General features: G+C 60.2%; 117 protein-coding genes and 5 tRNA genes (2 of these 122 cut by a window edge). 78 read left to right on the top strand and 44 right to left on the bottom strand.

The genetic code is table 11. The annotated features are described in order from the left end of the window. The 4 genes in view from dprA to PZN02_RS19075 are tightly spaced (at most 29 nt apart) and all read right to left on the bottom strand, a layout consistent with a single transcriptional unit that may run on beyond the window. Positions 1-980: the 5' portion of a DNA-processing protein DprA gene (gene dprA, locus PZN02_RS19090; RefSeq protein ID WP_280659469.1), read on the bottom strand. The gene continues 172 nt to the left of window position 1, outside the view; 980 of the gene's 1,152 nt are visible here — the first part of the coding sequence; it begins with the start codon at positions 978-980; the stop codon falls past the left edge of the window. Then, entirely contained in the window at positions 980-1,591 is a 612-nt protein-coding gene (plsY, locus tag PZN02_RS19085) for a glycerol-3-phosphate 1-O-acyltransferase PlsY (RefSeq protein WP_280659468.1), read from the bottom strand. The genes dprA and plsY overlap by 1 nt, the downstream gene beginning before the upstream one ends. A gap of 29 nt (positions 1,592-1,620) precedes the next feature. After that, positions 1,621-2,913, bottom strand: coding sequence for a dihydroorotase (locus tag PZN02_RS19080; protein ID WP_280659467.1), 1,293 nt, complete (start codon positions 2,911-2,913; stop codon positions 1,621-1,623). Then, positions 2,910-3,851, bottom strand: coding sequence for an aspartate carbamoyltransferase catalytic subunit (locus PZN02_RS19075; protein WP_280659466.1), 942 nt, complete (start codon positions 3,849-3,851; stop codon positions 2,910-2,912). Before PZN02_RS19075 ends, PZN02_RS19080 begins: the two co-directional genes overlap by 4 nt. Positions 3,852-4,000: 149 nt before the next feature. Between PZN02_RS19075 and PZN02_RS19070 the strand changes: the two genes are divergently transcribed. Continuing rightward, positions 4,001-5,653, top strand: a complete 1,653-nt coding sequence (locus tag PZN02_RS19070; RefSeq protein ID WP_280659465.1) for an acyl-CoA dehydrogenase family protein — start codon at positions 4,001-4,003, stop codon at positions 5,651-5,653. On the opposite strand, the gene PZN02_RS19065 is transcribed toward PZN02_RS19070, so the two are convergent. Then, the gene (locus PZN02_RS19065) at positions 5,635-6,570 is read right to left on the bottom strand and encodes an AEC family transporter (protein ID WP_280659464.1); all 936 of its coding nucleotides are present in this window, start codon (positions 6,568-6,570) and stop codon (positions 5,635-5,637) included. The genes PZN02_RS19070 and PZN02_RS19065 overlap by 19 nt on opposite strands. A 170-nt stretch (positions 6,571-6,740) precedes the next feature. On the opposite strand from PZN02_RS19065, the gene PZN02_RS19060 reads away from it, so the two are divergent. Both PZN02_RS19060 and PZN02_RS19055 read left to right on the top strand, forming a co-directional pair. Further along, positions 6,741-6,896, top strand: a complete 156-nt coding sequence (locus tag PZN02_RS19060; RefSeq protein ID WP_280659463.1) for a hypothetical protein — start codon at positions 6,741-6,743, stop codon at positions 6,894-6,896. Then, a complete protein-coding gene (locus PZN02_RS19055; protein WP_280659462.1) occupies positions 6,893-7,231 on the top strand; it encodes a DUF6105 family protein in 339 nt (112 codons plus the stop codon). The genes PZN02_RS19060 and PZN02_RS19055 overlap by 4 nt, the downstream gene beginning before the upstream one ends. Here the strand turns inward: PZN02_RS19055 and ruvX are convergent. After that, entirely contained in the window at positions 7,180-7,662 is a 483-nt protein-coding gene (ruvX, locus tag PZN02_RS19050; RefSeq protein WP_280659461.1) for a Holliday junction resolvase RuvX, read from the bottom strand. The two genes, PZN02_RS19055 and ruvX, sit on opposite strands and share 52 nt — an antisense overlap. 155 nt (positions 7,663-7,817) lie before the next feature. Here ruvX and PZN02_RS19045 point away from each other — a divergent pair, with 155 nt between their 5' ends. The 3 genes from PZN02_RS19045 to gatA all read left to right on the top strand — a co-directional run bounded on the left by PZN02_RS19045 (position 7,818) and on the right by gatA (position 10,448). Beyond that, on the top strand, positions 7,818-8,522 hold the full coding sequence (locus PZN02_RS19045) for a metal-dependent hydrolase (RefSeq protein ID WP_280659460.1): 705 nt from the start codon (positions 7,818-7,820) through the stop codon (positions 8,520-8,522). Positions 8,523-8,627: 105 nt separating this feature from the next. After that, positions 8,628-8,915, top strand: a complete 288-nt coding sequence (gene gatC, locus PZN02_RS19040) for an Asp-tRNA(Asn)/Glu-tRNA(Gln) amidotransferase subunit GatC (protein ID WP_280659459.1) — start codon at positions 8,628-8,630, stop codon at positions 8,913-8,915. A 51-nt stretch (positions 8,916-8,966) separates the two neighbouring features. Continuing rightward, positions 8,967-10,448 carry an Asp-tRNA(Asn)/Glu-tRNA(Gln) amidotransferase subunit GatA gene (gene gatA, locus PZN02_RS19035; RefSeq protein ID WP_280659458.1) on the top strand — a complete coding sequence of 494 codons (1,482 nt, stop codon included), beginning with the start codon at positions 8,967-8,969 and terminating at the stop codon, positions 10,446-10,448. 279 nt (positions 10,449-10,727) lie between these two features. Here the strand turns inward: gatA and PZN02_RS19030 are convergent, their stop codons facing one another. Both PZN02_RS19030 and PZN02_RS19025 read right to left on the bottom strand, forming a co-directional pair. After that, a complete protein-coding gene (locus PZN02_RS19030) occupies positions 10,728-10,982 on the bottom strand; it encodes a YjhX family toxin (RefSeq protein WP_280659457.1) in 255 nt (84 codons plus the stop codon). A 368-nt stretch (positions 10,983-11,350) separates the two neighbouring features. Then, positions 11,351-13,393 carry a DUF3857 domain-containing transglutaminase family protein gene (locus PZN02_RS19025; protein ID WP_280659456.1) on the bottom strand — a complete coding sequence of 681 codons (2,043 nt, stop codon included), beginning with the start codon at positions 13,391-13,393 and terminating at the stop codon, positions 11,351-11,353. A gap of 268 nt (positions 13,394-13,661) precedes the next feature. Between PZN02_RS19025 and gatB the strand changes: the two genes are divergently transcribed. From gatB to PZN02_RS19000, 5 genes are all read left to right on the top strand, one after another. Beyond that, the gene (gene gatB, locus PZN02_RS19020; RefSeq protein ID WP_280659455.1) at positions 13,662-15,164 is read left to right on the top strand and encodes an Asp-tRNA(Asn)/Glu-tRNA(Gln) amidotransferase subunit GatB; all 1,503 of its coding nucleotides are present in this window, start codon (positions 13,662-13,664) and stop codon (positions 15,162-15,164) included. A 2-nt stretch (positions 15,165-15,166) separates the two neighbouring features. Next, complete coding sequence (locus PZN02_RS19015) at positions 15,167-15,664, top strand: GNAT family N-acetyltransferase (RefSeq protein ID WP_280659454.1); 498 nt, start codon at positions 15,167-15,169, stop codon at positions 15,662-15,664. An 89-nt stretch (positions 15,665-15,753) separates the two neighbouring features. Then, entirely contained in the window at positions 15,754-16,218 is a 465-nt protein-coding gene (locus PZN02_RS19010) for a GNAT family N-acetyltransferase (protein WP_280659453.1), read from the top strand. Between the two features lie 108 nt (positions 16,219-16,326). Beyond that, positions 16,327-16,722 carry an NADH:ubiquinone oxidoreductase subunit NDUFA12 gene (locus PZN02_RS19005; protein ID WP_280659452.1) on the top strand — a complete coding sequence of 132 codons (396 nt, stop codon included), beginning with the start codon at positions 16,327-16,329 and terminating at the stop codon, positions 16,720-16,722. Positions 16,723-16,933: 211 nt separating this feature from the next. Continuing rightward, positions 16,934-17,386, top strand: a complete 453-nt coding sequence (locus PZN02_RS19000; RefSeq protein WP_280659451.1) for a DUF2155 domain-containing protein — start codon at positions 16,934-16,936, stop codon at positions 17,384-17,386. A gap of 75 nt (positions 17,387-17,461) precedes the next feature. Here PZN02_RS19000 and aat read toward each other — a convergent pair whose 3' ends face one another. The 5 genes from aat to PZN02_RS18975 form a co-directional block, all read right to left on the bottom strand. After that, a complete protein-coding gene (gene aat / locus PZN02_RS18995) occupies positions 17,462-18,076 on the bottom strand; it encodes a leucyl/phenylalanyl-tRNA--protein transferase (protein ID WP_280659449.1) in 615 nt (204 codons plus the stop codon). 9 nt (positions 18,077-18,085) lie between these two features. After that, entirely contained in the window at positions 18,086-19,429 is a 1,344-nt protein-coding gene (gene accC / locus PZN02_RS18990; RefSeq protein ID WP_280659448.1) for an acetyl-CoA carboxylase biotin carboxylase subunit, read from the bottom strand. A 10-nt stretch (positions 19,430-19,439) separates the two neighbouring features. After that, the gene (accB, locus tag PZN02_RS18985) at positions 19,440-19,916 is read right to left on the bottom strand and encodes an acetyl-CoA carboxylase biotin carboxyl carrier protein (RefSeq protein ID WP_280659447.1); all 477 of its coding nucleotides are present in this window, start codon (positions 19,914-19,916) and stop codon (positions 19,440-19,442) included. A 24-nt stretch (positions 19,917-19,940) separates the two neighbouring features. Next, positions 19,941-20,387 (bottom strand): type II 3-dehydroquinate dehydratase, encoded by a 447-nt coding sequence (gene aroQ / locus PZN02_RS18980; protein WP_280659446.1) that lies wholly within the window; start codon positions 20,385-20,387, stop codon positions 19,941-19,943. 156 nt (positions 20,388-20,543) lie between these two features. Further along, a complete protein-coding gene (locus PZN02_RS18975; RefSeq protein ID WP_280659445.1) occupies positions 20,544-21,308 on the bottom strand; it encodes a DsbA family protein in 765 nt (254 codons plus the stop codon). Positions 21,309-21,650: 342 nt separating this feature from the next. Between PZN02_RS18975 and PZN02_RS18970 the strand changes: the two genes are divergently transcribed. Further along, positions 21,651-22,808: a pyridoxal phosphate-dependent aminotransferase gene (locus PZN02_RS18970; protein WP_280659444.1), complete on the top strand. Its 1,158-nt coding sequence runs from the start codon at positions 21,651-21,653 to the stop codon at positions 22,806-22,808. Positions 22,809-22,981: 173 nt separating this feature from the next. On the opposite strand, the gene PZN02_RS18965 is transcribed toward PZN02_RS18970, so the two are convergent. Next, the gene (locus PZN02_RS18965; RefSeq protein WP_280659443.1) at positions 22,982-25,732 is read right to left on the bottom strand and encodes an Rne/Rng family ribonuclease; all 2,751 of its coding nucleotides are present in this window, start codon (positions 25,730-25,732) and stop codon (positions 22,982-22,984) included. A gap of 741 nt (positions 25,733-26,473) precedes the next feature. Here PZN02_RS18965 and PZN02_RS18960 point away from each other — a divergent pair. The 3 genes from PZN02_RS18960 (at position 26,474) to prfB (ending at position 31,855) form a co-directional block, all read left to right on the top strand. After that, complete coding sequence (locus tag PZN02_RS18960; protein WP_280659442.1) at positions 26,474-27,721, top strand: N-acetylmuramoyl-L-alanine amidase; 1,248 nt, start codon at positions 26,474-26,476, stop codon at positions 27,719-27,721. Positions 27,722-28,118: 397 nt separating this feature from the next. Continuing rightward, positions 28,119-30,572, top strand: coding sequence for a penicillin-binding protein 1A (locus tag PZN02_RS18955; protein ID WP_280659441.1), 2,454 nt, complete (start codon positions 28,119-28,121; stop codon positions 30,570-30,572). 151 nt (positions 30,573-30,723) lie between these two features. Further along, positions 30,724-31,855, top strand: a protein-coding gene (gene prfB, locus PZN02_RS18950; protein WP_280659440.1) for a peptide chain release factor 2 whose coding sequence is annotated in 2 segments (ribosomal slippage) — positions 30,724-30,792 and positions 30,794-31,855 — 1,131 coding nt in all. Because the reading frame shifts where the segments join, the coding sequence is not laid out codon by codon here. 68 nt (positions 31,856-31,923) lie between these two features. Here the strand turns inward: prfB and PZN02_RS18945 are convergent. Both PZN02_RS18945 and PZN02_RS18940 read right to left on the bottom strand, forming a co-directional pair. Next, entirely contained in the window at positions 31,924-32,436 is a 513-nt protein-coding gene (locus tag PZN02_RS18945) for a hypothetical protein (RefSeq protein ID WP_280659439.1), read from the bottom strand. Positions 32,437-32,525: 89 nt separating this feature from the next. Further along, a complete protein-coding gene (locus PZN02_RS18940) occupies positions 32,526-33,299 on the bottom strand; it encodes an NAD kinase (protein ID WP_280659438.1) in 774 nt (257 codons plus the stop codon). A 151-nt stretch (positions 33,300-33,450) separates the two neighbouring features. Here PZN02_RS18940 and PZN02_RS18935 point away from each other — a divergent pair. Further along, a tRNA-Thr gene (locus PZN02_RS18935) sits at positions 33,451-33,526 on the top strand. A gap of 44 nt (positions 33,527-33,570) precedes the next feature. Here the strand turns inward: PZN02_RS18935 and PZN02_RS18930 are convergent. Continuing rightward, positions 33,571-34,512 (bottom strand): LysR family transcriptional regulator, encoded by a 942-nt coding sequence (locus tag PZN02_RS18930; RefSeq protein ID WP_280659437.1) that lies wholly within the window; start codon positions 34,510-34,512, stop codon positions 33,571-33,573. 135 nt (positions 34,513-34,647) lie between these two features. Here PZN02_RS18930 and PZN02_RS18925 point away from each other — a divergent pair, with 135 nt between their 5' ends. Then, positions 34,648-35,268: an FMN-dependent NADH-azoreductase gene (locus tag PZN02_RS18925; protein ID WP_280659436.1), complete on the top strand. Its 621-nt coding sequence runs from the start codon at positions 34,648-34,650 to the stop codon at positions 35,266-35,268. A 109-nt stretch (positions 35,269-35,377) separates the two neighbouring features. Beyond that, positions 35,378-35,650 (top strand): hypothetical protein, encoded by a 273-nt coding sequence (locus PZN02_RS18920; protein WP_280659435.1) that lies wholly within the window; start codon positions 35,378-35,380, stop codon positions 35,648-35,650. Positions 35,651-35,662: 12 nt separating this feature from the next. On the opposite strand, the gene PZN02_RS18915 is transcribed toward PZN02_RS18920, so the two are convergent. After that, positions 35,663-36,538, bottom strand: coding sequence for a TrmH family RNA methyltransferase (locus tag PZN02_RS18915; RefSeq protein ID WP_280659434.1), 876 nt, complete (start codon positions 36,536-36,538; stop codon positions 35,663-35,665). Positions 36,539-36,752: 214 nt separating this feature from the next. Between PZN02_RS18915 and PZN02_RS18910 the strand changes: the two genes are divergently transcribed. The 14 genes from PZN02_RS18910 (at position 36,753) to rpoC (ending at position 52,990) form a co-directional block, all read left to right on the top strand. After that, positions 36,753-36,837 (top strand) — tRNA-Tyr (locus tag PZN02_RS18910). A gap of 23 nt (positions 36,838-36,860) precedes the next feature. Continuing rightward, positions 36,861-36,934, top strand: a tRNA-Gly gene (locus PZN02_RS18905). 263 nt (positions 36,935-37,197) lie between these two features. After that, positions 37,198-38,373, top strand: coding sequence for an elongation factor Tu (gene tuf / locus PZN02_RS18900; RefSeq protein WP_280659423.1), 1,176 nt, complete (start codon positions 37,198-37,200; stop codon positions 38,371-38,373). A 340-nt stretch (positions 38,374-38,713) separates the two neighbouring features. Next, entirely contained in the window at positions 38,714-39,376 is a 663-nt protein-coding gene (locus PZN02_RS18895; protein WP_280659433.1) for a hypothetical protein, read from the top strand. A gap of 102 nt (positions 39,377-39,478) precedes the next feature. After that, entirely contained in the window at positions 39,479-40,372 is an 894-nt protein-coding gene (locus PZN02_RS18890; protein WP_280659432.1) for an NAD-dependent epimerase/dehydratase family protein, read from the top strand. Positions 40,373-40,541: 169 nt separating this feature from the next. Next, a tRNA-Trp gene (locus PZN02_RS18885) sits at positions 40,542-40,617 on the top strand. A gap of 198 nt (positions 40,618-40,815) precedes the next feature. Continuing rightward, a complete protein-coding gene (secE, locus tag PZN02_RS18880) occupies positions 40,816-41,016 on the top strand; it encodes a preprotein translocase subunit SecE (protein ID WP_136504339.1) in 201 nt (66 codons plus the stop codon). Between the two features lie 16 nt (positions 41,017-41,032). Next, positions 41,033-41,563 carry a transcription termination/antitermination protein NusG gene (gene nusG, locus PZN02_RS18875; protein WP_280659431.1) on the top strand — a complete coding sequence of 177 codons (531 nt, stop codon included), beginning with the start codon at positions 41,033-41,035 and terminating at the stop codon, positions 41,561-41,563. Positions 41,564-41,776: 213 nt separating this feature from the next. After that, entirely contained in the window at positions 41,777-42,205 is a 429-nt protein-coding gene (gene rplK, locus PZN02_RS18870; protein WP_136504341.1) for a 50S ribosomal protein L11, read from the top strand. A 4-nt stretch (positions 42,206-42,209) separates the two neighbouring features. Beyond that, positions 42,210-42,908 (top strand): 50S ribosomal protein L1, encoded by a 699-nt coding sequence (gene rplA / locus PZN02_RS18865; protein ID WP_280659430.1) that lies wholly within the window; start codon positions 42,210-42,212, stop codon positions 42,906-42,908. A gap of 328 nt (positions 42,909-43,236) precedes the next feature. Further along, on the top strand, positions 43,237-43,755 hold the full coding sequence (gene rplJ, locus PZN02_RS18860) for a 50S ribosomal protein L10 (RefSeq protein ID WP_280659429.1): 519 nt from the start codon (positions 43,237-43,239) through the stop codon (positions 43,753-43,755). Positions 43,756-43,813: 58 nt separating this feature from the next. Next, positions 43,814-44,194, top strand: a complete 381-nt coding sequence (gene rplL, locus PZN02_RS18855) for a 50S ribosomal protein L7/L12 (RefSeq protein ID WP_014328058.1) — start codon at positions 43,814-43,816, stop codon at positions 44,192-44,194. 264 nt (positions 44,195-44,458) lie between these two features. Continuing rightward, complete coding sequence (rpoB, locus tag PZN02_RS18850) at positions 44,459-48,601, top strand: DNA-directed RNA polymerase subunit beta (RefSeq protein WP_280659428.1); 4,143 nt, start codon at positions 44,459-44,461, stop codon at positions 48,599-48,601. Positions 48,602-48,784: 183 nt separating this feature from the next. Further along, positions 48,785-52,990, top strand: a complete 4,206-nt coding sequence (rpoC, locus tag PZN02_RS18845; protein ID WP_280659427.1) for a DNA-directed RNA polymerase subunit beta' — start codon at positions 48,785-48,787, stop codon at positions 52,988-52,990. 102 nt (positions 52,991-53,092) lie between these two features. Here the strand turns inward: rpoC and PZN02_RS18840 are convergent, their stop codons facing one another. Then, positions 53,093-53,389, bottom strand: coding sequence for a transcriptional regulator (locus PZN02_RS18840; protein ID WP_280659426.1), 297 nt, complete (start codon positions 53,387-53,389; stop codon positions 53,093-53,095). A gap of 585 nt (positions 53,390-53,974) precedes the next feature. Here PZN02_RS18840 and rpsL point away from each other — a divergent pair. The 31 genes from rpsL to rplQ all read left to right on the top strand — a co-directional run bounded on the left by rpsL (position 53,975) and on the right by rplQ (position 73,114). Continuing rightward, a complete protein-coding gene (gene rpsL / locus PZN02_RS18835; protein WP_153439691.1) occupies positions 53,975-54,346 on the top strand; it encodes a 30S ribosomal protein S12 in 372 nt (123 codons plus the stop codon). A 57-nt stretch (positions 54,347-54,403) separates the two neighbouring features. Further along, a complete protein-coding gene (rpsG, locus tag PZN02_RS18830) occupies positions 54,404-54,874 on the top strand; it encodes a 30S ribosomal protein S7 (protein WP_280659425.1) in 471 nt (156 codons plus the stop codon). Positions 54,875-54,904: 30 nt separating this feature from the next. Continuing rightward, a complete protein-coding gene (gene fusA, locus PZN02_RS18825) occupies positions 54,905-57,004 on the top strand; it encodes an elongation factor G (RefSeq protein WP_280659424.1) in 2,100 nt (699 codons plus the stop codon). A gap of 71 nt (positions 57,005-57,075) precedes the next feature. Then, complete coding sequence (tuf, locus tag PZN02_RS18820) at positions 57,076-58,251, top strand: elongation factor Tu (protein ID WP_280659423.1); 1,176 nt, start codon at positions 57,076-57,078, stop codon at positions 58,249-58,251. A 146-nt stretch (positions 58,252-58,397) separates the two neighbouring features. Further along, positions 58,398-58,706, top strand: coding sequence for a 30S ribosomal protein S10 (rpsJ, locus tag PZN02_RS18815; protein WP_003507767.1), 309 nt, complete (start codon positions 58,398-58,400; stop codon positions 58,704-58,706). Positions 58,707-58,827: 121 nt separating this feature from the next. Then, on the top strand, positions 58,828-59,514 hold the full coding sequence (gene rplC / locus PZN02_RS18810; RefSeq protein ID WP_280659422.1) for a 50S ribosomal protein L3: 687 nt from the start codon (positions 58,828-58,830) through the stop codon (positions 59,512-59,514). Positions 59,515-59,526: 12 nt separating this feature from the next. Beyond that, on the top strand, positions 59,527-60,147 hold the full coding sequence (rplD, locus tag PZN02_RS18805) for a 50S ribosomal protein L4 (protein ID WP_136504351.1): 621 nt from the start codon (positions 59,527-59,529) through the stop codon (positions 60,145-60,147). Continuing rightward, positions 60,144-60,437: a 50S ribosomal protein L23 gene (locus tag PZN02_RS18800; protein WP_066875657.1), complete on the top strand. Its 294-nt coding sequence runs from the start codon at positions 60,144-60,146 to the stop codon at positions 60,435-60,437. The genes rplD and PZN02_RS18800 overlap by 4 nt, the downstream gene beginning before the upstream one ends. Positions 60,438-60,480: 43 nt before the next feature. Next, the gene (gene rplB, locus PZN02_RS18795) at positions 60,481-61,317 is read left to right on the top strand and encodes a 50S ribosomal protein L2 (RefSeq protein WP_280659421.1); all 837 of its coding nucleotides are present in this window, start codon (positions 60,481-60,483) and stop codon (positions 61,315-61,317) included. 15 nt (positions 61,318-61,332) lie between these two features. Next, on the top strand, positions 61,333-61,611 hold the full coding sequence (rpsS, locus tag PZN02_RS18790; RefSeq protein ID WP_184108805.1) for a 30S ribosomal protein S19: 279 nt from the start codon (positions 61,333-61,335) through the stop codon (positions 61,609-61,611). Positions 61,612-61,613: 2 nt separating this feature from the next. Beyond that, positions 61,614-62,003 (top strand): 50S ribosomal protein L22, encoded by a 390-nt coding sequence (rplV, locus tag PZN02_RS18785; protein ID WP_280659420.1) that lies wholly within the window; start codon positions 61,614-61,616, stop codon positions 62,001-62,003. Beyond that, a complete protein-coding gene (gene rpsC / locus PZN02_RS18780) occupies positions 62,003-62,716 on the top strand; it encodes a 30S ribosomal protein S3 (RefSeq protein WP_153442058.1) in 714 nt (237 codons plus the stop codon). The genes rplV and rpsC overlap by 1 nt, the downstream gene beginning before the upstream one ends. 38 nt (positions 62,717-62,754) lie before the next feature. After that, a complete protein-coding gene (gene rplP / locus PZN02_RS18775; protein ID WP_011975175.1) occupies positions 62,755-63,168 on the top strand; it encodes a 50S ribosomal protein L16 in 414 nt (137 codons plus the stop codon). Between the two features lie 12 nt (positions 63,169-63,180). Then, positions 63,181-63,381, top strand: coding sequence for a 50S ribosomal protein L29 (gene rpmC, locus PZN02_RS18770; protein ID WP_153442057.1), 201 nt, complete (start codon positions 63,181-63,183; stop codon positions 63,379-63,381). A gap of 13 nt (positions 63,382-63,394) precedes the next feature. Continuing rightward, positions 63,395-63,631: a 30S ribosomal protein S17 gene (gene rpsQ, locus PZN02_RS18765; RefSeq protein WP_018239490.1), complete on the top strand. Its 237-nt coding sequence runs from the start codon at positions 63,395-63,397 to the stop codon at positions 63,629-63,631. Between the two features lie 178 nt (positions 63,632-63,809). Further along, complete coding sequence (gene rplN / locus PZN02_RS18760) at positions 63,810-64,178, top strand: 50S ribosomal protein L14 (protein ID WP_012707761.1); 369 nt, start codon at positions 63,810-63,812, stop codon at positions 64,176-64,178. Between the two features lie 14 nt (positions 64,179-64,192). Then, on the top strand, positions 64,193-64,504 hold the full coding sequence (rplX, locus tag PZN02_RS18755) for a 50S ribosomal protein L24 (RefSeq protein WP_136504356.1): 312 nt from the start codon (positions 64,193-64,195) through the stop codon (positions 64,502-64,504). Further along, a complete protein-coding gene (gene rplE, locus PZN02_RS18750) occupies positions 64,497-65,054 on the top strand; it encodes a 50S ribosomal protein L5 (RefSeq protein WP_280659419.1) in 558 nt (185 codons plus the stop codon). Before rplX ends, rplE begins: the two co-directional genes overlap by 8 nt. A gap of 34 nt (positions 65,055-65,088) precedes the next feature. Then, complete coding sequence (gene rpsN / locus PZN02_RS18745) at positions 65,089-65,394, top strand: 30S ribosomal protein S14 (protein ID WP_280659418.1); 306 nt, start codon at positions 65,089-65,091, stop codon at positions 65,392-65,394. 12 nt (positions 65,395-65,406) lie between these two features. Further along, positions 65,407-65,805, top strand: coding sequence for a 30S ribosomal protein S8 (gene rpsH, locus PZN02_RS18740; RefSeq protein ID WP_280659417.1), 399 nt, complete (start codon positions 65,407-65,409; stop codon positions 65,803-65,805). A 40-nt stretch (positions 65,806-65,845) separates the two neighbouring features. Next, entirely contained in the window at positions 65,846-66,379 is a 534-nt protein-coding gene (gene rplF, locus PZN02_RS18735; protein WP_280659416.1) for a 50S ribosomal protein L6, read from the top strand. Positions 66,380-66,391: 12 nt separating this feature from the next. Further along, entirely contained in the window at positions 66,392-66,754 is a 363-nt protein-coding gene (gene rplR / locus PZN02_RS18730; RefSeq protein ID WP_225104836.1) for a 50S ribosomal protein L18, read from the top strand. Positions 66,755-66,888: 134 nt separating this feature from the next. Then, positions 66,889-67,458 (top strand): 30S ribosomal protein S5, encoded by a 570-nt coding sequence (gene rpsE, locus PZN02_RS18725; protein ID WP_280659414.1) that lies wholly within the window; start codon positions 66,889-66,891, stop codon positions 67,456-67,458. A 12-nt stretch (positions 67,459-67,470) separates the two neighbouring features. Then, positions 67,471-67,674, top strand: a complete 204-nt coding sequence (rpmD, locus tag PZN02_RS18720) for a 50S ribosomal protein L30 (RefSeq protein ID WP_003536508.1) — start codon at positions 67,471-67,473, stop codon at positions 67,672-67,674. Positions 67,675-67,687: 13 nt separating this feature from the next. Beyond that, entirely contained in the window at positions 67,688-68,158 is a 471-nt protein-coding gene (rplO, locus tag PZN02_RS18715) for a 50S ribosomal protein L15 (RefSeq protein WP_280659413.1), read from the top strand. Between the two features lie 234 nt (positions 68,159-68,392). Further along, on the top strand, positions 68,393-69,733 hold the full coding sequence (gene secY, locus PZN02_RS18710) for a preprotein translocase subunit SecY (RefSeq protein WP_280659412.1): 1,341 nt from the start codon (positions 68,393-68,395) through the stop codon (positions 69,731-69,733). Next, the gene (locus PZN02_RS18705) at positions 69,730-70,308 is read left to right on the top strand and encodes an adenylate kinase (protein ID WP_280659411.1); all 579 of its coding nucleotides are present in this window, start codon (positions 69,730-69,732) and stop codon (positions 70,306-70,308) included. Before secY ends, PZN02_RS18705 begins: the two co-directional genes overlap by 4 nt. Positions 70,309-70,541: 233 nt before the next feature. Beyond that, positions 70,542-70,910 (top strand): 30S ribosomal protein S13, encoded by a 369-nt coding sequence (gene rpsM / locus PZN02_RS18700; RefSeq protein ID WP_014328076.1) that lies wholly within the window; start codon positions 70,542-70,544, stop codon positions 70,908-70,910. Between the two features lie 230 nt (positions 70,911-71,140). Then, the gene (gene rpsK, locus PZN02_RS18695) at positions 71,141-71,530 is read left to right on the top strand and encodes a 30S ribosomal protein S11 (RefSeq protein WP_003536496.1); all 390 of its coding nucleotides are present in this window, start codon (positions 71,141-71,143) and stop codon (positions 71,528-71,530) included. A 103-nt stretch (positions 71,531-71,633) separates the two neighbouring features. Next, complete coding sequence (locus PZN02_RS18690) at positions 71,634-72,644, top strand: DNA-directed RNA polymerase subunit alpha (protein WP_225104833.1); 1,011 nt, start codon at positions 71,634-71,636, stop codon at positions 72,642-72,644. 44 nt (positions 72,645-72,688) lie between these two features. Then, positions 72,689-73,114 (top strand): 50S ribosomal protein L17, encoded by a 426-nt coding sequence (rplQ, locus tag PZN02_RS18685; protein WP_280659410.1) that lies wholly within the window; start codon positions 72,689-72,691, stop codon positions 73,112-73,114. A 146-nt stretch (positions 73,115-73,260) separates the two neighbouring features. Here rplQ and msrQ read toward each other — a convergent pair whose 3' ends face one another. Both msrQ and msrP read right to left on the bottom strand, forming a co-directional pair. Beyond that, positions 73,261-73,917 (bottom strand): protein-methionine-sulfoxide reductase heme-binding subunit MsrQ, encoded by a 657-nt coding sequence (gene msrQ / locus PZN02_RS18680; protein ID WP_280659409.1) that lies wholly within the window; start codon positions 73,915-73,917, stop codon positions 73,261-73,263. Between the two features lie 2 nt (positions 73,918-73,919). Next, entirely contained in the window at positions 73,920-74,861 is a 942-nt protein-coding gene (msrP, locus tag PZN02_RS18675; protein ID WP_280659408.1) for a protein-methionine-sulfoxide reductase catalytic subunit MsrP, read from the bottom strand. A 184-nt stretch (positions 74,862-75,045) separates the two neighbouring features. Between msrP and PZN02_RS18670 the strand changes: the two genes are divergently transcribed. From PZN02_RS18670 to sugE, 3 genes are all read left to right on the top strand, one after another. Then, entirely contained in the window at positions 75,046-76,443 is a 1,398-nt protein-coding gene (locus tag PZN02_RS18670; RefSeq protein ID WP_280659407.1) for a DegQ family serine endoprotease, read from the top strand. Continuing rightward, positions 76,440-77,750, top strand: coding sequence for a replication-associated recombination protein A (locus PZN02_RS18665; protein ID WP_280659406.1), 1,311 nt, complete (start codon positions 76,440-76,442; stop codon positions 77,748-77,750). The genes PZN02_RS18670 and PZN02_RS18665 overlap by 4 nt, the downstream gene beginning before the upstream one ends. A 156-nt stretch (positions 77,751-77,906) precedes the next feature. Further along, the gene (gene sugE / locus PZN02_RS18660) at positions 77,907-78,221 is read left to right on the top strand and encodes a quaternary ammonium compound efflux SMR transporter SugE (RefSeq protein WP_280659405.1); all 315 of its coding nucleotides are present in this window, start codon (positions 77,907-77,909) and stop codon (positions 78,219-78,221) included. 47 nt (positions 78,222-78,268) lie between these two features. Here sugE and PZN02_RS18655 read toward each other — a convergent pair whose 3' ends face one another. The 4 genes from PZN02_RS18655 to crcB all read right to left on the bottom strand — a co-directional run bounded on the left by PZN02_RS18655 (position 78,269) and on the right by crcB (position 81,163). Next, positions 78,269-79,054, bottom strand: a complete 786-nt coding sequence (locus tag PZN02_RS18655; protein WP_280659404.1) for an ATP12 family chaperone protein — start codon at positions 79,052-79,054, stop codon at positions 78,269-78,271. Beyond that, on the bottom strand, positions 79,047-79,712 hold the full coding sequence (locus tag PZN02_RS18650; protein ID WP_280659403.1) for an HAD-IA family hydrolase: 666 nt from the start codon (positions 79,710-79,712) through the stop codon (positions 79,047-79,049). Before PZN02_RS18650 ends, PZN02_RS18655 begins: the two co-directional genes overlap by 8 nt. Further along, the gene (locus PZN02_RS18645) at positions 79,712-80,704 is read right to left on the bottom strand and encodes an RluA family pseudouridine synthase (protein ID WP_280659402.1); all 993 of its coding nucleotides are present in this window, start codon (positions 80,702-80,704) and stop codon (positions 79,712-79,714) included. Before PZN02_RS18645 ends, PZN02_RS18650 begins: the two co-directional genes overlap by 1 nt. Positions 80,705-80,785: 81 nt before the next feature. Next, positions 80,786-81,163, bottom strand: coding sequence for a fluoride efflux transporter CrcB (gene crcB, locus PZN02_RS18640; RefSeq protein WP_280659401.1), 378 nt, complete (start codon positions 81,161-81,163; stop codon positions 80,786-80,788). Positions 81,164-81,296: 133 nt separating this feature from the next. Here crcB and PZN02_RS18635 point away from each other — a divergent pair, with 133 nt between their 5' ends. Further along, positions 81,297-81,608 (top strand): DUF1883 domain-containing protein, encoded by a 312-nt coding sequence (locus PZN02_RS18635; protein ID WP_280659400.1) that lies wholly within the window; start codon positions 81,297-81,299, stop codon positions 81,606-81,608. Positions 81,609-81,638: 30 nt separating this feature from the next. On the opposite strand, the gene fghA is transcribed toward PZN02_RS18635, so the two are convergent. From fghA to PZN02_RS18610, 5 genes are all read right to left on the bottom strand, one after another. Beyond that, entirely contained in the window at positions 81,639-82,472 is an 834-nt protein-coding gene (gene fghA / locus PZN02_RS18630; protein WP_280659399.1) for an S-formylglutathione hydrolase, read from the bottom strand. 27 nt (positions 82,473-82,499) lie between these two features. Beyond that, positions 82,500-83,147, bottom strand: coding sequence for a DUF1345 domain-containing protein (locus PZN02_RS18625; RefSeq protein ID WP_280659398.1), 648 nt, complete (start codon positions 83,145-83,147; stop codon positions 82,500-82,502). 26 nt (positions 83,148-83,173) lie between these two features. Next, positions 83,174-83,614 (bottom strand): YaiI/YqxD family protein, encoded by a 441-nt coding sequence (locus tag PZN02_RS18620; protein WP_280659397.1) that lies wholly within the window; start codon positions 83,612-83,614, stop codon positions 83,174-83,176. Between the two features lie 77 nt (positions 83,615-83,691). Then, positions 83,692-84,819: an S-(hydroxymethyl)glutathione dehydrogenase/class III alcohol dehydrogenase gene (locus PZN02_RS18615; protein ID WP_280659396.1), complete on the bottom strand. Its 1,128-nt coding sequence runs from the start codon at positions 84,817-84,819 to the stop codon at positions 83,692-83,694. A gap of 146 nt (positions 84,820-84,965) precedes the next feature. Continuing rightward, entirely contained in the window at positions 84,966-85,373 is a 408-nt protein-coding gene (locus PZN02_RS18610; RefSeq protein ID WP_280659395.1) for a helix-turn-helix domain-containing protein, read from the bottom strand. A 270-nt stretch (positions 85,374-85,643) separates the two neighbouring features. Between PZN02_RS18610 and PZN02_RS18605 the strand changes: the two genes are divergently transcribed. After that, complete coding sequence (locus tag PZN02_RS18605; RefSeq protein ID WP_280661549.1) at positions 85,644-86,537, top strand: DMT family transporter; 894 nt, start codon at positions 85,644-85,646, stop codon at positions 86,535-86,537. Positions 86,538-86,552: 15 nt separating this feature from the next. Here PZN02_RS18605 and lipB read toward each other — a convergent pair whose 3' ends face one another. Next, positions 86,553-87,329, bottom strand: a complete 777-nt coding sequence (lipB, locus tag PZN02_RS18600; RefSeq protein WP_280659394.1) for a lipoyl(octanoyl) transferase LipB — start codon at positions 87,327-87,329, stop codon at positions 86,553-86,555. A 193-nt stretch (positions 87,330-87,522) separates the two neighbouring features. Between lipB and PZN02_RS18595 the strand changes: the two genes are divergently transcribed. From PZN02_RS18595 to PZN02_RS18580, 4 genes are all read left to right on the top strand, one after another. Beyond that, positions 87,523-87,607, top strand: a tRNA-Leu gene (locus PZN02_RS18595). Between the two features lie 756 nt (positions 87,608-88,363). Then, the gene (locus PZN02_RS18590; protein ID WP_280661548.1) at positions 88,364-90,313 is read left to right on the top strand and encodes a PrkA family serine protein kinase; all 1,950 of its coding nucleotides are present in this window, start codon (positions 88,364-88,366) and stop codon (positions 90,311-90,313) included. A 25-nt stretch (positions 90,314-90,338) separates the two neighbouring features. Then, the gene (locus PZN02_RS18585; RefSeq protein WP_280659393.1) at positions 90,339-91,664 is read left to right on the top strand and encodes a YeaH/YhbH family protein; all 1,326 of its coding nucleotides are present in this window, start codon (positions 90,339-90,341) and stop codon (positions 91,662-91,664) included. A gap of 2 nt (positions 91,665-91,666) precedes the next feature. Further along, positions 91,667-93,214: a SpoVR family protein gene (locus PZN02_RS18580; RefSeq protein WP_280659392.1), complete on the top strand. Its 1,548-nt coding sequence runs from the start codon at positions 91,667-91,669 to the stop codon at positions 93,212-93,214. Positions 93,215-93,282: 68 nt separating this feature from the next. Here the strand turns inward: PZN02_RS18580 and PZN02_RS18575 are convergent, their stop codons facing one another. The 3 genes from PZN02_RS18575 to PZN02_RS18565 form a co-directional block, all read right to left on the bottom strand. Next, entirely contained in the window at positions 93,283-93,660 is a 378-nt protein-coding gene (locus tag PZN02_RS18575; protein WP_280659391.1) for a hypothetical protein, read from the bottom strand. A 186-nt stretch (positions 93,661-93,846) separates the two neighbouring features. Continuing rightward, entirely contained in the window at positions 93,847-94,107 is a 261-nt protein-coding gene (locus PZN02_RS18570; protein ID WP_280659390.1) for a hypothetical protein, read from the bottom strand. Positions 94,108-94,193: 86 nt separating this feature from the next. Then, positions 94,194-94,697, bottom strand: coding sequence for a peptide deformylase (locus PZN02_RS18565; protein ID WP_280661547.1), 504 nt, complete (start codon positions 94,695-94,697; stop codon positions 94,194-94,196). A 363-nt stretch (positions 94,698-95,060) separates the two neighbouring features. On the opposite strand from PZN02_RS18565, the gene mgtE reads away from it, so the two are divergent. Together mgtE and PZN02_RS18555 are read left to right on the top strand one after the other, a co-directional pair. Next, complete coding sequence (mgtE, locus tag PZN02_RS18560) at positions 95,061-96,479, top strand: magnesium transporter (protein WP_280659389.1); 1,419 nt, start codon at positions 95,061-95,063, stop codon at positions 96,477-96,479. A gap of 74 nt (positions 96,480-96,553) precedes the next feature. Further along, on the top strand, positions 96,554-96,940 hold the full coding sequence (locus PZN02_RS18555; RefSeq protein ID WP_280659388.1) for a MerR family transcriptional regulator: 387 nt from the start codon (positions 96,554-96,556) through the stop codon (positions 96,938-96,940). A 152-nt stretch (positions 96,941-97,092) separates the two neighbouring features. On the opposite strand, the gene PZN02_RS18550 is transcribed toward PZN02_RS18555, so the two are convergent. From PZN02_RS18550 to PZN02_RS18540, 3 genes are all read right to left on the bottom strand, one after another. Continuing rightward, positions 97,093-97,566: a methyltransferase family protein gene (locus PZN02_RS18550; protein WP_280659387.1), complete on the bottom strand. Its 474-nt coding sequence runs from the start codon at positions 97,564-97,566 to the stop codon at positions 97,093-97,095. Positions 97,567-97,569: 3 nt separating this feature from the next. Next, complete coding sequence (locus tag PZN02_RS18545) at positions 97,570-98,577, bottom strand: heparan-alpha-glucosaminide N-acetyltransferase (protein ID WP_280659386.1); 1,008 nt, start codon at positions 98,575-98,577, stop codon at positions 97,570-97,572. 212 nt (positions 98,578-98,789) lie between these two features. Continuing rightward, positions 98,790-99,485 (bottom strand): DUF599 domain-containing protein, encoded by a 696-nt coding sequence (locus tag PZN02_RS18540; RefSeq protein ID WP_280659385.1) that lies wholly within the window; start codon positions 99,483-99,485, stop codon positions 98,790-98,792. Positions 99,486-100,019: 534 nt separating this feature from the next. Here PZN02_RS18540 and PZN02_RS18535 point away from each other — a divergent pair. After that, complete coding sequence (locus PZN02_RS18535; protein WP_280659384.1) at positions 100,020-101,420, top strand: L-serine ammonia-lyase; 1,401 nt, start codon at positions 100,020-100,022, stop codon at positions 101,418-101,420. Positions 101,421-101,567: 147 nt separating this feature from the next. Beyond that, positions 101,568-102,005 (top strand): DUF1489 family protein, encoded by a 438-nt coding sequence (locus PZN02_RS18530; protein WP_280659383.1) that lies wholly within the window; start codon positions 101,568-101,570, stop codon positions 102,003-102,005. A 75-nt stretch (positions 102,006-102,080) separates the two neighbouring features. Here the strand turns inward: PZN02_RS18530 and PZN02_RS18525 are convergent, their stop codons facing one another. The 6 genes from PZN02_RS18525 to PZN02_RS18500 form a co-directional block, all read right to left on the bottom strand. After that, positions 102,081-102,350 carry a hypothetical protein gene (locus PZN02_RS18525; protein ID WP_280659382.1) on the bottom strand — a complete coding sequence of 90 codons (270 nt, stop codon included), beginning with the start codon at positions 102,348-102,350 and terminating at the stop codon, positions 102,081-102,083. Between the two features lie 78 nt (positions 102,351-102,428). Further along, positions 102,429-103,919 (bottom strand): D-alanyl-D-alanine carboxypeptidase, encoded by a 1,491-nt coding sequence (locus tag PZN02_RS18520; RefSeq protein WP_280659381.1) that lies wholly within the window; start codon positions 103,917-103,919, stop codon positions 102,429-102,431. 180 nt (positions 103,920-104,099) lie between these two features. Continuing rightward, complete coding sequence (locus PZN02_RS18515) at positions 104,100-104,831, bottom strand: hypothetical protein (protein ID WP_280659380.1); 732 nt, start codon at positions 104,829-104,831, stop codon at positions 104,100-104,102. Between the two features lie 381 nt (positions 104,832-105,212). Next, on the bottom strand, positions 105,213-105,821 hold the full coding sequence (locus PZN02_RS18510; protein WP_280659379.1) for a transglutaminase-like cysteine peptidase: 609 nt from the start codon (positions 105,819-105,821) through the stop codon (positions 105,213-105,215). 630 nt (positions 105,822-106,451) lie between these two features. Further along, entirely contained in the window at positions 106,452-107,060 is a 609-nt protein-coding gene (locus PZN02_RS18505) for a PilZ domain-containing protein (RefSeq protein WP_280659378.1), read from the bottom strand. A gap of 93 nt (positions 107,061-107,153) precedes the next feature. After that, entirely contained in the window at positions 107,154-107,765 is a 612-nt protein-coding gene (locus PZN02_RS18500; protein WP_280659377.1) for a PAS domain-containing protein, read from the bottom strand. A 343-nt stretch (positions 107,766-108,108) separates the two neighbouring features. On the opposite strand from PZN02_RS18500, the gene PZN02_RS18495 reads away from it, so the two are divergent. Both PZN02_RS18495 and PZN02_RS18490 read left to right on the top strand, forming a co-directional pair. Next, positions 108,109-108,846, top strand: coding sequence for a rhomboid family intramembrane serine protease (locus tag PZN02_RS18495; protein ID WP_280659376.1), 738 nt, complete (start codon positions 108,109-108,111; stop codon positions 108,844-108,846). Positions 108,847-109,358: 512 nt separating this feature from the next. Beyond that, positions 109,359-109,787: a CBS domain-containing protein gene (locus PZN02_RS18490; RefSeq protein WP_280659375.1), complete on the top strand. Its 429-nt coding sequence runs from the start codon at positions 109,359-109,361 to the stop codon at positions 109,785-109,787. Between the two features lie 149 nt (positions 109,788-109,936). Here PZN02_RS18490 and PZN02_RS18485 read toward each other — a convergent pair whose 3' ends face one another. Further along, positions 109,937-110,839, bottom strand: the 3' portion of a protein-coding gene (locus tag PZN02_RS18485) for a patatin-like phospholipase family protein (RefSeq protein WP_280659374.1). 54 nt of this gene lie beyond the right edge of the window; the window shows 903 of its 957 coding nt (coding positions 55-957); the start codon falls outside the window, past its right edge — the gene reads right to left on this strand; the stop codon is at positions 109,937-109,939.

The following is a 110,839-nucleotide window of genomic DNA, read 5'->3' as shown; positions in this document are numbered from 1 at the left end:
TCGCTGTCATCCGGTGCCGCAGGTGCTGCCCGCGTGTTTTCGATTGTCGGCTCCTTGACGTCAAGACGCGTGAGGAGGTCGTCTCGCGTGAGCGGCGCCAGCGCCTCCAGAACATCGGCTGAGGAGGTCGTGACGGTAGCGCCCTGTTTCAGGAGATCGTTCGTGCCGTGGCAGCGCGGGTCGAGTGGCGATCCCGGAACGGCGAAGACCAGCCTGCCGAAGTCGGCGGCATAACGGGCGGTGATCAGCGAACCGGACCGATGGGCCGCCTCGACGATGGTAACGCCAAGGCTGACGCCGGCGATGAGCCGGTTTCGCCGCGGAAAGTCGCGCGCCCGGGGTTCCCAGCCGAAGGGCATTTCACTGATCGCCAATCCTTCGCCGGATGTCATCTCCTGCAACAGCCCGATATTCTCCGGTGGATAGGGCTGGTCGAGGCCGCCGGCAAGTGCCGCGATCGTGCCGGTCCGGACGCTTGCGCGATGGGCGGCGGTATCGATTCCACGCGCGAGCCCCGAGGTGATGACATAGCCCGCTGCCCCGGCATCGCGCGCGATCATGGCGGCGAACTTCGCTCCGCTCACGGACGCATTGCGCGAACCGACAATGCCGAGGGAAGGGCGCGTCGCAGCCCGGATGTTACCCTTCATGGCAAGAAGCGGCGGAGCGCCATCGATCTCCCTCAATGCCGGCGGATAGTCCGGTTCGCCAATTCCGACGAAGACGGCGCCGAACCGGCGCGCCGCCTCGAGTTCTCGTTCCGCATCCGCGACCGTCGCAATGCGAAGTGTTCGATCGGAGCCGCCGCGCCGGGAAAGGTCGGGCAGCGCGTCAAGCGCCGCCTCTGCCGTGCCGAATTGATTGATCAGGTCCCGGAAGGTGGCGGGACCGACATTGTCGCTGCGAATCAGCCGCAGCCAGGCGATTCTCTGCCGTTCCGTCAGCGCGATTCCTGTTCGTTGGGCGCTGACGTTCAACATTATCCCTTTTCCCCGATCCGGCTTTCCGTGCCGCTGAGCAGCCGCTGGATGTTGGCGCGATGCTTGATCCAGGTGATGACGGTCATGATTGCGAACAGCAGCGCCACTTTTCCGTATCCGGTCGCATAGAGCGCAACTGGCGTGATGACGGTCGCAGTGAGGGCGCTCAGCGACGAGTAACGCGTGATCTTGGCCACGGTGAGCCAGATTGCACCGAAGACGAGCACCATCACCGGTGCAAGGCCCAGCAGCACGCCGATATAGGTCGCGACGCCCTTGCCGCCCTTGAACGAGAGCCAGGCCGGATAGAGATGTCCTAGGAAAGCGGCAAGGCCGGCGGCAAGGCCAGCTTCGACGCCCCAAAGAGAGGCGATAACGGCAGCTGCCGTGCCCTTGAGCGCATCGAGGAGGAGAGTTGCCGCGGCAAGCTTCTTGTTGCCGGTTCGAAGTACGTTCGTTGCGCCGATGTTGCCCGAGCCTATGTTGCGGACATCACCGAGGCCTGCCATGCGGGTGAGAACGAGGCCAAAGGGGATCGACCCCAGAAGATACCCGAAGACGAGACATGCGAGCGTCGCGGGCAGCCCGAGCTGCCAGGAAAATATCTCCACCGGTTCCTCCCCCGCCTAACAGCTCCGGTTTACGCTGAATGCACCAGCTTGCCCGCAACATAAGTTTGGACGACCCGTCCGGTAAAGCGGGCATTTTCAAAAGGCGTGTTCTTCGAGCGCGAAACCAGCGCTTTCTCGTAGAGAACCCACGGTTCCTCGAGGTCGAGAACGGTGATGTCGGCTTTCGCGCCCGGCTTCAGCGTGCCTGCGTCGAGGCCGAAGATCGCGGCCGGGCGGGTGGACATCGCATCGATCAGCCGCATCAGCGGAACCTCGCCGCCGTGGTAGAGGCGAAGCGCCGCTGCTGCCAGTGTTTCGAGACCGATCGCGCCATCGGCGGCGTCGGAGAAGGGCAGGCGCTTGGTGTCGACATCCTGCGGATCATGCGACGATACGATGATGTCGATCGTGCCGTTTGCAAGTGCCTCGGCCATCGCGACGCGATCGTCTTCGCCGCGGAGCGGAGGCGACAATTTGAAGAAGGTCCGATATTCGCCGATATCGTTTTCGTTCAGCGTCAGATGATTGATCGAGATGCCGCAGGTGACGTTGGTGCCGCGGTCGCGCGCGACGCGCACGGCGTCTGCCGACTCCGGCACGGAAATCTCGGCGGCGTGGTAGGCGGCTTTGGTCAGTCCGGCGATGCGAAGGTCGCGTTCGAGCGGAATGATTTCCGCTTCGCGCGGCACGCCCGGGAGGCCGAGCCAGCTGGCGAGCAGCCCCTCGTTCATGACGCCGTTGGCGCCAAGATATTTGTCGCGGGCCTCAAGCGCGACGACCGCGCCGAATTCCCGCGCGTAGGTCATCGCGCGGCGCAGAACCAGCGTGTCGTGAACCGGTTGCCGGCCGTTGGTGAAGCAGACGGCGCCCGCGTCGCGAAGCAGCCCGATTTCGGTCATCTCTTCCCCCAGCAGCCCCTTGGTGAGCGCTGCAGCCGGGTGGATGTTGACAAGCGCCTTGTCGCGTGCGGTCTTCTGCACGAACTCGACGAGGGCGATCTCGTCGATGACCGGATCTGTGTCCGGCATGGCGATGAACGAGGTGACGCCACCTGCTGCTGCGGCCCGGGAGGCCGACTCGATCGTCTCGCGATGCTCGCTTCCAGGTTCGCCGACGAAGACACGCGCATCGATGAGGCCGGGGACTGCGGTAAGGCCGGCACAGTCCTTGACGAAGGCGCCGTGCGGCGCGCCCTGGTTCTGGGCATCGCTACCGGCTGCAAGGATGCGGCCGTCGCTGCCGACGATGATAGTGCCCGTTTCGTCGAGGGCCCGTGAAGGATCGACAATGCGCAGGTTTTTCAGAACGAGTGGTCTGGTCATAGGCGCGGCCCCTGGTTCTGCGAAAGGAGAAGCGTTTCCATCACGGCCATGCGCACGGCAACGCCCATCTCGACCTGCTGTTCGATGACGCTCTGCGGACCGTCGGCGATTTCGGAGGCGATCTCGACGCCGCGGTTCATCGGGCCCGGGTGCATCACCAGCGCATCGTCCTTGGCCGCTTTCAGCTTGTCGGCGTCGAGGCCGTAGTAGTGGAAATATTCGCGCACGGAGGGCACGAAGGAGCCGGCCATGCGCTCGCGCTGCAGCCGCAGCATCATGACGACATCCGCGTCCTTCAGCCCTTCCGCCATGGAGTGATAGACCTCGACGCCCATCTGCGCGATGCCGGCGGGAAGCAGTGTCGCCGGTGCGACGACGCGCACGCGCGCTCCCATCTGGTTGAGCAGCAGAATGTTGGATCGGGCGACCCGCGAATGCAGGACGTCGCCGCAGATCGCGACGATGATCCGCGAGAGCTTGCCCTTGGCACGGCGGATCGTCAGCGCGTCGAGGAGCGCCTGGGTCGGGTGCTCATGCTGACCGTCGCCGGCATTGACGACCGAGCAGGAGACTTTCTGGGCAAGCAACGCCGCCGCGCCCGCCGAGGAGTGGCGCACGACCAGCACGTCGGGATGCATCGCGTTCAGCGTCATCGCCGTGTCGATCAGGGTTTCGCCCTTCTTCACAGAGGAATTGACGACCGACATGTTCATGACGTCGGCGCCGAGACGCTTGCCCGCCAGTTCGAACGAGGACTGCGTCCGGGTCGACGCTTCGAAGAAGAGATTGATCTGCGTCAGCCCACGCAGCGAAGAGGTTTTCTTCTCCCTCTGCCGGGAGATCTTGACGGCTTCGTCGGCGCGATCGAGCAGGAGCGTGATATCCTGTTCCGTGAGGCCCTTGATGCCGAGCAGGTGGCGATGCGGGAAAGTGATCATGAGCCGCCCTTGCACTCTCTAATTTGGCTCGCTCTATAAAGCGTGGTCAGGGGTCGGGCAAGCGGCGCACCACCCCTTCCGCAGAAAACTTGCGTGGGCCTCAAGGCGCGCCTGTTTCGCGCCTGCGAAACTTGCGCTAGAACCGGCCCATGAATCAGATGAACCGGACTGAACAGAAACTCGCCGAGCTGAACCAGCCAAAACCCTGGTCCGGTGTCAACGCCTATCGCTCCGATCCTCTCGTCGTCGATATAACGTCGAGCATGCCGAAGACGTTGCGTGACGAATTCGACGTGCTCGGCCGTTACGTCACCTCGCCGGAAGCGCAGGAACTGGCGCGCATGGCCAATGAGGGCGTGCCGAAGCTGAAGACCCACGGCCCTCGCGGTGAGCGCCTCGACGTCGTCGAGTTCCATCCGGCTTGGCACGCGCTGATGCGCCGGTCGATGACGACGGGTCTGCATTCTTCCGCCTGGGAGAACCTGGCGGATGAAAGAGACCGCTCGCACAAGGCGAGGGCGATCCGCTTCTACCTGACGGCACAGCTCGAATGCGGTCATCTCTGCCCACTGACGATGACCAGTGCGTCGGTTGCCGCCATCACCGCGTCTCCGGCGGTCCAGAAGGAATGGGCGCCAAAGATCCTCTCACGCAAATATGATTCCTCCAACCGCCCATGGATGCAGAAAAGCGCCGTCACCATCGGCATGGGCATGACGGAGAAGCAGGGCGGCACCGATGTCCGCGCCAACACCTCGACTGCAGAGCGCGTCGGGGAGGGCATCTACCGTCTCAACGGCCACAAGTGGTTCATGTCGGCGCCGATGAGCGATGCTTTCGTGATGCTCGCGCAGACGCGCGATGGGCTCGGCTGCTTCCTGGTGCCGCGGCTGCTCGAGGACGGTTCCGCCAACGGACTGCGCTTCCAGCGCCTGAAGGACAAGCTCGGCAATCGCTCCAATGCTTCGTCGGAGGTGGAGTTTTCCGACACGTTCGGTTTCGTGCTCGGAACGCCCGACGCCGGTATCCGCACCATTCTCGATATGGTGACATTGACGCGGCTTGACTGCGCGCTCGCTTCCGCCGGCATGATGCGCGCCTCGCTCGCCGAAGCTGTTCACCACACCCGCGGCCGCAAGGTCTTTGGCAAGGCGCTGATCAGCCAGCCGATGATGACACGGGTTCTGGCAGACATGGCGCTCGACGTCGCGGCGGCGAGCGCGCTGTCGTTCCGTCTTGCCGATGCCTTCGACAAGGCCCATGGCAGCGCCGACGATGCCGCCTATGCCCGCATCATGACGCCGGTCGCCAAATACTGGTGCTGCAAGATCGCCCCCGGCCTGATCTATGAGGCGATGGAATGCCTCGGCGGCAACGGCTATGTCGAGGAGCGCGCGCTCGCCCGGCATTATCGCGAGGCGCCGGTCAACGCCATCTGGGAGGGATCCGGCAACGTTATGGCGCTCGACGTGCTGCGCGTGCTCGGGCGTCGCAAGGAGCTGTTCGAACAGCTCTTCGGCATCTTCAGCCGCGATCTCGGCCCCGCTGGCCGAAAGACGATCGACGTTCTGCGCGCGGCCATGTCGCTCTGCGAACGCGACGAAGGTGCCGCCCGGATGCTGGTCGAGCAGCTTGCGCTCGCCGCCGCGGCTGCCGAACTCTACCGGCTCGGCGCGGGGCGTATCGCCGACGCGTTCCTCGAGTCGCGCCTCGCGGCAGGCTGGCGCTCGACCTACGGCATGCTCGATTCGCGCTTCGATTCCGCCTACGTGCTCGATCTGCTCTATCCGGCAGCGACATAGCCGGTGGCGGAAAGGACAAGCGGTATCGTAAAGAAGGATACCGCCGTCTGAATCGTCGCGACCGCGGCATAGAGTTCTGCATCTCCCCCCATCTGCTTGGCGAGAAGATAGCCGTTCATGGCTGTCGGCACGGCAGCTCCCAGGGCTATCACCAGCAGCGCATCACCGCGGATGCCGAGCAGCGCACCGGCTCCGACCATGAAAGCCGGCATGACGATCAGCTTGAGCGCGACTGCCAGCATCGCGGCGCCGCTCGGTCTCAATGCGTCGGCGATCCTGAGACCGGCGCCAACCATGATCAGGCCGAGGCTGAGCGAGGCCGTCGCCAGCATGTCGATGGCCGTCATCACCGGTGCATAGAGTTCGATACCGGTGATGTTGAGCAATATCCCAAGCGCCGACGAAATGATCAAAGGATTGGTGATGATCTTCAGAAAGAAGAACCCGAGACCGCGACCGCCGCCGCCGAACCAAACAAGCACAGCGACATTGTAGAAATTGATCGGGATGATGATCAGCGTCATCACCAGCGCAGTCAGGCTGAGACCGATCGCACCGTAGAGCTTTTGCGCAACGGCGAGCGCGATGAAGGCGTTCCAGCGCGTCGCGGTCTGAAAGATCGAGGTGAAGGCAGCGCCGGAGATCTGGCGACCGCGCAGGAGCGGCCAGATCAGAAGGAGTACGGCCGACATCGCCGTAACGCTGCCAATGGTCGCAATCGCCGTTGCGTCGGCCTTTATTCCGGTGAAGTCCGCCTCGGCTAAGGTCGAGAAGAGCAGCGCGGGGAAAAGAAGATAGTACCCGAACTGCTCGAGCCCGATCCAAAGCCCTTGGTCGATGAGCTTCGACCGTCGGAGCCACACTCCAAGAAGCACAAGCAGGAAGATAGGCAGGATGCTCTCGAAGATGGCGGTCATGACGGGTCCATGCGCAAGGGGAAGACCCACGCATAATTCGCAGCATGGCCGCTCGCAAGCTACCCTCATCTGTGAATATTAACCTTAACAAATAGTTTACGTTGCGGGCGCGCCCCCAAGGGTGGAGATTGGCTGGGCAATTTGAAGAAAATCAGGAACGGAGCGGTTCGGTGAGAACTGGCTTGCTGATCATCATGATGATGTTTTTCGCGGGACTGCCGCTCGACATCGGGAGGCTCGCGGTCACCCTTGTGGTGTTCGTGCTGGCCGAGCGAGCGCTCTATCCGCTGTTCCGCCGGCAGATCGTGGAAAGGGGGAGCGCATGAAGTGGCTCCTGATCTTTTGGGCCGCCCCGGTCACGCTGCTGACCAGCTGGTACGGTCTTTCCTATTACGATATGAGCTTCGGCGTCTTCATGTTGACGCGTCAGGCGCATGACCTCGTGTTTGATATCTACGGTCACGTGCTGGGAATTCCGCCCGAAACCATCCCGCCGCTCGTCGCGCGGGCGATGGTCGTCGATAGCGCCATCGTATTTGCACTTGTGGCTTTGAGAAAACGCCGCCAGATCGTCGCCTGGTACCGCCGCCGTTTCGGCGTGCCGTCCGCTCAATCGCGGGAGGCATTTGCGAGCGACGCCAGTCTGTCGAGCGCTCCCTGAAGAATGAAGGAAGCCGCGGCGGAGTCGATCCGCTCTGCCCGCTTCTTCCGGGATACATCCATCTCGATCAGTACCCGCTCCGCCGCGACAGTCGAGAGCCGTTCGTCCCAGAGCACGAAGGGAATATCTGTTTTCTCTCCCATGTTCCTCACAAAGGCGCGCGTGGCTTGGCAGCGCGGTCCCTCGGTCCCGTCCATGTTGACGGGCAGGCCGATGATAAAGGCCGCGATCTTTTCCTTTGCTGCCATGGCCAGGAGCGCTTCCGCATCGATGCCGAACTTGACGCGGCGGATCACGTCGCGCGGCGTCGCGAAGCGCCGCCCGAGGTCGGAGACCGACAGCCCGATCGTCTTGGTGCCGAGATCCAGGCCGGCAATCGCCCGGTTGGGCGGCAAGGACGCTGCCAGTTCTTCGATTGTAAGAATTGCCATGGGATTTCCCGATTCGATCTTTCCACTTGTGTCGTCTGATCCATATGCTTGTCCGACACATAAATCATCAGAGCGATCCACCTAACCTTTAAAAACGACCACGTCGTCATGTTCGGTTGTTTCGCTCAAACTTACCGTGATCCAAGGAGAACGTCATGAAGATCAAATGGCTCGGCCATTCCGCCTTCCACATCGAGACGGCGAAGGCCAAAATCCTGATCGATCCCTTCTTCACCGGGAATCCGGCGTTTCGTGAAAGCGAACGCAAGGCGGCAACCGCGGGACTGACGCATATCCTGCTTACGCATGGCCACGGCGACCATGTCGGCGACACCGTCGCGATCGCCAAGGAAACCGGAGCCACGGTGGTTGGCAATTTCGATCTTTGCATATGGCTCGAAAGGCAGGGCGTGTCGAAGATGGATGCCGGCAACACCGGCGGGACGATCCAGCTTGGCGCTTTCTCGGTGACCTTAGTCACGGCGCTTCATTCGTCGGCGCAGATCACCGAAGACGGCGTTTCCCATTCGCTCGGAAGTGCCGGCGGCCTGGTGCTTCACTTCGACGACGAGCCGACGCTCTATCATATGGGCGACACGGACATCTTCTCGGACATGGCACTGGTCCACGAACTGCATGCGCCCGACATCGGAATCGTGCCGATCGGCGACCGGTTCACCATGGGCGGCGCCGTGGCCGCTCTTGCCTGCCAGCGCTATTTCAAATTCAACACTGCGATCCCCTGCCATTATGGCTCGTTCCCGATCATCGACCAGACGCCGCAGACCTTCGTCGCCGGCATGGACGGTGCCTCGACGCTGGTCGCGACGCCTGAAGTCGGCGGCGTCGTCACTCTCTGATAAGTAGCGGCCGCCTGGAGTGGACGCTGTTGGCGACATTCGCCCGTTGCACGTTGTGCAACTCGTCTTTATAGCGGGGGAAACTTTGAGATACCGGAGACGATCATGTCCGTAGACCTTGCCACCGTAAAGCGCGTCGCGCGCCTTGCCCGCATCGCTGTCAGCGAAGAGGAGGCCGAACGGATGATGGGCGAGCTCAATGGCATTCTCGGCTTCGTCGAGCAGCTTTCCGAGGTCAATGTCGACGGCGTCGAGCCGATGACTTCGGTAATGCCGATGAACATGAAGAAGCGCACCGACACCGTCGCCGACGGCGACAAGGCTGCCGACATTGTCGCCAATGCGCCGAATTCGGACCGCAACTTCTTCCTCGTTCCGAAGGTGGTCGAGTAAAGAAACCGCCTCACGCCCTGACGTTTCCGATTGCGAAAGCCCGATTGCACCATGACCGAACTTACCAGTCTCACGATCGCCGAAGCCCGCGCGAAGCTTTCCGCCAAGGAAATCACTGCGGTCGAATTGACGGATGCCTACATCGCCGCGATCGAGGCGGCCAATGACACGATCAACGCCTATGTTGCCGTGACCCCGGAAAAGGCGCGCGAGATGGCCAAGGCTTCCGATGCCCGTATTGCCGCCGGCAAGGCCGGTGCTTTGGAAGGCATTCCGCTCGGCATCAAGGATCTCTTCGGCACCGAGGGCGTCCACACGCAGGCCTGCAGCCACATTCTCGACGGCTTCGAGCCGCGCTACGAATCGACGGTCACCCAGAACCTCTGGAACGACGGCGCGGTCATGCTCGGCAAGCTCAACATGGACGAGTTCGCGATGGGCTCTTCCAACGAGACGTCCTACTACGGACCGGTCAAGAACCCGTGGCGCGCCAAGAATTCCAACCTCGACCTCGTGCCCGGCGGCTCCTCCGGCGGTTCAGCGGCTGCCGTCGCGGCCCATCTCTGCGCCGGTGCGACGGCGACCGATACGGGCGGCTCCATTCGCCAGCCGGCCGCCTTCACCGGCACGGTCGGCATCAAGCCGACCTATGGCCGCTGCTCGCGCTGGGGCGTCGTCGCCTTTGCCTCCTCGCTCGACCAGGCCGGCCCGATCGCGCGCGACGTGCGCGATGCGGCGATCCTCTTGAGGTCGATGGCCAGCATCGATCCGAAGGATACGACCTCCGTCGACTTGCCCGTGCCGGATTATGAGGCGTCGATCGGCAAATCGATCAGGGGCATGAAGATCGGTATCCCGAAGGAGTACCGCGTCGACGGCATGCCGGAGGAAATCGAGACGCTTTGGCAGCAAGGCATTGCCTGGTTGAAGGACGCCGGTGCCGAGATCATCGACATCTCGCTGCCGCACACGAAATACGCACTGCCGGCCTATTATATCGTCGCGCCCGCCGAGGCGTCGTCGAATCTGGCGCGCTATGACGGTGTCCGCTACGGCCTGCGCGTCGACGGCAAGGATATCATCGACATGTACGAGAAGACGCGGGCTGCCGGCTTCGGCCAGGAAGTCAAGCGCCGCATCATGATCGGCACCTATGTGCTCTCCGCCGGCTACTACGACGCCTATTATCTGCGCGCGCAAAAAGTCCGGACGCTGATCAAGCGCGACTTCGAACTCGTTTTCGATGCAGGTGTCGACGCGATCCTGACGCCGGCGACGCCGTCCTCGGCCTTCGGCATTGCGGACGAGGATCTCGCAGCCGATCCGGTCAAGATGTATCTGAACGACATCTTCACCGTAACGGTGAACATGGCAGGGCTGCCGGGCATTGCGGTGCCGGGCGGGCTCGACCGCAAGGGCCTTCCGCTCGGTCTGCAGCTCATCGGCAAGCCGTTCGAGGAGGAAACGCTGTTCAAGACGGCGCATGTCATCGAACAGGCCGCGGGCCGCTTCACTCCGTCCAAGTGGTGGTAGTGCCAGCTAAAAACATGCAATTCAAAGTGCTACAGCGTCCTTTGCGCGCCCGAAAAGACGCGCGGCGCTGTGGTCGCACACTGCGGAGGAAATGATGTAGTGGAGCGGGAAGGGCCGCTCCACTCGACGCCGCCGGGCTTGGGCGCGGCGCACATGCTGCTGCAAGCCGAAGTCGTCCGCTACGGCGCGCCAAGGCGGTGGGCCGGGACCGCACGTCGTAGGGGCGAATTCCGAAGCCCCGGAGGTCGCAACCTCCGGGTAAGCGTGGACCTCGACCGCTCAGCGGTTGTTGAGTTCCGATCTGACGAGATAAAGCCCTTGCTCCGTGATGCGGTATGGCTTGCCGCCGGAGGACTTGATCGCTCTCTTGCGTTTCAGCTTTCGAAAAAGCTCGATGTCGACACCGGGATAGACCCAGCCGTCGCGTGTGAAGCAGCGAATTTCGGCGATCGCCTTGCCTTCGCGGGTGATTTCAATGCGGCCGCCCTGGGCCAAATGGTGAAGAATGCGCTGTTCCGCGCGCGAAATGTCCATGGTTTGAGTGTTCCGGAATGGCGTTCGTGAGAACGCAGGAAAACGTTCCGCAAATCCTGGGATGAGCGGGGTTCACGTTTCCGGCCCGTGCGCGCAGGTCTTAGTGACTGCGGGCAGGGCCCTTACCGGGACTCAGACTGAAAGAACATCAAGGCTCCATTCGGATGCCCGATTTCTAGAAGACGAAAGTGCGAACGTCAAGGTTGCAAGGATGGCGGCGCAGCGTCGCCGGCATCGCCTCTCGCTGTCCTGCGCGCCAAAGCGCCCGCCACCAACGGCACTTATGAATGATTCCGGAATGGTGTCGCCGATTTTCAGACGGACTGCAGGCGCGACCGCCGCAGCAGGACAGGACACGAGCTCCGCAACTACGGCAAAAGAAGAAGCGCGGTTCTGATGGCCCGAAGGAAGTCGATACTGAGGGCCGAGACATCGTCGCCGCTTGCGGCGGTGTCGACATGGGTGAAGTCATAGTACCATTCCGACTTGCGGTTGCTGTCAGCGACGGCTTGGAGATAGGTGTTGATCGCTTCGGCGGGCACGCGTTCTGCCAGGGTTCGAAAGCTCCATTCCAGTTCGAGCTCGGTCGGAAGGGTCGACCAGCTCAATTTGAGTGAGAAGTGCGGGTTATAGACGTCCGGCTTTTCCGGCGGGGAGAAGCGGGCCTTGAGGTTGGTCACGGTGACCTTGTGGCTCTTGTAGACCGGAGGTCCAAGCGCGATCGGTCCGGTACGCCCAACTGCGGTTGGCGCTGGCATGCCGCCGATACCGATATCTGCCCGCAACGGGAAATTCTTGGCAAGGTCGTTGGCAAATAGTGCCTCGGAGGGAAGTTCGTAAGCCTCCTTTGTCGTCAGAATATTGAGATCACGGTCATCTGCTGCTTCGAGCATCGCCGCGCTTTTGATACCGGGATACTGCCGGCTGTAATATTGGATGTAGTCGTCCGCGAGCTTGGCTTTCGATGCGTGTGCAAGCCTGCGGCGCATCCTATCGGCATCGGCGTTGCGGTAGATCGTGTTTACGGTGAGCACCATGGGTTCGCCATCGCGCCTCGGGAACGCAAACCGTTCCGCAACCGACTGGGTCGGCTCCAACAGTTCCTTCACCGGAAGTCTCTCGAGCGCTGCTCCGAAAGCAACCAGCGGCAATGCAAAGCCGTAATCGGGCGGAACAATGTTTGCCGCGCGTCCGCCCTGGAGGTAATCGGTCGCGTCGAGCCACCAGACACGCTCGCCTATCTTCGCTCTGACGATCACATGGTCGAAAGCCTGAAGCGCAGGAACGGCATGTTCAAGCGCCCTGCCTTCATCGATGTCGGTGAGAGCCACCTCGGCTTCGATGCCCAGCCGCCGCAAGGCTGAAACGAGGAGCAGCGCTTTGTCCTTGCAGTCGCCGAAGCCGCTGGCCAGCACCGTTTCCGGACGGCGTGGTACATAGGAGCCCGCTCCGATCGACAGGCTGACATAGCGGATCTCGTCCTGGACTAGTCGCAATGCGGCGATGAGGCGATCCTCTAGCGCACCATGGCGGACTTCGATTTCAGCGAGCTTGGCCTCGAAATCGGCTGGAAAGCTCTCCGTCGGTCGATAGAAAGGAAGGACGGCATCGACGACGGGCTGCCAGTCGAACTCCGAAGATATCTCCACGAAGCCGAAATTGGGATAGTCGACCGGCAGATTGTCCTGGAATTTCACTGGCGCAGGATTGCCCGTTTCCCATAGATAGGTCGTTTCGCCCCCGGCCGTTGTCACGGTTGGCTTCAGGCCTGTCCTGACCACGCGTATATTGAGCGGCTTTTCTGTCGGCCAGATGATCCGTTGCCTTGTAAGGGCGACGGGCTCACCCCATTCGGCCTGGAAGCGAGCGTACAGCAGATCCTTCGCCACTGTCGGGGTGACTTCATAGGTCGTGGAATAGTCCACGATATCGCCGACGCGCACATCGCTGAGATCCACATGCGCCGTGAGGCGGCCGTCAAAAATGCCTCTCTCGGAGTCCGTCTCCCGGCGGAATATCTCGAACTTCGCATCACCGAGCTTGTCGATGACAACTCCGTCTCTGATGATCATCAGTCGGTTGAAGGAGAGCCTCTCGCGCGAAGGATCGAATACGATGTCGAGCCGCGCGCCGCTTTCCAGGCCGGCCCGGTCAGTCACTTTATAAACCAAGCGCCCGAATATCGAGTACCCGCCGTTTCTATGCCGGATCTGGGCGTCTGTCAGGAGGAAGGCGATGCCGTTTCTGATCTCGGCGCTGCGCGACGGGTCAAGCTCAGGAATGCCGACAAACTCCACCCAGCTCTCGGCTGGGGCCTTGTGGACTTGCTCATCCGCCCTGACCGTCAAACCCGGGCCGAGCAGTGTCAAGAAAAGAGCAATAAGAAAAACGAATGATCTGCGACGCTCCATGAACCGGCCCCTTACGTTGAGCCGCTGCGCTCGTTCGGTCATGGAACGGCTACCAATCAATTGGTTCAGGCTGATATATCATTTCAGTATAGGCAGCGGCAGAATTTTCTAAGAGACAGCCATACGAACGTCAAGGTTGCGTGGCTTGGACGTGCTGTATCGTTGCGAGCGTGCCGCCGAGGTGCGAGGCACCTCACAAGCCTTGCACCGGAGGTCCAATTGCTCTACCGAGAAACCTCGATTTTCAGGCTTCAAAGAAGAGCATGACATGAGCATTGTCGACGTCCGCACTCCCGATCCGAAACGCTTCATCCCTGGCGCCACCGGCGACTGGGAACTCATCATCGGCATGGAGGTCCATGCCCAGGTGCTCAGCAATTCGAAGCTGTTCTCGGGGGCGTCGACGGAATTCGGCAATGCGCCCAATGCCAATGTCTCGCTGGTCGATGCGGCGATGCCGGGCATGCTGCCGGTGATCAACGAGGAGTGCGTCAAGCAGGCGGTTCGCACCGGTCTCGGCCTCAAAGCGAAGATCAACAATCGCTCGATCTTCGACCGGAAGAACTACTTCTATCCGGACCTGCCGCAGGGCTATCAGATCTCGCAGTACAAGGATCCGATCGTCGGCGAAGGCAAGATCATTATTTCCATCGGGCCGGACCGCCAGGGGCAGTTCGAGGACGTCGAGATCGGCATCGAACGCCTGCATCTGGAGCAGGATGCCGGAAAGTCGATGCACGACCAGCATCCGTCGATGTCCTATGTCGACCTTAACCGCTCGGGGGTTGCGTTGATGGAAATCGTTTCGAAGCCGGATCTGCGCTCGTCGGACGAGGCGAAGGCGTATCTCACCAAGCTGCGTTCGATCGTGCGTTATCTCGGCACCTGCGACGGCAACATGGACGAAGGCTCGATGCGGGCCGACGTCAACGTTTCCGTTCGCCGCCCCGGCGAGCCGTTCGGAACGCGCTGCGAGATCAAGAACGTCAACTCGATCCGCTTCGTCGGCCAGGCGATCGAATACGAGGCGCGCCGCCAGATCGCGATCCTCGAGGATGGCGGCGTCATCGATCAGGAAACGCGGCTCTTCGACGCGAACAAGGGCGAGACGCGCTCCATGCGCTCGAAGGAAGAGGCGCATGACTATCGCTACTTCCCAGATCCGGACCTGCTGCCGCTCGAATTTGACGACGCCTTCGTCGAGGCTCTGAAAGCCGATCTTCCGGAGCTCCCAGACGACAAGAAGGAACGCTTCGTCCGCGACATGGGCCTTTCGATCTACGATGCCTCGGTTCTCGTTTCGGAAAAGGCGATCGCTGACTATTTCGAGGCCGTCGCCGAAGGTCGCGATGGCAAGACGGCCGCGAACTGGGTCATCAACGACCTGTTGGGTGCCTTGAACAAAGCCGGCAAAACCATTGAAGAGACTCCGATTTCTCCCGCTCAGCTCGGCAGCATCATCGACCTCATCAAGGCCGGGACCATCTCCGGCAAGATCGCCAAGGACCTCTTCGAAATTATCTGGAACGAGGGCGGCGATCCGGCCAAAATCGTCGAAACGCGCGGCATGAAGCAGGTCACCGACACCGGTGCGATCGAAAAGGCAGTCGATGAAATCATCGCCGCCAATCCCGATCAGGTGGAAAAGGCCAAGGCAAAGCCTTCGCTCGCCGGCTGGTTCGTTGGTCAGGTGATGAAGGCGACCGGCGGCAAGGCCAATCCGCAGGCGGTCCAGGCACTCGTCAAGGCCAAGCTCGGCATCGAGGAATGACCATGTTCTTCGTCCGCACAGCCGGCGAGCGCGACCTGGAAAAGGTACGCGTCTTGCTGACCGAGACGTGGCACGCGACCTACGACACGCTTTACGGCGTCGACAAGGTCAACGAACTCACCGCCAGATGGCATTCGGTTGACGCCCTGACAAAGCGCCTGCAGCGAAAGAACGCCGAATTCGTCGTTGCCGACAATGGCAGCGAGCTTGCCGGCATGGGTTATGCGGCGATGTCGGACACGCTGGCGAAGACCGCCGTTCTCCACCAGCTCTACGTCCTCCCGAAATATCAAAGGCAGGGCATCGGCCGCGACATGTTTGCCGAACTCGAAACCTGTTTTCCCGATGCGGAGCGCATGCGGCTGGAAGTCGAGCCGCAGAACCTTCATGCATTGGCGTTCTATCGGGCGCATGGTTTTGCCGAAGTCGGAAAGACGGCGAACTGCGGAGACGAGCTATCGGGCGTGCCGGCGCTGATCCTGGAGAAGAGGCTTTCCTAGTCGTCGCAATCAATGCACGCCGATTGTCATGAAACTGTTGCCTCCTGCTGATTGTTGCGCGGCAGATAAGAGCACGGGGAAAACCGGAAGTGACAATCGACCTTGAAATCCGACAAGCCGAGCGCGGCGAGTTGCCTGCGATCATTGCCCTTTTTGCCAACGACCGGCTGGGCGGGCACGGCGACACGACCGACCCGGAAGCCTTCGGTGACTATCTTGCGGCTTTCGAAGAGATCAGTCGATCGCCTCATCAGACGCTGTATGTGGCCCACCTTGGTGGCGAGGTCGTGGGCACGTTTCAGACTGCGCTTCTGACATCGCTTCCCGGGCGTGGCAGCTCGAGCCTGGTTATCGAGGCTGTACAAACGCGCGAAGACATGCGTGGCCGGGGCATCGGCGAACGCATGGTTCGTCACGCGATTGCGGTGGCGCGAGAGCAGGGAGCGGCGAAGGTCCAACTGACCTCCAATGTCGTGCGCATCGATGCCCACCGCTTCTACGAGCGCCTTGGTTTCGAGCGTAGCCATTTCGGCTTCAAGATGCGGCTGAAATGACTGGCGGCAAAGCGGAATCACTGGACAAGGCAGGAGTGGCGGGGCATAAGCGGGAGCATGAAATTGATGTCCGGCTACCTTCCCAAAAGCCGGTGAAGGAAGACACCCATGAAGCTTCTGCTGCAGATTTTCACCTGGTGGAACGAACAGACGATCGGCACGCGTTTTCATACCTGGCGCTTTGGCAAGCGCGTGGGTGAGGACGAGTTCGGCAACGTCTACTATCAGGGTGGCACGGATTCCGAAGGTCGTACGCGGCGCTGGGTGATCTATAACGGCCCTGCCGAGGCCTCCGCCATCCCGCCGGGCTGGCACGGCTGGATGCATCACCGCACGGACATTTCCCCCGCCGACGAGAAATACGTCCCGAGGGAGTGGCAGAAGCCGCACCGTGCGAACGCGACCGGCACGGCGCAGGCCTATCGCCCTAAGGGATCGATCGCGGGCGCGGGCGAACGCCCACGCGTGACCGGCGACTACGACGCCTGGACGCCGCGCTCCTGAGCTGCGGTTTCATCCGCGCGGGATGCGAACGAACCCCGTCGATCACGGCGCAGCCACAATTCGGGTTTAGCGCCTGAACCTGGAGCAGTTCCGGGCGCGTGGGAATCGGTTCGCCATCCGGAAGCGGAAAACAAAGAATTTGAGTTGGTGCATGTTTCAATCGGAAACGAACCGCTCCGAGGACGAATAGGAAGCGCGGGGGACTGGCGGAATGGCAGGTTTCTGTCTGCAGAATTGGATCGGCCTGGCGGCCCGTCGAGCGGGCCTTGCGCTCCTGATGGCGCTGCCTTTGATGTCCTCCACCGATATCGCGCGTGCAACACGTCTTTCCAATTCCGTCGCGGTTTTTTCCGGCATCGACAAGATCACCGGCCGCATCACCACGTTCGACGTCTATATCGGCGAGACCGTGCAGTTCGGCGCGCTGCAGGTAACGCCGCGCGTCTGCTACAGCCGCGATGACACCGAGGCGCCGAAGACGACGACCTTCGTGGAGGTCGACGAGATCACGCTTGATCGCAAGATACGGCGCATCTTCACTGGCTGGATGTTCGCCGACAGCCCGGGCCTGAATGCGGTTGAACACCCCGTCTATGACGTCTGGCTGCAATCCTGCAAGGCGACCTCCGACCTGCCGCCGCCAGACACGGCGGCCAAGCAGTAATCCTCGGCGGCAATCGCTAAGCGCCGCATCTCATCAGACGCGCAACGATCGTTGCCGGCCGTGGGTTGGGCGCGGCTAAAAAGTCAGGTCCGGCGAGGCCATCGCTTTAGCCAGCAAAATCTCGTATTCGGCTTTGGGCACATCGATCGCACCGAAGGATTTCAGATGCTCGGTCGTGAACTGGGTGTCGAGGAGCTGAAATCCCTTTGCCCGCAGCCGTTCGACAAGATGGACGAGGCAGATCTTCGAGGCATCGCTGCGCAGCGAGAACATGCTCTCGCCGAAGAAGGCGGCACCAAGCGAGACACCATAGAGACCGCCGACGAGGGCGTTATTCTGCCAGGCTTCCACGCTGTGGGCGTAACCCATTCGATGAAGGGCCGCATAGAGCGAACGGATCTTCTCGTTGATCCAGGTTGTCGGCCGGTCCGGCGCCGGCCTCGCGCATCCATCGATCACCGCTTCGAAAGCCGTGTTGTAGCGGATCTCGAACGGGCGGCGACGGATCGCCTTCGCCAGGCTGCGCGAAATGTGGAAGGCGTCGAGCGGTATGATCCCGCGTATTTCCGGCTCGACCCAAAAGAGTTCCGGATCGTCGGCCGAGTCGGCCATTGGGAAGAGGCCGATCGAATAGGCGCGCAGCAACATGTCCGGCGTTATGTCCGGTTGTTTGCTGCGCGTCCCCTTCAATTCTTTGTCCTATGCGGATGTTGCGGCCAGATGATGCTCCAGCCAGTGGATATCATAGTCGCCGTTGGCGATGTCCTGATTGTTGATCAAGTCCTGGAACAGCGGCAGGGTCGTCTTGATGCCGTCGATGACGAACTCATCGAGCACGCGGCGAAGCCGCATCATGCACTCGACGCGCGTGCGGCCGTGGACGATCAGCTTGCCGATCAGGCTGTCGTAATAGGGCGGAATGCGGTAGCCCTGATAGACGCCGCTGTCGACACGCACGCCGAGGCCCCCCGGCGCGTGGAAATGCGTGATCGTGCCCGGGGAGGGAACGAAGGTGCGCGGATCCTCCGCATTGATACGGCATTCGATAGCGTGGCCCGAGAAGACGACATCTTCCTGTTTGACCGAGAGACCGGCGCCGGACGCGACGCGAATCTGCTCGTGCACGAGATCGATGCCGGTGATTGCTTCGGTAATCGGATGCTCCACCTGAAGGCGCGTGTTCATTTCGATGAAATAGAACTCGCCGTCCTCGTAGAGGAACTCGATCGTACCGGCGCCGCGATATTTTAGCTTCTTCATCGCGTCGGCACAGATCTGGCCGATCTTCATGCGCTGGTCGACGTTGAGAGCAGGGGAGTTCGCCTCTTCCCAGACCTTCTGGTGACGGCGCTGCAGCGAGCAATCGCGTTCACCGAGATGGATGGCGTTGCCTTCGCCGTCTCCAACGATCTGGACTTCGATATGGCGCGGCCTGCCGAGAAACTTCTCCATATACACGGCGTCGTTGCCGAACGCTGCTGCCGCTTCGGAGCGCGCCGTCGCGACGGCATGCTCGAGATCGGCTTCGGTTCTTGCGACCTTCATGCCGCGCCCGCCGCCGCCGGCCGTCGCCTTGATCAGCACCGGGAAGCCGATCTCACGGGCGACTTCAAGCGCATTCTCGGGCTTCACCTCGCCATCGGACCCGGGAACGACCGGAATGCCAAGAGCTTCCGCCGTCTTCTTGGCGGTGATCTTGTCGCCCATGAGGCGGATATGTTCAGCCGTCGGACCAATGAAGGTGATGTCGTGCGCGTCGAGGATGTCCGCGAATTTGGCGTTTTCCGAAAGGAAGCCGTAGCCAGGATGCACCGCATCCGCACCAGTGATTTCACAGGCAGCGACAATCTGATGGATATTCAGATAGCTCTCGCGTGAAGGCGGCGGTCCGATGCAGACGCTTTCGTCCGCGAGACGAACATGCATCGCATCGCTATCGGCCGTCGAATGTACGGCAACGGTTGCGATACCGAGCTCCTTGCATGCGCGCAGCACCCGCAGGGCGATTTCGCCGCGATTGGCAATGAGGATTTTCGAGATCATCGCCACGCCCTTATTCGATCACGATCAAGGGTTCGCCATATTCGACCGGGGCCGCGTCCTGAACGAGAATTTCGGTGACCTTGCCGGCGCGTGGTGCCGGAATCTGGTTCATCGTTTTCATCGCCTCGATAATCAGGATCGTCTGGCCCTCCTTGACCATCGCGCCGACCTCGATGAAGGGACGGGCGCCAGGCGCAGGAGACAGATAGGCGGTACCGACCATGGGCGCGGTTACGGCATTCTTGGAACTCCGGCCGCTCTCGGCAGCCGGCTGAGGTGCCCCAGCGGGCTGTGCGACGGCAACCGGGGGCGGTGCCTGGTAAGTGGGCATTGCCGGCATCGACATCGCGACAGGCGTGCCGTTACGCGAAACGCGGATGCGCAAGTCTTCCTGCTCTACCTCGATCTCGGTCAGGTCGGTATCGTTGAGGATATTGGCGAGATCGCGGATCAGCGCCTGGTCGATACCCGGTTTCTTTTCAGCCATGGGAATATGAGCCTCGTGTTCTTCTTATTTCGACTTGTCCGTCAGGTTCTTTAGCGCATGCAGCGCCAGAATGTAACTCTGTGCGCCGAAGCCGCAGATCACGCCTTTGACGGCTGGTGCGATCATCGACTTGTGGCGGAATTCCTCACGCGCGTGGATGTTGGAAAGATGCAGTTCCACCACGGGAACCGCAATCGCACGAATAGCGTCATGCATGGCAATCGACGTGTGGCCATAGGCGCCGGGGTTGATCGCGATGCCCGCGGCCTTGTCGCCGGCTTCGTGCAGCCAATCGACGAGGGTACCTTCGTGGTTCGACTGTCGGAAATCGACGTCGAAGTCCAGCAACTTTCCCTCCGACTTGCACATGGCCTCGATATCGGAGAGCGTTTGGCCGCCATAGATGCCCGGTTCGCGCTTGCCGAGAGCGTTCAGGTTGGGGCCATTCAGCACAAAAATCGTCGAGGGCATAAGGGATTCCGGTCCGATGATGGAGGGTTACCTATAGACTGATGGTTCCGCGAGGGAAAGCCCCTTGGGTCCCCGGGGAATTTGTCCACAAGTGATGGCGTTTGAGGGGAGCGCGACCTGAGGGAGGTCGCTTCACATTTTGCGGCGTCTCTCGGTTCAGCAGACGGTTTTGCCGCAGCTGCGCATGTTTTCCACCTTCGTGGAGATCTCGTCAGCGCCGACGGCGCCGAAGACGGCTTCGTTGCCGATCACATAGGACGGTGTGCCAGTGATGCCGAGTTCGTTTGCGAGCGAATAGGCCTCGCGCATGGCAGCGTCCTGCGGCTCCTTTTCCATTTTTGCACGCAGTTGCTCTTCGGTGACGCCGAGTTTCGCCGCGACGGCGATCGCCGTTTCCTCCGTCGCCCGCTCCTCGCCGCCGAGCAGAGCGCGGTGGAAGTCGCCGTATTTGTCCGGAGCGATAAGGCGGAAAGCGGCGCTGATCTTGTGGGCGGCAAGGGAATCAGGCCCGAGGATCGGCAATTCCTTCAGCACGAAACGGACGTTCTTGTCCGCCGCGAGGATTTGATCCATGTCGGAAAGCGCCCGTTTGCAATAGCCGCAGTTGTAGTCGTAGAACTCGACGATCGTGACATCGCCGTCGGGATTGCCAAGGGTGATATCATATTCGGATTGGAAGATCGCTTTCTTGTTCGTGGCGATCGCCGCTTCGGCTGCTTCCTGCTGCTTGGCGCGCTGTTTGGCTGAAAGCGCCTCCTGCACTTCGAGCATGACCTCCGGATTGGCGAGCAGGTACTCCTTGATGAAGGCGCCGAACTCTTCTTTCTGCTTTGCATCGAGCGCGGCAGCCGTCTGCGGCAATGCGACGCTGGCAGCAAGGGCAAGCAGCGTTCCGGCGGCAATCATCTTCTTGAAGGTCATTCTTTCCTCGTTGTCTTTCCGTACTCTGTCTGTCGTTCATTTCGCACGGCTGCGTCAATGTGCGTGTTTGAAAGACAACAATTTTCCAAGATTCTCGCACTCTCTTGATGCGAGCATAGGGTGCGCCGCGGCGAAACGAAACGGCAAAATCGGCGGAAATGCGGCACTCTCGCACTTGTGAAGGGCGAAATGATCAGGCAAAGGAGCGCGGACACGGTCCCGCTTCTACAGCGCCGCGCGTCTTATCGGACGCGCAGAGGACGCTGTAGCACTTTGAATGGCTGCATGTTCTTATCCTTGAATAGACGACGATTTAAGGAAACACGCAGCAGAGGATTTCCATTGACACAGATGTCGAAACGCAGTGCCGTCGAGCCCTTTCATGCCATGGATGTGCTGGCGGAAGCCACACGGCGGCGCGATGCCGGCCATCCGGTTATCTCGATGGCGGTGGGGCAACCGGTTCATCCGGCCCCGAAGGCGGCCCTTGAAGCGGCAAGGCGTGCCCTCGAGCACGGCCGTCTTGGCTATACGGACGCACTCGGCACGCTGTCCTTGAAGACAGCGATTGCCCGCCACTACCACAGCCGCCATGGCATCACCCTTGATCCGCAGCGGATTGCAGTCACGACAGGCTCGTCGGCAGGTTTCAATCTGGCGTTCCTCGCGCTCTTCGATCCGGGTGATTGCGTCGCCATCGCCCGCCCGGGATATCCAGCCTACCGTAACATCTTGCAGGCGTTGGGTCTGACCGTCGTCGAGGTCGAGGCGGGCAGGGAGACCGGCTTCACGTTGACCCCGGAAAGCCTCGCTCGCGCGGCCGAGCGCATCGGCAAGCCGCTCAAGGGCGTGCTGCTTGCAAGCCCGGCCAACCCCACGGGGACGGTGACCGGGCGAGCCGGCCTCAAGGCGCTCGCGGACTATTGCCGCGCCGAGCGGATCATCTTCATTTCCGACGAGATCTACCACGGGCTGACATTCGTTGGCGAAGAGGCCACCGCGCTCGAGGTGACCGACGACGTGGTCGTGATCAACTCCTTCTCGAAATACTATTGCATGACCGGTTGGCGGATCGGCTGGATGGTGTTGCCCGAGGCACAGGTGCGCGGTTTCGAGCGCCTAGCGCAGAGCCTCTATATTTCGCCGCCGGAGCTTTCCCAGATCGCCGCAGAGGCGGCGCTCGATGCGCATGAGGAGCTGGACCGCTACAAGGCGGCCTATGCCGCCAACCGCGAACTACTGATGAAACGCCTGCCGCAAATCGGCCTTGCGATCGCTTCGCCGATGGATGGCGCATTCTATGCCTATGTCGACGTCAGCCGATTCACCAATGACAGCATGGCCTTCGCACGGCGGATGCTGGCCGAGATCAACGTTGCGGCGACACCCGGTTTCGACTTCGATCCTGTGGAAGGCCACCGAACAATGCGCTTCTCCTATGCCGGATCCGCGGCGGAGATGTCGGAGGCGATGGACCGCATCGCCCGCTGGTTGGTCTGATTGAACAGCCGTTTCACGCGGTTACGCTGGAATCTTTGCCGCAAGCGCGGGATGGGCTATCGGCGGCGATCGCTCGCCTGCGATGAAACCACTGTGCCGGTCCAGGTAGTGGGCAGCCACCAGAAAAAAGCCCGGAACGAATCCGGGCCTTTTCATAGGAAAGATGCAGCAGCTCAGAAGAAGCCGCGACGCTGCCACCAGCCGCCCTTTTTCGGCTTCGGCGGCTCCTCGTCGTTATTCTCCGTCTTGCTCGAAACATTCGAGGTGATGACCGGTTCGGACGCGATCGTCGCGAGGTCACGATTGGCCCTCGCGGGCTTCGCCCCTTCGAGATCGGCTTCGGCTTCCTCGACAGCCTCCGTTGCGGGATCCACCGTCTCCGGCTGCTCCTCGACTGCAGTCTGCGCCGCCTCGTCAGCGTCGGCATCGGCCTTGGCCGCCTTCTTGCGAGTACGCTTCGGCTTGGCCGGCTTCGCTTCTTCCGACACCGTTTCCACGGCCGCAGCCTCGGCCGCAACTGGCTCTTCAGCTACAGGCTCCGCCGCTTCCGCCTCTTCGGCCACTGCATCTTCACCGGCGAGATCGCCGGCGGTTTCGCCTTCGGTCGTTTCCAGCTTGTTGCGGCGGCCGCCACGCTTGCCGCGGCGCCGACGCTTGCGCTTCTGGTCGCCGTCCTCCGCTGCTTCGGCACCCTCCAGAGCGTGTTCGTCCTCGGCCTCCTCGGCTTCACCGGCCGTGCTCTCCGGCGTCTCGTCAGCTTCGGCTGCGACCGCTTCCGGCCCCTGAACGCCGCCCTTGCCGCGGCGACGACGACGGCGCTTGCGCTTGCGGCCGCCGTCGTCGGCCTGCTGGGCCTTTGCCTGCTCCGGACGCTCGGCAGCGGTCTCTTCCGCTTCCTCCTCGTCCAGATCTTCCTCGATCACGACGTCTTCTTCTTCTTCTTCCGGTTCCGGTTCGAAATGCAGGAGCTGTTCGATCTTGACCGGATTCTCGACCGGTTCGCCCCGGTCGATCGCGAAATGCTGCGCGCCGACATGGGCGTCAGCCTCGATGATGATCGAGACGCCGAAGCGCTGTTCGTAATCCATGATCGTGCCGCGCTTCTGGTTGAGCAGGTACAGCGCGATTTCGGGGATCGTGCGCACGGTGATGTCGTGCGTCGTGTTCTTGAGCAGATATTCCTCAATGCCACGCAACACATGCAGTGCGACGGAGGACTGCGAGCGGACGTGACCGGTGCCGTTGCAGTGCGGGCAGGTCTGCATCGTGCTCTCAAGAACCGAGGCACGGATGCGCTGGCGCGACATTTCGAGCAGGCCGAAATGCGAGATCCGGCCGACCTGAATGCGTGCTCTGTCGTTCTTCAGGCAGTCTTTGAGCTTCTTCTCGACCGCGCGGTTGTTACGCTTTTCCTCCATGTCGATGAAGTCGATGACGACAAGCCCGGCAAGGTCGCGCAGACGCAACTGCCGCGCCACTTCCTCGGCAGCCTCCAAGTTGGTCTGGAGGGCGGTGTCCTCAATCGAGTGCTCGCGGGTCGACCGGCCTGAGTTAACGTCGATCGAAACGAGCGCTTCGGTCTGGTTGATGATGATGTAGCCGCCCGACTTCAGCGTTACCTGCGGCTGCAGCATGCGATCGAGCTGCGCCTCGATACCGGAACGCGAGAAGATCGGGTGCACGTCGCGATAGGGCTGTACGACCTTCGCATGGCTCGGCATCAGCATCTTCATGAAGCTCTTGGCTTCCTTGTAGCCTTCCTCGCCGGAAACGATGATCTCGCTGATGTCCTTGTTGTAGAGATCGCGGATCGAACGCTTGATCAGGCTGCCTTCTTCGTAGACGAGGCAAGGCGCGGTCGAATTCAACGTCAGCGTGCGGACGTTTTCCCACAGGCGCATCAGATATTCGAAGTCGCGCTTGATCTCGACCTTGGTGCGGTTCGCACCGGCCGTGCGCAGGATCACGCCCATGCCCTGCGGCACTTCGAGGCCACGGGCGATTTCCTTGAGCCGCTTGCGGTCCTGCAGGTTGGTGATCTTGCGGGAAATGCCGCCGCCGCGCGCCGTGTTCGGCATCAGAACCGAATAGCGACCCGCAAGCGAGAGATAGGTGGTGAGCGCAGCACCCTTGTTGCCGCGTTCTTCCTTGGCAACCTGGACCAGCAGGATCTGGCGGCGCTTGATCACTTCCTGGATGCGGTACTGCTTGCGCGGCTTACGGATATGGCGATCCGGCACTTCTTCCATGGCGTCTTCGGCGCCGACGGATTCGATGATTTCCTTTTCGGCGTCGTGGGCATCGTCGTCGTCATCGTCGTCGTCGCGGCGACGGCGCGTATCGACATCCTCGGAAATCGAATCGGCGTCGACCATGGCGGCCATCTCGCCGCGGCTGCCCTCTTCGCCACCGTCCTGGCTCTCCGCCGTCTCGGGCGCTTCTTCGGCAGCCTTCACCTTGGTGCGACGGGTGCGCTTCGGCTTTGCCTTCGGCTTCTCGACGACGGTTTCGACTTCCGCAGGCGCCTCGGCGCTTGCTTCGACGACCTCGGCAACGGTTTCCGGCTCGGCTTCGACCGGTGACGGCTTCTGCTCGCTTGCCGTCTCCACCGGCTCGATATCGTCATCGCGGCGGGCCTCTTCGGCCTCCGCCTTCAATAGCGCCTGACGATCGGCGAGGGGGATCTGGTAATAGTCCGGATGGATTTCGGCGAAAGCCAGGAACCCGTGGCGATTGCCGCCGTAGTCAACGAAAGCGGCTTGGAGCGAAGGCTCCACCCTGGTCACCTTGGCCAGGTAAATATTGCCGCGGATCTGCTTCTTATGTTCCGATTCGAAGTCGAATTCTTCTATGCGGTTCCCGCGTACGACAACGACGCGCGTCTCCTCTGCGTGAGACGCATCGATAAGCATTTTCTCTGCCATCTAAGTTGTGCTCCTCGGCGCAACAGTGAAACGGCAGACAGACCTGCTTCCTTGGGAAGGCCGTCAGACACGTCGAAAGCTGCGCCGGATGTGAAAGGTCCTGTTTGGTGCAGGTGAAGATGCAGCAGCCAGACGGCAGCCGAGACGTTTACGTCCCGGGGCCTCTTTACTTCTGACCGATACTGCTGAGTCACATCAAAGACCAAACAAGAATGCCAATGTCCTGGACCTCGAAGGCGAGGCCCGATGAATGCGCCCGCTCGCGGGCATCTGGTGAAAATCACCATCAAGAACTCCGGCCACCGCCGGAAATTGCGATCCAGTATACGGGGAGGAAATGCAGCGACGGCGGATGAACACCTGCGGCCGCGTAAGGCATGATACGGTTGCAACCGGCATTTCCGGCTCGATCATTCCTGGCGCCAAGCTTCTCTAAAAGCTCCGGCTGCCCGGCCGACGATTCTATCCCGTCAACACTTTCTCCTTGTGACGCTTTTATGGTTTCTATGTCACATTGGCAAGGGAAAAGCCTTTGCCGCCACAATATTGATCGATTCGCTTGCCCCGGTGAAATTGAGCGATAAGGAACGCATTCGCGCCCGCGAGTCGCGTTGCGACGCGGCCATCATGAGGGTTTTGTCAAGATTTGGTTAACCATGAGGGTTCATTGGTTGAGGGGTTGATGGTTTGCCGTAAGGCAGGCCGCTGGTATCTGAAGGAAATGGTGGGGAGCCCGGGTTGATGCCTTCGGCGAAACGTCTGTGTTCTTTGCGATCTGTGACGTCGTGGTGTCGCTCTCTGCGCGCAATAGCCTTTGCATTTGCTGCGATAACCGCAAGCGCGGCCGCCGTGCGGGCGGCCGAACCGCTGCTGGCCTTCGGTGCGCGGATCGCTGGCGACGATGCCCGAACGCGCATCGTTGTCGAATTCGACCGCAAACCGGAATTTTCCATTCACTATGTGGCAAACCCGGTCCGTGTCATCGTCGATTTGCCGGAGACGTCGTTCGGCCTGAAACCGGAGAGCCTGGAGCCACGCGGGCTTTTCGACGCCATTCGCTATGGAGCGATGGGCGTCGGCACGTCGCGGCTCGTTCTGTCCGCCAAGGGGCCAGTCGAGATTCGTCATGCGGAGGTGAAGGCAGAAGAGGACGGCAAGAGCTTTCGGCTTGTCCTTGATGCCGAAAAGATCGACCAGACCCGCTTCGACGAACTTCTCGGCAGCCAGCAATGGACGGGTACGGTGCGTGCGGTCAAGACCGATCGGCCGGTCGCTGCCCCCGTGAAGAACCCCGGCGCCTTCGTGATTGCTATCGACGCCGGCCATGGCGGCATCGATACGGGCGCGATCGGAACCGTCACCAAAACCGAGGAAAAGCATGTGACGCTCGCCTTCGCTGAGGAACTGGTCGCGACGCTCAAGCGCGAGGCCGGTGTCGAAGCGTTCCTGACCCGCGACCGGGACGAGTTCCTGTCGCTGCCGCAGCGTGTGCAGATCGCGCGGCAGAAGGGCGCCAACCTCTTCATATCCGTTCACGCCGACACGCTGAAGCAAAAGGACATTCGCGGGGCCACGGTTTACACCATCTCCGACAAGGCATCCGACCATCTCGCAGCCAATCTGGCCGAGCGCGAAAACCTGTCCGACGAGATCGCCGGAGTACCGCTGCAAAGCGAGCCGGCGGAAGTGGCGGACATCCTGATCGATCTCACGCGCCGCGAAACCCAGGCCTTCTCGGTCAATCTCGCGCGCACCGTCGTTACGTCCTTCGAAGGGCAGATCAAGCTGATCAACAATCCCCATCGCCACGCGGGTTTCCGCGTGCTGCAGGCGCCGGATGTGCCTTCCATCCTGCTCGAACTCGGATTCCTTTCGAACAAGGACGATGAGAAGCAGTTGCTCGATCCGGAATGGCGCAAGAAGGTATCGGGTCTGCTTGCGGTCGCCGTTCGACGCTATCGCGAGATGGCTGTCGCAAACGGCGGCTAGTCAGATCCAAGCTCGGCACACTTACGGCCTCTCTTATCGGGGCTGCAACGGGGCGAGGGCACTGCGGCGTGCGGGGGAAGTGATTTGTGTCGCCTGGGTAACAGCGATATGCTTTTCAACAAGATGCGCACGGGATAATCGGAAACCAGCCCTATTTTACTCACAATCCGGGCACTTAGGAAAAAGGTGCCCGGATTTGTTGGGGAACAGTGTTGATGCTTGACCTTCCTCGCCATATGAGGGAGCGACGGAAGCGCGTAGCCGCAATACCAGACGATTTGTGACGAAAAGTTTGGCGAGGTCGATTTCGTTTGCGAGAACACGAAGCCTTCGGGCCTTCGCATCATGCGACGACGATCTGGCAATGGGACGATAATTAGGTACCGGTATCTGACTGATGATCAGACTGATTGGATATTTTTTCGGCATTGGTGCGTTTCTGCTGCTTGGCGTTTCTGCGGCCGTTGCGATCTACCTTGGCGCCATCACCAAGGATCTGCCGGACTACGAGGTGTTAGCCAATTACGCGCCGCCGGTGACCACGCGCTTCCACGCCGGCAATGGCGCCCTGATGGCCGAATATGCCCGCGAGCGGCGCCTCTATCTGCCGATCCAGGCGATCCCGGATCGCGTCAAGGCGGCCTTCATTTCCGCCGAAGACAAGAATTTCTATCTGCATCCCGGTGTTGACATCACCGGTCTCGTCCGCGCCATCGCCGTCAACGTGCAGAACTTCGGCTCCGGACGGCGCCCGGTCGGCGCTTCGACGATCACCCAACAGGTCGCGAAAAACTTCTTGCTGACCTCGGACCAGACGATCGATCGCAAGATCAAGGAAGCGATCCTCTCTTTCCGCATCGAGCAGGCCTACAGCAAGGATCGAATCCTTGAACTCTACCTCAACGAGATCTTCTTCGGCCTGAACTCCTACGGCATTGCCGGCGCCGCGTTGACCTATTTCGACAAGTCGGTGACCGAGCTGACGGTTGCCGAAACCGCCTACCTGGCTGCGTTGCCGAAGGGGCCGGCCAACTATCATCCCTTCCGCAAGACGGAAGCGGCGATCGAACGCCGCAACTGGGTGATCGACCGGATGGTGGAAAACGGCTACGTGACCAAGGCGGATGGCGAAGATGCGAAGAAGCAACCGCTTGGGGTCACGCCGCGTCGTGGTGGCGCTCACCTTTTCGCATCCGACTTCTTCGCCGAGGAAGTGCGCCGTCAGATCATCCAGAAGTATGGAGACAACGCGCTCTACGAGGGCGGTCTTTCGGTGCGTACTTCACTTGATCCGCATCTGCAGATCCTGGCGCGCAAGGCGCTGCAGGATGGGCTTTTGAGCTATGACGAGCGCCGCGGTTTTCACGGCCCGATCAAGACGATCGAGATCGGCGGCGACTGGGGCGAACCGCTCGGCAAGGTCGCTGGCCTGAGCGACGTGCCGGAATGGAAGCTGGCGGTTGTCCTTTCGGTTGATACGGAAGGGGCAGAGATCGGTATCCAGCCGGCGAAGGAAGCATCCGGCAAGATCGTTCCGGAACGAGTGACAGGGCACATCTCGGCAAAGAACATGCAGTGGGCCTACCGTTCTGCCGGCGGCCAACGCAAGACCGCCAAGTCGCCGGAAGGTGTCCTTGGCCCCGGTGATGTCGTCTATGTCGAACCGACCGGCGAAGAGGGCGAGTATCGACTGCGCCAGCCGCCGAAGGTGCAGGGCGGGCTGGTTGCGATGGATCCGCATACCGGCCGCGTGCTGGCGATGGTCGGCGGCTTCTCCTACGCCCAGTCGGAATTCAACCGCGCCACGCAAGCGATGCGCCAGCCGGGCTCGTCGTTCAAGCCTTTCGTCTACGCGGCCGCACTCGACAATGGCTACACGCCGGCCTCGGTCATCCTCGATGCGCCGATCGAGATCGTTGCCGGCGGCCAGGTCTGGCGCCCCGAGAACTACGGCGGCGGCTCTGCCGGTCCTTCCACCCTGCGTCTGGGCATCGAGAAGTCGCGCAACCTGATGACCGTGCGGCTTGCCAACGACATGGGCATGAACATCGTTGCCGAATATGCCGAGCGTTTCGGCATCTACGACAAGATGGCGCCGCTGCTTTCGATGTCGCTCGGTTCGGGCGAGACCACGGTGCTGCGCATGGTTTCGGCTTATGCCGTCATCGCCAATGGCGGCAAGCAGATCAAGCCGTCGCTGATTGACCGGATCCAGGACCGTTATGGCAAGACCATCTTCCGCCACGAGGATCGGACTTGTGACAACTGCAACGCCGATGACTGGGGCAGTCAGGAAGAGCCGGTGCTGACAGACAACCGTGAGCAGGTCCTCGATCCGATGACGTCCTATCAGATCACGTCGATGATGGAAGGCGTCATCACGCGCGGCACTGCAGCCGGCAAGATCAAGCTCGATCGTCCGATTGCCGGCAAGACCGGGACGACCAACGACGAGAAGGATGCCTGGTTCGTGGGCTATACGCCGGATCTCGTCGCCGGCCTCTATCTTGGTTTCGATGATCCGGCGCCGCTTGGTCGCGGGGCGACCGGCGGCAGTCTTTCGGCGCCGATCTTCAACACCTTTATCCAGGAGGCGGTCAAGGGCACGCGTCCCGGCAAGTTCGTGGTGCCGGAAGGCATGAGCCTCATTCCTGTCAACCGAAAGACAGGCATGGCGGCTGTCGAAGGCGAGCCGGATACGATCATCGAAGCCTTCAAGCCGGGCACAGGCCCCGCCGATTCCTTCTCCGTCATCGGCGGTCTCGATCAATATGTGCCGCCTGAAGAGATCCTGAGGAACTCGCCGCAGGCGAACCAGGCGGTGACCTCCGGCTCGAACGGCCTGTACTGACCCTTTCTTTCTGATGCATGTCGCCCAAAAGTGTGCAGCGGTTTTGGGATAACGACATACACAAAACAAGATGTCGCCCGTCGCCTTTACATCGGCGGCGGGCGTCGCTATTTGAGCCTCACGTTTTTACGGGTTCACAAGAAGCAGGAACATGCGAAGCGAAATCGAGAATATTGTCGACGAAATCAAGCAGGCCATAAGCCTGCTGAGGAGGCATCTTTGACTGGGACCAGGCGATAAGACGGCTGGACTGGTTGAACAACAAGGCGGAGGATCCGTCGCTCTGGAATGATGCCGCCGAGGCGCAGAAGCTGATGCGCGAGCGCCAACAGCTCGACGATGGCATTAGCGGTCTGCGCCGGTTCGAGCAGCAGCTCAATGACAATATTGAACTGATTGAACTGGGCGAGGAAGAAGGCGACGCAGCGATCGTTGCAGACGCCGAGGAAGCCCTGAAGCAGCTGCGCAATGAGGCCGCGAAGAAGCAGGTCGAGGCCATGCTTTCGGGCGAGGCGGATCAGAACGACACCTATCTCGAAGTCCACTCGGGCGCCGGCGGCACGGAAAGCCAGGACTGGGCGAACATGCTGCTGCGCATGTATACCCGCTGGGCCGAGCGCCAGGGCTACAAGGTGGAACTCATGGAAATCCAGGACGGCGAAGAAGCCGGCATCAAGTCCGCCACGCTGCTCGTCAAGGGTCACAATGCCTATGGCTGGCTGAAGACGGAGTCGGGCGTGCACCGGCTTGTGCGTATCTCGCCCTACGACAGCAATGCCCGGCGGCACACCTCGTTCTCGTCCATTTGGGTCTACCCGGTCGTCGACGATTCGATTCAGATCGATATCAACGAGAGCGACTGCCGGATCGATACCTACCGATCTTCGGGTGCCGGTGGCCAGCACGTCAACACGACCGATTCCGCCGTGCGCATCACGCACATGCCGAGCGGTATCGTCGTGCAGTGCCAGCAGGAACGCTCGCAGCACAAGAACCGGGCCAAGGCCTGGGACATGCTGCGCGCGCGGCTTTACGAGGCCGAGCTCAAGAAGCGTGAGGAAGCGGCGAACGCCGAGGCGGCCTCCAAGACCGATATCGGTTGGGGTCACCAGATCCGTTCCTATGTTCTCCAGCCCTACCAACTGGTCAAGGACTTGCGGACGGGTGTCGAGAGCACGAGCCCCGGCGACGTGCTCGACGGCGAATTGAACGACTTCATGGAGGCGGCTCTGGCCCACCGCGTACAGGGTGGCGCGGATGCCGTTGTCGACGACCTGAACTAACAGGTCTTGCAACCATTGGATTGTCGGAGGCCGGGTGCTTGCGCCCGGCCTTTTGCATTGTGGCGGTGTCAGTTTGTTGCACGCTCGATCTTGATGTCGCCGAGATCGTCGATCACCACAGTCCAGGATTCCGGTTCCCTGGCCGAAGGGTCCGTCTTCAGATAGACGGTTGCGAACATCCCCGGTTGCGGGGTGATGCCGGTCGATGTTTCCGGCCGAATGTCTGTGACATAGGGCTTCAAAGCGGTGAATTCTTCCAACTCGGCCGACGAAACCACCTCGGGGCCGGTGGGTGTCGATGCAATCTGCTGAAGGTGCACCTGAGCGGTGCCGTCGTTCTGGCGAACCGCAATGAGCTTGTAATAGCCACGCTTCCCGCTTGGCGAGCTTCCCTGCGAACCGGATGCGGCGCCGCCGGCATTTTTCTCCGCACTATCCTGCGAAAACGCAGCGCCGCTTTCCTCCCAGTAACCGGTGCTGGTCACGAAGGTGATATTCGGGGGAAGGATGGCGGATTCTTGCGCCCACAAGTTGCTTGCGGGCAGGGCGAGGCAGAGCGCGAGAAACAGAGCTTTATACATCGGTCGACGCATCCTCCTGAAATGCCTGTTCGGCGGGGCCGGCGGCTACCGTTTTCGACCATATCACATCGGTATTGCAACGTGTGATTTCAATTGGAGAATTGCTCGGCAAGAATGCGATCGGACCAGGAATGGTCCGGGTCGGAGAGGATGCGGGCGGTCAGTTTTTCGGATTCGGCGATGCGAACCTTGACGACCGACTTTACCTCCTGGTGGTCGGCGACCGCGTTGACCGGCCGCTTGTCCGCCTCGAGGATCTCGATCTCCACGGTGACGTGATTGGGCAGCAGCGCGCCGCGCCAGCGCCGCGGGCGGAATGGGCTGACGGGCGTGAGCGCCAACAGCGGCGCTTCCAGCGGCAGGATCGGACCGTGCGCGGAAAGGTTGTATGCCGTCGAGCCAGCCGGCGTCGCCAGGAGAAGGCCGTCGCAGGTCAGCTCCTCAAGCCTCGTCTTACCGTCGATGATGACCTTCAGTTTGGCCGCCTGATAGGATTGGCGAAACAGATAGACTTCGTTGATCGCCAATGCCGTGAATATGTTGCCGTTGACGTCGGTCGTCTGCATCTCCAAGGGGTGAAAGGCATTCTCGAGAGCTCTTTCGATGCGGCGATGCAGATTTTCCGTGCTGTAGCGGTTCATCAGAAAGCCCACCGAGCCACGGTTCATGCCATAGACGAGCTTGCCGGAGTTCATCGTCTTGTGCAGCGTATGCAGCATGAAGCCGTCACCGCCGAGCGCGACGATCACGTCTGCCTCGTCCGCTTCGTGATTGCCATAAATGGCCGTGAGATCCTTGGCCGCCTTTTGCGCCTCTTCTGCCGGAGAGGCGAGGAAGGCGAGTGTGTTGAACTTGCGGGCCATGAAACTCAGTCCGTCATGAAAGGGCAGGGCGGTCGGGTTGCTAACCCCATTTTCTGGCACGGCCTTGCCGCGAACGCACTCGAAAAATTGGGAGAAGTCGCATTTTTGCTTTACACGGAATCAGAATATGATAACTGCCAGCGCGGAAAGTGCCCTTATAGCTCAGTTGGTAGAGCGGCTGATTTGTAATCAGTAGGTCGGGAGTTCGAGTCTCTCTGGGGGCACCATCTTTTCAACGGCTTAGCTGTACTCCCATTCATTCAGCTCCTGGTCAGATGTCGAACGATACCGGCGGTCTCGGGTCGATCTCGATGCAGCGCGACATGGCACCGAGCAAATTGTCGGCAAGATAATCGATCAGGGCGCGCGTTGCCGGCAATAGGCCGCGGCGCGAGGGGAAGACGAGGTGGACCATGACATCGCCCGATGTCCATTCCGGCAGGACCGGAACGAGGACGCCGGTGCGGAAGGCGCGTTCGCAGATGTGGTCCGGCAATAGCGCAATTCCCATACCCTCGATCGCGGCGCGTTCAAGAATGAGGAAGTCGCTGCAACCGATGATCGGCCGGTGTCCAATTTCGATAGCCGTTCCGTCAGTATGACGCAGCCGCCAGATGTCGTTGATATGTTGTTCGTTCGTCGAAAGCGTCGGCATCTGGGCAAGATTGTCCATGGTGATGCCATCGAGACGGGCGAGAAGCGTCGGGCTTGCCGCAAGCCGCTGGCGCACTGTGCCGAACTGGCGCACGATCAATTGACTGTCGGTGTCAAGCTGTTCACGAGCGCGCAGAGCGACATCGATCCGCTCCTCGACGAGATCAAGGCGCCTGTTGGTCGTCGTGATCAGCAAACGAACGCCAGGATACCGGCGATGAAAGCCTGGCAGGATATCAGCCAGCATCGGAGTGAAGCCAAGTGGGCAACCGAGTCGGACGATCCCCGTTGGCTCGGCGCGCACCGCCGCGATTTCGGCCTCGGCCGCCTCGACGCCTTCCAGCAATCCCTGGCAATGCTCGTAGAAGACGGTCCCGATTTCGGTCATCCGCAACTTGCGCGTCGAACGCTCGAGCAAGCGGACGCCAAGTTGCTCTTCCAGGCGCGCAACATGCTTGCTGAGCTTCGATTTTGGGATGTTCAGGTCTCGCGCTGCCGCGCTGAAGCCATTGTTTCTTACGACGGCCGCGAAGAGAGCGATGTCATTAAGGTCCTGCATTCCTGCCTCCACGGCCCGTCTTTACGCATAGATTGTTTCTATCAGGAAACAGAATGTCAAATATCTGCGCACTTATCCTGCGATTGTTTTCCGATCATATGAGGGACACCGCAACGCAACATAAAGGTGCCTCCCATGAAAGTCCTTCATATCGACTCCGGCATTCTCGGAGAACATTCGGTTTCCCGTCGGCTGACGGCGGCGATCGTCTCTCAGATCAAGGCCGACCGGCCGGACGCCGAGATCACCTATCGCGACCTGGTGGCCAACGGTGCGCAGCACCTTACCGGTTCGCAGATCATGGCCCCCGCCGACCTCGGTGGCGTTGAGCCGGCTCTCGCCGCCGACGTTCAGAGCGGTCGCCGGATGCTGGAGGAATTCCTGGCTGCTGACACGGTCGTCGTCGGTGCGCCTATGTATAACTTCTCCATTCCGAGCCAGCTAAAGGCCTGGATCGATCGCCTCGCCGTCGCCGGCAAGACCTTCCGCTACACCGAAGCTGGCCCGGAAGGGCTTGCCAAGGGTAAAAAGCTCATCATTGCCTCAACCCGCGGCGGACATTATTCCGCTGGCCCGGCCGCAGCCATGGACCATCAGGAGAGCTACCTGAGGACGGTCTTCGGCTTCTTCGGCATCACCGACATCGAATTCGTCCGCGCTGAAGGCCTCAACCTCGGCGACGATTCGAAGCAGTTCGCGATTGCCGAGGCCGAAAAGGCGATCACTGCCGGCAACGTCCTTCGTCTGGCGAGCTAACACGTTCATCTGGACCGTGAAACATCGGTTCGTTGTGGAGAATGCCGGCTGTGAAAGCAGCCGGCATTCTCCGTTTTTGCTGGTCGTCATTTCGCGTTAATATGCGCTTATGAAACGTGTGCGCGCGATGCCGATTGCAATGCTGTCGCTGGCGGCGATCATGGCCGCCGGAAGCGTGCTTGCTGCGCCCCCTGATCGGCGGTGCACCTGTCGCAATCGCGACGGATCGACATACGAGGTTGGCCAGACCGCCTGCATCAGGGTAGGCGGCATCTCCTATCTGGCGCGCTGCGAAATGAATCTCAACGTGAGCACTTGGAAGAAATTGCGTGACGGATGCCCGACCGCTCAAATCGGAACGGCGGATATGCGCCTTGATTGAAGCCCGTGCCGTCTAAATCTTCAAGAACTGTCGTGCCGCATACATGGCGATCGCCGCAGCGTTCGAGACGTTTAGCGACTTGATCGCTCCCGGCATGTCGAGCCGGGCGAGCGCCCTTACCGTCTGACGCGTCTTTTGCCGCAATCCCTTGCCCTCCGACCCCAATACGAGGGCGATCCTGTTGCCGGCGAAGGTACCTTCGAGCGGTTCCGGACCTTCCGAATCGAGACCGATTGTCTGAAAACCGAGCTTGTGCAGTTCGTCTATCGCATCGGCGAGATTGGTGATCTGGATGTAAGGGATCAGTTCCAGCGCGCCGGAAGCGGATTTCGCCAAGACACCCGATTCGGTCGGGCTGTGGCGCATCGTGGTAATGAGTGCGCCGGCATCGAAGGCGACCGCGGAGCGCATGATTGCGCCGACATTGTGGGGATCTGTCACTTGGTCGAGCACCAGAATCAGCGGACAGTCGCGCAGCGCTTCGAGTCTTCGGTGCGGCAGCGGCCGCGTTTCCAGCATCACGCCCTGGTGGATGGCGTCCGGTCCGAGAATCCTGTCCAGATCCTGCGGCGTTACGACCTCGGTCGGAAAGGGAAGCGCAGAGAGGTCGCCGAGTTCCAGCCGGGCAGCCGCGTTCTGGGTTATAGAGAGGCGAACGATTTTCCGTTCCGGATTGTCGAGGGCGGCGCGAACCGTGTGCAGACCGTAGAGGAGCACCTGCTCAGGCGCCAGCGCCGGAGGCTTCCAGTCGGCCGGCATCTTCTTGCGCTTGTCCTGCCTGGGCGTGGGGATCTCGCCGCGCTCGCGCCGGACGTCGCGGTGGGCGCGCCGGAGATTGGCATAATGGGTGTCCCTGGCGCTCTTGTCGCCGCTCTTGCTCTTGCTCATGTGGGTCTTATAGTGAGGTTCGATCGCCGTTGGAAACGCTTTCGGCAGTCTCCGCCGGCGCTGCTGTGGAGAATTTCTGAAATTTTGCGTTTCGCCGTGTTGACAGGACGAAGGAGGGCGGTCATATACCCGGCGCAGATCGCGAGGCGGCAGCAAATGCAGCCGCTTCCTTCACGATCTCAAATGCTTGGTCGATTGATCCCGACAGAATAATGGAGGGATGCCCGAGTGGTTAAAGGGGACGGACTGTAAATCCGTTGGCTCAGCCTACGTTGGTTCAAATCCAACTCCCTCCACCATTCTGCTTCAGGATCTAAGGCCCGCGGGTATAGCTCAATGGTAGAGCAGCAGCCTTCCAAGCTGAATACGCGGGTTCGATTCCCGCTACCCGCTCCAACTCATTCCAGCATTGCAGAGACAGCTAAGACAGCGCTTCAAATAGACGACGCATGTCGATGATTATGCTTAATGTTCGCGCGTTCAATAAACCGCCGCCCCGATATCGGGCGCCTCGTTTGATCTCGAGGCGCTGAGCGGCTGTGCAGCACCGTCCTGGCGCACGCAATTAAGTCTTGCGCAAATCCCGCGAAACCCTTAAACGGCTCGACAAACCGGCCGAGCCGGCTGATCCATCTTATTTGACCACAGGAAACGTACCCATGGCAAAGAGCAAATTTGAGCGCAACAAGCCGCACGTTAACATTGGCACGATTGGCCACGTTGACCATGGCAAGACGTCGCTGACGGCAGCGATCACGAAGTATTTCGGCGAGTTCAAGGCGTATGACCAGATCGACGCTGCGCCGGAAGAAAAGGCCCGTGGTATCACCATTTCGACGGCGCACGTCGAATATGAGACGCCGAACCGTCACTATGCGCACGTCGACTGCCCCGGCCACGCCGACTACGTCAAGAACATGATCACCGGCGCGGCGCAGATGGACGGCGCGATCCTGGTTGTTTCGGCTGCCGACGGCCCGATGCCGCAGACCCGCGAGCACATCCTGCTCGCCCGCCAGGTCGGCGTTCCGGCAATCGTCGTGTTCCTGAACAAGGTCGACCAGGTTGACGACGCCGAGCTGCTCGAGCTCGTCGAGCTCGAAGTGCGCGAACTGCTGTCGTCCTACGAATTCCCGGGCGACGACATTCCGATCGTCAAGGGCTCGGCGCTGGCTGCGCTTGAAGATTCCGACAAGAAGATCGGCGAAGACGCGATCCGCGAGCTGATGGCAGCGGTTGACGCCTACATCCCGACGCCGGAGCGTCCGATCGACCAGCCGTTCCTGATGCCGATCGAAGACGTGTTCTCGATCTCCGGCCGCGGTACGGTTGTGACCGGTCGCGTCGAGCGCGGCATTGTCAAGGTCGGTGAGGAAGTCGAGATCGTCGGCATCCGTCCGACGACGAAGACGACCTGCACGGGCGTTGAAATGTTCCGCAAGCTGCTCGACCAGGGCCAGGCTGGCGACAACATCGGTGCGCTGCTGCGCGGTATCGACCGCAACGGCGTCGAGCGTGGCCAGATCCTCTGCAAGCCGGGTTCGGTCAAGCCGCACAAGAAGTTCAAGGCGGAAGCCTACATCCTGACGAAGGAAGAGGGTGGCCGTCATACGCCGTTCTTCACCAACTATCGTCCGCAGTTCTACTTCCGCACGACGGACGTGACCGGCATCGTGACGCTGCCGGAAGGCACGGAAATGGTGATGCCGGGCGACAACGTGACGGTTGACGTCGAACTGATCGTGCCGATCGCGATGGAAGAAAAGCTGCGCTTCGCAATCCGCGAAGGCGGCCGCACCGTCGGCGCCGGCATCGTCGCCTCCATCGTCGAGTAATGATCGCGAGGACGATGCCGTCAGCTGCCGACGGCAGCAAGGAAGGTGCAAATGGCGCGCAAGCGCGATTTGCACGCGGCGCCGGCATCGTCGCATCGATCGTCAAGTAATTCCGGCTAGCCCGGATTTCGAAGGCCCCGCAGGCAACTGCGGGGCCTTCTGTCTTGGGTGATGAATACGCACCCCCGTCTGCACTGCGCCTGATGTACGCAACAGCGCTCGCGGGATCCGGTGTGTGCGGCCGCCGATGAGCATAAGGTCGTCACAGATCTGCACTATCTTCCGAACCTGACGATTTTGCCGGAATGGCAACGGTTGTGACCGAGGATCGGAATCCCAAATGAAAAGACGCATTGCTACGCGCCTCGCCGCGGTCGGCATCGCTTTTGTCTGTATCGGACCTGTTCCGAAAGCAGCATCAGCGGCCGACGACGACCCGCTCATCTGGGCACCCGCAAAGACCGGAACCAACGCCTATCGGCTGCGGCTCGGTGTGCGCTTTCCCTGGCGCTGGGACACGACCGCGGGGGCAGAGTTTTCGATGGGGGCGGCGCCGTCGGGCAAGATCAAGCCGGTCGCAGCACCGATGCGTCTCTGGGGGACGCTTTCGCGCAAGAGCGGGCAGGCGGCTACGCGCTCCTCGCAACTCAGCATGGATTTCAACGCCTTGAGTGGCACCGGCAATGTGGGCGCAGCTACGGCGCGGACATGGATGGTTACGCCGACAGTAGATGCCGAGGTCCAACGCAGCATCGCCCTCCAGTGCAATGCCTATGAGAACAGTTGCACCGAGCCGAGGTTGACGCAAACAGCCAGGATCGCGTCTCCGGCGACCCGAACGTCACTTGTCGCGCAGGGCGAGCTTTCGGGCGACGGTATCAGCGGCTTGAGCCGCATTGGCCTGGAACAGAAGTTCGGCAATTTGCAACTTGGCGCCGCTGTCGTCGACCCGCTGTTGGCGCCCCGCAGCGTGTTTGATATCCGCTACAGCCTGAAATGGTGAAACGCACTCAGGTATGGCGTTCGGCGCGATGCGCAATACGGGTGCATCTTGTGTAAAAACACAAAGCGCCTAACTATTACTTCTTTTTCGTGGGGAGGCGTCATGAAGAAGCGGATTCTCTTTACCGGCGGCGCAGGCAAGGCCGGGCGGCATGCTGTGCCTTATCTCGTCGACGCGGGTTACGAGGTGCACAATGTCGACCTTGTGCCGCTCGACCGCCCCGGCGTCACCAACCTGATCGCGGACATCACTGACAGTGGCCAGATGTTCAATGCGCTCTCGATGCATAGGGACTTTCCCGATCTTGATCAGGGGCTGCGCCCCTTCGATGCGGTCGTGCACTTTGCCGCCATTCCGCGCATTCTCATCAGGCCGGACAACGAGACCTTCCAGGTCAATGTTATGGGCACCTACAACGTGATCGAAGCGGCGGTGAAACTCGGCATCCGCAAGATCATCGTTGCCTCGAGCGAGACGACCTACGGCGTCTGCTTTGCGGAGGGCCATCGCGATTTCCACCATTTCCCGCTCGAGGAGGACTACGACGTCAACCCGATGGACTCCTACGGCCTTTCCAAGGTCGTAAATGAGAAGACGGCACGCGCTTTTGCGGAGCGCTCGGGGTTCGACATCTACGCATTGCGCATCGGCAACGTGATCGAGCCGCATGAATATGCGAATTTCCCGCATTATTTCGACAATCCCGAAATCCGCAAAAGGATTGCCTGGAGCTATATCGACGCACGCGACCTCGGGCAGATTGTCAAGCTTTGCATAGAGAAGGACGGCCTCGGCTTTGCGATATTCAACGCCGCGAACGACACGGTGTCGGCCAACACGCCTTCGCGTGAACTTGCCAAGCGGTTTTATCCGAATGTTCCCTTCAAAAGAGAGATCGGCGAGTTCGAAGGCCTTCTCTCGAACAGGAAGATTCGCGAGGTTCTCGGCTTCAAGGAGGAGCATGACTGGCGGAAATACGTTCAGTTGGAGAACTGAAGCGCCAAGACCGCCTGCGGCGTCGACAGCGTTCCAGGCAATCCGCGAAATTATCTAGGAACTTTTTTCCCTTTTGGTGCAAATGCGCTTGAAAGCGTCCGGCAAACTGAATATGAAGCCGCTGACCTGAGACGCGTGCGGGCCGTTTGGCCGGTCGGCGTTTCGGTCTAGGGGTATAGCTCAGTTGGTAGAGCGGCGGTCTCCAAAACCGCAGGTCGGGGGTTCGAGCCCCTCTGCCCCTGCCAGTTTCGTCATTCTTGCCTCATCGTCTGAATTCGGCCAGAATGAAAAAAGGTAGGGCGGCGTGGCCGCCTTTTATATTCACAAAAAGACTGATTGGCTCTTGTGGTTTTCGGAATCGGTCTTTATGTAGGGTCCAAACAGACACGCGGTGCGTGGGGCTGAATCATCGGCTTTACGCGCCGTAATGGCGTGAGCATTTTATGGCATCCAAAACGAATCCGTTCACGTTTCTGCAGCAGGTTCGCTCTGAAACGTCAAAAGTGACTTGGCCTTCACGGCGCGAGACGATGATCTCGACGCTGATGGTCTTTGTCATGGTCTCTTTTGCCGCCGCCTTTTTCTTTGGTGCGGACCAGTTGATGGGCTGGCTGATGAGCCTCGTCCTCAACGTTGGCGCTTGATTGGGTGGAGAGTAGCATGGCTGCGCGCTGGTATATCGTTCACGCCTATTCGAATTTCGAAAAGAAGGTCGCCGAGTCGATCGAGGAGAAGGCCAAGCAGAAGGGTCTGGATCACCTTTTCGAGAAGATTCTCGTCCCGACGGAAAAAGTCGTCGAGATCCGCCGCGGCCGCAAGGTCGACGCGGAGCGCAAGTTCTTTCCGGGCTACGTGCTTGTTCGCGCCAATCTGACCGATGAGGCTTATCACCTCATCAAGAATACGCCGAAGGTCACGGGCTTCCTCGGGACTGACAGCAAGCCCGTTCCGATTCCCGATTACGAGGCCGAGCGGATTCTTGGTCAGGTCCAGGAAGGTGTCGACCGTCCGAAGCCGTCGGTTTCCTTCGAGATTGGCGAACAGGTCCGGGTATCGGATGGTCCGTTCGCATCCTTCAACGGCATCGTTCAGGATGTTGATGAAGAGCGGTCGCGTTTGAAGGTCGAGGTTTCGATCTTTGGTCGTGCGACCCCTGTCGAGCTGGAATATGGCCAGGTCGAAAAGGTCTGAAAAACACAGGCTTTAAAAGGATGGAGCGGTCGATTGGCTTGCTCCGGCGGAGTGATCCGCATGCGCGTGGGAGGTATCCGGTCTTAGCCGGGTCGGTTTATCCGCACCACGCAACCGCAGCCGTCGGTCGAAGGGCCGGCAAACAGCCGGGTGACCGGCTCAACAGTTCCTCTTCCGGCTTGATCGCGAAGGGGCATTCAGAGGCAGAGAGATATGGCTAAGAAAGTTGCAGGCCAGCTCAAGCTGCAGGTGAAGGCCGGCTCGGCGAATCCGTCGCCGCCGATCGGTCCTGCGCTTGGTCAGCGTGGCATTAACATCATGGAATTCTGCAAGGCGTTCAATGCCGCCACGCAGGAAATGGAAAAGGGTATGCCGATTCCGGTCGTCATCACCTATTACCAGGACAAGTCCTTCACCTTCGTCATGAAGCAGCCGCCGGTCAGCTACTTCCTGAAGCGTGAAGCAAAGATCCAGTCGGGCTCGAAGACCCCGGGCAAGGCCAAGGCCGGCTCGATCTCCAAGGCTCAGATCCGCACGATCGCAGAGGCCAAGATGAAGGACCTCAATGCGGCCGATGTTGAAGGCGCAATGGCAATGGTCGAGGGCTCTGCCCGCTCCATGGGCCTGGAAGTGACGGGCTAAGACCATGGCGAAGATTGCAAAGCGTGTACAGAAGTCCCGCGAGGGCATCGATCCGGCGAAGATCTACGGCCTCGTTGAAGCCGTAACGCTGGTCAAGGAGCGTGCGACGGCAAAGTTCGATGAAACCATCGAAGTCGCCATGAACCTAGGCGTTGATCCGCGCCACGCCGACCAGATGGTCCGCGGCGTAGTCAACCTGCCGAACGGCACTGGCCGCTCGGTTCGCGTCGCCGTTTTCGCGCGCGGCGCGAAGGCTGACGAAGCCAAGGCTGCCGGTGCTGATGTCGTCGGCGCCGAAGACCTGGTCGAGATCGTCCAGGGCGGCAAGATCGACTTCGATCGCTGCATTGCCACCCCGGACATGATGCCGCTCGTCGGCCGTCTCGGTAAGGTGCTCGGCCCGCGCGGCATGATGCCGAATCCGAAGGTCGGCACGGTCACCATGGATGTCACTGCTGCCGTAAAGGCCTCCAAGGGTGGTGCGGTCGAGTTCCGCGTCGAAAAGGCCGGTATCGTCCATGCTGGCGTTGGCAAGGCTTCCTTCGACGCCAAGGCGCTGGAAGAGAACATCCGCGCCTTCGCCGATGCCGTGATCAAGGCGAAGCCGGCTGGTGCCAAGGGTAACTACGTCAAGCGCGTAGCGATCTCCTCGACCATGGGGCCGGGCCTGAAGATCGATCCCGCGACCCTCAGCGTCGCCTGATAATTCCGGGCTTCGGCCCGAAACCGAATTTCCGGCCTTTCGGGGCCGGAAATATCCGGACCCCGGTCCGGAACTCCTGTCCGAGATTGCGGGTGGTTTTACCTTAATCACCATTGCCCGCATGAGACGGGTAAGATCTGAATTTTGAACAGCGCTTCTGGCGTCGAAATTCGGTTCGAACCTCGCTTGCCTTGTGTCAGACCCGGCTCTCCCGGGAACGCCAAGGGACAGGATCCTTAAGCGTTGCTTGGGATCGAGCATGATCCCGGGTGACAAAGGCAAACCCGGCAGGGCTGCTTGAAGCAACCCTGTCAACTGGAGACAGACAGTGGAAAGAGCGGAAAAACGCGAATTCGTCACGGAGCTGAACGAAGTCTTCAAGGCTTCCGGTTCGGTTGTCGTGGCCCACTATGCTGGTGTCACAGTTGCGCAGATGAACGACTTCCGTTCGAAGATGCGCGCTGCTGGCGGCACCGTCAAAGTCGCGAAAAACCGCCTGGCCAAGATCGCTCTTCAGGGCACGGAGTCTGAAGGGATGACCGATCTCTTCAGGGGACAGACGCTGATCGCTTACAGCACTGACCCCGTAACGGCTCCGAAGGTCGTCGTGGATTTCGCCAAGACCAACGACAAGCTCGTTGTGCTCGGCGGCGCCATGGGGACAACCACGCTCAACGCCGAAGCAGTCAAGTCGCTTGCGACTCTGCCTTCGCTCGATGAGCTGCGCGCGAAGCTGCTGGGCCTTCTCAATGCCCCGGCAACCCGCGTCGCGACGGTTGTCGCAGCACCGGCAAGCCAGCTTGCTCGCGTGTTCTCGGCCTATGCCAAGAAGGACGAAGCCGCCTGAGGCGGAATTTCGCTGTTGTATTTAGAACCAGTTCGAACCGAACAAAAGGAAAAGTAAAATGGCTGATCTCGCAAAGATCGTTGAAGACCTCTCCTCGCTGACCGTTCTGGAAGCTGCAGAACTTTCGAAGCTTCTCGAAGAAAAGTGGGGCGTTTCTGCCGCTGCTCCGGTAGCTGTTGCTGCCGCTGGTGGCGCTGCTGGTGCCGCTGCTCCGGCTGAAGAAGAAAAGACCGAGTTCGACGTCATCCTGACGGATGCCGGCGCCAACAAGATCAACGTCATCAAGGAAGTCCGCGCCATCACCGGCCTCGGCCTCAAGGAAGCCAAGGACCTCGTCGAAGGCGCTCCGAAGGCTGTCAAGGAAGCTGTTTCCAAGGCTGAAGCGGCTGACCTCAAGAAGAAGCTCGAAGACGCTGGCGCCAAGGTTGACGTCAAGTAATTCGACGAAATGCAAAGGAGGGGTGGCCGTTTGGCCGCCTCTCTTTGACCGTTTTTGGAACATATTACCCAAAAGCCTGTCGAAAACGGCTTTTGGGTAATGGGTTCTTCAAGAGGATGGTCACGATCGCGAGACAGCACAGCAATCCGTGCTGGCGTCTTTCGAAAGCTTGACGAGATTGAACTACTCATTGATCGACGGGATCGACTGGCCATCGGTTCCCGTCCGTTGCAGGCCCGGATGCAAGATTGACAAGGAGCGACGATGGCTCAGACCCTTTCGTTTAACGGTCGCAGGCGCGTACGCAAGTTTTTTGGTAAAATTCCAGAAGTCGCAGAGATGCCGAACCTCATCGAGGTTCAGAAGGCGTCCTACGACCAATTTCTGATGGTTGAAGAGCCCAAGGGCGGCCGCCCGGATGAGGGACTTCAGGCAGTTTTCAAGTCGGTATTTCCGATCAAGGATTTCTCGGGCGCTTCCATGCTCGAATTCGTCTCCTACGAATTCGAGCCTCCGAAGTTCGACGTCGAAGAATGCCGCCAGCGCGACCTGACCTATGCGGCGCCGCTGAAGGTGACGCTTCGCCTGATCGTGTTCGATATTGACGAGGACACGGGCGCAAAGTCGATCAAGGACATCAAGGAACAGAACGTCTACATGGGCGACATGCCGCTCATGACGGACAACGGTACCTTCATCGTCAACGGCACCGAGCGCGTCATCGTCTCGCAGATGCATCGCTCGCCCGGCGTGTTCTTCGATCACGACAAGGGCAAGAGCCATTCGTCCGGCAAGCTGTTGTTCGCAGCGCGCGTCATTCCGTATCGCGGCTCGTGGCTCGACATCGAATTCGACGCCAAGGACATCGTGCATGCCCGCATCGACCGTCGCCGCAAGATTCCGGTGACGTCGCTGTTGATGGCGCTTGGCATGGACGGCGAAGAGATCCTCGACACCTTCTACACGAAGTCGCTTTACCAGCGCGACGGCGAAGGCTGGCGCGTGCCGTTCCAGCCGGATGCGCTGAAGGGCCAGAAGGCGATCACCGAAATGATCGACGCCGATACCGGCGAAGTCGTCGTTGAAGCCGGCAAGAAGCTCACGCCGCGCCTGCTGCGCCAGTTGCAGGACAAGGGCCTGAAGGCGCTTAAGGCCACCAATGACGATCTCTACGGCAATTACCTTGCCGAAGACGTGGTCAACTACGGAACGGGTGAGATCTATCTGGAAGCCGGCGACGAGATCGACGAGAAGACGCTTCCCGTCATTCTTTCGGCTGGCTTCGACGAGATCCCGGTTCTCGACATCGACCACATCAATGTCGGTGCCTATATCCGCAACACGCTTGCCGCCGACAAGAACGAAAACCGCCAGGATGCGCTGTTCGACATCTATCGCGTCATGCGTCCCGGCGAACCGCCGACCATGGATTCTGCCGAAGCCATGTTCAACACGCTGTTCTTCGACGCCGAACGCTACGATCTTTCGGCTGTCGGCCGCGTGAAGATGAACATGCGTCTCGACCTCGATGTTCCGGATACCGTTCGCACGCTCCGCAAGGAAGACATCCTTGCTGTCGTCAGGATGCTCGTCGAGCTGCGTGACGGCAAGGGCGAGATCGACGATATCGACAACCTCGGCAACCGCCGCGTTCGCTCGGTCGGCGAGCTCATGGAGAACCAGTATCGTCTCGGTCTCTTGCGCATGGAGCGCGCGATCAAGGAACGCATGTCCTCGATCGAGATCGACACGGTCATGCCGCAGGATCTGATCAACGCGAAGCCGGCGGCTGCCGCCGTTCGCGAGTTCTTCGGCTCGTCGCAGCTGTCGCAGTTCATGGACCAGGTGAACCCGCTTTCGGAAATCACCCACAAGCGTCGTCTTTCGGCTCTTGGCCCGGGTGGTCTTACCCGCGAACGTGCGGGCTTCGAAGTGCGCGACGTTCACCCGACCCATTACGGCCGCATCTGCCCGATCGAAACGCCGGAAGGCCCGAACATCGGTCTGATCAACTCGCTCGCAACCTTCGCCCGCGTCAACAAGTACGGCTTCATCGAGAGCCCGTACCGCAAGATCGTCGACGGCAAGGTGACGAACGACGTCGTCTATCTGTCGGCGATGGAAGAAGCGAAGTACCACGTCGCCCAGGCGAACTCGGTGCTGAACGACGATGGCTCCTTTGCGGAAGAATTCGTCGTTTGCCGTCACTCCGGCGAAGTTATGCTGGCGCCGCGCGACAACATCAACCTGATGGACGTCTCGCCAAAGCAGCTCGTGTCCGTTGCCGCGGCGCTCATTCCGTTCCTTGAGAACGACGACGCCAACCGCGCGCTGATGGGCTCGAACATGCAGCGCCAGGCCGTGCCGCTGCTGCGCGCCGAAGCGCCGTTCGTCGGCACCGGCATGGAGCCGGTCGTTGCTCGCGACTCCGGCGCTGCGATCGCTGCCCGCCGCGGCGGTGTCGTCGACCAGGTCGATGCGACGCGTATCGTTATCCGCGCCACCGAAGACCTCGATCCGTCGAAGTCCGGCGTCGATATCTATCGCCTGCAGAAGTTCCAGCGTTCGAACCAGAACACCTGCGTCAACCAGCGCCCGCTGGTCACCGTTGGTGACGTTCTGAACAAGGGCGATATCATAGCGGACGGTCCTTCGACCGACCTCGGCGATCTGGCGCTCGGCCGCAACGCGCTCGTCGCGTTCATGCCGTGGAACGGCTACAACTACGAAGACTCGATCCTGCTTTCCGAGCGGATCGTGCGCGACGACGTGTTCACGTCCATCCACATCGAAGAATTCGAAGTGATGGCGCGTGACACCAAGCTTGGTCCGGAAGAAATCACCCGCGACATTCCGAACGTCTCGGAAGAAGCGTTGAAGAACCTCGACGAAGCCGGTATCGTTTATATCGGTGCCGAAGTTCAGCCGGGCGATATCCTCGTCGGCAAGATCACGCCGAAGGGCGAAAGCCCGATGACGCCGGAAGAAAAGCTTCTGCGCGCCATCTTCGGTGAGAAGGCCTCGGATGTGCGTGATACATCCATGCGCATGCCGCCAGGCACCTTCGGCACGGTCGTCGAAGTGCGCGTCTTCAACCGCCACGGCGTGGAGAAGGACGAACGCGCGATGGCGATCGAGCGCGAGGAGATCGAACGCCTCGCCAAGGACCGCGACGACGAACAGGCAATCCTTGACCGCAACGTCTATGCACGTCTCGTCGACATGCTGCGCAGTCACGTGGCCGTAGCTGGTCCGAAGGGCTTCAAGAAGGGCACCGAGCTTTCGAACGCCGTTATCAGCGAATATCCTCGCTCGCAGTGGTGGATGTTCGCCGTGGAGGATGAAAAGGCTCAGGGCGAGATCGAAGCGCTTCGCGCCCAGTACGACGAATCCAAGTCGCGCCTTGAACAGCGCTTCATGGACAAGGTCGAAAAGGTCCAGCGCGGCGACGAAATGCCCCCGGGTGTGATGAAGATGGTCAAGGTCTTCGTCGCAGTGAAGCGCAAGATCCAGCCGGGCGACAAGATGGCCGGCCGTCACGGCAACAAGGGTGTCGTGTCGCGTATCGTACCGATCGAAGACATGCCGTTCCTGGAAGACGGTACCCATGTCGACGTGGTGTTGAACCCGCTCGGCGTGCCGTCGCGCATGAACGTCGGCCAGATCCTCGAAACCCATCTCGGCTGGGCTTGCGCCGGCATGGGCAAGAAGATCGGCGCGATGCTGGATGCGTATCACGAGAACGGCGACATCGCACCGCTTCGCGCGACCATCGATGACGTCATCGGATCCGGTCCGAAGGGCGAGCCGATCAAGCAGTACGACGACGAGTCGGTGGTTCGGCTTGCCGAGCAGACCCGCCGCGGCGTATCGATCGCAACGCCGGTCTTCGACGGTGCTGTCGAGGCTGACGTGAACGAGATGCTGAACAAGGCAGGTCTCAAGGTAACCGGCCAGTCGACGCTGTTCGACGGCCGTACCGGCGAACCGTTCGACCGTCAGGTGACCGTGGGCTACATCTACATGCTGAAGCTCAACCACCTGGTGGACGACAAGATCCACGCCCGTTCGATCGGTCCTTACTCGCTCGTCACCCAGCAGCCGCTGGGCGGCAAGGCGCAGTTCGGCGGTCAGCGTTTCGGGGAAATGGAGGTCTGGGCGCTGGAAGCTTACGGCGCCGCCTACACGCTCCAGGAAATGCTGACGGTCAAGTCGGACGACGTCGCTGGCCGCACCAAGGTCTACGAAGCAATCGTCCGCGGCGACGATACGTTCGAGGCGGGCATTCCGGAGAGCTTCAACGTTCTCGTCAAGGAAATGCGCTCGCTGGGCCTCAGCGTCGAACTCGAAAACTCGAAAGTCGACGACCTCAGCGCCACGGCGCAACTGCCGGACGCCGCAGAGTAAGACGACATCAGGTGCGTGCCGCTGCAGGCACGCACCGTTTCCGCCGCAGGGCAGTTTATTGTCCGCGGCAGGAACAGGGCCGCACCCGATGCGGTTTTAGCTGTTTATAGGGCAGGGGCCGGCGCCCGGGATTTGCCGGCACCCCGCCAAGCTCAGGGCTTAATGCCCGCAAAGGAGACAGGCATGAACCAAGAGGTCATGAATCTTTTCAATCCGCAGGTGCCTGCACAGACTTTCGATTCCATCCGGATTTCGATCGCCTCGCCGGAGAAGATTCTTTCCTGGTCTTACGGTGAGATCAAGAAACCGGAGACGATCAACTATCGTACCTTCAAACCGGAACGCGACGGTCTGTTCTGCGCCCGCATCTTCGGTCCGATCAAGGACTACGAATGCTTGTGCGGCAAGTACAAGCGCATGAAGTACAAAGGCATCATCTGCGAAAAGTGCGGCGTCGAAGTCACGTTGTCGCGCGTTCGCCGCGAGCGCATGGGCCACATCGAGCTCGCAGCGCCCGTTGCTCATATCTGGTTCCTGAAGTCGTTGCCGAGCCGTATCGCCACGCTGCTCGACATGACGCTGAAGGATATCGAGCGCGTTCTGTATTTCGAAAACTACATCGTCACCGAACCGGGCCTGACTTCGCTCAAGGAAAACCAGCTCCTCAGCGAAGAAGAGTACATGCTCGCCGTTGACGAGTTCGGCGAAGACCAGTTCACCGCGATGATCGGCGCCGAGGCGATCTATGAGATGCTCGCTTCGATGAATCTCGAGAAGATCGCTGGCGATCTGCGCTCGGAAATGGCCGAGACGACCTCGGATCTGAAGCAGAAGAAGCTGATGAAGCGGCTGAAGATCGTCGAGAACTTCATGGAATCCGGCAATCGTCCGGAATGGATGATCATGAAGGTCGTTCCGGTGATTCCGCCGGATCTGCGTCCGCTCGTGCCGCTCGACGGCGGCCGTTTCGCGACGTCGGATCTGAACGATCTCTATCGCCGTGTGATCAACCGTAACAACCGTCTGAAGCGGCTGATCGAGCTGCGCGCGCCGGGCATCATCATCCGCAACGAAAAGCGCATGCTGCAGGAATCCGTGGACGCGCTGTTCGACAACGGCCGCCGCGGCCGCGTCATCACCGGCGCTAACAAGCGTCCGCTGAAGTCGCTCTCTGACATGCTGAAGGGCAAGCAGGGCCGGTTCCGTCAGAACCTGCTCGGCAAGCGCGTCGACTATTCCGGCCGTTCGGTCATCGTGACCGGTCCGGAACTCAAGCTGCATCAGTGCGGCCTGCCGAAGAAGATGGCGCTCGAACTCTTCAAGCCGTTCATCTACGCCCGCCTCGACGCCAAGGGTTACTCCTCGACCGTCAAGCAGGCCAAGAAGCTTGTGGAAAAGGAAAAGCCGGAAGTCTGGGATATCCTCGATGAGGTCATCCGCGAGCATCCGGTTCTCCTGAACCGCGCGCCGACGCTGCACCGCCTGGGCATCCAGGCCTTCGAACCGATCCTGGTTGAAGGCAAGGCGATCCAGTTGCATCCGCTCGTCTGCACCGCCTTCAACGCCGACTTCGACGGCGACCAGATGGCCGTTCACGTGCCGCTGTCGCTCGAAGCCCAGCTTGAAGCGCGCGTCCTGATGATGTCGACGAACAACATCCTGCATCCGGCAAACGGTGCACCGATCATCGTTCCGTCGCAGGACATGGTTCTCGGCCTCTACTATCTGTCGATCATGAACCAGAACGAGCCGGGCGAAGGCATGGCTTTCTCCGACATGGGCGAACTGCACCATGCTCTGGAAACCAAGGCTGTGACACTGCATGCCAAGATTCGCGGCCGCTACAAGACCGTCGATGCCGAGGGCAAGCCGGTTTCGAAGATCTATGAAACGACGCCCGGCCGCATGATCATCGGCGAGCTCCTGCCGAAGAATCCGAACATTCCGTTCGATATCTGCAACCAGGAGATGACCAAGAAGAACATCTCGAAGATGATCGACACGGTCTACCGCCACTGCGGCCAGAAGGACACGGTGATCTTCTGCGACCGGATCATGCAGCTCGGTTTCTCGCATGCCTGCCGCGCCGGCATTTCGTTCGGCAAGGACGACATGGTGATCCCGGATACCAAGGTGAAGATCGTCGGCGATACCGAAGCGCTCGTGAAGGAATACGAGCAGCAGTATAACGATGGTCTCATCACCCAGGGCGAGAAGTACAACAAGGTCGTCGATGCCTGGGGCAAGGCGACCGAAAAGGTCGCCGAAGAAATGATGGCGCGCATCAAGGCGGTCGAGTTCGACGAAAACGGTCGCCAGAAGCCGATGAACTCCATCTACATGATGTCGCACTCGGGCGCCCGTGGTTCGCCGAACCAGATGCGCCAGCTGGGCGGTATGCGCGGCCTCATGGCCAAGCCGTCGGGCGAAATCATCGAAACGCCGATCATTTCGAACTTCAAGGAAGGCCTGACCGTGAACGAGTACTTCAACTCGACGCACGGTGCCCGTAAGGGTCTGGCGGATACCGCCTTGAAGACTGCGAACTCCGGTTACCTGACCCGCCGTCTTGTAGACGTCGCGCAGGACTGCATCGTTACGCACACGGATTGCGGCACCGACAAGGGCCTCACCATGACGGCGATCGTCGATGCCGGCCAGGTCGTCGCCTCGATCGGCCAGCGTATCCTCGGTCGTACGGCGCTCGACAACATCGACAACCCCATCACCGGCGAACGCATCGTCGACGCGGGGAGGATGATTCTCGAAGCGGATGTCGCAGAGATCGAAAAGGCCGGCATCCAGTCCGTCCGCATTCGTTCGGCACTGACCTGCGAAATCCAGACCGGCGTCTGCGGCGTCTGCTATGGTCGCGACCTGGCGCGCGGTACGCCCGTCAACATGGGCGAGGCAGTCGGCGTCATCGCGGCGCAGTCGATCGGTGAACCGGGCACGCAGCTTACCATGCGTACCTTCCACCTTGGTGGCACCGCGACCGTGGTTGACCAGTCGTTCCTGGAAGCGTCCTACGAAGGTACGGTCCAGATCAAGAACCGCAATATGCTGCGCAACTCCGATGGCGTCCTCGTCGCCATGGGCCGCAACATGGCGATCCAGATCCTGGACGAACGTGGCGTCGAACGGTCTTCGCAGCGCGTGGCTTACGGTTCGAAGATCTTCGTCGACGACGGCGACAAGGTGAAGCGCGGCCAGCGTTTCGCCGAGTGGGATCCCTACACCCGTCCGATGATGACGGAAGTGGAAGGTACCGTTCACTTCGAGGACGTGGTCGACGGCATCTCCGTGCTCGAAGCGACCGACGAATCGACCGGCATCACCAAGCGCCAGGTTATCGACTGGCGTTCGACGCCGCGCGGCACCGACCTCAAGCCGGCGATCGTCATCAAGGACAAGAACGGCGCCATCGCCAAGCTTGCCCGCGGCGGTGAAGCCCGCTTCATGCTCTCGGTCGATGCGATCCTTTCGGTCGAACCGGGTCAGAAGGTCAGCCAGGGCGACGTGCTTGCCCGTTCGCCGCTCGAAAGCGCCAAGACCAAGGACATCACCGGTGGTCTGCCGCGCGTTGCCGAACTCTTCGAGGCTCGTCGTCCGAAGGACCACGCCATCATCGCAGAGATCGATGGTACGGTCCGCTTCGGCCGCGACTACAAGAACAAGCGTCGCGTGCTGATCGAGCCGGCGGAAGACGGTGTCGAGCCGGTCGAATACCTGATCCCGAAGGGCAAGCCCTTCCATCTTCAGGATGGCGACTACATCGAGAAGGGCGATTACATCCTCGATGGCAACCCGGCGCCGCACGACATTCTGGCGATCAAGGGCGTGGAAGCGCTGGCTTCCTACCTCGTGAACGAGATCCAGGAAGTCTACCGTCTGCAGGGCGTTGTCATCAACGACAAGCACATCGAGGTCATCGTCCGTCAGATGCTGCAGAAGGTTGAAATCACCGATGCCGGTGACTCGACCTACATCGTCGGCGACAACGTCGACCGCATCGAACTCGAGGATGTCAACGACGCGCTGCTCGCGGAAGGCAAGAAGCCGGCTTTTGGCGATCCGGTTCTGCTCGGCATCACCAAGGCATCGCTGCAGACGCCGTCCTTCATCTCGGCCGCTTCGTTCCAGGAAACCACCAAGGTCCTGACCGAAGCCGCGGTTGCCGGCAAGATGGATGGTCTGCAGGGGCTCAAGGAGAACGTCATCGTCGGCCGCCTCATCCCGGCCGGTACCGGCGGCACCATGACGCAGATCCGACGCATCGCCACGGCGCGCGACGAGATGATCCTCGAAGAGCGCCGCAAGGGCACTGGTGCGGATGCTGCGACCCCGATGCTCGCCGACATGGCGAACGAGAACGCCGCGGCCGAATGACCGCAAGGGGAGGGCGCGAAGAGCGCCCGCTCTTTCAAAAACAAAGAAGCCGCCCGGAGCGATCCGGGCGGCTTTATCTTTCTGGCCGATCGCGCGGCCCGGTTATGCGAAACGAATGATCGCCACCTCACCTTCGAGTGCGCCCTGATAGGCAGAGGCGTGTGGTTCCTCATCCGGAATCTCGGTCAAGGTTCCGATCTGGTCGAGATCGGCCTGGAGAAAGCCCTCTTCGGCGAGCGCATTGAGCGCCTCGCGGACAGCGGTGTCGTCGTCTGGCGCCCTGAGCATCACGTGGATGTCGATACCCTCGTCGTCGCCGTCGGCTTCGTAGGCCTTGCCAATAATGATGAAAACCAGCGGTTCGTCTGGCACGTTGTCGTTGTCCGGCGTAACGGGCATGGAATGTCCTTTCGAGTTTTAACGGCGATCTTAGCGTGCTTTTCGACTGCGCGTCGACTGCGCGCGAAAGAAATAGAAAAATGGGAAACAGAGGTGAGAATCAGCCGACCGGCTTCGCCGACCCGTGATCGTGGAAAACGCTCAGAAAGAAGTTGCTGATTCCTTAATTGCGAGGGACAATATCCGGGTTAAGGCGCCAAGTTGCGATCGCTGCCGGACAGAGTTGCTGTCAAAGCCTTGTTTTCCAGGTATGACAGGGCTGCGCAGGCCAGAATATTTCTTAATTGCCCTTGACGGATGGCCCCGAAATCAGTACACCCCGCCGCATCGGAGCCCATGTGAGGCTGGCTGGTTCGGAACGACGCGTTCTGGAGTTCGCCTCAAACAAGGTTCGAAACGCACGCTGACGACAAAATGCTGCACGCAAGACGCGCGAAATAGGGCGTCCTCTGCTTTTGGTGGGGCCATCTGCGAAAAGGCGGATCGGCCCTCCTTTTGCGCATTTCATAGGCGTTCGAGACCGCCGGCGACGGCAACGATCCGCCCGAAAGGGTAACGAGACAAGATTTTGTAAGGGATGGTTACATGCCTACCGTAAACCAGCTGATCCGCAAGCCGCGTCTGGCACAGGTAAAGCGCAACAAGGTTCCTGCTCTGCAGGAAAACCCGCAGAAGCGCGGCGTTTGCACCCGCGTCTACACGACGACCCCGAAGAAGCCGAACTCGGCTCTGCGTAAGGTTGCGAAGATCCGCCTGACGAACGGCTTCGAAGTCATCGGCTATATTCCGGGCGAAGGCCACAACCTGCAGGAGCACTCCGTGGTCATGATCCGCGGCGGCCGTGTAAAGGACCTTCCGGGTGTTCGTTACCACATCATCCGTGGCGTTCTCGATACGCAGGGTGTGAAGAACCGCAAGCAGCGCCGCTCCAAGTACGGCGCGAAGCGTCCGAAATAACATCGCAACCGGCGCCATTTCGCTGGTCAAGTTTTTAAAAGTTGAGAGACGAGAAGTATGTCCCGACGTCACAGAGCAGAAAAGCGTGAGATCAACCCGGATCCGAAGTTCGGTGATCTGGTTGTCACGAAGTTCATGAACGCAATCATGTTTGACGGCAAAAAGTCCGTTGCTGAAAGCATTGTCTATGGTGCTTTCGATGCGGTGCAGTCGAAGCTGAAGCAGGAACCGATCGCCGTGTTCCATTCCGCGCTCGACAACATTGCTCCGCACGTTGAAGTGCGTTCGCGCCGCGTCGGTGGTGCTACCTATCAGGTTCCGGTCGATGTCCGTCCGGAGCGTCGCCAGGCCCTCGCCATTCGCTGGCTGATCGCGGCCGCACGCAAGCGCAACGAAACGACCATGGTCGATCGCCTCTGCGGCGAACTCATGGATGCAGCGAACAACCGTGGCAGCGCCGTGAAGAAGCGCGAAGACACCCACAAGATGGCTGATGCCAACCGTGCGTTCTCGCACTACCGTTGGTAATCTGGAACAGGTCCTGAAAGGCAGTCTCTCATGGCTCGCGAATATAAAATCGAAGATTACCGAAATTTCGGTATCATGGCGCACATCGACGCCGGCAAGACGACGACGACCGAGCGCATCCTTTACTACACCGGCAAGTCCCACAAGATCGGCGAAGTTCACGACGGCGCCGCGACCATGGACTGGATGGAGCAGGAGCAGGAACGCGGCATCACGATCACGTCTGCTGCCACCACGACCTTCTGGAAGGGCCGTGACGGCAAGATGCGCCGCTTCAACATCATCGACACCCCCGGCCACGTTGACTTCACCATTGAAGTCGAGCGTTCGCTGCGCGTTCTCGACGGCGCCATCGCGCTGCTCGACGCCAACGCCGGTGTTGAGCCGCAGACCGAAACCGTCTGGCGTCAGGCTGAGAAGTATAATGTTCCGCGCATGATCTTCTGCAACAAGATGGACAAGACCGGTGCGGACTTCTACCGCTCTGTCGAGATGATCAAGACCCGTCTCGGCGCAACGGCCGTTGTCATGCAGCTGCCGATCGGCGCTGAAAGCGAATTCAAGGGCGTTGTCGACCTGATCGAGATGAATGCGCTCGTCTGGCGTGATGAGTCGCTCGGCGCCCAGTGGGACGTCGTCGAAATTCCGGCCGACATGAAGGAAAAGGCTGAAGAATACCGCGAAAAGCTGATCGAGACTGTTGTCGAGATCGACGAAGCGGCAATGGAAGCCTATCTGGAAGGCAACTACCCGGACAACGACAAGATCCGTGAACTGGTTCGTCGCGGCACGATCGATGTGAAGTTCCACCCGATGTTCTGCGGTACCGCCTTCAAGAACAAGGGCGTTCAGCCTCTGCTCGACGCTGTCGTCGACTACCTGCCGTCCCCGGTCGATATTCCGGCGATCAAGGGCATCGACGTCAAGACCGAAGGCGAAATCACCCGTAAGGCTGACGACAACGAGCCGCTTTCGATGCTGGCGTTCAAGATCATGAACGACCCCTTCGTCGGCTCGCTGACCTTTGCGCGCATTTATTCCGGCAAGCTCGAAAAGGGCACGTCGGTCATGAACACGGTCAAGGAAAAGCGCGAGCGCGTCGGCCGCATGCTGCAGATGCACTCGAACTCCCGTGAGGACATCGAAGAAGCCTTTGCTGGCGACATCGTTGCTCTCGCAGGTCTCAAGGAAACCACCACGGGCGACACGCTCTGCGATCCGCTGAAGCCGGTTATCCTTGAGCGTATGGAATTCCCCGAGCCGGTCATCCAGATCGCGATCGAGCCGAAGACCAAGGGTGACCAGGAAAAGATGGGCCTCGCGCTCAATCGCCTGGCTGCAGAAGATCCGTCCTTCCGCGTCAAGACCGACGAGGAATCCGGCCAGACGATCATCGCCGGCATGGGCGAACTTCACCTCGACATCATCGTCGACCGCATGCGTCGCGAGTTCAAGGTCGAAGCTTCGGTTGGTGCTCCGCAGGTTGCTTACCGTGAAACCATCACGCGTCAGCACGAAGAAGACTACACGCACAAGAAGCAGTCCGGTGGTACCGGTCAGTTCGCGCGCGTCAAGATCGTCTTCGAACCGAACCCGGAAGGCGAAGATTTCGTGTTCGAATCCAAGATCGTCGGCGGTGCTGTTCCGAAGGAATACATCCCGGGCGTTCAGAAGGGCATCGAAAGCGTTCTGTCCTCGGGTCCGCTCGCCGGCTTCCCGATGCTGGGTGTCAAGGCGACGCTCATCGACGGCGCGTTCCACGACGTCGACTCGTCGGTCCTGGCGTTCGAAATCGCTTCCCGCGCATGCTTCCGCGAAGCAGCAAAGAAGGCTGGTGCTCAGCTCCTCGAGCCGATCATGAAGGTCGAGGTCGTCACGCCGGAAGATTACGTCGGTGACGTGATTGGTGACCTGAACTCTCGCCGTGGCCAGATCCAGGGTCAGGAATCGCGCGGTGTCGCCGTGGTGATCAATGCCCACGTGCCGCTCGCGAACATGTTCAAGTACGTGGACAACCTGCGCTCGATGTCGCAGGGCCGCGCTCAGTACACGATGCTGTTCGATCACTACGCGCCGGTTCCGTCGAACGTCGCGCAGGAAATCCAGGCGAAGTATTCCGGTCAGAAGTGACCGGAATAGCCTCGCGCTGAAACAGAATGAAAAGATTTCCCCTCTAGGGGACAGAAAACGGAGAGCCGGAAATGGCAAAGAGCAAATTTGAGCGCAACAAGCCGCACGTTAACATTGGCACGATTGGCCACGTTGACCATGGCAAGACGTCGCTGACGGCAGCGATCACGAAGTACTTCGGCGAGTTCAAGGCGTATGACCAGATCGACGCTGCGCCGGAAGAAAAGGCCCGTGGTATCACCATTTCGACGGCGCACGTCGAATATGAGACGCCGAACCGTCACTATGCGCACGTCGACTGCCCCGGCCACGCCGACTACGTCAAGAACATGATCACCGGCGCGGCGCAGATGGACGGCGCGATCCTGGTTGTTTCGGCTGCCGACGGCCCGATGCCGCAGACCCGCGAGCACATCCTGCTCGCCCGCCAGGTCGGCGTTCCGGCAATCGTCGTGTTCCTGAACAAGGTCGACCAGGTTGACGACGCCGAGCTGCTCGAGCTCGTCGAGCTCGAAGTGCGCGAACTGCTGTCGTCCTACGAATTCCCGGGCGACGACATTCCGATCGTCAAGGGCTCGGCGCTGGCCGCGCTTGAAGATTCCGACAAGAAGATCGGCGAAGACGCGATCCGCGAGCTGATGGCAGCGGTTGACGCCTACATCCCGACGCCGGAGCGCCCGATCGACCAGCCGTTCCTGATGCCGATCGAAGACGTGTTCTCGATCTCCGGCCGCGGTACGGTTGTGACCGGTCGCGTCGAGCGCGGCATCGTCAAGGTTGGTGAGGAAGTCGAGATCGTCGGCATCCGTCCGACGACGAAGACGACCTGCACGGGTGTTGAAATGTTCCGCAAGCTGCTCGACCAGGGCCAGGCCGGCGACAACATCGGTGCGCTGCTGCGCGGTATCGACCGCAACGGCGTCGAGCGTGGCCAGATCCTCTGCAAGCCGGGTTCGGTCAAGCCGCACAAGAAGTTCAAGGCGGAAGCCTACATCCTGACGAAGGAAGAGGGTGGCCGTCATACGCCGTTCTTCACCAACTATCGCCCGCAGTTCTACTTCCGCACGACGGACGTGACCGGCATCGTGACGCTGCCGGAAGGCACGGAAATGGTGATGCCGGGCGACAACGTGACGGTTGACGTCGAACTGATCGTGCCGATCGCGATGGAAGAAAAGCTGCGCTTCGCAATCCGCGAAGGCGGCCGCACCGTCGGCGCCGGCATCGTCGCCTCCATCGTCGAGTAACAAGAAAACGGCTTTGCCGTTTCGGCAGGGACATGGTCTCCCATGTCCCTGCGATTTTTGAAAGAAGCGGCAGAGCGTAACGAATTCAGAAGTTTAAGTGTGTGCCTTTAAGAGGCATACGGGAAACACGAGCAAGGACAAGTCGAATGAACGGCCAGAATATCCGCATCCGCCTCAAGGCGTTTGATCACCGGATCCTCGATGCCTCCACGCGCGAAATCGTGTCGACGGCCAAGCGCACCGGTGCGAGTGTGCGCGGGCCCGTGCCGCTTCCGACCCGGATTGAAAAATTCACGGTCAACCGGTCGCCGCACGTCGACAAGAAGAGCCGCGAACAGTTTGAGATGCGCACGCACAAGCGTCTTCTCGATATCGTTGATCCGACCCCTCAGACGGTTGATGCGCTGATGAAGCTCGATCTGGCCGCTGGCGTCGACGTCGAGATCAAGCTCTAAGGTCCGGCGCAAGCCGAAATAACAAGGAAGGTACGTGGAGTTATCCAACGGCTTCCAGGAACAGGAAACCGGAAGGTGCAAGAGGCACCGGACGGGAACCCTAAACAAGAGGCGTGAACCGATGCGTTCAGGTGTGATTGCACAGAAGGTGGGAATGACCCGCGTCTACAACGACGCCGGTGAGCATATCCCGGTAACAGTATTGCGGCTGGAGAACTGCCAGGTAGTGGCCCACCGCACGGAAGACAAGAACGGCTATACCGCAGTTCAGCTGGGTGCAGGTCGTTCGAAGGTCAAGAATACGCCGAAGGCCATGCGCGGCCATTTTGCTGCTGCGAACGTCGAGCCGAAGGCGAAGCTCGTCGAGTTCCGCGTTTCCGCGGACAACATGATCGATATCGGCTCCGAGCTGACGGCCAGCCACTTCGTCGCAGGCCAGCTCGTCGACGTCACCGGTACGACGATCGGTAAGGGCTTCGCCGGCGCCATCAAGCGCCACAACTTCGGCGGTCTGCGCGCCACGCACGGCGTTTCCGTATCGCACCGCTCGCATGGTTCTACCGGTTCCAACCAGGATCCGGGCCGTGTTTGGAAGGGCAAGCGCATGGCCGGCCACATGGGCCAGACCCGCGTTACCACCCAGAACCTGGAAGTCGTATCGACGGACGAAGACCGTGGCCTGATCTTGGTCAAGGGTGCAGTCCCCGGCTCCAAGGGTGCCTGGATCGTCGTTCGCGACGCCATTAAGTCCGGCACCCCGGAAGGCGCTCCGCGCCCTGCCGGCGTGCGCGCCGAAGCATCGAAGTAAGGGAGCCGAATAATGGATCTCACCGTCAAAACCCTCGAGGGCAAGGACGCGGGAAAGGTTTCCCTTTCTGACGCCATTTTCGGCCTCGAACCCCGTGAAGACATCATCGCCCGCGTCGTTCGCTGGCAGCTCGCCAAGAAGCAGCAGGGCACGCACAAGGCCAAGGGCCGCGCTGAAGTTTCGCGCACCGGCGCCAAGATGTACAAGCAGAAGGGTACGGGCCGCGCCCGCCACCACTCCGCTCGTGCTCCCCAGTTCCGCGGCGGTGGCAAGGCTCATGGCCCGGTTGTCCGCAGCCACGCTCACGACCTTCCCAAGAAGGTCCGCGCGCTCGGTCTGCGCCATGCGCTGTCGGCCAAGCTGAAGGCTGAAGAGATCATCGTCATCGACGATCTCGTTGCCAAGGAAGCAAAGACGAAGGCTCTCGCCGGCGTATTCGCGTCGCTCGGCCTCACCAACGCTCTGATCATCGGCGGTGCCGAAATCGAGAGCAACTTCAAGCTCGCAGCCCAGAACATCCCGAACGTGGACGTTCTGCCGGTTCAGGGCATCAACGTTTACGACATTCTGCGCCGCGGCAAGCTCGTGCTTTCCAAGGCTGCCGTAGAAGCTCTGGAGGAGCGGTTCAAATGACGGATCTTCGCCACTATGACGTGATCGTGTCTCCCTCGATCACCGAAAAGTCGACGCTGGTTTCCGAACAGAACCAAGTCGTCTTCAACGTCGCCAAGGGTGCTTCGAAGCCTGAGATCAAGGCTGCTGTCGAAGCCCTGTTCGGCGTCAAGGTCACGGCCGTGAACACGCTCCTCCGCAAGGGTAAGCTGAAGCGTTTCCGCGGTTTTGCCGGGAAGCAGAAGGACGTGAAGAAGGCGATCGTTACGCTCGCCGAAGGTCAGTCCATCGACGTCTCCACCGGTCTCTAACGGATAGGCCCATTAGGGTAAAAACCCAAAAGGGAACAAGAAAATGGCATTGAAAAGTTTCAATCCGACGACCCCGAGCCAGCGTCAGCTGGTCATCGTAGACCGGGCCGGCCTCCACAAGGGCAAGCCGGTCAAGGCGTTGACCGAGGGCCTGTCCTCCAAGGGCGGTCGCAACAACCTGGGCCGCATCACCGTCCGCTTCCAGGGCGGTGGTCACAAGCGGTCCTACCGTCTGGTCGACTTCAAGCGTCGCAAGTTCGACGTTGAAGGCACGGTCGAGCGTCTGGAATACGACCCGAACCGCACCGCCTTCATCGCGCTTGTCAACTACGCTGACGGCGAACAGGCCTACATCCTGGCGCCGCAGCGTCTGGCTGCCGGCGACAAGATCATCGCCTCGGACAAGGCCGTTGACGTCAAGCCCGGCAATGCGATGCCGCTGCAGTTCATCCCGGTCGGCTCGATCATCCACAATGTGGAGATGAAGCCGGGCAAGGGTGGCCAGATGGCTCGCTCCGCCGGCACCTATGCGCAGCTCGTCGGCCGCGACCAGGGCATGGCGATCCTTCGCCTGAACTCGGGCGAACAGCGCCTCGTGCACGGCTCTTGCCTTGCATCGATCGGTGCTGTATCGAACCCCGATCACGGCAACATCAATGATGGTAAGGCTGGTCGTTCGCGTTGGCGCGGTAAGCGTCCGCACGTTCGCGGTGTCGTCATGAACCCGGTTGACCACCCGCACGGCGGTGGTGAAGGCCGCACGTCCGGTGGCCGTCACCCGGTTACCCCGTGGGGCAAGCCGACGAAGGGCAAGCGCACGCGCTCCAACAAGTCGACCGACAAGTTCATCATGCGCTCGCGTCACCAGCGCAAGAAGTAAGAGAGGAAGTCTCAAGTGGCTCGTTCAGTATGGAAAGGTCCGTTTGTTGACGGCTATCTTCTCAAGAAGGCTGAGAAGGTTCGTGACGGCGGTCGCAACGAAGTGATCAAGATGTGGAGCCGTCGCTCCACGATCCTTCCGCAGTTCGTTGGTCTGACCTTCGGCGTCTACAACGGCAACAAACACGTTCCCGTCTCCGTGTCCGAGGAAATGGTCGGTCACAAGTTCGGTGAATTCGCTCCGACCCGGACCTATTACGGTCATGGCGCGGACAAGAAGGCGAAGAGGAAGTAACAATGGGCAAGGCACAAGCCGAACGCCGGCTGAAGGATAATGAGGCGCAGGCCGTTGCGCGCACGATCCGCGTCAGCCCCCAGAAGCTCAACCTCGTTGCCGCGATGATCCGCGGCAAGAAGGTTGACCGCGCTCTGGCCGAACTCGAGTTCTCGCGCAAGCGCATAGCAGAAACGGTCAAGAAGACCCTTGAATCTGCGATCGCAAATGCTGAGAACAACCACGATCTCGACGTTGATTCGCTCATCGTCGCGGAAGCTTACGTTGGCAAGTCGATTGTGATGAAGCGCTTCCACGCTCGTGGTCGCGGTCGTGCATCGCGTATCGAAAAGCCGTTCGCTCACTTGACGATCGTTGTTCGTGAAGTGGAAGCCAAAGGGGAGGCCGCATAATGGGCCAGAAGATTAATCCGATCGGTTTCCGTCTCGGCATCAACCGGACCTGGGACAGTCGTTGGTTCGCTGACAACGCAGAATACGGTCAGCTTCTTCACGAAGACCTGAAGATCCGTGCATACCTGATGGAAGAGCTGAAGGCAGCCGGTATCGCCAAGGTCGTGATCGAGCGTCCGCACAAGAAGTGCCGCGTGACGATCCACTCTGCACGTCCGGGCCTGATCATCGGCAAGAAGGGCGCCGACATCGAAAAGCTGCGCAGGAAGCTTTCCGAGATGACCAACTCCGAAACGCACCTCAACATCGTCGAAGTGCGCAAGCCGGAAGTTGACGCGACCCTGGTTGCCCAGTCGATCGCTCAGCAGCTCGAGCGCCGCGTAGCGTTCCGCCGTGCGATGAAGCGCGCTGTTCAGTCGGCCATGCGTCTTGGCGCCGAAGGCATCAAGATCACCTGCGCCGGCCGCCTCGGCGGTGCCGAAATCGCCCGTACCGAATGGTATCGTGAAGGCCGCGTTCCGCTGCACACGCTGCGCGCCGACATCGACTACGGCACGGCCGAAGCTGAAACCGCCTTCGGTATCTGCGGCATCAAGGTCTGGATCTTCAAGGGTGAAATCCTCGAGCACGACCCGATGGCTTCCGAGCGTCGCGCGACCGAGAGTGACTCCCAGGGCTCTGGCAGCAGAGACCGTCGTCGTGAAAACGCGTAACATTCGCGCGTGGCAGCCAATATCGGAGAAGTAAAAAAATGTTGCAGCCAAAGCGTACGAAGTATCGCAAGCAATTTAAGGGCCGCATCAAGGGCGTTGCCAAGGGCGGTTCTGATCTCGCCTTCGGCGAATTCGGCCTGAAGGCTCAGGAGCCGAACCGCGTCAACGCCCGTGAGATCGAAGCGGCTCGCCGCGCGATCACCCGCCACATGAAGCGCGCCGGCCGCGTTTGGATCCGTGTGTTCCCGGACGTTCCGGTCACCGCCAAGCCGACCGAAGTCCGCATGGGTAAGGGTAAGGGTTCGGTTGAATACTGGGCATGCAAGGTCAAGCCCGGTCGTATGATGTTCGAGATCGATGGTGTCAGCGAAGAACTCGCCCGTGAGGCACTTCGTCTTGGCGCTGCCAAGCTCTCTGTCAAGACGCGCTTCGTGCAGCGTATCGCAGAGTAAGGAGTGAAGCTCATGAAAGCCGCAGATGTTCGCGCTCTGAGCGCCGATCAACTCAACGAAGAGCTTGCCAAGCTGAAGAAGGAGCAGTTCAACCTGCGCTTCCAGAAGGCAACCGGCCAGCTCGAGAAGTCTTCGCGTATCAACGAAGTCCGCAAGGACATCGCACGCATTAAAACAATTGCCCGCCAGAAGGCGGCAGAAGCCAAGGCCTAAGGACCAGAAAAATATGCCGAAACGCATTCTGCAGGGCACCGTCGTCAGCGACAAGAACGACAAGACCGTCGTCGTCAGGGTCGAGCGCCGCTTTGCGCATCCGATCCTCCAGAAGACCGTCCGTCGTTCCAAGAAGTACAAGGCTCACGACGAGAACAACCAGTACAAGGTCGGTGACGTCGTTTCCATCGAGGAATGCGCGCCGATCTCGAAAGATAAGCGCTGGACGGTCGTTTCCGCCCAGGCTTGATTTCTGCAGGTTTTGACCGCGAGACCCTTGCGTCTCGGGCAAATATCTGTATGAAGCACGCAATTAAAGCTGAGGAACGCTCGAGTCCGGGCGTTCTTTTGCTTTGAGATGAGCACAATAAGCCGGGCGAGGGGGTTCCGACCCAACCGGCCTGGTAACAACAAGAAGGCGACCTGACATGATTCAGATGCAAACAAACCTCGACGTGGCGGATAATTCCGGCGCACGTCGTGTCATGTGCATCAAGGTGCTGGGCGGCTCCAAGCGCAAGTACGCGTCGATCGGCGACATCATCGTCGTTTCGATCAAGGAAGCCATTCCGCGCGGCCGCGTGAAGAAGGGTGACGTCATGAAGGCTGTTGTCGTTCGCACTGCGAAGGACATCCGCCGTCCGGATGGCAGCGTCATCCGCTTCGACACCAACGCAGCCGTTCTTATCGATAACAAGAAAGAGCCGATCGGCACCCGTATCTTCGGACCGGTTCCGCGCGAACTCCGCGCCAAGAACCACATGAAGATCATCTCGCTGGCTCCGGAAGTACTCTAAGGGAGCGTTGAGAGATGCAAAAGATTCGCAAAGGCGACAAGGTCGTCGTTCTCACCGGTAAGGACAAGGGCCGTACCGGCGAAGTAATCCAGGTCATGCCTAAGGAAGACCGGGCTGTCGTGCGTGGCGTTAACATGGTGAAGCGTCACCAGCGCCAGACCCAGAGCCAGGAAGCGGGCATTATCAACAAGGAAGCCCCGATCCATCTTTCGAACATCGCGGTCGCCGATCCCAAGGACGGCAAGCCGACCCGCGTCGGCTTCAAGATCGAAGGTGACAAGAAGGTCCGCGTGGCCAAGCGTTCGGGAGTAGTGATCGATGGCTAAGACCGCTTATGAGCCGCGGCTCAAGAAGGAATATGTAGAGCGCATCCGCAAGGCGATGCAGGAGAAGTTCTCCTACGCCAACGAAATGCAGATCCCGCGTCTCGACAAGATCGTCATCAACATGGGTGTTGGCGAAGCGACCGGCGATTCCAAGAAGCCGTCCGTTGCTGCGGCCGACCTCGCTGCGATTGCTGGCCAGAAGCCGGTGATCACCCGCGCCCGTAACTCCATCGCTGGCTTCAAGCTGCGCGAAGGCATGCCGATTGGCGCCAAGGTTACCCTGCGCGGCATTCGGATGTATGAGTTCCTGGATCGTCTCGTGAACATCGCACTTCCGCGTGTTCGCGACTTCCGTGGCCTCAATCCGAAGTCCTTCGATGGTCGTGGCAACTTCGCCATGGGCGTCAAGGAGCACATTGTGTTCCCTGAGATCAACTACGACAAGGTTGATCAGATGTGGGGCATGGACATCATCGTTTGCACGACGGCAACTAACGACGACGAAGCGCGCGCTCTGCTTACAGAGTTCAACTTCCCGTTCCGTCAGTAATCCGTAACGACAAGCGTAAAGAAGGATAACTGTTATGGCGAAAACGAGCGCAGTTGAAAAGAACAAGCGCCGCCGCAAACTGGTTGCCGGGCAAGCGTCCAAGCGCGCTGCATTGAAGGCAATCATCATGAACCAGTCTCTGCCGATCGAAGAGCGGTTCAAGGCAACCCTCAAGCTGGCAGAACTGCCGCGTGATGGCTCCAAGACCCGCATCCGCAACCGTTGCGAAGTGACCGGCCGTCCGCGTGCCTACTATCGCAAACTTCGTATGTCGCGTATTGCGCTTCGCGAACTGGGCAATCTCGGCAAGGTGCCGGGCATCGTCAAGTCGAGCTGGTAAGGAGACGGGCACATGGCAATGACTGATCCCTTGGGCGATATGCTCACCCGTATCCGCAACGGTGCTGCTCGCCGTAAGTCGAGCGTTTCGACGCCGGCTTCGAAGCTCCGCGCACGCGTTCTGGATGTCCTTCAGTCCGAAGGCTACATCCGCGGTTACTCTGAGGTCGAATTCGGCAACGGCAAGTCCGAGCTGAACATCGAACTGAAATACTACGAAGGCTCGTCCGTGATCCGCGAGATCGCACGCGTCTCCAAGCCGGGCCGCCGAGTTTATGTCTCGGTCAAGTCCATTCCGCAGGTCGCGAACGGCCTCGGCATCACCATCCTTTCGACCCCGAAGGGCGTGATGGCCGATCACCAGGCACGCGAACAGAATGTTGGTGGCGAGGTTCTTTGCTCGGTCTTCTAAGGCCGAGCAGGATCTCCATAGCGAACAGACAGGTATAAAAATGTCTCGTATCGGTAAGAAACCCGTTCAAGTTCCGGCAGGCGTCACGGCTAACGTTGATGGCCAGAAGGTAACGGCGAAGGGTCCGAAGGGCGAACTGTTCTTCGTCGCAAACGACGAAGTTTCGGTGAAGCTCGAAAACAATGCGGTTGTCGTTCAGCCGCTCAATGAGAGCAAGGATGCTCGTTCGAAGTGGGGCATGTCCCGCACGATGATCGAGAACATCTTCAAGGGCGTGAAGGACGGCTACGAGCGCAAGCTCGAGATCAACGGCGTCGGTTACCGCGCGTCCATGCAGGGCAAGAACCTGCAGCTGGCGCTCGGTTTCAGCCACGACGTGGTCTACCAGACGCCGGAAGGCATCACGATCGCTGTGCCGAAGCCGACGGAAATCGTCGTCACCGGCATCAACAAGCAGCAGGTCGGTCAGGTTGCCGCGGAAATCCGCGAATACCGTGGCCCCGAGCCCTACAAGGGCAAGGGCGTCAAGTATGCCGAAGAGCGGATTGTCCGCAAAGAAGGCAAGAAGAAGTAAGGATCACGCGAAATGGCTAGCAGGAAAGATACTCTTGTGCGTCGCGCCAGCCGCGTGCGCCGTCAAATCAAGGCGGTCGCCAATGGCCGCCCGCGCCTGTCGGTTCATCGCTCGTCGAAGAACATCTACGCGCAGATCATCGATGATGTTGCTGGCAAGACCATTGCCTCCGCATCGACTCTCGACACGGATCTGCGGTCTTCGCTGAAGACCGGCGCTGATACCGCGGCCGCTACGGCTGTCGGCAAGCTCCTTGCAGAGCGTGCATCCAAGGCGGGCGTCAAGGACGTTGTCTTTGACCGCGGCGCCTTCATCTACCACGGCCGCATCAAGGCGCTGGCCGAGGCAGCTCGCGAAGGCGGCCTGAACTTCTAAGGTTCATCGCCCGGGCAGCAATGTCCGGGCGGCACCCGACTTCGTAAAATACCCGGCCGCTTCGATTTCCAAGGAAGTGAGGCGGCTTTCGTCAATCTGCCGATTGCACCCGGAAAAGAAAAAGGAAAAGGACAATGGCACAAGAAAGAAGAGGTTCTCGCGAAGATCGCCAGAGCCGCGAAGAGCGCGACAGCGAATTTGTCGATAAGCTCGTCGCCATCAACCGCGTCGCCAAGGTGGTGAAGGGCGGTCGTCGTTTTGGTTTCGCAGCCCTCGTCGTCGTTGGCGACCAGAAGGGCCGTGTTGGCTTCGGTCATGGCAAGGCGCGTGAAGTGCCGGAAGCCATCCGCAAGGCAACGGAAGCTGCAAAGCGCGACCTGATCTTCGTCCCGCTGCGCGGTGGCCGTACCCTGCATCACGACGTCCATGGCCGTCACGGCGCCGGCAAGGTGCTGCTGCGTTCGGCCAAGGCCGGTACCGGTATCATCGCCGGTGGCCCGATGCGTGCCGTCTTTGAAACGCTCGGCGTTCACGACGTCGTCGCGAAGTCGACCGGTTCGTCGAACCCCTACAACATGGTTCGCGCGACGTTCGATGCCCTCAAGAACCAGATGCACCCGAAGGACATCGCGGCACAGCGCGGCATGAAGTATGCCACGCTTCAGGCTCGTCGCGTTTCCGCCGGCGTTGCTTCCGAAGAATAAGGGAGCTGACAGATGGCTAAGAAAGAAGTTGCCAAGAAGACGGTTACCGTCGAGCAGATTGGTAGCCCCATTCGCCGTCCGGCCGTGCAGCGTCAGACGCTCGTCGGCCTGGGCCTCAACAAGATGCACCGGGTTCGCACGCTGGAAGATACTCCGGCCGTTCGCGGCATGATCCGGGCCGTCCAGCACCTCGTTCGCGTCGTCGACGAGAAGTGAGGGGGATCCAGAAATGAAACTGAATGAAATCAAGGACAACGAAGGCGCGACCAAGAACCGCAAGCGTCTTGGCCGCGGTATCGGCTCCGGCTCCGGCAAGACCGCCGGTCGCGGTGTGAAGGGCCAGAAGGCACGTTCGGGCGTTTCCATCAACGGCTTCGAAGGCGGCCAGATGCCGATCTACCGTCGCCTGCCGAAGCGCGGCTTCAACAACATCTTCGCTTCGGAGTTCGTTGTGGTGTCGCTCGGCCGTATCCAGGCTGCTGTCGATGCCAAGAAGCTCGACGCTTCGAAGACGGTCGATGCGGCTGCACTCAAGGCTGCCGGCGTCATCCGCCGCGCCAAGGACGGCGTCCGCGTTCTCGCCGATGGCGAACTGAAGGCCAAGGTCTCGCTCGAAGTCGCCGGCGCGTCCAAGTCGGCGATCGAGAAGATCGAAAAGGCTGGCGGTTCCATCAAGCTGCTTGCAGCGGCCGCGGAATAATGTGACTGATGAACCGCCCGGGGTGCTTCACTCCGGGCGGTTTTGCTCCCATATGTGAGCCTCACGTTCGAGGCGGCGAATCACTCGCTGTATCGGACATAACGGAAACCACGGTGAGGCATCCGATTGCAGCGACAATCGCCTCGCGTCCGGTTTTCAAGAACGAAGACTTTCTCTTTCCGGAACTGACCGGGTTTTCCCGCTGATTCCGAAATTTGGTACGCGGAGAATCGCATGGCTTCTGCAGCGGAACAGCTTGCCTCGAACCTGAATTTTTCAACTTTCGCCAAGGCGGAGGATCTGAAAAAGCGTCTTTGGTTCACCCTTGGCGCGCTTCTGGTTTATCGCCTTGGCACCTATATCCCGCTGCCCGGCCTCAATCCGGAAGCGTTTGCGCAAGCCTTCCAGGGCCAGAGCGGCGGCATTCTTGGCCTCTTCAACATGTTCTCGGGCGGCGCGGTTGAGCGCATGGCGATCTTCGCGCTCGGCATCATGCCCTACATCTCCGCTTCGATCATCGTGCAGCTCATGACTTCGGTCGTGCCGGCGCTCGAGCAGTTGAAGAAGGAAGGCGAGCAGGGCCGCAAGATCATCAACCAGTATACCCGTTACGGCACAGTGCTTCTCGGCGCGATGCAGGCTTACGGTATCGCGATCGGTCTTGAGAGCGGCAGCGGTCTGGTGGGCGATCCGGGCTGGTTCTTCCGAGTTTCCACCGTGATTTCGCTCCTCGGCGGCACCATGTTCCTGATGTGGCTCGGCGAGCAGATTACGTCGCGCGGCATTGGCAACGGCATTTCGCTTATCATCTTTGCCGGCATCGTGGCGGCTCTGCCGTCTGCGCTGGCCGGCACGCTCGAACTCGGCCGCACAGGTGCTCTTTCGACGCCACTCATCCTGGCAATCATCGTCATGGTCGTTGCCGTAATTGCGCTGATCGTCTTTGTCGAGCGTGCTCAGCGCCGCTTGTTGATCCAGTACCCGAAGCGCCAAGTGGGGAACCGCATGTTTCAGGGCGATACGTCGCACCTGCCGCTGAAGCTCAACACCTCGGGCGTCATTCCGGCGATCTTCGCGTCCTCGCTGCTGCTGTTGCCGGCGACGCTGGCTGGTTTCGCTAACACTGCGACAATGCCCGGCTGGGCGACGGCGATCGTCAGCGCGCTCGCTCATGGCCAGCCGCTCTACATGGTGCTCTACGGCGGCATGATCGCCTTCTTCGCCTTCTTCTATACCGCGATCGTGTTCAATCCGAAGGACACCGCGGACAATCTGAAGAAGCATGGCGGCTTTATTCCGGGCATTCGCCCGGGCGAACGGACAGCCGAATACATCGACTTCGTGCTGACGCGTATCACGGTGATCGGCGCGATCTACCTGATCTTCGTATGCATCCTGCCTGAAATCCTCATCTCGCAGACGGGCGTGCCGTTCTACCTTGGTGGTACGTCGCTTTTGATTGTTGTCAGCGTGACCCTTGATACGGTAGCACAGATCCAGGGTCACCTCATTGCTCAGCAATATGAGGGGCTGATCAAGAAGTCGAAGCTGCGCGGAGGAAAGAGGGGACGATGAGACTGATTTTTTTGGGCCCGCCGGGCGCTGGCAAGGGTACACAGGCCAAGCTTCTGACGGAGAGATACGGCATTCCGCAGCTTTCCACAGGCGACATGCTGCGGGCGGCCGTGGCTCAGGCGACCGAAGTGGGGAAGCGGGCGAAGGCCGTTATGGATGCCGGCCAGCTCGTTTCCGACGAGATCGTCAATGAAATCGTCTCTGACCGTATCGACGCGCCGGACTGCGCCAAGGGGTTCATCCTCGACGGTTATCCGCGCACCGTGCCGCAAGCCAAGGCGCTTGACCGGATGCTCGAAAGCAAGGGCCTGAAGCTCGATGCAGTCATCGAGCTTAAAGTCGACGAGGCAGCTCTTGTGCGGCGGATGGAGAATCGCGTAGCGGAAACCGTCGCCGCCGGCGGTACCGTTCGCTCCGACGATAATCCGGAAGCCTTCAAGCGTCGTTTGACGGAATATCGCGAGAAGACGGCTCCGTTGTCGGAATACTATGCCGGCACAGGTCAGTTGAAAACTGTGGACGGCATGGCGGATGTGGACACGGTCACCGCCGATATCGAGAAGATTCTGGCTTAGACATTCGTCTTTGCCAAAATGGAACCACCGGGGGAGTTGACTTTTCCGGCCGATTCCTCCAAAGACAGCGTCAACTCGCGACATGAGAAGCGATCGGCGCGGTCTTCAAAGCAATGAAGTCCGGGTACGGTCGTTTTTGACGTGTCTCGAACCTCAATTAACGTGCGGCTCTTCGAGGTCGCGTAACGAAGCACCTATTGCCGGATGGCAACTGGAACGCAAGGAGAATAGACGTGGCACGTATCGCTGGCGTCAACATCCCGACCGCAAAGCGCGTCGTCATCGCGCTGACGTATATTCACGGGATCGGCACGAAATTCGCACAGGAAATCATCGAGAAGGTCGGCATTCCGGCTGATCGCCGCGTGCATCAGTTGACGGATGCTGAGGTCCTTCAGATCCGTGAAACGATCGACCGTGACTACCAGGTCGAGGGCGATCTGCGTCGCGAAACCTCGATGAACATCAAGCGTCTGATGGATCTCGGCTGCTACCGTGGCCTTCGCCATCGTCGCGGTCTGCCGGTACGCGGCCAGCGCACGCACACCAACGCCCGCACCCGCAAGGGTCCGGCAAAGGCGATCGCCGGCAAAAAGAAGTAATTTCCCGAAAAGGGAAGGCGGGAGGCTGGCGTCGTGCGCCGGCCTCCTTTTGCAGTTTGGGCAGGCGATTTCGCCTGACCGTCGCGGACCGGGACCGGTTCAGCGAAATCTCCGTCGGGCCGGCGTGCTGGCTCGGCAAGAAGTGAAGATGCAGGGCAGGGGACGACCAATCCTTTTCCCGGTGGAGCCGCTGGAATTACGGCGGTGCAGAGATCTAAGAAAGGGATCCAATGGCCAAGGAAGCCACCCGCGTTCGCCGCCGCGAGCGCAAGAACATCACGTCTGGCGTCGCACACGTCAATTCGTCGTTCAACAACACGATGATCACCATCACCGACGCGCAGGGCAATGCAATTGCCTGGTCGTCCGCCGGTGCAAAGGGTTTCAAGGGTTCGCGTAAGTCGACCCCGTTTGCCGCTCAGATCGCCGCTGAAGACTGCGCCAAGAAGGCTCAGGAACACGGCATGAAGTCGCTGGAAGTGGAAGTTTGCGGTCCGGGTTCGGGTCGTGAATCCGCACTTCGCGCGCTGCAGGCTGCGGGCTTCATGATCACCTCGATCCGCGATGTGACCCCGATCCCGCACAACGGCTGCCGCCCGCGCAAGAAGCGCCGCGTCTGATCATATGCACACAACATCCCGGCGAGAGCGTTCAGGCGCTCTCCCGGTCTTCGGGGCTCGGTTGTCACGATTGGATGGTGGCAACGAACGGAAGGCAGAAAACATGATCCAGAAAAATTGGCAGGAATTGATCAAGCCGAACAAGGTGGAGTTCGCCTCCTCCGGCCGCACCAGGGCAACGCTGGTCGCGGAACCGCTTGAACGCGGCTTTGGTCTGACGCTTGGCAACGCGCTTCGCCGCGTGCTTTTGTCGTCGCTGCGCGGTGCTGCCGTCACCGCAGTGCAGATCGACGGCGTGCTGCACGAGTTCTCCTCTATCCCGGGTGTCCGGGAAGACGTGACCGACATCGTGCTCAACATCAAGGAAATCGCCATCAAGATGGATGGCGACGACGCAAAGCGCATGGTCGTGCGCAAGCAGGGCCCGGGCGTTGTAACGGCCGGTGACATCCAGACGGTTGGCGATATCGAAATCCTCAACCCGAACCATGTGATCTGCACGCTCGACGAGGGCGCCGAGATCCGCATGGAGTTCACCGTCAACAACGGCAAGGGTTACGTGCCGGCTGACCGCAATCGCTCGGAAGATGCGCCGATTGGCCTCATTCCGGTCGACAGCCTGTACTCGCCAGTCAAGAAGGTCTCTTACAAGGTGGAAAACACCCGTGAAGGCCAGGTTCTCGACTACGACAAGCTGACGATGTCCATCGAAACCGATGGCTCGGTTACCGGTGAAGATGCGATCGCGTTTGCGGCCCGCATTCTTCAGGACCAGCTCTCGGTCTTCGTCAACTTCGAAGAGCCGCACAAGGAAGCAGAGGAAGAGGCAGTCACCGAACTCGCCTTCAACCCGGCGCTTCTCAAGAAGGTCGACGAACTGGAGCTTTCCGTCCGTTCGGCCAACTGCCTGAAGAACGACAACATCGTCTATATCGGCGACCTCATTCAGAAGACCGAAGCAGAAATGCTCCGCACGCCGAATTTTGGTCGCAAGTCGCTCAACGAAATCAAGGAAGTTCTCGCTTCCATGGGCTTGCACCTCGGCATGGAAGTGCCGTCCTGGCCGCCTGAGAACATCGAAGATCTCGCCAAGCGTTACGAAGACCAATACTAACCATTAGACTGCGGGCGGATGCCTGCAAGTGAAGGAGAATAGCCATGCGCCACGGTAAAGCCGGCCGCAAGCTGAATAGAACCGCCAGCCACCGCAAGGCGATGTTTGCCAACATGGCAGCTTCGCTGATCGAACACGAACAGATCGTGACGACCCTGCCGAAGGCAAAGGAAATTCGTCCGATCGTCGAAAAGCTTGTCACGCTCGGTAAGCGCGGCGACCTGCATGCCCGCCGTCAGGCGATCTCGCAGATCCGCGACGCCGCCGTCGTTTCGAAGCTGTTCGATACGATCGCATCGCGTTATGCCACCCGCAACGGCGGCTACCTGCGCATCATGAAGGCAGGCTTCCGTCACGGCGACAACGCCGCTCTCGCTGTCATCGAGTTCGTTGACCGCGATGTCGATGCCAAGGGTGCGAAGGACCGCGCTCGCGCTGCAGCCGAAGCTGAAGCAGTTGAAGCAGCCTGATCGCCGAAACTACAGCGCCGCGCGTCCAATCGGACGCGCAAGGGTCGCTGTAGCACTTTGGATGCTGCGTGTCTTTCTCCTTAAATCGAGGTCGATTTAAGGAGACACGCAGAAGCGATCAAGAAATTGGAGCGGCCGGGTGATCGTCACCCGGCCGCTTTTTCCGTTGCGGGACGTCCTGAAATTACCTGCTGGCGCCTCCAGCGAAGGAAGTGCGTTCGGACAACTCGCCAGCCAAGGAGCAGGGTGACCAGGCCGAGATAAAGCATCTGTTCCGGCCCCACGACCTTCACTGCCATGGCGAAATGAAGAGCACCGGCGGCCGCGATCACATAGACCAGCCGATGAAGTTTGTTCCATCGCTGTCCGAGCCGGCGGATCGACCAATTGTTCGATGTGATCGCGAGCGGAACCAGCATTGCGAGCGCGGCCATGCCGATGGTTATGAAGGGGCGGCGGGCGATGTCGGCGATGATCGGCTGGATGCGTAGCGTCTGGTCCAGCACCATATAGGCCAGGAAGTGCATCAGCACGTAGTAGAAGGCGAGCAGGCCGAGGGCGCGGCGGTATCTCAGCCAGTTTATCCCGAAAAGATCGCGGATCGGCGTGATCGTCAGCGTCGCGACGAGGAAGCGCAGCGCCCAAAGGCCAAGCAGGTGCTCGAACTCTTTGACGGCGTTGCCCGGCAGTTGTCCGGTTGCGCCAAGATAGAAGGCCGATATTGCCGGGCAGAGACCGAGCGCATAGAGCACCCAGACAGAAGGGCCATGAAAGCGTTTCGGCAGGGTGGGGAGGGCGGCCATCGTCAGAAATTCGCCTTCAGATCCATGCCGGCATAGAGGCTGGCGACCTCGTCTCCATAGCCGTTGAAGGGAAGCGTGTCGCGTCGATTGGCACCGAAGAAGCCGCCTTCGCCAATGCGGTTCTCCGTCGCCTGGCTCCAGCGCGGGTGATCGACGGCCGGGTTTACATTGGCATAGAAGCCGTATTCGTTCGGAGCACTGAGGTTCCAGGTGCACGGCGGGGGCGTCTCGGTCAGCGAAATTCGCACGATCGATTTGATTCCCTTGAAGCCGTATTTCCAGGGCACGACCAACCGAATCGGCGCGCCATTCTGGTTCGGCAGCGTTTTTCCGTAGAGGCCGACTGAAAGGATCGTCAGTGGGTGTAGCGCCTCGTCCAGCCTCAGGCCCTCGCGATAGGGCCATTCCAGCGGCTGGAAATAGCCGGCCTGGCCAGGCATTTCTTCCGGCCTCACCACGGTCTCGAAGGCAACATATTTGGCGCTGCCGAGCGGTTCGACCTTGTCGAGAAGGGCGGCCAGCGGAAAGCCGATCCACGGGATGACCATGGACCAGGCTTCGACGCAGCGCATGCGATAGATCCGCTCTTCGAGCGGGAAGGTCAGAAGTTCCTCAAGCCCGAATTCCTTCGGTTTGCCAACCAGGCCGTCGACCTTTACCGTCCAGGGCGAAGGCTTGAAGCTTCCCGAATTGGCGGAGGGATCGCCTTTGCCTGTGCCGAATTCGTAATAGTTGTTGTAGCTGGTCGCGTCTTCCTCGGGCGTGATGGCGTCATCAAGCTTATAGGGGCTCGGCGATGCCTCGAGCGCGGCCGCACGAGCGGCCGTCGCTCCACCCAAAACCAGACCCCCGACCGCCGTCGCCAGAAATGTTCTTCGATCGAGGAAAAAGCGTTCGGGCGTGATCTCGGACGCAGCAATATGCGGCGGGCGGTAGACGGTCATGGAACTTCCTCGGTAAAGATCGGCGGTTACAAGCGATCAGATGAGCAAAGTTTCAATCACTGGAAAAGGTGCCGGAAACCACGTTTTCGTGTGTCGTCCGTGAGCGTTAGTCCGTTCAGCCGTTTGCCTTTTTTCTTGCGAAATCCTATCTGATCGTAACGGCAACGAAAGGGAGAAATGCTACATGATCTTTGGCCGTCGAGCACTGGTGACACTTGTCCTTGCGATTGCAATGTCCGCCCCGGCGACGGCGCAGAACGCTAGGGTCGTGCCCGAATCGCGCGCCGAGATGCAGCTTTCCTTTGCGCCTCTGGTCAAGCAGACGGCGAATGCCGTGGTGAACGTCTATGCCGAGCGGATGGTCGAACGGCGGTCGATTTTTGCCGGGGATCCCTTTTTCGAAGAGTTCTTCGGCCAACGCATGCCGAACAGAACCGAAAAACAGTCGTCGCTCGGGTCGGGCGTGATCGTCGGCCGGAACGGCGTGGTGGTCACGAACAACCACGTTATCGAGGGAGCCGACGACATCAAGGTCGCGCTTGCCGACGGACGCGAGTACCCCTGCAAGATCGTGCTCAAGGATGACCGCGTGGACCTTGCCGTGCTGAAGATCCAGTCGGAGGGGCCGTTCGACATCATTCCGATCGGCGATTCCGATGCTGTCGAGGTGGGTGATCTGGTGCTGGCGATGGGCAACCCCTTCGGCGTCGGCCAAACCGTGACGAGCGGCATCGTATCGGCGCTCGCCCGCAACCAGATTAGGTCGGGCGACTTCGGCTTCTTCATCCAGACAGACGCCGCCATCAATCCCGGCAATTCCGGCGGCGGCCTGATCGACATGAAGGGGCAGCTGATCGGAATCAATACGGCAATCTTTTCGAGGGGTGGCGGTTCCAACGGCGTTGGCTTCGCGATTCCCGCCAATCTGGTCAAGGTCTTCGTCGCCTCCGCCGAGGGCGGCGGCGGCTCGTTCATCCGTCCCTTCATCGGCGCCACCTTTGAACCGGTCACGTCCGAGGTAGCCGAGGCGCTCGGCCTTGACCGCGCGCGTGGCGCATTGGTGACAGCCGTCGCTGCTGACGGCCCGGCTGCGGCCGCCGGCATCAAGCCGGGGCAGGTGGTTACCGCAGTCAACGGCATTGCCGTCGAACACCCGGACGCGCTCGGCTATCGTCTGACGACCGTCGGCATCGGTCATGAAGCCCGTGTGACGATCTCCGAAAATGGAGAGACGCGCGACGTCGTCCTCAAGCTAGAGCGGGCACCGGAGACTTCGCCGCGCGACGAGCGTCTGATCGAAGGGCGCAATCCCTTCGCCGGCGCGGTCGTGGCAAATCTTTCGCCGCGGCTGGCCGAGGAGTTGCGCATGCCGACGTCGCTGCGCGGTGTCGTCGTGACTGAGATCAACCGAGGCTCGCCGGCAGCCCGCATCGGCCTCGAGCCGAAGGACATTGTCCGGTCGGTCAACGGCACAGAGATCGATACGTCGAAGACGCTCGAAAGCGTCACGGCCGAGGACGCATCGTTGTGGCGAGTCGAGATCGAGCGCGACGGCCAGATCATCAGACAGTTCTTCAAATGAGCGATCTGTTTTCCCCCATCGAACCACCGGAAATGGCATCGGCGAGGCCACTCGCCGACAGGCTCCGGCCGCGCACGCTTGCCGAAGTCACGGGGCAGGAGCATTTGACCGGCGAAGATGGTGCTCTTACCCGCATGATCGCGTCGGGCTCACTTGGATCGATGATTTTCTGGGGGCCGCCAGGGACAGGCAAGACAACGGTAGCCCGCCTGCTCTCCGGAGAGGCCGGCCTTGCCTTCGAGCAGATCTCGGCGATCTTCTCCGGCGTCGCGGACCTCAAGAAAGTGTTCGATTCTGCGCGTGCCAGGCGGATGTCGGGCCGCCAGACTCTGCTGTTCGTAGACGAGATCCATCGCTTCAATCGCGCCCAGCAGGATAGCTTCCTGCCGGTCATGGAAGACGGAACGGTGATTCTCGTCGGCGCGACGACGGAGAATCCGTCTTTCGAGCTCAATGCCGCGCTCCTGTCACGAGCGCGTGTCTTGACCTTCAAGCCGCTTGACGAGGCGAGCCTGGAGGAGCTGCTGCGACGCGCCGAGCAGGCGGAGAGCAAGTCTCTGCCGCTCGACGAGGATGCCCGCGCCAGTCTGCTGCGCATGGCGGACGGCGACGGGCGCGCCGTGCTGACGCTTGCCGAAGAGGTCTGGCGCGCGGCGCGTCGGGATGAAATCTTCGATGCCACAGCCCTGCAGAACGTCGTCCAGCGCCGCGCCCCCGTCTACGACAAGGGGCAGGATGGGCACTACAATCTGATCTCGGCGCTCCACAAGTCCGTTCGCGGTTCGGATCCGGATGCCGCGCTCTATTATCTCTGCCGCATGTTCGATGCCGGTGAAGACCCGCTTTATATCGGCAGGCGGCTGGTCCGCATGGCCGTCGAAGACATCGGTCTTGCCGATCCTCAGGCACTGGTTATCTGCAACGCCGCCAAGGATGCCTATGACTATCTCGGCTCGCCGGAAGGCGAGCTTGCGCTGGCCGAGGCCTGTGTCTATGTCGCGACGGCGCCGAAGTCGAATGCGGTCTACATGGCCTACAAGTCGGCGATGCGCGCGGCGAAGGAAAACGGCTCGCTGCTGCCACCGAAACATATTCTGAACGCTCCGACGAAGCTCATGAAGGGCGAGGGTTACGGCGAGGGATATCATTACGATCACGACGAGCCGGATGCGTTTTCGGGCCAGGATTATTTTCCGGAGAAGATGGGTCGCAAGACGTTTTATGATCCGCCTGAGCGCGGCTTCGAACGCGAGCTTCGCAAGCGGCTCGAATGGTGGGCGAAACTTCGGCGCGAGCGAAACTCTTAGATCTGCCTCCGGTGCAGGGCAGGCTTGCCGGACGGCACCTTGCTGTCGGCACCCTCCCGTGGCATAGGAGTGCACATTGCAGACGGCTGCACGGGTTCGATTTTTGTGGTCCCGAACATCCGCGGGGACGGCCTCGCTCCAGAATAGGAGTTTGAAATGGCCTGGATTACCCTTCTGCTTGCCGGCCTTCTCGAAATCGGCTGGGCGATCGGTCTCAAATATACGGACGGTTTTACGCGCTTCACCCCGACTGTGCTAACGGTCGGATCGATGATCGTCAGCATAGTACTTCTTGGTATTGCGGTCCGTTCGCTGCCTCTCGGCACGGCCTATGCCGTATGGACTGGCATCGGCACTGTCGGCACGGTCGTGCTGGGCATATTCCTTTTTGCCGAGCCAGCGACACTCATTCGCCTCGGCTGCATCGGCTTGATCGTCGCCGGCATCGCCGGTCTAAAGCTTTTCGCCTAGCTTTGCGTGATTGCCTGCCGCAGCGGCAGGCAAATTCATTCTCGACGCTATCTCAGGGCGTCGAGCGCCGCTGCGGCCGCCTGCATTTCCTGCCACCGGTTTTCGCGGCGCCGGAAGGCTTCCTCATCGGTTCCCCAATGCTCGATCTGCCAGTCCTCATCGACATGAGCGGCAGCCCAGGCTTGCTCTACTGTCAGCCTCCCCATGGCGAAGGCGAGCGCAAGCAGCGCCGATCCAGTGAGTGTCGTCAACGTGTGCAAGCAAGTAAGTCCGAGCGGCGTCGCGAAGGCGCGCAGGCCCTCGGCATAGGCCGAGATTGCCTCTCGAGGCTGCTCCTGGTGGATCACGCCTTCGATCAGAATGAAGCGGGCGCCGAGCGATTGCGCAGCCCAGTCGAGGATCGGGTTCCACAGATCGTTCTGGCGTGCGACCAGCCCCTCGGGACTGTCGGCACGATAGCAGAGGAGGTCACTGCCGGCAAAACGCAGGATATCATCGAACACTGCGCGGTGGTCGAGCGCCACGCCATCGATCGCGGTGTTGACGATGCGTGTGATCGGCATCGCCGCCGGATCAATGACGTCGGACTGCGCATCCCACTCGGCAGCCAACAGCTCCGCAAGTTTGCGGGTCGGAACCGCAAGCTGATGTTTTGCCGGCGTACGCACCCTGCGGCCGTCAAGAAGCACGGTCTGACCGCCGTCTTCCGCGGTACCGATGCTCACTTCCTTGTAGAAGCGCTTTGCCAGCGGCTTTTGCATCTGGATTTGTGCACGCCGCACCGGATCTTCATGGCTCAAGGCGCCGCTCAACTCATCGCGTATATCAGGCATGGTTGCGCTCCATCCATTCGATTATGTCTTCCGGTGTACGGGCGATGTGGTCGGCGCCGGCTTTGATCAGATCCGGCACGCTTGCGTAACCCCACGCGACTCCGAGAGCATCGGCACCGGCCGCCTTCGCCATCTGCATATCGTAGATGGCGTCGCCGATGACGATCGTGTCCTTCGCGTCTACGCCTGCCTCCGCATAGCATTCCATGACCATAGCCGGGTGCGGTTTGGAGGGGCAGTCGTCGGCGGTCCGGGAAACGAAGAAGATCTTGTCGAAGCCATGCGTAGCCGAAATGTGTGTGAGGCCCCGCCGTGATTTTCCGGTAACGGCACCGATCAGCAATTCATCGCGTGCGGCGAGCGTCTGCAACATCTCGGCAATGCCGGGAAACAGCTGCTCTTGAAAGCCCGCTTCAGCCCGCACCGAAGCGAAGATCTCCTTGTAATGTGCCGTCATTGTGACGGCATGGCCATCGACATGTTCACGGCCCAACAGGCGCGCGATCGCGATGTCAAGCGTCAAACCGATGATCGCCTTGGTCGCTTCGGTCGTCGGGCGAGGACGGTCAAAGGCTTCGAAAGTGCGGGCCATCACTTCATGGATCAACCCGACGCTGTCGACCAGCGTCCCGTCGCAATCGAAAAGCACGAGTTTCATCAATCTTCCTCGTCGGCGGCGTTCTCGTCGAAGCCGAGCAGGTTCCAGCTCTGCACCATGTGGGGGGGCAGGGGGGCCGTGACCTTCAGTCGCCCGCCGTTCGGATGCGGAATGTCGATATGCCGGGCGTGCAAATGCAGCCGATTCTGGATGCCGCCGGGGAAGTTCCAGTTAATGTCCGCCTCGAAGTATTTCGGGTCCCCGATGATCGGGTGGCCGATGTGGGCGGCGTGGACGCGGAGTTGATGCGTGCGGCCGGTATAGGGCTCCATCTCGAGCCAGGCCAAATTTTGCCCGGCCTGCTCGACGATACGGTAATAGGAAATCGCATGGTCGGCGCCCTCGTCGCCGTGTTTGGCGATCCGCATGCGATCGCCGTCCGGGGTTTGCTCCTTGACGAGCCAGGTGGAGATACGGTCCTCGCGTTTGCGCGGCACGCCTTTGACCAGGGCCCAATAGGTCTTCTTGGTGTCACGTTCGCGGAAGGCGGCGGTCAACTGTTGTGCAGCGCCGCGCGTACGGGCGATGACGAGGACGCCCGACGTGTCGCGGTCGAGACGGTGCACCAATCGCGGCTTTTCGCCCTTCTGGCTCGTCCACGCTTCAAGCATCTTGTCGATATGGCGGCTGACGCCGGAGCCGCCCTGCACGGCAATGCCGGCGGGCTTGTTGAGCACGATGACTTTGGCGTCTTCGTGGAGCACCATGCGCGACAGCAGTTCGCCATCAGGCGAATGGCGCAGGTCCCGACCGCCGATCGGGCCTGTCTTGGTGTCCTTGGCATCGGCGCCCAGAGGTGGAATGCGGATCGTCTGGCCCGGCTGCACGCGCGTATCGGATTTCGCGCGGGCACCATCCACGCGGATCTGGCCGGAGCGCAGCAGCTTCTGCAGCGGTCCGAAGCCGAGCCCGGGAAAATGCACCTTGAACCAGCGGTCAAGGCGCATTCCCGCCTCGTCACCGTCCACCTGCCTGTGTTCTATGCCTGCCATCTGCAAAAATCCTGTTCTTCTACGGCGCCGCGCGTCTTATCAGACGCGCAAAGGACGCTGCAGCACTTTGAATTGCTGGCTTTAGACCATTGCGCGCATCAGGGCCAGTCCGGTGAAGACCGCAAGAATGGAAAGAACGACGCTTGCCAGAATATAGGCGATGCCGAGCGCCGGCTGCCCGTGCTCCAGCAGCGTTATCGCGTCCAGCGAGAAGGCGGAGAATGTGGTGTAGCCGCCAAGCACGCCCGTGATCAGAAACACGCGCATTTCCGGAGATGCTCCCATCTTGTGCATGATCAACTCCGCCAGGAAACCGATCAGGAACGAGCCGCTGACGTTCACGCACAAGGTGCCCCAGGGAAAGGCGGGACCGAACCGATGGAGCGTCCAGAGGCCAACGAGATAACGTAGCACGGAGCCCAGCGCGCCACCGGCGCCGACGAGCAGGATATGGAACATGAAGCCGATTTCCGTTGGGGAAAGGAAGATGGTGGTTGCGATGGCGCTACGCGACCGGCGCAAAACTATTCGTTAAGCGGCGCTCGCTAGCATCGTGAGAAATGTCTTACGTGAGTTTCCGGTCCAGGTGGCGATGACAAAAAGAGCATTGAACTATACCCATTACGACCTCAAGGAACAAAGGGCCGGCACGACGATCGAAGTGACGCTGTCCGCCGTCGCCAACGTCCGGCTGATGACCGCCGACAACTTTACCCGCTACACGGAGACACTGAAGCATCAGTTTGTCGGCGGCATCGCGCGAAAATCGCCGCTGCGCCTGATCATCCCGGCAACCGCCCATTGGCATCTCGTCATCGACATGGAAGGTCACCACGGGCTTGCTCAGTCGAGCGTCCGCCTGGTCGAGACGGCTGGACAGCCACGCTTCCAATCCATGTCGTGACGCTCGGTTCGGATCCCATACGATCTTTTCTCAGCTGAGCCGCTCGGCATGCCACTTCAGATGATCGTCCATGAAGGTCGATATGAAGTAGTAGGAATGGTCGTATCGCTCATGCATCCGGAGCGTCAGCTCGATTCCGGTTCCTTGTACCGCCTCCTCGAACAGCCAGGGGCGCAAGCCGTTCTCAAGAAAGCCGTCCGCCTTGCCCTGGTCGATCAGGAACTCCGGGAAGCGTGCGCCGTCCTTGACCAATGCACAGGCATCGTACTGACGCCAGGCGGCTTTGTCGGAGCCAAGGTACTTCTCGAAGGCACCGACCGACCAGTCGGCCGTGGAGGGCTCCACGATCGGCGCGAAGGCCGAGCAGCTCTTGAACCGCTCCGGGTTCTTGAGAGCGATCGTCATCGCCCCGTGCCCGCCCATCGAATGGCCGAAAATGCCCTGGCGGCTCATGTCCATGCGGAAATGCTGGCTGGCAAAGGCGGGTAGCTCCTCCGTGATGTATGTGTACATCTGATAATGTTCGGCCCAGGGCGTTTGCGTTGCGTCGAGATAGAATCCGGCGCCCTTGCCCATTTGCCAATTGGTGAGTTCATCCGGCACATCGCTGCCGCGCGGACTTGTATCCGGGCAGACGACGATGAGGCCCAGCTCCGAGGCCATGCGGCGATATTCTCCCTTTTCCATCACGTTTGCGTGGGTGCAGGTGAGGCCGGACAGGTACCATAGAACAGGGCGCGGCTCGCTGATCGCCTGCGGCGGCACATAGACGGCGAAGGTCATTTCGCCCTTGCAGGCGGCCGAATCGTGGGAAAAGACGCCCTGCATGCCGCCAAAGGCAGTATTTTGCGAGATAACTTTCATGAGACTCTCCTTGAGATGGATGAGGCGTCAGCCGGCCAGTTGGACCGCCGCGTTGACGACCGCGGCGACCAGCACGGTGTTGAAGAAGAACGAAACGACGGCATGCGCCAGATTGATCCGGCGCATCGTCGTAGTGGTGATTGCCACATCCGATGTTTGCGCCGTCATGCCGATGACGAATGCGAAATAGAGAAAGTCATAACCGCCGGGTGTGTCCGTTTCCGGAAACATCAATCCGCGTGCCGGCTCGATCGGATCACGGTTCTCATCGGCCACCCAATAGACGTGCGCGTAATGCATTGCCGCCATGGTGTGGATCGTTGCCCAGCCGAGCCCCACGGAGGCAAAGGCGAGGGGAAGCTCGAAGCCATAGCCCTGTTCCTGCCGATTGAGCGCCAGGAAAAGCGAGAGCAGCGAGACGGCAGCCGCAGCAAGCGTAACCAGAAAAATGACCGCTTCAGGTTCGTCGGTGCTAAGCGCATGATGTTCGAGATAGCTGCCGGTCAAGCGCCTGAGCCGCATGGCCGCCTTGATGAGATAAACGCAGAAGAACGTGATGGCGGTGATCTCCAGGGTAAAGCGTGGAGCAAGGACCAGGGAGATCGGTAGGCTCAGCAAGGCGCAGCCAAGCGCAGCATAGAATGGCCAGTGTCGCAGCCTTGTTGTCCGTTTCATCGCGCGGCCCAGCGTCCTTTTCCGGTTCATCTTTTGGCTTGGCGACAGAGCCGGTCAAGCGTCTCCAGGAACGCTGAGCGGTCCCTTGCCGTGAAGGCTGCATTGTAGCCTTTGCTTTCGCCGGTTTCCCGTAAGTGTGCGCCGAGGTCGCGCATGGCCGAAGCCATGCCGATGTTGCTCTTGTCGAAGAGCCTGCCGGACGGCCCGGTGACGAGGGCACCAGTCGCGACACAGCGTGCGGCGAGCGGAACATCCGCCGTAACCACGATGTCGCCTTCTCCTGCGCGTTCGGCAATCCAATTGTCAGCTGCGTCGAAGCCTGCCGAAACGATGACGTTGTGCACCATCGGGTCTCGTGACGGGCGCAGCCCGGAATTGGCGACGAACGTCACCTCGAAGCCGTGACGTTCCGCTACCTTGAGAATTTCCGCCTTTACAGGGCAGGCGTCGGCATCGACGAAGATCATCTTGTACACATTTCCTAACAGTCAAAAAGCACCGGAATTCAATCGATTCCGGTGCTTTGTTGATTCAGGCCGTCAGCTCAGTAGATCACGACGCTGCGGATGCTCTCGCCGGAATGCATCAGCTCGAAGCCCTTGTTGATGTCGTCGAGCGGCAACGTGTGGGTGATCATCGGGTCGATCTCGATCTTGCCCTCCATGTACCAGTCGACGATCTTCGGCACGTCGGTGCGCCCGCGCGCGCCGCCAAAGGCGGTGCCCATCCAGGTGCGGCCGGTGACCAGCTGGAACGGCCTCGTCGCGATCTCCTGGCCGGCGCCGGCGACCCCGATGATCACCGACTTGCCCCAGCCGCGGTGCGAGGCTTCGAGCGCCTGGCGCATCACTTTCACATTGCCGGTGCAGTCGAAGGTATAGTCGGCGCCGCCGATCTGGTCGGCACCGCGCTTGGTCAGGTTGACGAGATAGGGCACGATGTCGTCGCCGACCTCCTTCGGATTGACGAAGTGGGTCATGCCGAACTTCTCGCCCCAGGGCCTCTTGTCGTTGTTCAAATCGACGCCGATGATCGTGTCGGCACCGGCGAGTCTCAGGCCTTGAATGACGTTGAGGCCGATGCCGCCGAGGCCGAAGACGATTGCCGTCGACCCCATTTCGACTCGTGCCGTGTTGATCACCGCGCCGATGCCGGTGGTGACCCCGCAGCCGATGTAGCAGATCTTGTCGAACGGCGCGTCCGGGTTGACCTTGGCCACGGCAATCTCCGGCAGCACGGTGAAGTTCGCAAAGGTCGAGCAGCCCATGTAGTGGTGCAGCTTCCCGCCGTTGACCGAAAACCGCGAGGTGCCGTCCGGCATCACGCCCTGGCCCTGGGTGGCGCGAATGGCGGTGCAGAGATTGGTTTTGCGCGAGAGGCACGACGGGCAGGAACGGCATTCCGGCGTATAGAGCGGGATGACGTGGTCGCCCTTCTTCACCGAGGTGACGCCGGGACCGACGTCGATGACGATGCCGGCACCCTCGTGGCCGAGGATCGCCGGGAACAGCCCTTCCGGGTCGGCACCGGACAGGGTGAAATCGTCGGTGTGGCAGATGCCGGTCGCCTTCACCTCGACCAGCACTTCACCGGCCTTCGGTCCATCGAGCTGAACCGTCATGATTTCCAGGGGTTTGCCGGCCTCAGTGGCGACGGCGGCGCGTACGTCCATGTCACTTCTCCCTTGAATTGCAAATGGTTGCTGGTGCTGGATTGCTCTCGTTATGACGCGGCAATCGGTGCGGTCAGCTTGAATCGGCGATAAACTATTCTACTACGTTAACGGAAATGCGGGCGGAAAACGCGCTTCAGCCTGGCTCATCGTCTTGGACGAATGGTCTGCTGGATGCGATCGAGTTCCGCTTCGAGCGCGGCGATGGCCTCGCCGGTCTGAGCGTGCAATTTCTTGACAAGATCGAGCTGCTCCCGGAGTGCCTCCTTCGAGCCGAGGGCGGCATCGTCGTCAGGAGCGCGGCCGATGCCGGCTATCAGCCAGGCCGGAGTGACGCCTAGCACGCCAGCCAGCATGAAGAGGCGGTTGGTGCGGGGCTCGGCACGGTCACGTTCCCATGCAGCAATGGTTTCGCAGCGCACGCCAAGCCGATCCGCTAGTTCCGTCATGGAAAGATTCGCGGCGTCACGCGCTCTCCAGATGCGTCCTCCAAGCGTGTCGCCGTCTCCTGTTTCGCGAAGACGCGCGATCATGGTTTCGGTGGACAAGCGCATGGCTTTCTCCTTTGGCGCGGTTGCGTTCAAGGGGGCCGGGATGGTTACCGGAAGCGCCCCTAGCTTCCAGCTGTGGGCGAGGTGAAAATCAGCTTATAGGCATTGCGGTGTCGACGGACCACCTCGGAACGTCAAAAACGCAGTCAAATGCGGCTCACCATCAGTCGCACGTTGAAACCTAGACGAAACAAGCTAAGTTTCGGCACCGACATCGGAAATCTGCCCGTGAACGAATATTATCCAACGGCCGTCGCGCCGCATAACCCCATCATGCGCGGCGTAGCGATCATGCTCTTCGCCATGCTCATCCTGCCCTGCATGGATGCGATTGCGAAATACATGGCGGTCTATGAGGGTATGTCGCCCGGTCAAGTGACCTTTTACCGCTTCTTCTTTCAACTCGTATCGACGGCGCCGTTGTTATTTTCGGCGGGCGGGCTGCGGGCGTTTTATCCGAAGCGGCTCTGGCCGAACATTCTTCGCGGCATACTGCTCGCGGCGGCGGCGCTTTTCTTCTTCGTTTCAGTGAAATACATGCCGCTCGCGGATGTGTTCGCCATCTACTTCGTGGAGCCCTTCATTCTGACATGCCTTTCGGCGCTGATTCTGCGCGAGAAAGTGGGTTGGCGTCGATGGTCGGCGATCGCAGTCGGCTTCGGCGGCGCGATGGTTGTTATCCAGCCGAGCTTTGCGGCCTTCGGCGTAACGTCGTTGCTGCCGGTCGCCTGCGCCTTCCTGTTTGCCTGCTACCTCTTCCTGAACCGCGCTGTTGGCAGCGCCGATCCGCCGCTGACGATGCAGACGATCGCCGGCATAGGCGGGACGCTGTTCATGGCGGCAGTGATCGCGGTCGGCCATGGATTCGGTGCCGTCGACTTCGAACCGTCGCTGCCGCAATCGGCGCTCGGCTGGGTGCTCGTCGTTGCGCTCGGGACTATTTCCGGCTGGGGCCATCTCCTTGTCGTCAAGGCTTTTCAGGCCGCGCCAATATCGCTTCTGGCACCATTCCATTATTTCGAGATCGTCTCGGCTACGGCACTCGGCTACATCGTGTTCGGGGACTTTCCGACGCCGTCGAAGTGGCTCGGCATTCTCGTGATCGTCGCATCCGGGCTGTACATCATCTGGCGGGAGCGGCAGATGCAGAAGCGAAAGCGGGCGTAGGTTTCGCGGCCACCATTACCGCATCATGCCGCCGGTGGCCGGATTCAAGCCGGCGGAGCCAATCGTTTGGAGACAGTCGCTTTCGGCGCATGTCGGCCCAAAGACCGTTTCGAATGCCTCCCTCAGCCGGGTGTCGACGTCGGGCATCATGACCGGCAGGCCAAGATCGACCAGACTGGTGACACCGTAGCCGCGGATGCCGCAGGGCACGATGCCGCCGAAGTGATCGAGGTCCGGATCGACATTCAGCGCGAAGCCATGAAAGCTCACCCACTTGCGCAGACGGATCCCGATCGCGGCGATCTTGTCTTCGGCCGCCGACCCGTCAGGCAGTGGCGGCTTTTCCGGACGACGCACCCATACGCCCACCCGGTCTTCGCGGCGTTCGCCTTTGACGTTCATCGAATCGAGCGTGGTGATAATCACTGCCTCGAGTGCTGCGACAAAGGCGCGCACATCCTGGCGGCGGCGCTTTAGGTCAAGCATGACATAGACGACCCTTTGACCCGGACCGTGATAGGTATATTCGCCGCCACGGCCGGTCGCAAAGACCGGGAAACGGTCAGGCGTCACCAGGTCCGAGGCGTCGGCACTTGTGCCCGCAGTATAGAGAGGCGGGTGCTCGACCAGCCAGACCAGTTCGTCCGCGGTGCCGGCGGCAATGGCCGCGGCTTCTCGTTCCATGGTTTCGACCGCCTGTGTATAGTCGACGAGGGAAGGGGCAATGCGCCAGCGCACCGCAGGTGATCCGGGCGGAGCAAACATGGTTTGGTCGAGATTATCGCGCTGCATGAGGCCGTATTCCTGGTTTTTCCGCCTCCGTAAATGGGATGGCGCGCGCTAAGAGTCCAGCATTTCCAGCGCTTCGCGAGCGTGCCGTTGAAATAGTTTCCATTCTCGTCAAATTTCTGTCGTCTTGCCCTTGTGCACCCCAAATGCTTTTGCTACATGCAGCCCCGCCGACGCAATCGGCACCTACCACGATGCGGTCGTGGCGGAATTGGTAGACGCGCAGCGTTGAGGTCGCTGTGGGGCAACCCGTGGAAGTTCGAGTCTTCTCGACCGCACCAAATTGAACTTAAAGAGCCCCCGTAACCGTCCGGTCCTACGGGGTTTTTTATTTTCGGGCGTCGAGTTGCGTAAGCTTCCGGCACCACCGCGCGCCGCTGCATGTGCAGGACGTTCGCGTACTCCGACACCAGAAGCTCAAAACGAACGCCTTCGGTAGCACCCGCGACCAAAATGCCATATTGTGTTGCTAAGGAGAGCCATCAGGCGGCGTCGCCGACGCAAGTCTATGAGCAAGCGAGTGGGGCCGCCGCCGCGCTGTGCCAGATCTGGCCGGGGGTCTCTGCAGCATTTTCCGCCCGGCCCGAGTTCGGGCCACGGAGACGAAGGCGAGTTTTGTTTCGCCCGCGCACCGGTTCTGCGGGACCCCTGCCGCGGTGGAAATAGCCGTTCGTCGAAAAATCGGAAAAAGGGACAGAGACTGGACGCGAAACCGCTTGCTATCGCGGAATTGTGAAAAGCGGCCAATATGATGGGGTGACAGAGCGGCGAACCTGCTGCATGATTTCTAATATCCGATTCGACTACGGATAAGACCTGTAGCAATTCAAAGCATTACGGTGCTCGCTGCGCCTCTGTAAAGTGCCGCGCGCCGTAGAGAAGATGCGGATGCTCACCGTTGGCCACTGCTTCGGCATCCGCTAGCTAAACCGCAACGTGTTGAGGAACTTTGGAGGCAGGAAACAGTTCACTGTAAGCAGGGGGCCAACAGGCAGCGAACCCGTCTCGGTTTAACCGGCCTCCCGCGGGAGAGCATGATGACAAGGAGTGAATCTGACGTCTTCGATCTCTTTTCAGAGATCTATACGAGCGCAGCGCAGGAAGAGATAAGTCTGCAAGAATATCTCCTCGCCTGCCGCGACGATAAGAGTATGTATGCCACTGCGCAGGAGCGCATGGTGGAAGCCATTGGAGAGCCGACCCTCGTCGACACGAGCGCGGACGAGCGTCTCGGGCGAATCTTCGCCAATCGAACCATCAAGATCTATCCCTCATTCTCCGACTTCTATGGCATGGAGGATACGATCGAGCGGATTGTCGGCTATTTCCGCTATGCCGCGCAGGGCCTGGAAGAACGTAAGCAAATTCTCTACCTCCTCGGGCCGGTTGGCGGCGGCAAATCTTCGTTGGCCGAGCGACTCAAGAAGCTGATGGAGGCGCGACCCATCTATACTTTGATGGTCAACGGCAAGATCAGCCCCGTGTTCGAATCCCCGCTCGGTCTGTTCCACCCGGAACGCATGGCCGATCTTCTCGAGGATAAGTATGGAATCGCCAGGCGGCGGCTCACCGGCCTGATCTCGCCTTGGGCGGCCAAGCGGCTGGACGAAGTCGGCGGCGACATTTCGAAATTCAGCGTCGTCAAACTGATACCATCCCGCTTGCGCCAGATCGGCATCGCGAAGACCGAGCCCGGCGACGAAAACAACCAGGACGTCTCCTCGCTCGTCGGCAAGGTCGATATCCGCCAGCTTGAAAACTACAGCCAGGCCGATCCGGACGCCTATTCCTACAGCGGCGGGCTGAACCGCACGACGCAAGGGCTGCTTGAATTCGTTGAGATGTTCAAGGCACCGATCAAGGTCCTCCACCCGCTGCTCACGGCGACCCAGGAGGGCAATTACAACGGCACCGAGAATTTCGGCGCGTTTCCCTACCAGGGCACCGTTCTCGCGCATTCCAACGAATCCGAGTGGCTTCAGTTCAAGAACAACAAGAACAATGAGGCGTTCCTCGACCGCATTCTGGTCGTCAAGGTGCCCTATTGCTTGCGCGTCACCGAAGAGAAGCTGATCTACGAGAAGCTCCTTCGTGAAAGTGAGCTGGTCGACAATCCTTGCGCGCCGGAAGTTCTGGAGTGCTTGAGCCGCTTCACGGTGTCGACCCGCCTTGCTCCGCATGAGAACTCGCCGCTTTACACGAAGATGCGGGTCTATGACGGCGAGAACCTGAAAGACACCGATCCGAAGGCAAAATCGGTACAGGAATATCGTGACGCTGCCGGCGTCGACGAGGGCATGACGGGTGTCAGCACCCGCTTTGCCTTCAAGGTGCTGTCGGAGACCTTCAACTATGACACCAAGGAGGTCGCCGCCGATCCCGTGCATCTGATGTACATCATGGAGCAGGCGATCAAACGCGAACAGTTTCCCAAGGAAATCGAGGCAGCCTATCTCGACTTCATCAAGTCGGAACTGGCTACGCGCTATGCCGAGTTCATCGGTCATGAGATCCAGAAAGCTTATCTGGAATCCTATAGCGAATACGGTCAGAACCTGTTCGACCGGTATATCGCCTACGCTGACGCATGGCTTGAGGACCAGGACTTCAAGGATCCCGACACCGGACAGATCCTCAATCGGAAGGTACTCGACAGCGAGCTTTCGCAGATCGAAAAGCCAGCAGGCATCGCCAATCCGAAGGACTTCCGCAACGAGGTCGTGAAGTTCACGTTGCGTGCCCGCGCCAAGAACAGCGGCCGCAATCCCTCCTGGACGAGCTATGAAAAGCTGCGCGAAGTCATCGAAAAGCGTATGTTCGGTCAGGTCGAGGATCTGCTGCCAGTCATCAGTTTTGGCTCCAAGAAAGACAGCGCCACCGAGAAGCAGCATGCCGAGTTCGTCCAGCGCATGATTGAGCGCGGATACACCGAACGCCAGGTTCGGCGGCTCGTCGATTGGTACATGCGAGTGAACAAGGCGGGCTAATGATGCGTACGTTGGGGGTTTGCCAATGCCGAATTTCATCGACCGTCGACTTAATCCGAAGGACAAGAGCCTCGGCAACCGGCGGCGTTTTCTGAAACGGGCGCGGGAAGAGCTGAAACGCACGATCAAGGAGCAGATCAAAGCAGGCAAGATCGCGGACGTGGATGCGGAGCACCGTGTGCCCATGCCCGAGCGTGGCGTCGGTGAACCATCCTTCCAGCCATCCCCGACCACCGGCGAGAGACAGTATGTTCTGCCCGGCAATCATGAATTCTCGCCGGGCGATCGCCTCCCGAAACCAAGCGCGCGTGGCGGCGCCTCAGGCAAGGGCGCAGGAACTGGTGAGAGCGAAGACGACTTCCAGTTCGTGCTGTCGCGCGACGAAGTCCTTGACCTCTTTTTCGAGGATCTTGAGCTTCCCGATATGGTGAAGCTCAATCTCAAGGAGTCGGTCGCGTTCAAGCCGCGTCGGGCCGGCTTTGCGACGTCGGGATCCCCCACGAACATCAATGTGGGGCGTACGATGCGCAACAGTTATGGCCGCCGCATCGCGCTGCGGCGGCCTAGCCGCGCGGACGTGGCCGCGATCGCCGAGGAAATTGCCAAGCTGGAGGCGGAATCAAATGCCAGTGGCGCCCACCAGAAACGCATCGAGGCGTTGCGCGAGGAACTGGACAAGCTGGAGCGCCGCCGCCGCCGCATTGCCTATGTCGACCCGGTCGACATCCGCTTCAATCGCTTCGAGCCCCAGCCGCTGCCGAATGCAAGCGCGGTGATGTTTTGCCTCATGGATGTCTCTGCCTCGATGGGCGAGCGGGAGAAGGATCTGGCCAAGCGCTTCTTCGTCCTGCTGCATCTCTTCCTCAAGCGGCGCTACAAGCGAATAGACATCGTCTTCATTCGCCACACGGATGAGGCAGGTGAGGTCGACGAAAATACCTTTTTCTACAGCAAGCAGAGCGGCGGCACGGTTGTTTCCACGGCCATCGAGGAGATGCTCCGCATCATTGAGGAGCGTTATCCGGCGCGTGAATGGAACATTTACGCTGCCCAGGCTTCCGACGGGGAAAACAGCGCCGGAGATTCGGACCTTTGCGTTTCGCTTCTCCATCGGCAGGTGATGCGCCTTTGCCAATATTATGCCTATGTTGAAATCATAGATGAGCGCGAGACCGAGATTTTCGGTACGACCGACAACGGCACGTCCCTCTGGCGCGCCTATCGCACGGTCGACAGCGAATGGTCGAATTTCCAGATGACCCGGATAGCCAGGCCGTCGGACATCTATCCGGTTTTCCGGAAGCTTTTCGCAAGGCAGCCAACCATGCAACTGCGCACTGAAAGGCGATAGGAATGCCCAAGGGCGCGGCCTCAAACCTTCTGTTTCACGATTCGGATTGGAACTTCGAGACGCTGTCGCGCACCTATGATGCGATTGAAACGATCGCACTCGATGAACTGCAGCTCGATGTCTATCCGAACCAGCTCGAGATCATCTCCTCCGAGCAAATGCTCGACGCCTATTCCTCGGTAGGAATGCCGCTGATGTACCAGCACTGGTCCTTCGGCAAGCGTTTCGTTTTCGAGGAGCATCTCTATCGCAAGGGACGCCGTGGCCTTGCCTATGAACTGGTCATCAACTCCAACCCCTGCATCACCTATCTGATGGAGGAGAACACCATGGCCATGCAGGCCCTGGTGACGGCGCACGCAGCATTTGGCCACAACCACTTTTTCAAGAACAACTACCTGTTCCAGCAGTGGACCGACGCCAGCGCCATCTTGAGCTATATGGAGTTTGCCAAGAAATATATCGCCAAATGCGAGGAACGCTACGGAACATCCGAAGTCGAGGTCATTCTCGATTCCGCCCACGCTCTTATGGACCAAGGCGTCTTCCGATATCGTCGTCCACCGCGGCTTTCGTCCGAGAAGGAGCGGGAGCGCACCCGCGAGCGGCTCGAATACGAAGAGCAGACCTATAGCGATCTCTGGAGAACGCTCCCGCCCTCACCGGACGGGCCCAGCTCCAAGGATGCCGAGCGTGATGCCTCCGAGCGGAAGAAGGCGCTCAACCTTCCAGAAGAAAATCTGCTCTACTTCCTGGAAAAGACCAGCCTGATCCTGGAGCCCTGGCAGCGGGAACTTCTGCGTATCGTGCGCGTCATCGCCCAATACTTCTATCCGCAGCGGCAGACAAAGGTGATGAACGAGGGATGTGCGACCTTCGTGCACTACACGATCATGAACAGGCTTTTCGATCAGGGCAGGATCAGCGAAGGCTCCATGCTGGAGATGCTCCACAGCCACTCCAACGTGGTCTTTCAGCCGTCCTTCGACGACCCGCGCTTTCCGGGCATCAATCCCTACGCGCTGGGGTTTGCCATGATGCAGGATATCCAGCGCATCTGCACTGATCCGACAGCGGAAGATCGTGATTGGTTTCCCGAGATCGCCGGCAGCGGCAAATGGCGCGAGACGCTGATCGACGCATGGGCGAACCACCGGGACGAATCCTTCATCCTGCAATATTTGAGCCCTGCATTGATCCGCAAATTCAGGCTGTTCCTGCTGACGGACGAGGCCGGCGACAACTACTTGGAGGTTGCCTCGATCCATAATGAGCGCGGCTACGAGACCATACGCAGTGCGCTTGCACGCACCTATGATGTTGCGGCGAACCAGTCGGACATCCAGGTCGTGGACGTCGATCTCCTGGGCGATCGCCACCTACGCCTGCAGCACAACGTGAAGAACGGCATCCTCCTGGACGAAGCGAGCCGCGATGCAACGCTTCGTCACGTGCGCCATCTTTGGGGGTACGACGTCAGCCTCGCTGGCGTCGATGCGGAAACGGATGACGTGCTCTATGAGTGCTCGACGGCGCCGACTTTCGAATAAATGAACGTGCCATTCGCACGTGAGGATGCGGAAAGGTTTATGCCGGCGCCATCGGGCCGGATGGACCGCTATTTCTCCGTGCCGTCAGGCGAGGTTTGCTGCGACGGTCCGCCAGTTCCCGACGGGGCGGTAGGATCCCTGTCGGTCGGGGAGGGCTGTTGGCCATCGGCGGGTGCGGGTGTTTGGTTGCCGACGCTGCCGGTCTGTTCGGACGAGGGAGCAGGCTGAGTTTGCTCAGTTTGCGTTGCCTGATCGCTGTCGTTCATTTCACCCCAGAGTTCGACGGCGCCCCAGGCAAGCAAGGCAAGAAACAGTCCGCCTGTGAGTACGGCCAGAACACGGAGGCCGAGGCCGCCCGGCCTGGTTTCCCGGGCCGAGAATTCTTCCCTGTCCGCGTCATGCGTTTTCGAGACCGGATCGCCGCGTTCATCGAGGTACTTGGCCATCAGATAATCTCCATTGATCTCTACCAATGGAGAACGAGGCGGCAATCACAATGTTCCGGGCGTGGGCGACGTCGTGGCAGATTCGTCCTACAGCGCCGCGCGTCTTATCAGACGCGCTTAGGACGCTGCAGCACCTTGAATTGCTGCATGTTTTTATCCCTAAATCATGCAGTAGAATGGCGGGCGTCAGGGCGCCCAGCTGTCCTGGACGCTGCGGCGAACGAGCTTGTAGGAATGGTCCGGCTGGACCTCGTATGTTTCGAAAACCATGGTCCCCTGATGCAGGAAACGGTGCTGTATCATTGTTCCGGGCGCTGCTTGTGTTCTGCGCTCCGCCGCCTTCTCGCCGTAGGTGAAGCTGCCGGGGAGGGGCTCGAGATCAGGTGAGGCCGTCGTACATCCGGCCAGAGCAAACGCAAACACAGGTATCAGGCGCAAGGCTTTCATTTTGTATCCTTTGATGAATTGTATTTTGATGAATCATATTGTCGGTGATCCCAACTGAAACATTGTTTCAGCTGGTTGGACTGGGTTCACCGCTCGCTACTGGTCATTTTTTCGAACCGTTTGACGGCGCGTTCGCGTTTTAGCCGGGAAAGGCGTTGCGTCCAGAAAATCCCGGAAAGCTGGTCGATCTCGTGCTGCAGGCAGATCGCCATCAGTCCCTCCGCATATTCCTCCAACGTCTCACCGGATAGCGATTGATACTGCACGCGCACCGCGCACGGTCGTTCGACTTCCTCTGAAATACCCGGCATCGAGACGCTGCCTTCCGCATGCCGCATCAGGTTATCGGATTGCCAGATAATCTCCGGATTGGCGAACACCCGCGAGCCGCTTGTCCGATCCAACTCGATCACTGTCAGCCGTCGCAGAACGCCTACATGATTCGCGGTAATGCCGATCCCGGGGGCAGCGTGCATCGTGTCAAGAAGGTCGGTAGCGAGTTGCCGAAGATCGTCGTCGAAATGTTCGATCGTTTCGGCCGCGGTGGTGAGCGCCGGGTGCGGAAAGCGTACGATGGGGAGAATAGCCATACCTGGCCCCTTGTCTCGGCAGGCATCTGCCCTTGCGGCTCCTTGATCTACGGCTTTCATATGCGTTTGCAACAGCTTGCGCAAAACTTTCGCCGGTTCTTTATTCGCACCCTCTGCCCAGTGGACCTTGCGGGAGCTTTGCGCTACTGCATGAGTTCCGGGGTCGGAATCGATCCGAGGATAAAATCACGCAGCAATTCAAAGTGTTACAGTGTCCCTGCGGGGAGGAATGCGGGGGGCGCTGTAGCAAGGCAAGACGCCGTTTTCTCTCGAGGGCACGGCGGTCGTTTGGAATGGCACGCTCGCCTTTCGGGATCTTCGACCCATTTGATTCGGGCGGCTTAGTTTTTCGAGGGCGGCTCCATGAGCAATATCGGCGACGACGACCGTTCGGAAGAAACCACCGCTTATGACGGTTCGGATATCTATGCCGACGACGGCTCAGTGCGCTCCGACTTCCTGATGCATGTCGGCGCCGCGATTGCCGATCGCGACACGATCTATCTGCGCCAGCACGTTGCCGGCCTTCACGCCTCCGAACTCGGCGATCTTCTCGAGGCTATCCAGCCGGAACAACGGCTGGCGCTCGTCTCGCTGCTCGGCAAGGAGTTCGATCTTGCCGCGCTGACCGAGGTCGACGAGGCCATCCGTCTCGACATCGTCGAACATCTGCCCAACGAGCAGATCGCCGAGGCGATCGGAGAGATGGACTCCGACGATGCGGTCTACATTCTGGAGGACCTGGATCAGGAGGATCAGGAAGAGATCCTCGCCAAGCTGCCCTTCACCGAACGCGTGCGTCTGCGTCGCTCGCTCGACTATCCGGAAAGCACCGCCGGCCGGCGCATGCAGACGGAATTCGTCGCGGTGCCGCCGTTCTGGACCGTCGGCCAGACGATCGACTACATGCGCGAGGACGAGGATCTTCCCGACAGTTTCACGCAGATCTTCGTCATCGATCCAACGTTCAAACTTCTCGGAACCGTCGATCTCGACCGTGTGCTCCGCACCAAGCGGTCGATCAAAGTCGATGCCATCATGCGCGACACGAGCCATGCCGTTCCCGCCGAGATGGACCAGGAAGAAGCGGCTCAGCTCTTCGAACAGTACGACCTCTTGTCGGCCGCCGTCGTCGACGACAATGGCCGTCTCGTGGGCGTGCTGACCATCGACGATGTGGTCGATGTGATCCAGGAAGAGGCGGAGGAGGATCTGCTGCGCCTGAGCGGCGTCGGCGACGAGGAATTGTCGGACTCCGTTGCCGAAGCCTCGCGCTCGCGGGTGCCATGGCTCTTCATCAACTCTATAACGGCCTGCATAGCCGCCTCGGTGATCGGCCTTTTTGACGCGACCATCCAGCAGATTGTAGCCTTGGCCATCCTGATGCCGATCGTGGCCGGCATGGGCGGCAATGCGGGTTCGCAGACCATGACCGTGACCGTCCGTGCGCTCGCGACCCGCGGCCTTGACATTCACAATGCGCCGCGGATCATCCGCCGCGAAGCCGGGGTAGGGCTGCTGAACGGCATGATTTTCGGCACGTTCATCGGCCTCGTGGCAGGCCTGTGGTTTCAGGATCCCAACATCGGCGGCATTATCGCCACGGCAATGCTGATCAACATGATGGCCGCAGCGCTCGCCGGCATCATGATTCCGCTTCTCCTGGAAAAGTCCGGTGCCGATCCGGCCGTTTCCTCTGCCGTCTTCGTCACTGCGGTTACTGACATAACCGGCTTCTTCAGCTTTCTCGGTATCGCCACCTGGTGGTTCCACGTCACGTGAGAGCTGTGCGCGTTGTTTGACTTTTACGTCAAAGTCAACGATAGTGATGCCTCGGAATTTGATGGGACAGCGGCGTGAATAAATACTATAGCATCACTGAGCTAACACGGGAATTCGGCATCTCGACCAGAACGCTCCGCTTCTACGAGGATGAAGGTCTTATTCATCCGGAGCGTCGCGGCCGCACGCGACTGTTTCGGCAGGCTGACCGTCATCTCATCAAGGAAATCCTGCGCGGCCGGCGCATCGGCTTCACCATTGCCGAAATTCGCGAGATCATACAGGTCTACAAGGATCCGCCGGGCGAGATGGGCCAGCTGCAGCTTCTGATGACTCGCGTCGAGGAAAAGCGCGAGGAATTGCGGCAGAAACGCAAGGATATCGATGACACGCTCGCCGAGCTCGACAACGTCGAGGAGGCCTGCTTGACGCGTCTTGCGGAGATCGGCGTCGGCACTTAAGGCGTTCGAAAGGGTTCAAAGGGTGGCTACTGCATGTTTCCTTAAATCGTAGCCGATTTAAGGAAATATGCGCCAATTCCACGTGTTGCAGCGACCTTTGCGCGTCTGATTAGACGCACGGCGCTGTAGGCGCCACCTTTTCGCTTTCCGCGTTAGATCCACCGCGTGGTGCGACGGCAATAGCGCTCGAATTCGAAGCCGGAGCGCGACAGCAGATGTCTCTCTTCATTGCGGATGACAAAGGCGGTCGTCAACGCGACAGCCGCCATCGCCGCGATGAAGAGCCACGGGTTGGCCGTTATCAGTCCAGTGCCGATCATCAGCAGCGTGTAGCCGAGATAAATCGGATTGCGGGTGAAGCGAAAAGGGCCGCAGGTAACGAGGCAGGTGGCGCAACGGGTCGGCAGGATCGCGGTGTGCCGGTCGAGCAGCGTCTTGACGGCCCACAGGTCGATGGAGATCGCCGCAAGGATCAGTGCGCATCCGGCGAGCCACGCAAACCAGCCGTGTCCGTTCGCTACGGGAATCGGGAACAAACGGTTGAAAATCAGTGCAGTCAGAACGGCCGTGCCATAGAGCACGACGGGCCAAGGGAAATTCAGCGGCTTGGCACGATAGGCATTCATGTCCTAGTCCCCTGATTGCACGTCGATTGTGCACTGACGGGCGGTTCGCGCAATGCGCTCATCCGTGTTCACGTCGATCTTGCCCATGTTTAAGTCCTCGAAAAGGCTTTGTTCTTTCAGCCGGTCGAGCGTGCAGCCGCAGAAGGCTTCGCACGGCGCGGCGGGATCTGCGCGGTTGCAAGCCGCCACGCAGTTTGCGCGGTAAGCTTGTTCCGGGTCTGGCGCCGCGGCGGGTGCGATCTGGGCAAAGAGATAGACGAGGCCGATGAGCAGCGGTTGGTGTACGAGGTATATGGCCAGACTGTGACGACCGCCGAAGGCGAGCGGCTTGATCCACAGCTTGCTGCGGCTCTCCGTGGACGCTCCCCGGCTGACGAGCAGTGGGTGAAGCAGCTTTGCCGTTCCGAGCCCGACCAGGAAGGGGGCAAGCCAGGGAAGGAGAGGCACGTAGTCGTTCGAACGGGGAAGCGTCTGGGAAAGTCCAACCCACCAGAGCAGGGGCGTATCGAAGATGGCCGAGCGCAGGTAGAGCGGCGCGGCGAAGGCAGCCGCGGCGGCAACAAAGGAGACGATCGCGGGTAGTGGTAGGAACAGGAGGCCGACAAGGCTTGCCGCCGCGATCGAATGAAGGATGCCGAAGAAGACAAAAGAATCCGGGAAGACGAACCAAGTCGCGACGCTGATCAGCAGGGCTGCGCCGGCGATCTTCACGAAGCGGCAGGCGAAGGCGCGCGGGCGAAAATTCGGCCGCTGGCCGAGCACGAGGCTGTAGCCAGCCAGAAACAGGAAACTGCTCGCTATGAGCCGGGCGAAAAGCCGCCAGCCGCCCGTCCCCGCAGTGCCCACCGCCACATAGCCGAAGAATTCGAGATCCCAGACGAAGTGATAGATCGCCATGGCGACCAGCGCCAAGCCCCTGAGCGCGTCCAGAAGGGCGATCCGACGACGCTTTTCGATGTCAGGTGACGCGCGTCGCGTCTCGGTAATCGTAGTTGCTGTGTTTTCGGACATCGGCTGTTGCCATCCTGTTTTCGCGATACGTTCGCATGTCTGGCTTGCGCCGGCCACGCGTGGATGTTCTTCGAATGAGGAGCAGCGCGTGTTTCCTTGGCGCAGATCTTAGTGCATGTCGCCCAAAAGTGCGCAGCGGTTTTGGGGTAACGACATGCATGAAAACAAAAAGATAAAGCGCGTTGCGTGAATAGGTTTGAACGCGACGCGCTTTAGTGCTTGAGAGCATCCTCGACGAGAGCTTCTCTCGCCTCGGAAAAGAACTGCCGCCGGATCAGCACGAAGATGACGAAGCTGGTGAGAACGATGAAAACATAGGGGCTGATGAACCAGCCGAGATAACCGATCGACAGGAAGATCGCTCTCAATCCCGCATTGAAATGCTTGGCCGCCAGAATGTTCATGCGGATTGCGCGCTCGGCGGCCTGCTCGGCGGCCTGCCGGTCGCGCATCATGTCCGCCGTCATCGGTATGCCGCCCATCAGGATGGAGCAGTAGTTGAAAAGGCGATAGGACCAGCCGAATTTGAAGAAGGAGTAGCCGAAGAGGCAGGTGAGGCCGCCGACCTTCAGCTCGAAGCCTGTCCGTCCGCCCCGAAAAACCTGCGGAAGGTCGTTGAAGATCATCTGCACCTGGTCGGTCGCTCCGAGCAGCGCGAAACAGCCGCCGAGCGCGAAGATCGTGGTCGAGGCAAAAAAGGCGGTGCCGGCCTGCAGCCCGGCGATGATCTGCGTGTCGATCATCTTCAGGTCGCGGTTAAGCGAATTGCGAATCCATCGCCGGCGGTTTTCGTTCATCAGCCGGGTCAGGCTGACACGCTTGAAATTGCGCCGGCCGTCGGTCGCCCAGTTGAAGGCGCCCCAAAGCAGGACAAAGATGCCGAGTGCGATGTAATCTTCGAGGGTCATGCAGGCGTTTTTGGCATGGCTGTTTGAAAATGCAAGATCGGCGCGAGCCCGCTGTCGCCTTGACACGATTTTGCCATATTTCGAAGTTGCGGCTTAACACATTCTTCAGTATGCATGGCGCATGCGCGGGCAGCGAATGCTGTGCCCGCCGACCGCTGGGTACTCGGAGACATCATGGACAATACAATACAGAAGTCGTGCTGGGGCGTGACTGTTCGCGCCGTGGCTGGTTTCGCAGGCGTTCTGGTCCTGGCCCATCTTTTCGGCGGCCTTTGAGATCGAAGCATACCATCAGGGCGACGCGGTTTCCCAAGACCGCGTCGTTTTGATTCGATGGCGGCCATTTCTCACAACTCGCTTTCGCATCATGTCGCACGAACAGAATCCGATGTCGGTTGATCGCCTGATCGATGGGGATGGGATGGCTTATGGTTTGATCCTATATATTTAGGAAAACCGACACCGCTGGCGCCTAAAGGGGAGCCAAGCGGGCGTTGGCGTTGCAACGTTTCCGTGCTCCGGGGCAGGCAGTTTATGTTTCTTTCCGTCTTTGACGTTTTCAAGATCGGTATCGGTCCTTCGAGTTCGCACACGATGGGACCGATGTCGGCGGCAAACAGGTTCCTCGACCTCATCCTTTCCGATGACTGGCCGCGACCGACACATGCGAGCGTCGCCGCCATCAAGGTCAGCCTGCACGGTTCGCTTGCGCACACGGGCATCGGCCACGGCACGGGTCGTGCGGTTATCCTCGGACTGATGGGCGAGCGTCCGGATCTCGTCGATCCCGACAGCATGGATGCAATCATCGACGAGGTGGAACGCACGGGCCGCATTACGCCCGCCGGACATCCGCCCTACGCGTTCCAGCCGGAAACGGACCTCGTCTTTGACAAGAAAGTGCCTTTGCCCGGCCATGCCAACGGCATGTCCTTCTCGGCCCTCGATCGCGACGGACGGCTACTATTGAAGCGGATCTATTATTCGATCGGCGGCGGCTTCGTCGTGACCGACACGGAGCTTGAGGCGATGCGCGCCGCCAAGAACAAGCCCGCGGGCGTAAAGGTGCCTTATCCTTTCGCGACGGCGCAGCAGATGCTCGAGATGGCCGCTCGTTCGGGGCTCACCATTGCCCAGATGAAGAGGGCAAACGAGGAGTGTACGATGTCGAGGGAAGAGCTCGACGCCGGCCTCGACCGCATCTGGGAAGCGATGAAGAGCTGTATCGACCGGGGCTTGAGCCAGGACGGCATCATGCCGGGCGGACTGAAGGTTCGCCGGCGTGCGCGTTCGATTCACGACAAGCTTCAGGAGGAGTGGCGATCCAACAAGACCAACCCGCTGCTCGCAAACGATTGGTTGAGCGTCTACGCGATGGCGGTCAACGAGGAGAATGCGGCCGGCGGCCGGGTTGTCACCTCGCCGACGAATGGCGCCGCCGGCGTCGTCCCGGCGACCATCCGCTATTACATGCATTTCCATGACGATGCCGACCAGGAGGGCATTCGCGATTACCTGCTGACCGCCGCAGCCGTTGGCGGCATCATAAAGCACAATGCTTCGATCTCCGGCGCGGAGGTCGGCTGTCAAGGCGAGGTCGGCTCGGCCTCGGCGATGGCGGCTGCAGGCCTTGCCGCCGTGATGGGAGGCACGCCAGAGCAGATCGAGAACGCCGCTGAGATCGCGCTCGAACACCACCTTGGCATGACCTGCGATCCTGTCGCCGGGCTCGTGCAGGTGCCGTGCATCGAGCGCAACGCCCTTGGCGCCGTCAAGGCGGTTACCGCGGCCTCGCTCGCCCTCAAGGGCGATGGCAAGCACTTCGTACCGCTCGACGCCTGCATCGAGACCATGCGGCAGACCGGCGTAGACATGAATGAGAAATACAAGGAAACCTCCACTGGCGGGCTCGCGGTGAACGTCGTCGAGTGCTGACACTTTCGGCGGGAGCCGTCGGCGCGATCCACGCAGTTTTCTGCCCCAATCCTGCTATAGGATCATGAGGTCGGCTGAGGGGCTCTTGTGGACGAACAGGTTCAACACGCTTGACCGCGGCCGGCGGACAGGTGTTCAAGGTCTCTCATGGCGTTGCATCTCATAAAGCTCTGCGTCGGCGCAGAATCGGTCGAGGACTTGCGTGAGTGGGTGTCGCGCAAGGCGCTCGCTGCGATCGCGGCCGGGCAGGAGCCCCACTCGTTCCATACGACCCGGATGGTTCCGAAACGTACCGAGGAACTCCTTGCCGGCGGTTCACTCTATTGGGTGATCAAGGGGCATGTGCAGGCGCGGCAGTCTTTGATTGGTATCGAAACCTTCACCGACAGCGAGGGCATCGGCCGCTGCAATCTCATCCTCGGACCGGAAGTGGTCGAAACCGAACTCCAGCCACGCCGTGCTTTCCAGGGATGGCGCTATCTGCAGGACAAGGAGGCGCCGCGCGATCTCGCTTCGCTTTCCTCCGGCGAGGCGGATATGCCGCTGGAACTGCGGCGCGAACTGGCGGAACTCGGCCTTCTGTAAGCAATCCGGGAAGAGTGTGTAGCGGTTTTCCCCGCCCGAAATTGCGGGGGACGGCCCCCGGACAATTCCTGGAAATCAGTGGATGCGCAATCGGAGCGGATAGCGACGGCCGGGCGCAGTCACATGCAGGTGGATGCCGGCGCGGGGCTGGGTCGAGCGCCAGGCGCGCGCGCCATGCGTCAAAAGCATGCCGACGAGATCACGCGTCTTCGCTTTCGAGCGGTTCAAGCCGATGTCGGCGATGCGCATGGCGGCCTCATGCAAGGGATGCAGACCGATGCGCGTGGATCTCGTTCTCTTTCCCGGCATCACGGTAACACCGGGAACATTTTCGTTCACTGCCATGACCAACCTCGTTACGCTGTACAAATCCGAGGAAGACGGCCGGGCAAAACGCACCCGGCCGTCAGAAAGTCGTGTTTGTCACTGCTGGCTCGCCCAGCAAGAGAAACCCTTCTTCTTCAATACTTTGCATGCATTGACGGCCTTGTCCTGGTCGTCGAAGCCGCCGAAACGTGCGCGGTAGACTTGGCCACCGCCGTTCGAGAAGGCGACGGTAAACGGTGTCGCATTGCGTAATGTCTTGCCGCCCTTCTCCTTGGCGTTGCCGAGAAGCGTCATCGCCTGCGCCTTGTCGGGCGTCGCACCAATCTGGATGACCCAGCCCTGCGGTTGGGCCTGTTCTTCCGGCTGGGCCTCAACCTTGGCGGCAACCGAGTTGGTGATCTGTGTATCGACATCCTCGGCCGCCGGCTGCGCGGCGAGCTTGGCGCTCTGGGCTTCAAGTGTGTTCGGCGCGATCTTGCCCGTAAGCACGGGATTGTCGGACGCCGGCTTCGTTGCCGCGTAGGCCATTTCCATGCGGCTCGAGCTTTCGCCGCTGTAGCGGAAATCCGGAACCGGGCCGGTGTTGGGCAGATCCATGGCAGCGGAAGCGACGGCGACGGGCGCTGCCGCAGGCTTCACTTCAGCCTGCGCGACGGCGGCGACGGGCGGTTCGGCGGTCGGCGTTTGGGCGATCAGGTTGCCGCCTCCACGCCGCGAAGCGGCCGGCATGTATTTGGCGACGAGCTTACGCATCTGGGCGTCGCGGGAACCACCGGACGTTCCGCCCAGCACGACGGCGACAATGCTGCGTCCGTCAAGCTGTGCCGAGGTCACCAGGTTGAAACCCGAGGCGCGGGTGTAACCGGTTTTGATGCCGTCGACACCGCGGACATTGCCAAGCAGCCGGTTATGGTTGCCGATCGTCTGCTTACCGAAACGGAAGCTCCGCGTAGAGAAATAGTCATAATATTGGGGAAAGTGCTGCCGCAGCGCGATGCCGAGCCGCGCCTGGTCACGGGCGGTCGTCTTCTGCTCCGGGTTCGGCAGGCCGTTGGCATTGCGATAGGTCGTGTGCGTCATGCCGAGCGCGCGTGCCTTGTTGGTCATCATCCGGGCAAAACGCTGTTCGGAACCGCCCAGGAGTTCGCCCAGCGCCGTGGCGGCGTCGTTGGCAGAGCGCGTCACGAGCGAAAGGATCGCCTGCTCGACGGTGATCGACTTGCCGGCTCGCACACCCAGCTTCGACGGAGGTTCTGCCGAAGCGTTCTTGGAGAACGGAACCGGCGTGGACTTGCTGATCCGTCCGGCTTCCAGCGCTTCGAACGCCAGATACAGCGTCATCATCTTGGTGAGAGAGGCCGGATAGCGCAACTCGTCTGCATCCTCGCCGTAAAGCACCTTGCCGGTCTTCGCATCGACGACGATGCCGGCGTATTTCGGATTGGCGTTTGCCGGTGCGGCGAGGGCCAATACGGCAATGGCGCCGGCGAGGACAATCCGTCCTGCGATTTTTGAAAAGGCCCCAAACGGGCGTTTCGCGATATCAAAAAAAACGGATCGAGACACTACGCTGCTCTTTATTCTCATTTCATGGATGCCGTCCGGACGCGTCGTCGGAACGATCGTTCCTGCGACAGTATCGGGATAGCGTTACCAATCGGTTTATGATGAATGATTGGTTTCCTGGGGCGGGCCGCTTGTTCGGGAACGGCACCGGTCGACCCAAGCGGGTCGGCACTTCGCCTGCACCACGACTCTTGGACAAAATCAGGGCGCCAGCCGGCTGCGGACAAAGGTTTCCACGGAATCGTCGATCAATCGCCATTGCGGCAGCAGCTTGCTCGAAAAACGGTAGAGAGCGGTGAGATCCTTGCCGACGTGCACGTCGCGCTGGCAGTCGGCGCTCGTCGATGCTTCGGCATCCGCGGGCAGGGTGCAGCGCAGGACGTAAGGCGGTCGCCCGGCACGGTCCGCGGTGAAGAAAACTTCACCAGCGTAGCTTGTGTTGGACTTGGCGTCGTGCCGAACCAACCCGGCGGGGCCGGGCAGCACCTCATTGCTCAGGACATGGCGATAGATAGGCTCCAGTCGTCCTGACATGTCTTGCGACATCGTACTCTGCGAGAGTTGCAGAAAGATCAGGTTTTCCGGTCGATTGATGTCATCAAACAGGTTCCGGGTATTCTCGCCATAGCCTTCGAGCGCCGGCCAGGTCAGGTAAAGGTCGATGCGCTCGGCAATGCTGGTCCCGCGCTGGCTTTCGAAGCGGATCATGTTGGCCGGTAGCCGCAAGTGATCCTGTCCGATGAAGATGTCGTAGATCTCTTGACTGGAGGTGTGTCCAGCGAGCGCGAGCTTTTCTCCAAGCCGGTGTCCGGAAAGCGAGACGATCGTGGTCAGAGCCGCCAGCAGGGCGACAACCGCGGTAACCTTGTAGAGGAGGCGTGGCGAGAGGAGTGGCGAAAGTTCCGGTTCGGGGCCACTGGATGGCGCATTCATGCAGGATCGTCCGTCGCGGTGGCTTGTTGTTGTGCGCTTGATCCGGTCTCGGGGACAAGGAAGTGATCGGGCCGGATGTCGCCTTCGACGGTCGACGAAGATGGTTAATTTTCGGTGAAATGCTTCTTGGGTGAGGACCGGCCCGGCCGGCTCCTCCGAAAAAGAAGCGCCGGTCCCGGGGACAACGGAACCGGCTACTGCATGATTCCTAAAATCGGAATCGATTTAAGGAGAAAATCATGCAGCAATTCAAAGTACTACAGCGACCTTTGCGCGTCCGATTGCACGCGCGGCTGTGGAGGCTTGGTCGACACGGGGAACGCGGAACTGACCGAAGCCCGATAGATGTCATCAGTGGACGGGTTTCTCGATAAAGCGCCTCTACTGCGTCTTTACGCTGCCGACTGCAACGGCGCGGCCGTCCTGCAGTTTCACCCAGCGCCCGGCATTTTCGGAGGACTGCCGCTTCAGGAAGGTGTATTCGGTCTCCGACCAGCTAAGTATCTTGCTGCGCATGTTGTCGAGTATGAAGTCGCCGCGGTCGGTGCGTACCGTCAGAACCGCATGGCCGTCGCCGTTCGGCTGCAGCACGACGGTTATCAACAGATCGGCGGGAGAAAAGCCGCGCTCGATCAACTTGCGACGCTTGAGGAGCACATAGTCCTCGCAGTCGCCGATGGTGTCCGGATAGGACCATTCTTCCTCGACGCCATGGATCTCCATATCCGTCATCGGGGTCACGGCCTGGTTGACCTCATAGTTGATCTCGAGAATTTTCTGCCATCCCTCGCGGGTCAGAACCATCGGGCCGCCATCGGTTCCATTGGCGGTGCATTCGGACGGATTGCGCTTGCAAAATTCGTAGTGACCGATCGGCGGATTGGTGGTGCCGCCCACCGCGATGTTCGCCGGAAGGGCGAGGGCTGCCTCGGTCAGGAAACCGACGAAAAGGGCTGCGACCGCAATCGTCTTGGTGATGGCTTTGTGCATTTTTGTCTCCCCGTTATGGTTCGACAATGGCACAGAGTTTTTTATCCGCGGCGAAGAAGCGAGGTAAAAACAAGTACAAATAAGAATAGTATGCGCAGAAAATAAGAATAAAAAGCAGATCAAATAAGAATAAAATTTGATTCAAATTTTAATGAAATTTCACCGTGCGGAGACCAGAAGGGAGCGATGCAAGATTGTTATCGTTCTGAAAAACAACGGTAATTTAAAGCGAAAAGCCAGATCGTGGCTGGAGCGGTTGTGTCAATGACCTGGGCGAGTTGCGGAAATCTGAGATCGTGGATAGCGACTGTTAGAACCGGGATTTACGCCAAATTCTGAGCTCGGAGGGGCATGGCGCGGGAAATTCCTCCGAAAATATTTCAGAAGCGCTCGACGGTCATGCCAGGGGCGCCGTGCTAGCGCCGGCTCATCGTGTTCACGATGGCTCGTCTCGGCCGCAAGCGACGCCTACAAGGATGCGCGCCTTAGTCGCCGGTGAATGATTGTGATCGCATGAAAAGGCTATTCGCCGGCCGCCGCCGCCCTTGATGCGCATGGCGGAGTCGGAGTGAATCCGGGGCAATATCAAAAGATTGGGCGCGGGCAGTCGTCGGGCTTACGGGCGACGGCTCAAAGGAATTCGGCCAGTGTTTCGCGAGACTGAATGCCGGAGAATTCGACCGCCACGCCTTCCTGGAAGTGCCGGACGATCCTGCCCTTCATGTTGCCGAGTTTGACGGGGGTTCCGATCGCGGGCCGGGTTTCGATGTCGATCGCGGCGCCGGAGAGGGAGAGGTCGATAATGCGACAAGCGTATTTGTCGCCCGTGCCGAGCGTGAGCTCCGTCAGAGCCTTGCGCGGTATGAGGCGGTCATGGCGCCGGTCCTCCGGCAGTCCGAGCTCGTGCTTGTTGGCGATCCAGGTGAGCTGCGCCGCCAGCTTCTCGCGCTTTCGCTCGGTCGCGTTGAGCTGGATGACGAATGCGTGCTCCGCGAGCCGCGACACGGTGCCCTCGAGACGTCCGACGTGCTCTACATAGGCGACGATCCGCTCGCCGGCCCGTGGGCGGGCGGGCGAGGAAAAGAGCACGTCTCCTGGCGACATGTCGACTGCGGTGCAATCAAATTCATCGCGATTGGCAAGCATCAGCCGTCCCGAAAGGTTTACCGAAACGCGCTGAAAGGCACTTTCCTGGTGCGGCTTCGGGCCGGTGTTTTGTGCGTGCTGAAACGAGAACATGGTCACTCTGCGATCGAAGTATCCTTGCCTGTGAAAGTATAGGCGGTCTCGGTTAATAGAAGGTTCGCCAGCGGCTGGCTGCCTCCTCCGGGCTCAGCGTTCCCTTCCGCCTTCGAAGATGCGCAGGTGCTGGATCTTGCGGCCGATTTCTTCACGATGCGTTTTGGCATCGACTGCATGGGAAGCCTCAGCCATGTCCGAACGACCGCCGCGCCCGCTGCCTAGAATTTGTAGGCCTTGTGCGACAAGGCATTCAACGGGCGTCATATGCAGCCAAGAAGGGCGTGACAGTGGTGCAAGGGAACCGAGGATGCGGTCGCTGTCACCCTGCGGCGACCCGAGCGGCGTGAGCAGCAACTCGGTCTCCAGTCGATCGCCGCCTGCCGTCAGACCACAGGCGGAAAGCGCGGCAAGCGAGCGTTGTGTCATTACCTGATCAGCGATCCGAATGGCTTCGCCCGCTTCGCCGGCGGACCACAGCGCGCCAAATGGCTGGCCACGCAATTCTCGACCGAAAAGAGCGCAGACATGGGTGCCGGCGAGCCGGAAGCGGATGTCGCCGCTTGGCTGCTGTTCAAGGATGAACAGGCTTGGCAGCAGCGCACAAATTTCTTGAGGTTCGATCTCGTCGCGGCGGGGGAGGTCCCGTTCACCCCGCAATGCGTTCCAATATTGGAACAGCTCTGTCGTTGTTTTGCTGCGCATGATGGCCCATTCATTCCGTCGATCCGGCTCCCACTGCTCCTTATTGGCACAGCGGCGCGGCTTCTTCGATTTCAGGAATTGCGGAGCGATTTTCGTGCCACGCCGATATTAAGGTTAACAGTCGGTTTCGATTGCGTTCGGCGCCACCTGCTGGCACTTAAATGACATCACTTCACGAAGGTTTGCCTTCAGCACGCAATTGGAGCTCGGTATAAGGGCTCACCGGCCGTTCAGTTTTTACTGGACGGTCTTTTTTTGTTTGCTTATGCCTTCGCGCTATCCGGTGGCGGTACCTCCGTAAAACCTGATCGCGAACGCGCAGCAGCGATGGAAGAGAGCAGGCATGGAACGAGATCAGGCAGTGACACCAGCGGAAACGGATGCCGACAGCGACACGGCCCGCGGCCGCGAACCTGCCTTCAATCTGCCGGCGGGGCTAACTGGTATCCTCTTTTTTCTCATCGCCGTTCACGCATTGAGAACCTATCTCCTGTCGGCGGCTGCAGATCAGGAGCTGATCCTGAATTTCGCCTTCCTGCCTGTTCGTTACACCCTCCCGCTTTCGGAACAAGGACTGGTTTGGCTCTGGACGCCGGTCACCTATTCGTTTCTGCACGGGAGTTGGGACCATCTCATCTTCAACATCTTCTGGATGGTCGCTTTCGGGGCGCCGGTCGTGCGGCGCATCGGCATGGTGCGTCTGGCCGTGTTCTGGTGCCTTTCGGCTGCCGCCGCCGTCGCCTTGCACACGGTATTTCATTGGGGTGAGATCGTCGTCGTGGTCGGGGCCTCGGGGGTCGTTTCCGGTTTCATGGGGGCGGCCGCGCGGTTCGTCTTCTCGCCAAGCGGCCGCATCAGCCGCCAGTTCGCGCATCTCAACCGGCGGCTTTCGCTAACCGAAACGCTTGCCAATCGCTCGGTGCTGGTCTTCACCGGCATCTGGTTCCTGACCAATTTTCTGGTCGGGCTCGGCATGTTTTCCGTTGGCAGCGCGGGAACTGTCGCCTGGGAAGCGCATATCGGCGGCTTCCTCTTCGGCTTTCTCCTGTTCGGGTTCTTTGATCCGCGCGACCAAGGGTAGGGAACTCCGACCTTACCGAGTCTGGGCCGGGAGGAACGAGACAAAGCGGGTCACGCCTTCCGCCCGCATGCCGCGACGTATCGAACAGGATAAGGAAATAGGTGCCAGTTTCTCGCTGATGTCCTAACCCACGAAAAGCAGTCACATTTATGATCCCGAATTGTTTCAAAGCGGATTCACAAATGTGATACCTGACGGACCCTGTCCGCCGAGTGACAAGGCTTGATTTCAAAAAGTCGCTGGAGCACCATTCCCTGCGGTCGCCTTGAGGGCGAGCGTGCAAGGCTGGGTGTCGGCCTGGTCTCGTGCGGGAGAGGCGCGAGCGCTAGTGGCCGACATCGGATATTGGGGCGGGTTCCTGCGGCAACTCTGCATAGATCCTTGTCTGTGCAGAGGCTCGGGGTGTTACAGCGACCATCAAGCAATCTGAAGTGACGCGCGGCGCTGCAAGCACAAGAGACGGCCAGAGCCTTTTCCCACCGGCCCGGCGTAGTGTAACGGGAGATGTGTGGATGTCAGTAAGAGCGATTCTCAACGAAAAAGGCCACAACGTCGTGACTGTCACGCCGAATGTGACAGTTCATCAGGCTGCGACCTTTCTACATGACAATCGTATCGGGGCGGTCGTCGTTGTCGATCCGGACGATCAAATCGTCGGCATTCTGACGGAGCGTGATATCGTGGCTTCGATCGCCAAACACGGTGCCACCTGTCTCGACAGTCCAGTTTCCTCCGTGATGTGGCAGAACGTCTATTGCTGCCGCGAGGAAATGTCCATTGCTACGCTGATGGAAATGATGAGCAAGCTGCGTGCACGCCACTTGCCGGTGGAGAAGGAAGGTCGTCTGGCCGGCATCGTTTCCATCGGTGACGTGGTGAAGCACCATATCCGCGCAATGGAGCACGAGACCGAACAGATCAAGGCTTATATCGCAGGCTAAAGGGGAAGGGCGGTGCGATGCCGCCCTTCACATGCAGCAGGGCGCAACTTCCGCAATCAAGCCCGTTGGTCCCCGCACCCCTGTCCTTAATGACTTGAGACGCTCCGCAGCAATCAAGATAAAAGGATCGGCCTGCATGCTCCATGCATTTAACGCACCAGCACTTCCTGCATGCGGCGGATTTCTGCGAGCTTCGCCTTCGCTTCGTGATAGCCACGGTCGATCGCTTCGCCGGCGCGATGAAATTCTGAAAGACCTATGTCATTGAGCTTTGGATGAAGGGCGAGATCCGGTGGATCGCCGGCAAGCCGGGCGCGTGAAATTCGGTCCTGGATGATATTGAAGGCCTGCACCATGACGCTGGTCATGCCGAGCCGCGCAGAATAGCCATCCTTGATTTGCGCATCCACTGCTTCCACGCCGGCGCTGTGCTTGACGACGGCCGAGCGTCCATAGAGATCGTAGTTGAGGTTGACCGCGACGACGAGTTGCTGCTCGTAAGCGCGACAAACCGAAACCGGAACCGGGTTGACCAAAGCGCCATCGACGAGGACCCTACCATTGGCGCTGATCGGCTCGAAAATGCCGGGAAGCGCATAGGACGCGCGGATAGCGGTTATAAGTGAACCCTTCTCGATCCAAACCTCATGGCCGCTGTGTACCTCGGTGGCGACCGCAATGAAGGGGCGATCGAGTTCCTCGATGTTGATGCCCTTTAGGTGTTCCTGCATGCGTTTGGTCAGTCGCAGACCGCCGAACAGACCGCCGCCGCCGATTGCAAAATCGAGCAGGCCGGCAATGCGCCGCATGGTGAGAGAGCGGGCGAAGGCCTCCAGTTCGTCCAGTTTGCCGGCGAGGTAACAGCCGCCCACGAGGGCGCCGATCGACGTGCCGGCAATCATGCCCACTTCGATACCTTCCTCATCGAGTGCGCGCAGCACTCCGATATGCGCCCAGCCGCGCGCTGCGCCACCGCCCAAGGCTATGGCGATCTTCGGTCTCGGGGGTTGGGGAGTTGGCGCTGGGGGAGCAGTCGTGAGCGAAGATCCATC

Source organism: Sinorhizobium garamanticum, assembly GCF_029892065.1.
Taxonomy (GTDB): Bacteria; Pseudomonadota; Alphaproteobacteria; order Rhizobiales; family Rhizobiaceae; genus Sinorhizobium; species Sinorhizobium garamanticum.
Note: the sequence above shows the minus strand (reverse complement) of the source record. Positions and strands in the feature narration are given on the sequence as shown.

What these genes read in the sequence shown, in the direction of transcription:
- secY (WP_280659412.1), top strand. Translation starts at nt 68,393, where the DNA reads ATGGCTTCTGCAGCGGAACAGCTTGCCTCGAACCTGAATTTTTCAACT.
- PZN02_RS18530 (WP_280659383.1), top strand. Translation starts at nt 101,568, where the DNA reads ATGGCGTTGCATCTCATAAAGCTCTGCGTCGGCGCAGAATCGGTCGAG.
- sugE (WP_280659405.1), top strand. Translation starts at nt 77,907, where the DNA reads ATGGCCTGGATTACCCTTCTGCTTGCCGGCCTTCTCGAAATCGGCTGG.
- PZN02_RS18925 (WP_280659436.1), top strand. Translation starts at nt 34,648, where the DNA reads ATGAAAGTCCTTCATATCGACTCCGGCATTCTCGGAGAACATTCGGTT.
- PZN02_RS18665 (WP_280659406.1), top strand. Translation starts at nt 76,440, where the DNA reads ATGAGCGATCTGTTTTCCCCCATCGAACCACCGGAAATGGCATCGGCG.
- rpsE (WP_280659414.1), top strand. Translation starts at nt 66,889, where the DNA reads ATGGCACAAGAAAGAAGAGGTTCTCGCGAAGATCGCCAGAGCCGCGAA.
- mgtE (WP_280659389.1), top strand. Translation starts at nt 95,061, where the DNA reads ATGAGCAATATCGGCGACGACGACCGTTCGGAAGAAACCACCGCTTAT.
- PZN02_RS18490 (WP_280659375.1), top strand. Translation starts at nt 109,359, where the DNA reads ATGTCAGTAAGAGCGATTCTCAACGAAAAAGGCCACAACGTCGTGACT.
- PZN02_RS18540 (WP_280659385.1), bottom strand. Translation starts at nt 99,485, where the DNA reads ATGACCCTCGAAGATTACATCGCACTCGGCATCTTTGTCCTGCTTTGG.
- secE (WP_136504339.1), top strand. Translation starts at nt 40,816, where the DNA reads ATGGCATCCAAAACGAATCCGTTCACGTTTCTGCAGCAGGTTCGCTCT.
- PZN02_RS18525 (WP_280659382.1), bottom strand. Translation starts at nt 102,350, where the DNA reads ATGGCAGTGAACGAAAATGTTCCCGGTGTTACCGTGATGCCGGGAAAG.
- PZN02_RS18800 (WP_066875657.1), top strand. Translation starts at nt 60,144, where the DNA reads ATGACGGATCTTCGCCACTATGACGTGATCGTGTCTCCCTCGATCACC.
- gatC (WP_280659459.1), top strand. Translation starts at nt 8,628, where the DNA reads ATGTCCGTAGACCTTGCCACCGTAAAGCGCGTCGCGCGCCTTGCCCGC.
- PZN02_RS18655 (WP_280659404.1), bottom strand. Translation starts at nt 79,054, where the DNA reads ATGCCTGATATACGCGATGAGTTGAGCGGCGCCTTGAGCCATGAAGAT.
- PZN02_RS19045 (WP_280659460.1), top strand. Translation starts at nt 7,818, where the DNA reads ATGAAGATCAAATGGCTCGGCCATTCCGCCTTCCACATCGAGACGGCG.
- lipB (WP_280659394.1), bottom strand. Translation starts at nt 87,329, where the DNA reads ATGCAGCGCGATAATCTCGACCAAACCATGTTTGCTCCGCCCGGATCA.
- rpsN (WP_280659418.1), top strand. Translation starts at nt 65,089, where the DNA reads ATGGCGAAAACGAGCGCAGTTGAAAAGAACAAGCGCCGCCGCAAACTG.
- PZN02_RS18590 (WP_280661548.1), top strand. Translation starts at nt 88,364, where the DNA reads ATGACAAGGAGTGAATCTGACGTCTTCGATCTCTTTTCAGAGATCTAT.
- tuf (WP_280659423.1), top strand. Translation starts at nt 37,198, where the DNA reads ATGGCAAAGAGCAAATTTGAGCGCAACAAGCCGCACGTTAACATTGGC.
- PZN02_RS18545 (WP_280659386.1), bottom strand. Translation starts at nt 98,577, where the DNA reads ATGTCCGAAAACACAGCAACTACGATTACCGAGACGCGACGCGCGTCA.
- PZN02_RS18615 (WP_280659396.1), bottom strand. Translation starts at nt 84,819, where the DNA reads ATGGACGTACGCGCCGCCGTCGCCACTGAGGCCGGCAAACCCCTGGAA.
- PZN02_RS18690 (WP_225104833.1), top strand. Translation starts at nt 71,634, where the DNA reads ATGATCCAGAAAAATTGGCAGGAATTGATCAAGCCGAACAAGGTGGAG.
- rpoC (WP_280659427.1), top strand. Translation starts at nt 48,785, where the DNA reads ATGAACCAAGAGGTCATGAATCTTTTCAATCCGCAGGTGCCTGCACAG.
- PZN02_RS18585 (WP_280659393.1), top strand. Translation starts at nt 90,339, where the DNA reads ATGCCGAATTTCATCGACCGTCGACTTAATCCGAAGGACAAGAGCCTC.
- PZN02_RS18975 (WP_280659445.1), bottom strand. Translation starts at nt 21,308, where the DNA reads ATGACCTTCAAGAAGATGATTGCCGCCGGAACGCTGCTTGCCCTTGCT.
- PZN02_RS18580 (WP_280659392.1), top strand. Translation starts at nt 91,667, where the DNA reads ATGCCCAAGGGCGCGGCCTCAAACCTTCTGTTTCACGATTCGGATTGG.
- rplC (WP_280659422.1), top strand. Translation starts at nt 58,828, where the DNA reads ATGCGTTCAGGTGTGATTGCACAGAAGGTGGGAATGACCCGCGTCTAC.
- crcB (WP_280659401.1), bottom strand. Translation starts at nt 81,163, where the DNA reads ATGTTCCATATCCTGCTCGTCGGCGCCGGTGGCGCGCTGGGCTCCGTG.
- rpmD (WP_003536508.1), top strand. Translation starts at nt 67,471, where the DNA reads ATGGCTAAGAAAGAAGTTGCCAAGAAGACGGTTACCGTCGAGCAGATT.
- PZN02_RS18550 (WP_280659387.1), bottom strand. Translation starts at nt 97,566, where the DNA reads ATGAATGCCTATCGTGCCAAGCCGCTGAATTTCCCTTGGCCCGTCGTG.
- PZN02_RS18960 (WP_280659442.1), top strand. Translation starts at nt 26,474, where the DNA reads ATGCCTTCGGCGAAACGTCTGTGTTCTTTGCGATCTGTGACGTCGTGG.
- PZN02_RS19005 (WP_280659452.1), top strand. Translation starts at nt 16,327, where the DNA reads ATGAAGCTTCTGCTGCAGATTTTCACCTGGTGGAACGAACAGACGATC.
- rpsL (WP_153439691.1), top strand. Translation starts at nt 53,975, where the DNA reads ATGCCTACCGTAAACCAGCTGATCCGCAAGCCGCGTCTGGCACAGGTA.
- PZN02_RS18705 (WP_280659411.1), top strand. Translation starts at nt 69,730, where the DNA reads ATGAGACTGATTTTTTTGGGCCCGCCGGGCGCTGGCAAGGGTACACAG.
- fghA (WP_280659399.1), bottom strand. Translation starts at nt 82,472, where the DNA reads ATGAAAGTTATCTCGCAAAATACTGCCTTTGGCGGCATGCAGGGCGTC.
- PZN02_RS19080 (WP_280659467.1), bottom strand. Translation starts at nt 2,913, where the DNA reads ATGACCAGACCACTCGTTCTGAAAAACCTGCGCATTGTCGATCCTTCA.
- PZN02_RS18670 (WP_280659407.1), top strand. Translation starts at nt 75,046, where the DNA reads ATGATCTTTGGCCGTCGAGCACTGGTGACACTTGTCCTTGCGATTGCA.
- PZN02_RS18920 (WP_280659435.1), top strand. Translation starts at nt 35,378, where the DNA reads ATGAAACGTGTGCGCGCGATGCCGATTGCAATGCTGTCGCTGGCGGCG.
- PZN02_RS18495 (WP_280659376.1), top strand. Translation starts at nt 108,109, where the DNA reads ATGGAACGAGATCAGGCAGTGACACCAGCGGAAACGGATGCCGACAGC.
- rpsG (WP_280659425.1), top strand. Translation starts at nt 54,404, where the DNA reads ATGTCCCGACGTCACAGAGCAGAAAAGCGTGAGATCAACCCGGATCCG.
- PZN02_RS18575 (WP_280659391.1), bottom strand. Translation starts at nt 93,660, where the DNA reads ATGGCCAAGTACCTCGATGAACGCGGCGATCCGGTCTCGAAAACGCAT.
- rplP (WP_011975175.1), top strand. Translation starts at nt 62,755, where the DNA reads ATGTTGCAGCCAAAGCGTACGAAGTATCGCAAGCAATTTAAGGGCCGC.
- rplN (WP_012707761.1), top strand. Translation starts at nt 63,810, where the DNA reads ATGATTCAGATGCAAACAAACCTCGACGTGGCGGATAATTCCGGCGCA.
- rplL (WP_014328058.1), top strand. Translation starts at nt 43,814, where the DNA reads ATGGCTGATCTCGCAAAGATCGTTGAAGACCTCTCCTCGCTGACCGTT.
- PZN02_RS19055 (WP_280659462.1), top strand. Translation starts at nt 6,893, where the DNA reads ATGAAGTGGCTCCTGATCTTTTGGGCCGCCCCGGTCACGCTGCTGACC.
- PZN02_RS18510 (WP_280659379.1), bottom strand. Translation starts at nt 105,821, where the DNA reads ATGCACAAAGCCATCACCAAGACGATTGCGGTCGCAGCCCTTTTCGTC.
- accC (WP_280659448.1), bottom strand. Translation starts at nt 19,429, where the DNA reads ATGATCTCGAAAATCCTCATTGCCAATCGCGGCGAAATCGCCCTGCGG.
- rplQ (WP_280659410.1), top strand. Translation starts at nt 72,689, where the DNA reads ATGCGCCACGGTAAAGCCGGCCGCAAGCTGAATAGAACCGCCAGCCAC.
- PZN02_RS18840 (WP_280659426.1), bottom strand. Translation starts at nt 53,389, where the DNA reads ATGCCCGTTACGCCGGACAACGACAACGTGCCAGACGAACCGCTGGTT.
- PZN02_RS18620 (WP_280659397.1), bottom strand. Translation starts at nt 83,614, where the DNA reads ATGATCTTCGTCGATGCCGACGCCTGCCCTGTAAAGGCGGAAATTCTC.
- rplF (WP_280659416.1), top strand. Translation starts at nt 65,846, where the DNA reads ATGTCTCGTATCGGTAAGAAACCCGTTCAAGTTCCGGCAGGCGTCACG.
- PZN02_RS18505 (WP_280659378.1), bottom strand. Translation starts at nt 107,060, where the DNA reads ATGTTCTCGTTTCAGCACGCACAAAACACCGGCCCGAAGCCGCACCAG.
- rplD (WP_136504351.1), top strand. Translation starts at nt 59,527, where the DNA reads ATGGATCTCACCGTCAAAACCCTCGAGGGCAAGGACGCGGGAAAGGTT.
- PZN02_RS18605 (WP_280661549.1), top strand. Translation starts at nt 85,644, where the DNA reads ATGCGCGGCGTAGCGATCATGCTCTTCGCCATGCTCATCCTGCCCTGC.
- rplA (WP_280659430.1), top strand. Translation starts at nt 42,210, where the DNA reads ATGGCGAAGATTGCAAAGCGTGTACAGAAGTCCCGCGAGGGCATCGAT.
- rpoB (WP_280659428.1), top strand. Translation starts at nt 44,459, where the DNA reads ATGGCTCAGACCCTTTCGTTTAACGGTCGCAGGCGCGTACGCAAGTTT.
- PZN02_RS18515 (WP_280659380.1), bottom strand. Translation starts at nt 104,831, where the DNA reads ATGAATGCGCCATCCAGTGGCCCCGAACCGGAACTTTCGCCACTCCTC.
- PZN02_RS18945 (WP_280659439.1), bottom strand. Translation starts at nt 32,436, where the DNA reads ATGTATAAAGCTCTGTTTCTCGCGCTCTGCCTCGCCCTGCCCGCAAGC.
- rplV (WP_280659420.1), top strand. Translation starts at nt 61,614, where the DNA reads ATGGGCAAGGCACAAGCCGAACGCCGGCTGAAGGATAATGAGGCGCAG.
- PZN02_RS18940 (WP_280659438.1), bottom strand. Translation starts at nt 33,299, where the DNA reads ATGGCCCGCAAGTTCAACACACTCGCCTTCCTCGCCTCTCCGGCAGAA.
- PZN02_RS18570 (WP_280659390.1), bottom strand. Translation starts at nt 94,107, where the DNA reads ATGAAAGCCTTGCGCCTGATACCTGTGTTTGCGTTTGCTCTGGCCGGA.
- PZN02_RS18520 (WP_280659381.1), bottom strand. Translation starts at nt 103,919, where the DNA reads ATGAGAATAAAGAGCAGCGTAGTGTCTCGATCCGTTTTTTTTGATATC.
- PZN02_RS18565 (WP_280661547.1), bottom strand. Translation starts at nt 94,697, where the DNA reads ATGGCTATTCTCCCCATCGTACGCTTTCCGCACCCGGCGCTCACCACC.
- PZN02_RS19000 (WP_280659451.1), top strand. Translation starts at nt 16,934, where the DNA reads ATGGCAGGTTTCTGTCTGCAGAATTGGATCGGCCTGGCGGCCCGTCGA.
- PZN02_RS19065 (WP_280659464.1), bottom strand. Translation starts at nt 6,570, where the DNA reads ATGACCGCCATCTTCGAGAGCATCCTGCCTATCTTCCTGCTTGTGCTT.
- rpsH (WP_280659417.1), top strand. Translation starts at nt 65,407, where the DNA reads ATGGCAATGACTGATCCCTTGGGCGATATGCTCACCCGTATCCGCAAC.
- PZN02_RS19075 (WP_280659466.1), bottom strand. Translation starts at nt 3,851, where the DNA reads ATGATCACTTTCCCGCATCGCCACCTGCTCGGCATCAAGGGCCTCACG.
- PZN02_RS18500 (WP_280659377.1), bottom strand. Translation starts at nt 107,765, where the DNA reads ATGCGCAGCAAAACAACGACAGAGCTGTTCCAATATTGGAACGCATTG.
- gatB (WP_280659455.1), top strand. Translation starts at nt 13,662, where the DNA reads ATGAGCATTGTCGACGTCCGCACTCCCGATCCGAAACGCTTCATCCCT.
- PZN02_RS18610 (WP_280659395.1), bottom strand. Translation starts at nt 85,373, where the DNA reads ATGCGCTTGTCCACCGAAACCATGATCGCGCGTCTTCGCGAAACAGGA.
- rpsC (WP_153442058.1), top strand. Translation starts at nt 62,003, where the DNA reads ATGGGCCAGAAGATTAATCCGATCGGTTTCCGTCTCGGCATCAACCGG.
- PZN02_RS18650 (WP_280659403.1), bottom strand. Translation starts at nt 79,712, where the DNA reads ATGAAACTCGTGCTTTTCGATTGCGACGGGACGCTGGTCGACAGCGTC.
- rplB (WP_280659421.1), top strand. Translation starts at nt 60,481, where the DNA reads ATGGCATTGAAAAGTTTCAATCCGACGACCCCGAGCCAGCGTCAGCTG.
- rplO (WP_280659413.1), top strand. Translation starts at nt 67,688, where the DNA reads ATGAAACTGAATGAAATCAAGGACAACGAAGGCGCGACCAAGAACCGC.
- PZN02_RS18635 (WP_280659400.1), top strand. Translation starts at nt 81,297, where the DNA reads ATGACAAAAAGAGCATTGAACTATACCCATTACGACCTCAAGGAACAA.
- accB (WP_280659447.1), bottom strand. Translation starts at nt 19,916, where the DNA reads ATGGCTGAAAAGAAACCGGGTATCGACCAGGCGCTGATCCGCGATCTC.
- msrP (WP_280659408.1), bottom strand. Translation starts at nt 74,861, where the DNA reads ATGACCGTCTACCGCCCGCCGCATATTGCTGCGTCCGAGATCACGCCC.
- PZN02_RS18535 (WP_280659384.1), top strand. Translation starts at nt 100,020, where the DNA reads ATGTTTCTTTCCGTCTTTGACGTTTTCAAGATCGGTATCGGTCCTTCG.
- PZN02_RS19070 (WP_280659465.1), top strand. Translation starts at nt 4,001, where the DNA reads ATGAATCAGATGAACCGGACTGAACAGAAACTCGCCGAGCTGAACCAG.
- rplK (WP_136504341.1), top strand. Translation starts at nt 41,777, where the DNA reads ATGGCTAAGAAAGTTGCAGGCCAGCTCAAGCTGCAGGTGAAGGCCGGC.
- PZN02_RS18930 (WP_280659437.1), bottom strand. Translation starts at nt 34,512, where the DNA reads ATGCAGGACCTTAATGACATCGCTCTCTTCGCGGCCGTCGTAAGAAAC.
- PZN02_RS18645 (WP_280659402.1), bottom strand. Translation starts at nt 80,704, where the DNA reads ATGGCAGGCATAGAACACAGGCAGGTGGACGGTGACGAGGCGGGAATG.
- tuf (WP_280659423.1), top strand. Translation starts at nt 57,076, where the DNA reads ATGGCAAAGAGCAAATTTGAGCGCAACAAGCCGCACGTTAACATTGGC.
- PZN02_RS18895 (WP_280659433.1), top strand. Translation starts at nt 38,714, where the DNA reads ATGAAAAGACGCATTGCTACGCGCCTCGCCGCGGTCGGCATCGCTTTT.
- PZN02_RS19030 (WP_280659457.1), bottom strand. Translation starts at nt 10,982, where the DNA reads ATGGACATTTCGCGCGCGGAACAGCGCATTCTTCACCATTTGGCCCAG.
- rpsK (WP_003536496.1), top strand. Translation starts at nt 71,141, where the DNA reads ATGGCCAAGGAAGCCACCCGCGTTCGCCGCCGCGAGCGCAAGAACATC.
- ruvX (WP_280659461.1), bottom strand. Translation starts at nt 7,662, where the DNA reads ATGGCAATTCTTACAATCGAAGAACTGGCAGCGTCCTTGCCGCCCAAC.
- rplX (WP_136504356.1), top strand. Translation starts at nt 64,193, where the DNA reads ATGCAAAAGATTCGCAAAGGCGACAAGGTCGTCGTTCTCACCGGTAAG.
- gatA (WP_280659458.1), top strand. Translation starts at nt 8,967, where the DNA reads ATGACCGAACTTACCAGTCTCACGATCGCCGAAGCCCGCGCGAAGCTT.
- PZN02_RS18955 (WP_280659441.1), top strand. Translation starts at nt 28,119, where the DNA reads ATGATCAGACTGATTGGATATTTTTTCGGCATTGGTGCGTTTCTGCTG.
- fusA (WP_280659424.1), top strand. Translation starts at nt 54,905, where the DNA reads ATGGCTCGCGAATATAAAATCGAAGATTACCGAAATTTCGGTATCATG.
- rpsJ (WP_003507767.1), top strand. Translation starts at nt 58,398, where the DNA reads ATGAACGGCCAGAATATCCGCATCCGCCTCAAGGCGTTTGATCACCGG.
- nusG (WP_280659431.1), top strand. Translation starts at nt 41,033, where the DNA reads ATGGCTGCGCGCTGGTATATCGTTCACGCCTATTCGAATTTCGAAAAG.
- rpsQ (WP_018239490.1), top strand. Translation starts at nt 63,395, where the DNA reads ATGCCGAAACGCATTCTGCAGGGCACCGTCGTCAGCGACAAGAACGAC.
- PZN02_RS18625 (WP_280659398.1), bottom strand. Translation starts at nt 83,147, where the DNA reads ATGAAACGGACAACAAGGCTGCGACACTGGCCATTCTATGCTGCGCTT.
- rplE (WP_280659419.1), top strand. Translation starts at nt 64,497, where the DNA reads ATGGCTAAGACCGCTTATGAGCCGCGGCTCAAGAAGGAATATGTAGAG.
- rplR (WP_225104836.1), top strand. Translation starts at nt 66,392, where the DNA reads ATGGCTAGCAGGAAAGATACTCTTGTGCGTCGCGCCAGCCGCGTGCGC.
- PZN02_RS18915 (WP_280659434.1), bottom strand. Translation starts at nt 36,538, where the DNA reads ATGAGCAAGAGCAAGAGCGGCGACAAGAGCGCCAGGGACACCCATTAT.
- PZN02_RS18965 (WP_280659443.1), bottom strand. Translation starts at nt 25,732, where the DNA reads ATGGCAGAGAAAATGCTTATCGATGCGTCTCACGCAGAGGAGACGCGC.
- rpmC (WP_153442057.1), top strand. Translation starts at nt 63,181, where the DNA reads ATGAAAGCCGCAGATGTTCGCGCTCTGAGCGCCGATCAACTCAACGAA.
- msrQ (WP_280659409.1), bottom strand. Translation starts at nt 73,917, where the DNA reads ATGGCCGCCCTCCCCACCCTGCCGAAACGCTTTCATGGCCCTTCTGTC.
- PZN02_RS18890 (WP_280659432.1), top strand. Translation starts at nt 39,479, where the DNA reads ATGAAGAAGCGGATTCTCTTTACCGGCGGCGCAGGCAAGGCCGGGCGG.
- PZN02_RS19015 (WP_280659454.1), top strand. Translation starts at nt 15,167, where the DNA reads ATGTTCTTCGTCCGCACAGCCGGCGAGCGCGACCTGGAAAAGGTACGC.
- PZN02_RS19025 (WP_280659456.1), bottom strand. Translation starts at nt 13,393, where the DNA reads ATGGAGCGTCGCAGATCATTCGTTTTTCTTATTGCTCTTTTCTTGACA.
- aroQ (WP_280659446.1), bottom strand. Translation starts at nt 20,387, where the DNA reads ATGCCCTCGACGATTTTTGTGCTGAATGGCCCCAACCTGAACGCTCTC.